General features: G+C 57.9%; 78 protein-coding genes, 1 tRNA gene and 4 pseudogenes. 42 read left to right on the top strand and 41 right to left on the bottom strand.

The features are described 5' to 3' along the window. The coding region (locus HBR93_RS23135) for a ribonucleotide-diphosphate reductase subunit beta (RefSeq protein WP_169961166.1) at nt 1–335 on the top strand (335 nt) is incomplete at its 5' end. A gap of 52 nt (nt 336–387) precedes the next feature. On the opposite strand, the gene HBR93_RS23130 is transcribed toward HBR93_RS23135, so the two are convergent. Together HBR93_RS23130 and HBR93_RS23125 are read right to left on the bottom strand one after the other, a co-directional pair. After that, nucleotides 388–687: a putative quinol monooxygenase gene (locus HBR93_RS23130; RefSeq protein WP_057441906.1), complete on the bottom strand. Its 300-nt coding sequence runs from the start codon at nt 685–687 to the stop codon at nt 388–390. Between the two features lie 83 nt (nt 688–770). Continuing rightward, a complete protein-coding gene (locus HBR93_RS23125; RefSeq protein ID WP_057441901.1) occupies nt 771–1781 on the bottom strand; it encodes a zinc-binding alcohol dehydrogenase family protein in 1011 nt (336 codons plus the stop codon). Nucleotides 1782–1893: 112 nt separating this feature from the next. Between HBR93_RS23125 and HBR93_RS23120 the strand changes: the two genes are divergently transcribed. Both HBR93_RS23120 and HBR93_RS23115 read left to right on the top strand, forming a co-directional pair. Next, the gene (locus tag HBR93_RS23120) at nt 1894–2784 is read left to right on the top strand and encodes a LysR substrate-binding domain-containing protein (RefSeq protein ID WP_115128078.1); all 891 of its coding nucleotides are present in this window, start codon (nt 1894–1896) and stop codon (nt 2782–2784) included. Between the two features lie 36 nt (nt 2785–2820). Continuing rightward, a complete protein-coding gene (locus HBR93_RS23115) occupies nt 2821–3309 on the top strand; it encodes a DUF1289 domain-containing protein (RefSeq protein WP_057441896.1) in 489 nt (162 codons plus the stop codon). 148 nt (nt 3310–3457) lie between these two features. On the opposite strand, the gene mdeB is transcribed toward HBR93_RS23115, so the two are convergent. Continuing rightward, on the bottom strand, nt 3458–6136 hold the full coding sequence (gene mdeB, locus HBR93_RS23110; protein ID WP_169961165.1) for an alpha-ketoglutarate dehydrogenase: 2679 nt from the start codon (nt 6134–6136) through the stop codon (nt 3458–3460). 192 nt (nt 6137–6328) lie between these two features. Here mdeB and HBR93_RS23105 point away from each other — a divergent pair, with 192 nt between their 5' ends. Both HBR93_RS23105 and pcsA read left to right on the top strand, forming a co-directional pair. Continuing rightward, nucleotides 6329–7267 carry a class I SAM-dependent methyltransferase gene (locus HBR93_RS23105; protein WP_057959537.1) on the top strand — a complete coding sequence of 313 codons (939 nt, stop codon included), beginning with the start codon at nt 6329–6331 and terminating at the stop codon, nt 7265–7267. Nucleotides 7268–7417: 150 nt separating this feature from the next. Further along, the gene (pcsA, locus tag HBR93_RS23100) at nt 7418–8140 is read left to right on the top strand and encodes a phosphatidylcholine synthase (protein WP_057441892.1); all 723 of its coding nucleotides are present in this window, start codon (nt 7418–7420) and stop codon (nt 8138–8140) included. Between the two features lie 58 nt (nt 8141–8198). On the opposite strand, the gene HBR93_RS23095 is transcribed toward pcsA, so the two are convergent. Then, nucleotides 8199–8984 carry a sulfite exporter TauE/SafE family protein gene (locus HBR93_RS23095; protein ID WP_057441891.1) on the bottom strand — a complete coding sequence of 262 codons (786 nt, stop codon included), beginning with the start codon at nt 8982–8984 and terminating at the stop codon, nt 8199–8201. Between the two features lie 203 nt (nt 8985–9187). On the opposite strand from HBR93_RS23095, the gene HBR93_RS23090 reads away from it, so the two are divergent. From HBR93_RS23090 to HBR93_RS23065, 6 genes are all read left to right on the top strand, one after another. Next, on the top strand, nt 9188–9709 hold the full coding sequence (locus tag HBR93_RS23090; protein WP_057959536.1) for a DUF3455 domain-containing protein: 522 nt from the start codon (nt 9188–9190) through the stop codon (nt 9707–9709). 91 nt (nt 9710–9800) lie between these two features. Next, complete coding sequence (locus tag HBR93_RS23085) at nt 9801–10340, top strand: sigma-70 family RNA polymerase sigma factor (RefSeq protein ID WP_120732819.1); 540 nt, start codon at nt 9801–9803, stop codon at nt 10338–10340. After that, a complete protein-coding gene (locus HBR93_RS23080; protein WP_057959534.1) occupies nt 10337–11029 on the top strand; it encodes an anti-sigma factor in 693 nt (230 codons plus the stop codon). The genes HBR93_RS23085 and HBR93_RS23080 overlap by 4 nt, the downstream gene beginning before the upstream one ends. Nucleotides 11030–11113: 84 nt before the next feature. Further along, the gene (locus HBR93_RS23075; protein WP_057441885.1) at nt 11114–11671 is read left to right on the top strand and encodes a UPF0149 family protein; all 558 of its coding nucleotides are present in this window, start codon (nt 11114–11116) and stop codon (nt 11669–11671) included. 102 nt (nt 11672–11773) lie between these two features. Further along, the gene (gene aroA / locus HBR93_RS23070; protein WP_057441883.1) at nt 11774–13030 is read left to right on the top strand and encodes a 3-phosphoshikimate 1-carboxyvinyltransferase; all 1257 of its coding nucleotides are present in this window, start codon (nt 11774–11776) and stop codon (nt 13028–13030) included. Nucleotides 13031–13062: 32 nt separating this feature from the next. Next, nucleotides 13063–13464 (top strand): hypothetical protein, encoded by a 402-nt coding sequence (locus HBR93_RS23065; protein WP_057959531.1) that lies wholly within the window; start codon nt 13063–13065, stop codon nt 13462–13464. A gap of 41 nt (nt 13465–13505) precedes the next feature. On the opposite strand, the gene HBR93_RS23060 is transcribed toward HBR93_RS23065, so the two are convergent. After that, on the bottom strand, nt 13506–14186 hold the full coding sequence (locus tag HBR93_RS23060) for a GNAT family N-acetyltransferase (RefSeq protein WP_169961164.1): 681 nt from the start codon (nt 14184–14186) through the stop codon (nt 13506–13508). A 27-nt stretch (nt 14187–14213) separates the two neighbouring features. Continuing rightward, the gene (locus tag HBR93_RS23055) at nt 14214–15119 is read right to left on the bottom strand and encodes a LysR family transcriptional regulator (protein WP_057441905.1); all 906 of its coding nucleotides are present in this window, start codon (nt 15117–15119) and stop codon (nt 14214–14216) included. 119 nt (nt 15120–15238) lie between these two features. Here HBR93_RS23055 and HBR93_RS23050 point away from each other — a divergent pair, with 119 nt between their 5' ends. From HBR93_RS23050 to HBR93_RS23025, 6 genes are all read left to right on the top strand, one after another. Then, nucleotides 15239–16459, top strand: a complete 1221-nt coding sequence (locus HBR93_RS23050) for an MFS transporter (protein WP_169961163.1) — start codon at nt 15239–15241, stop codon at nt 16457–16459. 54 nt (nt 16460–16513) lie between these two features. Further along, nucleotides 16514–17224: a FadR/GntR family transcriptional regulator gene (locus HBR93_RS23045; RefSeq protein WP_057441875.1), complete on the top strand. Its 711-nt coding sequence runs from the start codon at nt 16514–16516 to the stop codon at nt 17222–17224. Between the two features lie 109 nt (nt 17225–17333). Then, nucleotides 17334–18527, top strand: coding sequence for an L-2-hydroxyglutarate oxidase (lhgO, locus tag HBR93_RS23040; protein WP_169961162.1), 1194 nt, complete (start codon nt 17334–17336; stop codon nt 18525–18527). Between the two features lie 173 nt (nt 18528–18700). Then, nucleotides 18701–20029 (top strand): MFS transporter, encoded by a 1329-nt coding sequence (locus tag HBR93_RS23035; RefSeq protein ID WP_169961161.1) that lies wholly within the window; start codon nt 18701–18703, stop codon nt 20027–20029. Nucleotides 20030–20109: 80 nt separating this feature from the next. Then, nucleotides 20110–20961, top strand: a complete 852-nt coding sequence (locus HBR93_RS23030) for a CAP domain-containing protein (protein WP_120732807.1) — start codon at nt 20110–20112, stop codon at nt 20959–20961. 27 nt (nt 20962–20988) lie between these two features. After that, complete coding sequence (locus tag HBR93_RS23025) at nt 20989–23181, top strand: response regulator (RefSeq protein ID WP_169961160.1); 2193 nt, start codon at nt 20989–20991, stop codon at nt 23179–23181. On the opposite strand, the gene HBR93_RS23020 is transcribed toward HBR93_RS23025, so the two are convergent. The 4 genes from HBR93_RS23020 to HBR93_RS23005 all read right to left on the bottom strand — a co-directional run bounded on the left by HBR93_RS23020 (nt 23178) and on the right by HBR93_RS23005 (nt 26889). Beyond that, a complete protein-coding gene (locus HBR93_RS23020) occupies nt 23178–24305 on the bottom strand; it encodes a GGDEF domain-containing protein (RefSeq protein WP_169961159.1) in 1128 nt (375 codons plus the stop codon). The genes HBR93_RS23025 and HBR93_RS23020 overlap by 4 nt on opposite strands. 191 nt (nt 24306–24496) lie before the next feature. Continuing rightward, nucleotides 24497–25060, bottom strand: coding sequence for a nucleotidyltransferase family protein (locus tag HBR93_RS23015; protein WP_169961158.1), 564 nt, complete (start codon nt 25058–25060; stop codon nt 24497–24499). A 54-nt stretch (nt 25061–25114) separates the two neighbouring features. After that, nucleotides 25115–25594 (bottom strand): VOC family protein, encoded by a 480-nt coding sequence (locus tag HBR93_RS23010; RefSeq protein ID WP_169961157.1) that lies wholly within the window; start codon nt 25592–25594, stop codon nt 25115–25117. An 80-nt stretch (nt 25595–25674) separates the two neighbouring features. Beyond that, nucleotides 25675–26889 carry an EAL domain-containing response regulator gene (locus HBR93_RS23005; protein WP_115128063.1) on the bottom strand — a complete coding sequence of 405 codons (1215 nt, stop codon included), beginning with the start codon at nt 26887–26889 and terminating at the stop codon, nt 25675–25677. Between the two features lie 241 nt (nt 26890–27130). Here HBR93_RS23005 and HBR93_RS23000 point away from each other — a divergent pair, with 241 nt between their 5' ends. The 3 genes from HBR93_RS23000 (at nt 27131) to HBR93_RS22990 (ending at nt 29427) form a co-directional block, all read left to right on the top strand. Next, nucleotides 27131–28351 carry a multidrug effflux MFS transporter gene (locus HBR93_RS23000; protein WP_169961156.1) on the top strand — a complete coding sequence of 407 codons (1221 nt, stop codon included), beginning with the start codon at nt 27131–27133 and terminating at the stop codon, nt 28349–28351. A 15-nt stretch (nt 28352–28366) separates the two neighbouring features. After that, nucleotides 28367–28978: a TetR/AcrR family transcriptional regulator gene (locus tag HBR93_RS22995; protein ID WP_169961155.1), complete on the top strand. Its 612-nt coding sequence runs from the start codon at nt 28367–28369 to the stop codon at nt 28976–28978. Nucleotides 28979–29340: 362 nt separating this feature from the next. After that, nucleotides 29341–29427, top strand: a tRNA-Leu gene (locus tag HBR93_RS22990). A gap of 180 nt (nt 29428–29607) precedes the next feature. On the opposite strand, the gene HBR93_RS22985 is transcribed toward HBR93_RS22990, so the two are convergent. Then, a complete protein-coding gene (locus tag HBR93_RS22985) occupies nt 29608–30258 on the bottom strand; it encodes an NAD(P)H-dependent oxidoreductase (RefSeq protein ID WP_057959519.1) in 651 nt (216 codons plus the stop codon). A 93-nt stretch (nt 30259–30351) separates the two neighbouring features. Between HBR93_RS22985 and HBR93_RS22980 the strand changes: the two genes are divergently transcribed. Then, the gene (locus HBR93_RS22980; protein WP_169961154.1) at nt 30352–30981 is read left to right on the top strand and encodes a TetR/AcrR family transcriptional regulator; all 630 of its coding nucleotides are present in this window, start codon (nt 30352–30354) and stop codon (nt 30979–30981) included. 285 nt (nt 30982–31266) lie between these two features. On the opposite strand, the gene HBR93_RS22975 is transcribed toward HBR93_RS22980, so the two are convergent. Together HBR93_RS22975 and HBR93_RS22970 are read right to left on the bottom strand one after the other, a co-directional pair. Continuing rightward, nucleotides 31267–32640, bottom strand: a complete 1374-nt coding sequence (locus HBR93_RS22975; protein WP_169961153.1) for a transposase — start codon at nt 32638–32640, stop codon at nt 31267–31269. Between the two features lie 126 nt (nt 32641–32766). Next, nucleotides 32767–32916 (bottom strand): annotated as a pseudogene (locus HBR93_RS22970) (phage holin family protein); the annotation flags it as partial. A gap of 161 nt (nt 32917–33077) precedes the next feature. On the opposite strand from HBR93_RS22970, the gene HBR93_RS22965 reads away from it, so the two are divergent. Next, nucleotides 33078–33419: a hypothetical protein gene (locus HBR93_RS22965; protein WP_057445079.1), complete on the top strand. Its 342-nt coding sequence runs from the start codon at nt 33078–33080 to the stop codon at nt 33417–33419. A gap of 325 nt (nt 33420–33744) precedes the next feature. Here the strand turns inward: HBR93_RS22965 and HBR93_RS22960 are convergent. Further along, nucleotides 33745–33843 (bottom strand): annotated as a pseudogene (locus HBR93_RS22960) (DUF4113 domain-containing protein); the annotation flags it as partial. Between the two features lie 123 nt (nt 33844–33966). Between HBR93_RS22960 and HBR93_RS22955 the strand changes: the two are divergent. Next, complete coding sequence (locus HBR93_RS22955; protein WP_169961125.1) at nt 33967–34482, top strand: hypothetical protein; 516 nt, start codon at nt 33967–33969, stop codon at nt 34480–34482. A gap of 306 nt (nt 34483–34788) precedes the next feature. Here the strand turns inward: HBR93_RS22955 and HBR93_RS22950 are convergent, their stop codons facing one another. Together HBR93_RS22950 and HBR93_RS22945 are read right to left on the bottom strand one after the other, a co-directional pair. Further along, nucleotides 34789–36108, bottom strand: coding sequence for a HAMP domain-containing sensor histidine kinase (locus HBR93_RS22950; protein WP_169961152.1), 1320 nt, complete (start codon nt 36106–36108; stop codon nt 34789–34791). Next, a complete protein-coding gene (locus tag HBR93_RS22945) occupies nt 36101–36775 on the bottom strand; it encodes a response regulator transcription factor (RefSeq protein ID WP_057441969.1) in 675 nt (224 codons plus the stop codon). The genes HBR93_RS22950 and HBR93_RS22945 overlap by 8 nt, the downstream gene beginning before the upstream one ends. A 170-nt stretch (nt 36776–36945) precedes the next feature. On the opposite strand from HBR93_RS22945, the gene HBR93_RS22940 reads away from it, so the two are divergent. After that, nucleotides 36946–37089 (top strand): hypothetical protein, encoded by a 144-nt coding sequence (locus tag HBR93_RS22940; RefSeq protein ID WP_169961124.1) that lies wholly within the window; start codon nt 36946–36948, stop codon nt 37087–37089. After that, nucleotides 37076–37675, top strand: coding sequence for a hypothetical protein (locus HBR93_RS27090; RefSeq protein WP_262377368.1), 600 nt, complete (start codon nt 37076–37078; stop codon nt 37673–37675). Before HBR93_RS22940 ends, HBR93_RS27090 begins: the two co-directional genes overlap by 14 nt. A gap of 27 nt (nt 37676–37702) precedes the next feature. Here HBR93_RS27090 and HBR93_RS22930 read toward each other — a convergent pair whose 3' ends face one another. Further along, a complete protein-coding gene (locus HBR93_RS22930) occupies nt 37703–38311 on the bottom strand; it encodes a LysE family translocator (protein ID WP_115128057.1) in 609 nt (202 codons plus the stop codon). Between the two features lie 201 nt (nt 38312–38512). Continuing rightward, nucleotides 38513–38908: a MerR family transcriptional regulator gene (locus tag HBR93_RS22925; RefSeq protein ID WP_169961151.1), complete on the bottom strand. Its 396-nt coding sequence runs from the start codon at nt 38906–38908 to the stop codon at nt 38513–38515. 73 nt (nt 38909–38981) lie between these two features. On the opposite strand from HBR93_RS22925, the gene HBR93_RS22920 reads away from it, so the two are divergent. Together HBR93_RS22920 and HBR93_RS22915 are read left to right on the top strand one after the other, a co-directional pair. Beyond that, nucleotides 38982–40046: an SDR family oxidoreductase gene (locus HBR93_RS22920; protein ID WP_169961150.1), complete on the top strand. Its 1065-nt coding sequence runs from the start codon at nt 38982–38984 to the stop codon at nt 40044–40046. 95 nt (nt 40047–40141) lie between these two features. Beyond that, nucleotides 40142–41026 (top strand): LysR family transcriptional regulator, encoded by an 885-nt coding sequence (locus tag HBR93_RS22915; RefSeq protein WP_057441979.1) that lies wholly within the window; start codon nt 40142–40144, stop codon nt 41024–41026. Between the two features lie 41 nt (nt 41027–41067). Here the strand turns inward: HBR93_RS22915 and HBR93_RS22910 are convergent, their stop codons facing one another. The 3 genes from HBR93_RS22910 to HBR93_RS22900 form a co-directional block, all read right to left on the bottom strand. Next, entirely contained in the window at nt 41068–42168 is a 1101-nt protein-coding gene (locus tag HBR93_RS22910) for an alkene reductase (RefSeq protein ID WP_169961149.1), read from the bottom strand. Nucleotides 42169–42329: 161 nt separating this feature from the next. Continuing rightward, nucleotides 42330–42995: a TIGR02466 family protein gene (locus HBR93_RS22905; protein WP_057441982.1), complete on the bottom strand. Its 666-nt coding sequence runs from the start codon at nt 42993–42995 to the stop codon at nt 42330–42332. A 165-nt stretch (nt 42996–43160) separates the two neighbouring features. Next, nucleotides 43161–43778 (bottom strand): LysE family transporter, encoded by a 618-nt coding sequence (locus tag HBR93_RS22900; RefSeq protein WP_057445077.1) that lies wholly within the window; start codon nt 43776–43778, stop codon nt 43161–43163. 66 nt (nt 43779–43844) lie between these two features. On the opposite strand from HBR93_RS22900, the gene HBR93_RS22895 reads away from it, so the two are divergent. From HBR93_RS22895 to HBR93_RS22885, 3 genes are read left to right on the top strand one after another with little or no spacing between them, the layout of a single operon-like run. Continuing rightward, on the top strand, nt 43845–44762 hold the full coding sequence (locus HBR93_RS22895) for a LysR family transcriptional regulator (RefSeq protein ID WP_169961148.1): 918 nt from the start codon (nt 43845–43847) through the stop codon (nt 44760–44762). Between the two features lie 35 nt (nt 44763–44797). Beyond that, nucleotides 44798–45325, top strand: a complete 528-nt coding sequence (locus HBR93_RS22890) for an AAA family ATPase (protein WP_169961147.1) — start codon at nt 44798–44800, stop codon at nt 45323–45325. 52 nt (nt 45326–45377) lie between these two features. After that, nucleotides 45378–45998 (top strand): LysE family translocator, encoded by a 621-nt coding sequence (locus tag HBR93_RS22885; protein ID WP_169961146.1) that lies wholly within the window; start codon nt 45378–45380, stop codon nt 45996–45998. A gap of 87 nt (nt 45999–46085) precedes the next feature. Here the strand turns inward: HBR93_RS22885 and HBR93_RS22880 are convergent, their stop codons facing one another. Beyond that, nucleotides 46086–47666 (bottom strand): sensor domain-containing diguanylate cyclase, encoded by a 1581-nt coding sequence (locus HBR93_RS22880; protein WP_169961145.1) that lies wholly within the window; start codon nt 47664–47666, stop codon nt 46086–46088. Nucleotides 47667–48008: 342 nt separating this feature from the next. On the opposite strand from HBR93_RS22880, the gene HBR93_RS22875 reads away from it, so the two are divergent. Both HBR93_RS22875 and HBR93_RS22870 read left to right on the top strand, forming a co-directional pair. After that, the gene (locus HBR93_RS22875; RefSeq protein WP_169961144.1) at nt 48009–48878 is read left to right on the top strand and encodes an AraC family transcriptional regulator; all 870 of its coding nucleotides are present in this window, start codon (nt 48009–48011) and stop codon (nt 48876–48878) included. Between the two features lie 128 nt (nt 48879–49006). Further along, the gene (locus HBR93_RS22870; RefSeq protein WP_169961143.1) at nt 49007–50092 is read left to right on the top strand and encodes an FAD-dependent oxidoreductase; all 1086 of its coding nucleotides are present in this window, start codon (nt 49007–49009) and stop codon (nt 50090–50092) included. 178 nt (nt 50093–50270) lie between these two features. Here the strand turns inward: HBR93_RS22870 and HBR93_RS22865 are convergent, their stop codons facing one another. Next, nucleotides 50271–51161, bottom strand: a complete 891-nt coding sequence (locus tag HBR93_RS22865) for a LysR substrate-binding domain-containing protein (protein WP_169961142.1) — start codon at nt 51159–51161, stop codon at nt 50271–50273. Between the two features lie 115 nt (nt 51162–51276). Here HBR93_RS22865 and HBR93_RS22860 point away from each other — a divergent pair, with 115 nt between their 5' ends. The 3 genes from HBR93_RS22860 to HBR93_RS22850 all read left to right on the top strand — a co-directional run bounded on the left by HBR93_RS22860 (nt 51277) and on the right by HBR93_RS22850 (nt 52947). Next, nucleotides 51277–51717, top strand: coding sequence for a PACE efflux transporter (locus tag HBR93_RS22860; RefSeq protein WP_057441996.1), 441 nt, complete (start codon nt 51277–51279; stop codon nt 51715–51717). Between the two features lie 50 nt (nt 51718–51767). Continuing rightward, entirely contained in the window at nt 51768–52298 is a 531-nt protein-coding gene (locus HBR93_RS22855) for a hypothetical protein (protein ID WP_057441998.1), read from the top strand. Between the two features lie 238 nt (nt 52299–52536). Then, the gene (locus HBR93_RS22850; RefSeq protein ID WP_169961141.1) at nt 52537–52947 is read left to right on the top strand and encodes an ASCH domain-containing protein; all 411 of its coding nucleotides are present in this window, start codon (nt 52537–52539) and stop codon (nt 52945–52947) included. A gap of 44 nt (nt 52948–52991) precedes the next feature. Here the strand turns inward: HBR93_RS22850 and HBR93_RS27085 are convergent. After that, a pseudogene (locus HBR93_RS27085) lies at nt 52992–53160 on the bottom strand (IS5/IS1182 family transposase); the annotation flags it as partial. A gap of 270 nt (nt 53161–53430) precedes the next feature. Next, entirely contained in the window at nt 53431–53901 is a 471-nt protein-coding gene (locus HBR93_RS22845) for a hypothetical protein (RefSeq protein WP_178112245.1), read from the bottom strand. 406 nt (nt 53902–54307) lie between these two features. Between HBR93_RS22845 and HBR93_RS22840 the strand changes: the two genes are divergently transcribed. Next, a complete protein-coding gene (locus HBR93_RS22840; RefSeq protein WP_169961140.1) occupies nt 54308–56302 on the top strand; it encodes a methyl-accepting chemotaxis protein in 1995 nt (664 codons plus the stop codon). Between the two features lie 406 nt (nt 56303–56708). On the opposite strand, the gene HBR93_RS22835 is transcribed toward HBR93_RS22840, so the two are convergent. From HBR93_RS22835 to HBR93_RS22805, 7 genes are all read right to left on the bottom strand, one after another. Further along, complete coding sequence (locus HBR93_RS22835; protein ID WP_057959796.1) at nt 56709–58454, bottom strand: ABC transporter ATP-binding protein; 1746 nt, start codon at nt 58452–58454, stop codon at nt 56709–56711. Nucleotides 58455–58509: 55 nt separating this feature from the next. After that, the gene (locus HBR93_RS22830; protein WP_169961139.1) at nt 58510–59457 is read right to left on the bottom strand and encodes an acetamidase/formamidase family protein; all 948 of its coding nucleotides are present in this window, start codon (nt 59455–59457) and stop codon (nt 58510–58512) included. 75 nt (nt 59458–59532) lie between these two features. Further along, nucleotides 59533–61152: an ABC transporter substrate-binding protein gene (locus HBR93_RS22825; protein ID WP_169961138.1), complete on the bottom strand. Its 1620-nt coding sequence runs from the start codon at nt 61150–61152 to the stop codon at nt 59533–59535. A gap of 29 nt (nt 61153–61181) precedes the next feature. Beyond that, entirely contained in the window at nt 61182–62108 is a 927-nt protein-coding gene (locus HBR93_RS22820) for an ABC transporter permease (protein WP_169961137.1), read from the bottom strand. Then, the gene (locus tag HBR93_RS22815) at nt 62109–62957 is read right to left on the bottom strand and encodes an ABC transporter permease (RefSeq protein ID WP_120732765.1); all 849 of its coding nucleotides are present in this window, start codon (nt 62955–62957) and stop codon (nt 62109–62111) included. Then, nucleotides 62954–63547: an ANTAR domain-containing protein gene (locus HBR93_RS22810; protein WP_057959801.1), complete on the bottom strand. Its 594-nt coding sequence runs from the start codon at nt 63545–63547 to the stop codon at nt 62954–62956. Before HBR93_RS22810 ends, HBR93_RS22815 begins: the two co-directional genes overlap by 4 nt. After that, nucleotides 63544–64683 (bottom strand): transporter substrate-binding protein, encoded by a 1140-nt coding sequence (locus HBR93_RS22805; RefSeq protein ID WP_057959802.1) that lies wholly within the window; start codon nt 64681–64683, stop codon nt 63544–63546. The genes HBR93_RS22810 and HBR93_RS22805 overlap by 4 nt, the downstream gene beginning before the upstream one ends. Nucleotides 64684–65836: 1153 nt before the next feature. On the opposite strand from HBR93_RS22805, the gene HBR93_RS22800 reads away from it, so the two are divergent. Together HBR93_RS22800 and HBR93_RS22795 are read left to right on the top strand one after the other, a co-directional pair. Further along, nucleotides 65837–66289, top strand: coding sequence for a hypothetical protein (locus tag HBR93_RS22800; RefSeq protein ID WP_232545803.1), 453 nt, complete (start codon nt 65837–65839; stop codon nt 66287–66289). A gap of 277 nt (nt 66290–66566) precedes the next feature. Beyond that, on the top strand, nt 66567–67403 hold the full coding sequence (locus HBR93_RS22795) for an MliC family protein (protein WP_169961136.1): 837 nt from the start codon (nt 66567–66569) through the stop codon (nt 67401–67403). 1134 nt (nt 67404–68537) lie between these two features. On the opposite strand, the gene HBR93_RS22790 is transcribed toward HBR93_RS22795, so the two are convergent. From HBR93_RS22790 to HBR93_RS22755, 8 genes are all read right to left on the bottom strand, one after another. Further along, complete coding sequence (locus HBR93_RS22790) at nt 68538–69302, bottom strand: hypothetical protein (RefSeq protein ID WP_169961135.1); 765 nt, start codon at nt 69300–69302, stop codon at nt 68538–68540. A 411-nt stretch (nt 69303–69713) separates the two neighbouring features. Then, nucleotides 69714–70196 (bottom strand): fimbrial protein, encoded by a 483-nt coding sequence (locus tag HBR93_RS22785; protein ID WP_262377365.1) that lies wholly within the window; start codon nt 70194–70196, stop codon nt 69714–69716. Between the two features lie 41 nt (nt 70197–70237). Beyond that, on the bottom strand, nt 70238–70723 hold the full coding sequence (locus tag HBR93_RS22780; RefSeq protein ID WP_169961133.1) for a fimbrial protein: 486 nt from the start codon (nt 70721–70723) through the stop codon (nt 70238–70240). A 14-nt stretch (nt 70724–70737) separates the two neighbouring features. Beyond that, entirely contained in the window at nt 70738–71247 is a 510-nt protein-coding gene (locus HBR93_RS22775; protein WP_169961132.1) for a fimbrial protein, read from the bottom strand. Between the two features lie 65 nt (nt 71248–71312). Further along, complete coding sequence (locus HBR93_RS22770; protein WP_169961131.1) at nt 71313–72065, bottom strand: fimbria/pilus periplasmic chaperone; 753 nt, start codon at nt 72063–72065, stop codon at nt 71313–71315. A 107-nt stretch (nt 72066–72172) separates the two neighbouring features. After that, nucleotides 72173–74761, bottom strand: a complete 2589-nt coding sequence (locus HBR93_RS22765; protein WP_262377364.1) for an outer membrane usher protein — start codon at nt 74759–74761, stop codon at nt 72173–72175. Nucleotides 74762–74976: 215 nt separating this feature from the next. Then, complete coding sequence (locus HBR93_RS22760) at nt 74977–75504, bottom strand: fimbrial protein (protein ID WP_169961130.1); 528 nt, start codon at nt 75502–75504, stop codon at nt 74977–74979. A 244-nt stretch (nt 75505–75748) separates the two neighbouring features. Beyond that, nucleotides 75749–76156, bottom strand: a complete 408-nt coding sequence (locus tag HBR93_RS22755; protein ID WP_169961129.1) for a hypothetical protein — start codon at nt 76154–76156, stop codon at nt 75749–75751. Between the two features lie 341 nt (nt 76157–76497). On the opposite strand from HBR93_RS22755, the gene HBR93_RS22750 reads away from it, so the two are divergent. From HBR93_RS22750 to HBR93_RS22735, 4 genes and pseudogenes are all read left to right on the top strand, one after another. After that, a complete protein-coding gene (locus tag HBR93_RS22750) occupies nt 76498–77124 on the top strand; it encodes a response regulator transcription factor (RefSeq protein ID WP_169961128.1) in 627 nt (208 codons plus the stop codon). An 82-nt stretch (nt 77125–77206) separates the two neighbouring features. Further along, complete coding sequence (locus HBR93_RS22745; protein ID WP_262377363.1) at nt 77207–80338, top strand: transporter substrate-binding domain-containing protein; 3132 nt, start codon at nt 77207–77209, stop codon at nt 80336–80338. Between the two features lie 131 nt (nt 80339–80469). Further along, nucleotides 80470–81366, top strand: a complete 897-nt coding sequence (locus HBR93_RS22740; protein ID WP_169961127.1) for an EAL domain-containing protein — start codon at nt 80470–80472, stop codon at nt 81364–81366. 29 nt (nt 81367–81395) lie between these two features. Next, nucleotides 81396–81707: pseudogene (locus tag HBR93_RS22735) on the top strand (SOS response-associated peptidase family protein); the annotation flags it as partial. Between the two features lie 70 nt (nt 81708–81777). Here the strand turns inward: HBR93_RS22735 and praB are convergent. Beyond that, complete coding sequence (praB, locus tag HBR93_RS22730; protein ID WP_169961126.1) at nt 81778–82266, bottom strand: alkane oxidation protein activator PraB; 489 nt, start codon at nt 82264–82266, stop codon at nt 81778–81780. Between the last annotated feature and the right edge of the window lie 305 nt (nt 82267–82571).

Genomic DNA, 82571 nt, shown 5'->3' with positions numbered 1-82571 from the left:
TCAACCAGATCAAAATCGAAAACCCACACCTGTGGGATGCCGACATGAAGGAAGAAGCGACCCAGATGATCCTGCAAGGGACCCAGCTGGAGATCGAATACGCACGCGACACCATGCCGCGCGGCGTGTTGGGCATGAACGCCGCGATGATGGAGGACTACCTCAAGTTCATCGCCAACCGTCGCCTGTCGCAGATCGGCTTGAAAGAAGAATACCCAGGGACCACCAACCCGTTCCCGTGGATGAGCGAGATCATGGACTTGAAGAAAGAGAAGAACTTCTTTGAGACCCGCGTGATCGAGTATCAGACCGGTGGGGCGTTGAGCTGGGATTGATCCGATGCTATCGCCGGCTTGCCGGCGATAGCGATCTATCAGGCGCCACGCATCAGTTCGAGACTTGCTCAAGAAAGATCAGTTTCAGGGGTTCCTGGAGCAAGTCATCCGCCGTGGCGGCAAAGCGCTGGAAGTACGGCATTGCGAAATGCGCATCGAGGGCCGCCTGGTTTTTGAACGCTTCACGCATATAGAACGTGCCCGGCTCATCACGCAGTTCGAACAACACGTAATCCAGGTTGCCAGGCTCGGTGCGGGTTGGCTCGACCAAGGCCAGCAGGCCTGCCTTCAGTGCTTGTTCCTGGCCTGGCTTGGCCTTGAGTACGGCGATGGATATCAAAGGTTTGGTCATGCTGGCGACTCCGTTGGTAGGTTGGCTGGCACATGCAGCGAGCATCATACACAGCGATAAGCCCATGGCTTTGATCAGGGTGGTCATTGGAAATCCTCAAGCACAATCTTGCCCCGCGCCTTGCCGCTTTCGACCAGGGCATGGGCGCTGCGCATATTGGCCGCGTTGATCGCACCGAAATGTGCGCCCAGGGTGGTGTGCAACACGCCCTGGTCGATCAGTTGTGCAACCCGGTTGAGCAGGTGGTGTTGCTGGATCATATCCGCCGTTTCAAACAACGAGCGGGTGAACATCAGTTCCCAGTGCAAGGACAACGATTTGAGCTTGAGCGGCATCACATCCAGGCTGGCGGGATCGTCGATCAACCCCAGCCGCCCTTGTGGGCGCAGCACTTCGACCAGTTGCGGCAGGTACTCCTCGGTATGCGTGAGGCTGGCGACATGGCTGACCGCGTCAATCCCCAACGCTTGGAGCTGGGCCAGCATCGGCCGGCGATGGTCGATCACATGATGGGCCCCCATGCGCTGGACCCACCCAATGGTTTCCGGGCGCGAAGCCGTGCCGATCACCGTCATGTTGGTGAGTTGACGGGCCAGTTGCACCAGGATCGAACCCACGCCGCCGCCAGCCCCCACCACCAGCAGCACATCGCCCTCGCCGCCGCCTTCGGTCACGCCCAGGCGGTCGAACAGCAGCTCCCAGGCGGTGATCGAGGTCAGCGGCAAGGCGGCGGCGTGCGCCGCATCCAGTGTGCGCGGACGATGGCCGACGATGCGCTCATCAACCACCTGGAACTCGCTGTAGCTGCCGGAGCGGATCAGGGAGCCGGCGTAGTACACCGCGTCGCCCGGTTTGAACAGGGTCACGTCGGCGCCCACCTGGCGCACGATGCCCGCCGCGTCCCAGCCGAGGATTTTCGGCTCCTTGGCAAAGGTGCCGGAACGCACCTTGGTATCGACCGGGTTGACCGCCACGGCCTGCACTTCCACCAGCAGGTCCCGAGGGCCCGGCTGGGGGGCTTCGATATTCACATCAATCAGCGAGCGCGGGTCGTCGATGGGCAGGCCATGCTCGGTAAAGGTAATTGCTTTCATGGGAACTCACGAGTGATGAGGGGCGATGGCCCTCGATGGCTTGCATCTTTACCGTTCCCAGGGAGAAGAAAAATCGACAAAATGCAGCAACACTTTCATTGTTGGAGTGAAAATGATCCGCATCGATGATCTCGGGCTGTTTCTGCGCAGCGCCGCCCTGGGCAGTTTCACCGCCGCAGCCGTGGAGGCCAACCTGTTGCCGGGCCAGGTCGCGGCGGCGATCAAGCGCCTGGAGCGGGAGCTGGAGGTACGCCTGTTTACCCGCACCACCCGCAGCCTGCGCCTGAGCGCCGAGGGCGAACAGTACCTACCCACCGCCCGTGGCGTGCTGGAGCAATTGGAGCTGGGCCGCGAACGCTTGCGCGGCGATGACGCGCCACTGCGTGGCACCTTGCAGATCGCCGCGCCGTCGGACCTGGGGCGCAATATCCTGCTGCCGATGCTCACCGAGTTTCGCCGCCAGCATCCTGAGTTGAGCTTGCGCTTTCTGGTGTCGGACCAGGTCACCAACCTGTTTCGCGACCCGGTGGACGTGGCCCTGCGTTATGGCTGGAACGAGGACGCCAATTACATCGCCCTGCCCCTGGCACCCTGGAACCGCCGGGTGCTGGTGGCATCACCGGACTACGTGACGCGCCACGGCACACCGACATCCGTCGACGACCTGACCCGCCACCCGTGCCTGCTCTATCTGCAAAACGGCCGCCTGCATGACCGCTGGGAGCTAGGCGAAAAGACCGTGCAAGTCACCGGCCCCTTGTTCAGTGACGACGCCGATGTGGTGCGGCGCTGGGCCGTCGCCGGTGAAGGCATCGCCTACAAGACCTGGCTGGATGTGTATGCCGATGTGCAGGCCCAGCGCCTGGTGGTGCTGTTGCCGGAGATTCCCGGGGATGTGTACCCCCTGAGCTTCGCCTGCCCCCATCGCGGGCAGATGTCGCGGGCGGTCACCCAGTTGTATCAGTGGTTGAACCAGCAGTTCAGCGCTCTGCAGCGCCTGTGAACCCTTTTGTAGTGGATTAGGAAAGACGCGGTTTTTATGCCCAATCAAACCATCAAGACGCCCTGCGTCGGCCTGTGTTCCACCGTGTATGGCGACCTGGTGTGCCGTGGCTGCAAGCGCTATCACCATGAAGTCATTCAGTGGAATGGCTACAGCGCCGAGGAAAAACAAGCGGTCTGGCTGCGCCTTGAGCAGTTGCTGGTGCAGGTCATGACCAGCAAGCTGGAGGTGTTTGACCCGGCGCGCCTGCGCCAGCAACTGGAAGAGCGCAAGATCCGTTTTATGCCGCACCAGTCGCCTTATTGCTGGGCTTATCAGCTGATTGCCCGGGGCGCGCGGGTGATTTCCAGGCTGGATGCGTATGGTTTGGCGTTGCTGCCGGAGTTTCGCGAGCGGCACCTGGCGGATTTGCGTGATGCGATTGATCGGGAGTTTTTCCTGCTGTCGCAGGCGCATTACCAACGCTACATCGCGCCGGATTTTTTGCGCGAGGCGTTTGGGCCGGCGTTGATTGCTACCCTCTAAAGCACACCCAACCCCCCCTGTGGGAACGGGCTTGTGTGGGAGCGGGCTTGCTCGCGAAGGCGGTGGATCAGTCACCTATGCACCAACCGACACTACGCCTTCGCGAGCAAGCCCGCTCCCACAATTGGTCCTCATTTACCTTGAGGTGTCAGTGAGTCCACGACGCCGCACGCTCGGTGTGCAGGCCGTATCGCTCAATCGCCCGCTGACACACCTGCGCCTCCAGGCTGCCCTGTTCCACCAGGGCGGCCAGCGCGGCGAGCACGATGTGGTGGCGGTCCACCTCGAAGAAATCGCGCAACGCCGCACGGGTGTCGCTGCGCCCGAAGCCATCGGTGCCGAGCACGGTGTAGTGGGCCCCCAGGTAGGAACCGATCATCTGCGGCACCGCCCGCACGTAGTCCGAGACGGCAATCACCGGCGCGCCGTCGGGCAGGCAGGTCGCCAGGTGGCTGCACTGTGGGCTTTGCAGTGGATGCAGGCGGTTCCAGCGCTCCACCTCACGCGCATCGCGGGCCAGTTCGCTGAAGCTGGTCACGCTGAATACCTCGCTGTCGATCTGCCAATCGTCCGCCAGTAACTGCGCGGCGGCCTGGGCCTCGCGCACCAGGGTGCCGGAGCCGAGCAGGCGCACCTTGGCCCCGGCACTGCCCTCAAGGCGGTACATGCCCTTGATAATCGCCGCCTCGACGCCTTCGGGCAGGGTCGGTTGCGGGTAGTTTTCGTTCATCAGGGTCACGTAGTAGAACTCGTCCACATCGTGCTCAAGCATCTGGCGCATGCCGTGGTCGAGAATCACCGCAAATTCGCCGGCAAACGCCGGGTCGTAAGCACGGCAGTTAGGCACGGTCGCGGCCATCAGGTGGCTGCTGCCGTCCTGGTGCTGCAGGCCCTCGCCGCCCAAGGTGGTGCGCCCCGCCGTGGCGCCGAGCAAAAAGCCGCGGGCGCGCTGGTCGGCGGCGGCCCAGATCAGGTCGCCCACGCGCTGGAAACCGAACATCGAGTAGTAGATGTAGAACGGCAGCATGCGCAAGCCATGCACCGAGTAGCTGGTGGCCGCCGCGACCCAGGAACTGATAGCGCTGGCTTCACTGATGCCTTCCTCAAGGATCTGCCCGTCGGTGGCTTCGCGATAGCTGAGGATCGAACCGATGTCTTCCGGCTCGTAGCGCTGACCGACGCTGGAATAAATGCCGATCTGCTTGAACAGGTTGGCCATGCCGAAGGTGCGTGCCTCGTCGGCGACAATCGGCACGATGCGCGGGCCCAGGGCCTTGTCTTTGAGCAGGTTGCTGAGCATGCGCACAAAGGCCATGGTGGTGGACATTTCCTTGCCTTCGGCCTGGGTCGCAAAACCGCCGTAGCCACTCACTGGCGGCACAGGCACCGATTCAGCGCTCTGGCTGCGGCTGGGCACATAACCGCCCAAGGCTGCGCGGCGCTGGTGCAGGTAGCGCATTTCGGCGCTGTCGGCGGCGGGTTTGTAGAAGCTCAGAGATTCGGTCTGCTCGTCGCTCAGGGGCAACTGGAAGCGGTTGCGAAAGCCGATCAGCGCGTCGCGATCGAGTTTTTTCTGCTGGTGGGTGGTCATCTTGCCCTGCCCGGCCTCGCCCATGCCAAAGCCTTTCTTGGTCTGGGCCAGGATTACCGTAGGGCGCCCCTTGACCCGCCGCGCGGCGTGATAGGCAGCATGGATTTTCAGCATGTCGTGGCCGCCGCGCTTGAGACGGTCGATCTGCTCATCGCTCAAGCCGGCCGCCAGCTTGGCCAGGGATTCATTTTGGCCAAAGAAGTGCTCGCGGTTATAGGCACCGTCCTTGGCGGCAAAGGTCTGGAACTGCCCGTCCACGGTCTGGGACAAGGTGCGCACCAACGCGCCGTCCTCATCCTTGGCCAGCAAGGCGTCCCAGTCCGAACCCCACACCAGCTTGATCACGTTCCAACCGGCACCGGCAAACAGTGCCTCCAGCTCATCGATGATCCGGCCATTACCGCGCACCGGGCCATCGAGGCGTTGCAGGTTGCAGTTGACCACCCAGGTCAGGTTGTCCAGGCCTTCGCGGGCGGCCAGGGTCAGGGCTGACATGCTTTCCGGCTCGTCCATCTCGCCATCGCCGAACACACCCCAGACATGCCGGTCGGTGGTGTCCTGCAAGCCGCGATGGTGCAGGTAACGCATAAAGCGCGCCTGGAAAATCGAGCTGATCGGGCCTATGCCCATGGAGCCGGTGGGGAACTGCCAGAAGTCCGGCATCAACCACGGGTGCGGATAGCTCGACAGGCCACGGGCGCCTGCTTTGACCGCGCCCAGCTCCTGGCGATAGTGGGCCAGGTCCTGCTCGCTCAGGCGCCCCTCAAGAAAGGCCCGCGCGTAAATACCGGGCGCGGAATGCGGCTGGTAGAACACCAGGTCGCCGCCAACGTTGTCGTGACGGGCACGGAAAAAATGGTTGAAGCCCACCTCGAACAGGTCCGCCGCGCTGGCATAGCTGGCGATATGGCCGCCAAGTTCGCCATAGGCCTGGTTGGCACGCACCACCATGGCCAGGGCGTTCCAGCGCACCAGCGAGGCCAGGCGCTCTTCGGTGGCCAGGTCGCCGGGAAAGTGTGGCTGCTGGTCTACGGCGATGCTGTTGATGTAGGGCGTGCCATGGCGCGGCTTCCAACCGATGGCTGGCGTATTGCCGGCATCGGCCAGCATATCGAGGATCTCCCGCGCGCGCTCCGGGCCGGCATGGCGTACCAGGGAGTCCAGGGCGTCGCGCCACTCGGTGAGCTCCTGCTGGTCAATGGCTGTTTGATTAACTGTCTTTACGAAACCGTTCATGGGCACCTCCGAGCTGTTTTTTCCAGTTTATGTCTGCCCAAAAGGATTTTTTGACTGTTCTAGGTAGGTCAAAGAACGATTTGCAGCACAAAACGCTTAAACATGGCTGATTAAAAGCACGTTGTGCTTCCTTCACCTGAGTCAACGCAATTGTGTTTAAAATGCCGCCCGTTTAATGATCGACGCTGCCCGATGACCCCAGACGCCCTCGCCCTGCTCCACACTCACTTGCTGACCGCCCTGCGTGACGTGCCGGTGGAAACCCGTCGCCTGTTCCACGGCCGGGGTCGTTGCTGGCCGGGGCTGGAGCAGTTGACCGTGGATTGGCTGCAAGGCGTGGTGCTGGTTTCGTTGTTCAAGGAGCCTGAGCCCGCGCAACTGCAAGCCTTGCAACACCAACTGCGCGAGCTCTGCGAAAGCCGCGAATGGCAACAGGCCGGCGCCCACACTCTGGCCCTGCAACATCGCTACTTGCCGCAAAGCACCACCGAATGGCTGTGGGGCGAGAGGGTCGAGGAATTGACCATCACCGAAGGCGGCCTGCGTTATCGCATCGACCTGGGCAAAAAGCAGAACAGTGGGCTGTTTCTAGATATGCGCTACGGCCGCAACTGGGTGCGCGAACACGCCCGTGGCTTGCGGGTGCTGAACCTGTTTGCCTATACCTGCGGGTTTTCCGTGGCCGCCATCGAGGGCGGGGCCGAGCATGTGGTCAACCTGGATATGGCCCGTGGCGCCCTGAGCCGGGGTCGCGACAATCACCGGCTCAATGGCCATGACCTGGGCAAGGTGAGCTTCCTGGGGCATGACTTGTTCAAGTCCTGGGCGAAAGTCACCAGCAGCGGCCCCTATGACCTGGTGATCATCGACCCGCCGTCGTTTCAGAAAGGCAGCTTCCTGCTGACCAAGGACTACCAGCGCGTGCTGCGTCGCCTGCCCGACCTGCTGACACCCCAAGGCACGGTCTTGGCCTGCATGAATGACCCGGCGCTGGGCGAAGACTTCCTGATCGAGGGCGTCACCCGCGAAGCGCCGGGGCTGCGTTTTGAGCAGCGCCTGGCAAACCCGCCGGAATTTCCCGACATTGATCCGCAAAGTGGTCTGAAGGCCCTGGTGTTCCGTCAGGGCTGATGCCGAATCCTTCTGCGCTTGCTACGCTCAACCTAAGGCCTTGGTGGTGAACCTTATCCCCTCCTTCCCGGTCGATACCTGCATCCCTTGGCCAGATTCGACGCTCAACCGCCGTCGGCTGCCCCGTTTCACCTTTTGGAGAACGCCCCTGTGATATCGACCCTGCATGTAGCCAGACTCAAAGCCTGGGGCGCCCATGGCTTTACCGCCACCGGCGTGGTGCTGGCCTTCCTTGCGACGCTGGCGCTGCTGGAGAACCAACCCAAGGCCTGCCTGCTGTGGCTGGGCCTGGCGTTGATTGTGGATGGCGTGGACGGGTCGCTGGCGCGGCGGGTCAATGTGCAGACCGTGCTGCCAAGCTTCGATGGCTCGGTACTGGACCTGGTGATTGACTACCTGACGTATGTGTTTATCCCGGCGCTGTTTATCTACCGCTATATCGACCTGCCGGACTTCACCCACCTGTTCACCGTCTCGGTGATCCTGGTGTCGTCGTTGTTCTGCTTCTGCAACGTCAATATGAAGAGCAAGGACAACTACTTCCAGGGCTTCCCCGCAGCCTGGAATGTGGTGGCGCTGTGTGTCTACATTATCGACCCGGACGCCTGGATAACCTTGGCCACGGTGATCGGCCTGGCGCTGCTGACGGTGACGCCGATGAAGTTCCTGCACCCGTTCCGGGTCAAGCGCTTTATGCCGATCAATATTGCGGTGACCACGGTGTGGCTGCTGTGCAGCCTGTTGCTGGTGATCGACCAGCCGTACACCAACAAGCTGACCATGGGCTTGTGGTTGTTGATGTCGGCGTATTTCCTGGGGATTTGTATCTGGCGTACGGCGATGGAGTGGTTGGATAAATCGCGCAAGGCATAACCCGTGAAGTGTTGTGGCGAGCCGCCCTCGCCACAGCAACCCAGCGCAAGACCGGCAGTCAGAACGCCAGCTTGAAACCAATCAACCCCAGCATCACCGCCAGGCACGGACGCAACAGCTCATCCGGCACCCGGCCGGACATATGGCTGCCGAAGTAGATACCCGGCAGCGAGCCCATCAGCAAGAACCCCAGCAAATGCCAGTCCATATTACCCATGCTCGCATGCCCAAGGCCCGCGACCAGGGTCAGGGGGACTGCGTGGGCGATTTCGGTGCCCACCAGGCGCTTGGTGGCCAAAAACGGGTACAGGATAAACAGCGCCACGGTGCCCAGGGCGCCGGCACCGATGGAGGTCAGGGCAACCATGGTGCCGAGGATCGCCCCAGTGAATACCGTCAACCCATTCAGGTTGCGCGGGCTCATATGGTAGTTGTCGCCCGCATGGCGCTGGGCAAAGGCCAACAATCGCTTCTTGAACAGAATCGCCAGGGCCGTCAGTAACAGCACCACTCCCAGGGCTTGCTTGATCACTTCGTTCATCGCGCTGGGATCGGTATGCAGGCTCTTGAGGAACCACAGCGTCAGCAACACCGCCGGCACACTGCCCAGGGTCAGCCAGCCGGTGATGGTCCAGTCGATGTTCTTGTTCTTGCCATGCACCAGCACCCCACCGGATTTGGTGATGGCGGCATACAGCAGGTCGGTACCCACGGCGGTCGCCGGGTTGATGCCGAACCACAGCAGGATCGGGGTCATCAACGACCCTCCACCGACGCCGGTCATGCCAACGATAAAACCAACAATCAGGCCCGCCACCACAAAACCAAAATTACCCACATCCATTACAGCTACCTGCGGCCTTATAAAATTCTGGCGGCAGCATAGCGATTTTTCTTATAACTACTTATATCAATACGATCTGACTTTATTCCTTTTGTGTTTTGCAGATTTATTTGCCGCACCGTGCATCCAATCGGCCACGCCGTGAGTAGTACAGGAAGCAGCCGCAGCGCTGCTCAGCTGTTCACCCTTACGGAGAGACATCGATGAACGCTAAACCCCTGCTCTGCCTGACCTGCCTGCTGATTGCCGCACCGGCGGCCTTTGCCCAGACCAGCCTGCCCGACAGCATCAAGGTGCCGGACGGGCACAAGCTGATCCTGGAAACCACCGGTGTCGGCGAAATCACCTACGAATGCCGCGACAAGGCCAACGCTGCCGGCCAGACCGAGTGGGTCTTTGTTGGCCCCAAGGCGGTGCTCAACGATCGTAGCGGTAAGCAAGTGGGTACCTACTTCGGCCCGCCTGCCACCTGGCAGGCCAAGGACGGTTCGAAAGTCACCGGCACCCAACTGGCCGTGGCGCCGTCCAGCGCCGGCAACCTGCCCTATCAGTTGGTCAAGGCCAATCCGGCTGAAGGCCAGGGTGCCATGACCGGCGTCAGCTATATCCAGCGCGTGGCGCTCAAGGGTGGCGTGGCGCCGAGTGCCGAATGCAGCACCGCCACCAAGGGCCAGCAGCAAGTGGTGAAGTACCAGGCGGACTACCTCTTCTGGGCGGCCAAATGACTCGCCCGGCCAGAAAACTCGTCTAAGCTGCTGCGATAGCACCCCGGCCACTCTGGGCCGGGGGTTGACCCTGAAATGGCGGCCCCAGTCCTTGCCCGAACTTCTCTTTGACTATGAAGCCTGCCTGTTGGCCTGCGCCCGTGGTGAACAGCAAGCCTTGCGTCAGTTGTATGAACACGATTGCGCCCGTCTGCTCGGCGTGGCCAAGCGCATCGCACGGGACACGGCCCTGGCAGAGGACATCGTGCATGAGGCATTTATCAACATCTGGAACGGCGCCAGCGGGTTCGACCCGCGCCGGGGTTCGGCCCGTGGCTGGGTGTACAGCGTGACCCGGCATATGGCGCTCAACGTTATGCGTAAAAGTCAGCGTGAGGTCGCGCTCAGTGATGAGCACGAACGCACACTGGTGGCTGAGCCCACGGCCGAGCACTTCGAGTACCGCGCCCGCAGCGGCAAGGTTTATCAGTGCCTGGAGCATCTTGAACCGTCGCGCCGCAGTTGCCTGTTGCATGCGTATGTCGATGGCCTGTCCCACAGTGAAATCGCACAGAAACTGGACACCCCGCTGGGGACTGTCAAAGCCTGGATCAAACGCAGCCTCGCGGCCTTGCGTGAGTGCATGGCATGACACCCGACGAATTGGACGAACTGGCCAGCGAATACGTGCTGGGGACCTTGGCCGCAGATCAACGTTTGCAGGTGCAGCAACGCCTGGAACACGACGCGCCCTTGCGCGCGGCGGTGGATGCCTGGGAACAGCGCCTGCTGCCCCTGACCGAACTGGCCGAGCCGCTGGCGCCGTCGCCCTACCTGTGGCGACGCATTGAACGCAGCCTGGGCCATCACACCCTGGGCGATGCGCGGTCAGTGCCGTGGTGGAACCTGCTCGCCCTGTGGCGTGGCCTGGCCGGTGCAGGCTTGTTGGCCAGTCTGGTGCTGGCCACACTGCTGCTGACCCGCCCCGCCGCCGTCAACCCGACCGCCTACGTGGTGGTGCTGATGGCGCCACAGAGCCAGGCGCCGGGCTGGGTGATCCAGGCCAGCAACGATCAGCAAATCCAGCTGATCCCCCTGGGCGTGGTGCAGATACCGGCAGACAAGGCGCTGGAGTTCTGGACCAAGGGTGATGACTGGCAAGGCCCGGTTTCGCTTGGGTTGGTCAAGCCGGGGCAAAGCCTGTCGATCCCTCTGGATAAACTGCCGCCGCTGGCGCCCAACCAACTGTTCGAGCTGACCCTGGAAGGCCCCAATGGCTCGCCGACCGGCAAGCCGACCGGGCCGATCCAGGCGATTGGCCGTGCGGTAAAGGTGATCTAGCACTGGATTAAAACGCCGACTCGCGCCATCCTCCGCGTTTTACGCCGCCTTATCTGCGGCGCTTGACGCTCAAAGGATATGTTCATGCACGACCACGCCCTCGCCCCTGCCGATTTCGAGTTCATCGAAGACATTCTGCTCAAATACGGCGACGACAACTCGGTGTTGAACCTGGCCGAGCTCGACGGCTACTTCACGGCCCTGGTGTCCGGCCCGGCGCCGGTGGACGTTGCCATCTGGTTCCCGGCCATCTGGGGTGGGCAGGTCCCGGCCTGGGAAAGCAAGGAAGAACTCGGGCAGTTTATCGACCTGTGCACGCGCCATCTCAACAGCCTTGCCCTGCAGTTGGCCAGCGATGCCCAGGGTTTTGAGGCACGCTTTGAACAAACCGAACACCAGGACCAGCCGCTGACCCTCGCCGAGGAATGGTGCTTTGGCTATATCCGTGGCGCCGCGATCAGCGAATGGCCGCCCCTGCCGAGCGAACAGGCGGCACAGTTGGAAGCCATCTCCTGGTGCGCCGAGCAGGACAACTTCGAATTGCCGGCCGACCTGGATGTCGCCGCCCATCAGCAGCAGGTGGCGCGCATCGAACCAGCCGCCAGGGCCTTGCATGCCTATTGGCTGAGCCAGCGCGGTTAAACCTGCGCCACGATTTGACCCTGCCGTGCCGGATGGTCGATTATTCGTTTCCGCCAGCCGGCCACTCCCAGCCACCGCGCCTTGAATCAGGAGCCTTGTACCTTGAGTTCGCAGAAAACCGTGACCGTGACACCGCCCAACTTTCCATTGCACGGCAAGGTAGCGCCTCCCGGCTCCAAATCCATTACCAACCGCGCCCTGTTGCTGGCGGCCCTGGCCAAGGGCACCAGCCGCCTGAGCGGCGCGCTGAAAAGCGACGACACCCGACATATGTCCGTGGCCTTGCGCCAGATGGGCGTGACCATTGATGAGCCGGATGACGTGACCTTTGTCGTCACCGGCCACGGCAAACTGCAACTACCGGCGCAACCCCTGTTCCTGGGCAACGCCGGCACCGCAATGCGCTTTCTTACGGCCGCCGTGGCGACCGTGGAAGGCAGCGTGGTACTGGATGGCGACGCGTACATGCAAAAGCGCCCGATCGGCCCGCTACTGGCGACCCTGAACCAGAACGGCATCCAGGTTGAAAGCCCCACCGGCTGCCCGCCCGTGACCGTGCATGGGCGCGGCAAGGTGCAGGCCAAGCGCTTCGAGATCGACGGTGGCCTGTCCAGTCAGTACGTGTCGGCGCTGTTGATGCTCGCGGCGTGCGGCGAGGCCCCTATCGAGGTGGCCCTGACCGGCAAGGATATTGGCGCCCGTGGCTATGTCGACCTGACCCTGGATTGCATGCGCGCGTTCGGCGCCCAGGTGGACGTGGTCAACGACAGCACCTGGCGCGTGGCCCCCACCGGCTACACCGCCAACGATTATCTGATCGAACCCGACGCTTCGGCGGCCACCTACCTATGGGCGGCTGAAGTACTCACGGGCGGCAGCATCGACCTGGGCGTCGCGGCCCAGGACTTCACCCAGCCCGACGCCAAGGCCCAGGCCGTGATCGCGCAATTCCCGCAGATGCCGGCCACAGTGGTCGGCTCGCAGATGCAGGACGCCATCCCGACCCTCGCAGTGCTGGCGGCGTTCAACAACACCCCGGTACGGTTCACCGAACTGGCCAACCTGCGGGTCAAGGAATGCGACCGCGTCCAGGCCCTGCATGACGGCCTCAACGAGATCCGCCCGGGGCTGGCGACCATCATCGGTGACGACTTGCTGGTGGCCAGCGATCCGGCGTTGGCGGGCACTGCGTGCACCGCACTGATCGACACCCACGCCGACCACCGCATCGCCATGTGCTTTGCGCTGGCAGGCCTGAAAGTCTCGGGCATCAGGATTCAGGACCCGGACTGCGTGGGCAAGACCTATCCTGAGTACTGGAACGCCCTGGGCAGCCTGGGCGTGCAACTGACCTACTAAGCCGTCAGCACCAGCGTGGGGAGGGAGTGATCATGACAATTCGCCAACCCTGCCCACCGGCTGTGTGTGACTGCGAGCGCGAGCAACTGCTCGAGGCCCCCGGTGCCGACCAGCGCATCCTGCAACTGACCCGCCAGGAAGAAAAAAAGCTGCTCGAACGCCTGGAAAACCTGCAAAGCCTGGCCGATCTGGAACGCATGCAACACCTGATGCACCAGCAACTGGGCATCCGCGTGCATATCGCCCCGGGGCATACCGAAGTCAAAAGCATGCGCGGGATCCAGATCGTCATCGACGACCTGCCGGGGCTGTGTCGCAAGACGCGGCAGTCGATTCCGGCAGCCATTCGCAAAGGGATGGAGAAACGGCCGGAGATTGCTTATCGGTTGCTGGATGCCCATGACCTGTTTCGCGACAGCCCGCCGTTGTTGTGAGCAACGGGCTTGATCAGACCCGTTGCCACAACAGCCGCCGATCAGGCCAAGCGGTTTTGCACAAACACCTGGGCCTTGCGCGCCATCTGATCGAAATGCCGGTCCCGCTGTTTCTCGGCGTCGATCATCGCGCGCTTGCCGTGTTTGTTTAGCAGATAGGTGTGAATCTGCCGCACTTCCAGGGAGCTGTAGATCGACGCCACATCCAACACGCCCATCAGGCCATCGGTGCTGTAGTCACGGGTATTCATCAATACCTGAGTGCCACGCACGCCGCGCACCTGAAAGCCCATGGCTTCGAACGCCGGGACTTTTTCCACCGCGCAGGTCAGTTCGCCATGGGGGTAACGGCCGAGCATGTCGTCCATCATCGCCCGCGCCACGCCCTGGCGGCGGTGGCTGGCATGCACGGCCATATAGGTCGCGCCACAGGCCTCGGGGTCATCCTTGACCGGCAGGTACAGCAGGAAGCCAATGACCTTGGCCAGATCCTGCTCATCCATCGCGACAATCAGCTCAACCGCAATGCCCTTGCCCCCGCCCAGCGCTTCCAGGTACAGGTGCACTTCGTAGCCGATTGCATATTGGTAGATGTTGTACAGCAGGTTGCTCGGCGGGATGGCGACCATGCTGATATCGGTCAGGTAGTCGACCACCATCTGCAGAATCTGGCTGTTGACCGGCTCGGGGCATGGGCTTGCGTAGTGGGTAAGGGTGAACATCGAATTCCTGTTTCCTGGTATTTCGCATCAAGGCTGGCGGGATTGTACCCGTTCTGCGCCACACACCTCGCGCAAACAGCCACGCAGCCAACGATGCGCGAGGTCGGCATCCAGCCGTGGATGCCAGAGCATCGCCACGCTGAACTCCGGGACGTCGACCGGCAGGGCAAAGCTGAACAGGCCATCGCGCAGGCCATGGGTATAACGCTCAGGGACGCTGGCAATCAGGTCGGTCCTTTGCGCCAGTGCCACGGCGGTGGAGAACCCGGTGACGATGGTCGCCACGTCACGCGTGAGGTGCAAGGCCTCAAGGGCATCGTCGATCTGCCCGCGCTCGCGCCCGCGCCGGGACACGTAGATATGCCGGCCGGCGGCGTAGCGTGCAGGGGTGATGGGCCCCTGGCTCAGTGGATGGCCGGCGCGGACCACGCCGATAAAGCGGTCGCGAAACAGTAACTGGGTCAGCACTTCGGGGTTGGCCGTGCTATCGACCACGCCGGTTTCCAGGTCCACGCCGCTGTCGCGCAGCGGTGTGCCGGGCTTATGCACAAAGTGCAGGCGTACGCCGGGCGCCTGCGCGGCGATATGGGCCAGCAGCGCCGGGCCAAAGCTCTCGACAAACCCTTCGCTGGTGCGCAGCACAAAGGTTCGCTGCAGGCTCTTGAGATCCAGGACCTGCAGCGGACGCAGCAGCGCTTCGGCATCCTGTACCAGTTGGCTGACCCGTTCGCGCAGCTCCAGGGCGCGTGGCGTCGGCACCAGGCCTCGGCCGGCGCGCACCAGCAACGGGTCACCGGTGGTTTCACGCAGCCGCGCCAACGCCCGGCTCATGGCCGAGGGGCTCAGGCCCAGGCGCTGGGCGGCACGGGCGACGCTGCCTTCGGCGAGCAGCACGTCCAGGGTGACCAGCAGGTTGAAATCGGGAAGCGACACGGCGGCAATCCTCATCAGGCGTTTGACGCAGGCATAGAGTGCAACTGCTGCGTCTTCCGCCATGCTAGGCGAGACCATAGAGTGCAGGCAACGACTAGGTGCAGCACAAGGAAAATCCCATGACGTCCCCTACCCCACGCGGCGCGCTCGCCGGTTTATCGTTGTGCATGCTCCTGGCTGCACTGGGCACCAGCATTGCCAATGTCGGCCTGCCGCAGATGGCCGAGGGCTTTACGGCAGCCTTTGCAGCGGTGCAATGGGTGGTGCTGAGTTATCTGCTGGCGATCACGGCCGTGCTGGTGGGTGTGGGCCGCCTGGGGGATCGGTTCGGCCATCGACGCCTGCTGCTGGCGGGTGTGGCGGTCTTCGCCGTGGCATGCGCCCTGTGCAGCGCCGCGCCCTCCCTCGGTGCGTTGGTCGCGGCGCGGGCGCTGCAAGGGCTCGGCGCAGCGACCATGATGGCAATGACCATGGCGCTGGTCACCGCCACCGTGCCCAAGGAGCAGACCGGGCGCGTCATGGGTTTGCTGGGAACGATGTCGGCGGTGGGTACCGGCTTGGGGCCGGCCATCGGTGGCGCACTGATTGCGGCGTCGGGCTGGCGCGCGCTGTTCCTGGTCATGCTGCCGTTGGCCGCCCTGGCGTTTGTGCTGGTGCAGCGCACACAGGCCGACAGAGATCCGCCACCACCCGCTGGCGGCCGCGTCAGTGTCTTCTCGGCACTCCATGACCGAGCCCTGGGCGCCGGGCTTGGCATGAGTACGCTGGTGGCGGCCGTGATGATGACCACCCTGGTCGCCGGGCCGTTTTACCTGAGCCATGGCCTAGGGCTGGATCCCACGCCTATGGGCCTGGCCATGGCTGTCGGCCCGTGCGTCGCGGCGCTCGCGGGCATACCGGCCGGGCGCCTGACCGACCGCTGGGGCAGCTATGCCACGACGCTTGGCGGCCTGTTGTGCATGCTCGCCGGCTGCTTGATGTTGGTGTTGCTGCCCTTGGACGCTGCAGGTTATATCGGCGCGCTGGTGATCCTCACCCTGGGCTACGCGCACTTTCAGGCGGCCAACAACACAGCGGTGATGAGCAATCTGTCGGCGGATCGACGCGGCGTGATCGCGGGCTGGTTGAACCTGTCGCGCAATCTGGGCCTGATTATCGGCGCCTGGGCCCTGGGCGCGGTGTTTGCCTGGGGCACTGGCGATCTCCAGTCAGCCCTCCCCGCAGCAGTCGGCCAAGGCTTGCGCGTGACCTTTGCGGTGGCCGCAGGGCTGGTTGTGCTGGCGCTGCTGCTGGCCTTGGGGCGCCAGGTAAAAACGCTGCAAGCCACAGCGGCGCCTTGACAAGGGAAAATCGTAACAGCTATTGTCTGACAACCTGATCACCTAGGTTTTGCCATGCTTGAGCTTCAGCGTCCAGATTCCCTCGTTGTGCGTGTTGTCAGCGCCATACGGGCCGAGATTGACTCCGGACAACTGGCGCCCGAGTCGCGCCTGCCCACCGAGCAGCAACTGGCGGAACAGTTGAATGTCAGCCGTTCGGTGGTGCGCGAGGCGATTGCCCAGCTCAAGGCCGATGGCGTGCTGACCGCCCGCCGTGGCCTGGGCTCGTTTATTTCGCAGACCCCGGCCGGTACGGTGTTCCGCTTTCCGGAAAAGAATGGCCGACGCCCTGACCTCGCGCAAATGTTCGAAGTGCGCCTGTGGATCGAAACCCAGGCGGCCTCCATTGCCGCCCAACGCCGCGACGCCGAGGACCTGCAACGCATGAAACGTGCCCTGCAGGAAATGCACGATAAGCGCGCCGACTTTGAGGCCGCTGCACTGGCCGACGTGGAGTTTCACCGGGCCATCGCCGACGCCAGCAAAAACGAGTATTTCGTCGCCTTCCACGACTTTCTGCGCAGCCAGTTGGCCAGCGCACGCAAGACCGCCTGGGAAAACTCGGCGTCGCGCTTTGCCAGCGGCTCGGCGGATGCCACCCAGGAACACCAGGCGTTGTACCAGGCCATCGTCGACGCCGACCCCCAGGGCGCTGCCGCCGCCGCCGAGGCGCATTTGCGTGCCGCCGCCAAACGCTTGCAACTGGAGCTGCCGGCCACCCATTGATCCATCGAACACCTATAAAGCGTGCCCGCGGGCACGCTGTTTTTTTAACAAAAACATTAGTCTGACAACCTGATAAGCAGACTGAAATGTACTGATTTAGGTAGCCCACATGATTTATGACTTTTGCATCATCGGTGGCGGCATTGTCGGCCTGGCCACCGCGATGGAGTTGCTCAAGCGCCAGCCCAACGCGTCCCTGGTGATCCTGGAAAAGGAAGCGGTGCTGGCCAAGCACCAGACCGGCCATAACAGCGGCGTGATCCATGCCGGCATCTACTACGCACCCGGCAGCCTCAAGGCCGACCTGTGCAAGCGTGGCGCCGAGGCCACCAAACAGTTCTGCAGCGAGCATGGGATCAAGTTCGAGGTGTGCGGCAAATTGCTGGTGGCCTCCACGGCCCTGGAAGTGCAGCGCATGGAAGCGCTGTATGCGCGCTCGCAGCTCAACGGGATGAAGGTCGAGCGCCTGGACGCCGAGCAACTGCGTGCCCGCGAGCCGAACATTGTCGGCCTGGGCGGGTTGTTCCTCGATGCCACCGGGATAGTCGACTACCGCCAGGTCTGCGAAACCATGGCTGCAGTGATTCGCCGCAACGGGGGTGAGATCTGCCTGGAAAAAACCGTCACGGCGATTGCCGAAGACACCGACAAAGTCACCGTCAGCACCCACGACGGCGCCTGGCAAGCGCGGCACCTGGTGGTGTGCGCGGGCCTGCAATCGGACCGCCTGGCGACCCTGGCCGGGATTGATATCGACCACCAGATCATCCCCTTCCGTGGCGAGTATTTCCGCTTGCCGGCGTCGAAGAACAACATCGTCAACCACTTGATCTACCCGATCCCGGATCCGGAGCTGCCGTTTCTGGGGGTGCACCTGACCCGCATGATTGATGGCAGCGTCACCGTCGGCCCCAATGCGGTGCTGGGCCTGGGCCGGGAGAACTACAAGAAGTTTTCCGTCAACTGGAAGGATGTGGCCGAGTACGCACGCTTCCCCGGCTTCTGGAAAACCATCTGGCAGAACCTCGGCTCCGGCAGCGTGGAAATGAAGAATTCGTTGTTCAAGTCCGGCTACCTGGAGCAATGCCGCAAGTACTGCCCATCCCTGGAACTCGACGACCTGCTGCCCTATGAAGCCGGGATCCGCGCCCAGGCGGTGATGCGCGACGGCAGCCTGGTGCACGATTTCCTGTTCGCCCAGACGCCGCGCATGTTGCACGTGTGTAACGCGCCGTCACCGGCGGCCACCTCGGCGATTCCGATTGGCGAAATGATCGCCGACCGCATGTTCACCCCCAACTAAACACCCCCCTGTAGGAGCTGTCTCGCCCCGCGAGGCTGCGATGACGGCGGCGCAGGCAACCAATGTATCGCCTGCCCCAGCGCTATCGCAGCCTCGCCAAGGCTAGACAGCTCCCACATTTGATCGCGTTCGCAACACCCTAATAAATATAATGACTGAGAAGGAAGTACAGCATGACGGCAAAAGCCCACAACCCGGCCACGGTGGAAACCCCGGTACAAACCAAGAAGCGCCTGCGCAAGGTGGCTGCTGCCACCATCTTCGGTTCGATGCTGGAGTGGTATGACTTCTACCTCTACGCAACCATGGCGGCGATTGTCTTTTCGAAGATCTTCTTTGATAACAGCGACCCGAAAACCGCGACCTTGATGGCGTTCTCCACCTTTGCCATCGGCTTTATCGCCCGCCCCTTCGGCGGCATCCTGTTCGGCTACCTGGGCGACAAGTTCGGCCGCAAACATGTGCTGGTGTTGACCTTCTGCATGATGGGCGTGTGCACCACCCTGATCGGCCTGATCCCCAGCTATGCCTCGATTGGCATCTGGGCGCCGATCATTCTGGTGTTTATCCGCATCATCCAGGGCCTGGGTGCCGGTGCCGAGCTGTCGGGCGCGGCGGTCACTTCCTACGAGCATGCTTCAGAAGGCAAGCGCGGCAGCCAGGGGGCCTGGCCGGCGCTGGGCTTGAACCTGGGCCTGCTGCTGTCGTCGCTGACCGTGTACCTGCTGACCATCAATGGCAATGAGTTCCTGTTGGCTGGCGGCTGGCGCATCCCGTTTATCTGCAGTATCGCCCTGGTGGGTGTGGGCCTGTGGGTGCGTAACAGCATCCCGGAAACCCCCGAGTTCAAAGAGCTGAGCCAGGAGCCGGCCAAGGCCAAGGTCTCGCCGCTCAAGGCCCTGTTCAAGAATGATCTCAAGGGCCTGGCGGTGGTGTTCTTCGTGGCCATTGGCTACAACGCCCTGAGCTACATCTTCAAGACCTTCTCCCTGGCCTATCTGACGCAGTTCAAGGGCGTTGATGTGCACGTCACTTCGCTGTCGGTGACCATCGCCAGCCTGGTGGCGATTGTCGCCGTGCCATGCTTCGGTTGGCTGTGTGACAAGTGGAGCAGCAAGTCGGTGCTGGTGCTGGGCGGCGTGCTGTCGCTGCTGTTCGCCTACCCGTTCCTGGCGCTGTTGAACACCGGCGAAAGCCTGATGATCTACCTGGCCATCGGGATCGGCACCGGGATCCTCGCGCCGATGATGTTCGCGCCACAGGGCTCGTTCCTCAGCCGTCAGTTTCCGACCCAGACCCGTTCTTCGGGTTTCGGTACCGGCCGTGAAATCGGCACGGCTATCGCCGGTGGCCTGGCGCCTTTGGGGGCCTTGTCGATGGTGGCTGCCTCGACCACTCACTCGACAGACGGCGTGGTGATCATTCTGGCCATCGCGTCGGTGCTGGTGGTGGTGTTTGCCCTGTGTGACCAGGGTCGCAAGCACTCGGCATTCAAGAACTAAGGGCAAAATATTGCCCAAGGGGTGCATCTGCGCCCCTTGATCGCGCATCATGGGCACTTTCATGCTCAAGGGAAACGTCCATGCGCGTTCTGTCATTGATGATGGGTGTTACCACGCTGGCCGCCAGTCTGGTGTTTTGCGCCACCGCGTCGGCGAGCGAAGAGAGTCAATTGATCGACTCGATCAACCAGTACCGCAGCCAGGTGCAGCGCTGTGGCGACCAGGGCTCCCAGGAGTTGCCGCCGCTGGCGGTCGACCCACGCCTGGTGTTGCCGGTCAATAATGTCGGCGATTTGCAGCAGGCCCTGGCCCAGGTGGCCTACCCGATGGTCAACGTGCAGGCGATCAGCCTGTCCGGGCCTCGCGACTCGCAATCGGCGATGAAAGCGGTACGCGAGAGCTTCTGCCGGGTGGTGCTCGACCCGCAATTCGTCGATATCGGCGTCAGCAACAATGGCCAGGACTGGCGCATTGTCCTCGCCCGCCCACTGTTGAGCCGTGGCTTGGCCAGCTCCCAGGACGCCGGCCCGCAGTTGCTGGAGATGGTCAACGCCGCCCGCAAACAACCGCGCCAGTGTGGTGAGCAGGCCTTCGCGGCCACCACGCCACTGGTCTGGAACGCCCAGTTGGCCAGCGCCGCCGACAGTCATGCACGCAATATGGCCAACCACAACTTCTTCGACCACCTGGACCGCGACGGTCGGACCCCGGGCGACCGCGCGGAACTGGCCGGTTATGTGGCGCAACAGGTCGGCGAGAACATCGCGGCCGGCCTGGACACGCCGCGCAAGGTGGTTGACGGCTGGCTCGCCAGCCCCGGGCATTGCGCCAACCTGATGAACCCACAATTTCGCGAATTGGGCGCCGCCTATGGGCTGGATCCGAAAAGCGATGCGGGGATTTACTGGACGGCATTGTTGGGCACGCAATAGCGTCGAAACGAACAAGGTATTGAGTCGATGACAGACTGGCTGCAAGGCGGCGGTGAGATGGCCGAACGGGTTCGCCGCCATGACTGGGCCAACTCGCCCCTGGGGCCAATGGAGCAATGGCCGGACGTGCTCAAGACCACGGTGTCCCTGAGCCTTGCTTCCCGTTTCCCCCAGGCGGTGGTGTGGGGGCCCGAATTGATCACGCTGTATAACGACGCGTTCATTCCGGTGCTGGGCAACAAACCAGAGGCCCTGGGTCAACCCTTCAGCACGATCTGGCAGGAAGCCTGGAGCCAGATCCGCCCGATCGCCGATGCTGCATTCGACGGCCAGGCAACGTTTATCGAAGACTTCCCACTGATCGTCGAGCGTGGCGCGGCGCCGGAACAGGCTTATTTCACGTTCTGCTATAGCCCGATCCGCGACTCCACAGGCAAGGTGGTGGGGATGCTCGACACCGTGACCGAGACCACCAATACGGTGTTTATGACGCGCCGCCTGGCCGTGCTGGATGCCATCAGCCTCGGTGTGGCCAACGCCACCGATCCGGCGGCGATCATGGCGGCCACCACGCGGGTGCTGGCGACCCACCTGAACCTGTCCAACTGTGCCTATGCCGACATGGAGGCCGACGAAGACGGTTTTACCATCCGCGGCAACTGGGCCGCAGAAGGCTCGCCCAGCATCGTCGGGCATTATCGCCTGACGGACTTCGGCCAATTGGCGGTCGAGCGCCTGCAGGCCGGCGAGCCATTGATCATCAATGACAACCTGACGGAACTGACGCCCGAGGAGGCCGCGACCTTCCAGGCCATTGGCGTGACGGCAACGATTTGCATGCCGCTGATCAAGTCCGGGCGCCTGACCGCGCTGATGGCCATTCACGACCGCGTCCCGCGGCGCTGGTCTTCCTACGACCTGGCGCTGCTGGGTGAGGTCACGGAGCGCTCCTGGGCCCATATCGAACGGGTGCGGGCCGATGCCATTGTGCGTGAGGGCCTGTCGGCGCTGGCCGATTTGAATGCGACCCTGGAGCAACGGGTCATGGAGCGCACCACCCTGCTCAACCAGACTGAAGCGGCGTTGCGCCAGTCGCAGAAGCTCGAAGCCATTGGCCAGTTGACCGGCGGCGTTGCCCACGACTTCAACAACCTGCTGACAATCATCCGCTCGTCGGTGGACTTCCTGCGCATGCCCAACCTGCCCGAAGAGCGCCGCGAGCGATACATGAGTGCGGTGACCGATACCGTAGAACGCGCCAGCAAGCTGACCAGTCAATTGCTCGCCTTCGCCCGGCGCCAGCCGCTGAACCCACAAGTGTTCAATGTGGGCCAGCGCGTGCAAAACATCGGCGACATGCTGGAGACGCTCACCGGTGCGCGGATCCACGTCCGCGTCCAATTGCCGGAACAGGCGTGTTACATCTGCGCGGATTCCAGCCAGTTTGAAACCGCGCTGATCAACATCGCCCTCAATGCGCGGGATGCGATGAATGGCCAGGGTACGCTGGTGTTACGCCTGGACCGGGACCAGCCGTTGCCATGCATTCGCGGGCATGGCGGCTCCGGCAAACCCTTCGTCGCGATCTCCCTGGCGGACACCGGCAGCGGGATTGCCTCGAGTACCTTTGAACGCATCTTCGAACCGTTCTTCACCACCAAGGAAGTCGGTAAAGGCACCGGGCTTGGGCTGTCGCAGGTATTCGGGTTCGCCAAGCAGTCGGGAGGCAATGTCGATGTCGCCAGTGTGCTCGGCCAGGGCACCGTGTTTACCCTGTACCTGCCGCAGGTGGAGCCGGAGACGATCCTCGACAACGTGGTCGAGACGCCGCTTGAACTGGCCCCGGACGCCGGGCGACGGCGCATCTTGATCGTGGAGGACAACCTCGAAGTGGGCCGCTTCGCCAACCAGATTCTGCAGGACCTGGGCTACCAGACGGTGTGGGCCACCCATGCCGAAGAAGCCCTGGAAATGATCGGCCCGGATGCCCGGGCATTCGATGGGGTGTTCTCCGACGTGGTGATGCCCGGCATCGGCGGCGTGGCGCTGGCCCGGGAGTTGCGCCGGCGCCGGCCCGATCTGCCGGTGATCCTCACCTCCGGCTACAGCGAGGAACTGGCCAAGTCCGGTTATGACGGCTTTGAGTTTCTCGCCAAACCCTACTCCGCCGACCAGGTCTCACGGGTGCTGGCCAAGGCTATGGCAAGGACTGAAGCCTAGGACGCGACCACCACCTGGTTGCGCCCCAAGGCCTTGGCGCGGTACAGGGCTTTGTCGGCCGTGTTCATCAAGTGCTGCAAGTCGTCGCCCACGGCATGCGTCGAGGCCACCCCCAGGCTCGCACTCAACACCTGCACCGGGTCAATGGTCAAACCGGCAATGGCGCGGATCAGTTGTTCGCCGATGTCCCGTGCTACCTCAAGCGTGGTGTCGGGCAACAACACCGCAAACTCCTCGCCCCCCAGGCGGCCATAGATATCCGTCTGGCGAAAGGAGGCGCTGATCACCTGGCCAATCTGCTGCAACACCCGGTCACCCGTCTGGTGGCCGTAGGTGTCGTTGATGGCCTTGAAGTGATCCATGTCCAGCATCAGCGCACACAGGGGCTGGCGAGTGCGTTTGCATTGGTCATACAGCACCTGGGCCTTTTCGAAAAACGCCCGGCGGTTCATCAGCCCGGTGAGTTCGTCGGTCTCGGCGGCGCGCGTGGAAATACTGTGGGCCCGCTCTATTTCGCGGGTCAGGCGAAAGGCCTTCTCCAGGGCCTCGGACAATTTCCGCGAGGCGCCTACGACAAAGGATGAGAACACCAGCACTGCGATAGCCATGCCCATTTGCATCTTGGAAGGTTGAAACAGCAACCACAGGGTGCACGGCAACAGCACCAGGGCCATGGACACCATGGTCATGTAGCGGTAGGCCGAGTAACACGACACCGCGCTGACGGACATCCCCACGGTAAAGAGGATGACCAGCGCCTGGGTCAAGCGGTCATCGGTGGGCATTATGGCAAGGGCACCGGCGCCCCAGATCCCCGCAGAAAGCACCAGCGTAATCCAATAATGGAGCTCCCAGCGGCGCGGCGTGCGCTCACTTCTGGGGCTGCGAAAATACTGGAAAAACATCAAAAAGCGCAGGAGCGACGAGCCGGACAGCAAGATCAGCCAGCCGATCATCAGGTCGCGATCAAGGCGGTCCCAACACAACCAGCACAACATGCCGGCGGCCAGATAGCTGCCGAAAACCGCAGAAAAGGATTGGCGAAACAACTGATGCAGGCAATCAGTCCGCACCTGCGCTTCGATGAAAAAATCCTGGTCCTGCTCACGCCCAAGGCCATTCATTTGATTCGCCTGATCAGTAGTGCCGCGACAAAATGGCATTGTGGCACCCTGCCAGTATCCAGAACAGCGAAATCCGCTGTAGATACCGCGTAAACGCCCATGTTAAAGCCATCGCGCCTCTGTAGGAGCCAGCTTGCTGGCAATGGCGATATGACTGTGAGCTGCAACGCCACGTCGCCCGGCGTCCACAGCTACTGCGGGTTTTCAATCCTGAGCCACGGCCAGCGGGCCTGATAGCTTCTGGCCTTCTGCTGAAACAGATCCGGCTGCGGGGTGATGGGGTTGAGCCGGAGTATTCCCTGTTCGATGTCGGCCAAACCGAAAGGTGCATAAATTTCGCCCGTGTCTACGGCCAAGGCGATGCAGGTGCCCGCCACCAAATAGCGATCCACCCCATCCATGGCCGAGTGCAACTGGGGATAAGGCATGCCGAACCGCTGCGGGTACCAGAGGTGCACACGCGCCTGGTTCTTCACTTCAATGTTCGCATGCAGGTCGCGGAAAAGTTCGGCGGCGCGCTCAATCACCGTATTCTCGGCTTCCCAGGACAGATCGGGATCGAAGTAGAACACGTCGTAATCCTTCACGCCCCAATCGGCGCTCAAACCGGCCTGATGATTCCACACCGCCTGGAACAGGCAACCGGCCGTCAGCAGGCATTGATCCAGGCCAAGGGCTGGCAGGCGCGCGGTCATTTCAGCATTGATGGGGTTGGTCATCGCCAACTCAACCAGCCTCTGGGTCGTCAGTCTCATGTGCAGTCTGTTGCCATTGCTCGTGTTGAGGGCAAAGGTTATACCAGGGTTTCGTTACCCCTTGAGCGCCGCCTCGATGGCCGCGATGTCGATTTTCACCATGCCCATCATCGCCTCAAACGCACGCTTGGCTGCGGCCGGATCGGGGTCGGTGATCGCCGCTGTGAGCACCCGCGGGGTGATTTGCCAGGAAAGCCCCCACTTGTCCCGGCACCAACCGCACGCAACCTCCTCGCCACCATTGCCGACAATCGCCTGCCACAGGCGATCCGTCTCGGCTTGGTCGTCAGTGGCGACCTGGAATGAAAATGCCTGGTTGTGCTGGATACCCGGCCCACCATTGAGGCCCAGGCACGGGATGCCCATGACGGTGAATTCCACGGTCAGGACATCGCCCTGCTTACCCGCCGGATAGTCACCCGGGGCTGTATGTACGGCCTCTACGCTGCTGTCCGGGAATGTCGCGGCATAGAACCTGGCAGCGTCCAGGGCGGCGCCGTCGAACCAGAGGCAGATGGTGTTTTTGTGGGTCATCTGGATACTCCAAAAAAGGCCATTGACCGCTACAGTCTAGCCACGCCCGGAGCGGGCGTCGCAGGCCCAGTGACGAGCAATCAGAGCGTACCGCACGACACCGACTTCATGCCCAGCCAGGCCAGCGCACGCGTGGCACTCATGGGCCGCGCGCAGAGGTAGCCCTGGCCCAGCTCGCAACCGAGCTTGAGCAAGCCCTGGCGCTGGCTTTCGTGCTCGACGCCCTCGACCACCACCGCCATATCCAGCGCTTGAGCCAATGCCAGGGTGCTGCTGATCACTGCACGGTTACGGCTGCTGGTTTCAAGGTCGCGGGCGAAACGGGCATCGAGTTTGATTTCGGTAAAAGGCAGTTGGCACAGACGCTCCAACGACGAATAGCCGATACCAAAATCATCAATGGACAGGCCGGCGCCCATCATCCGCAAGCGAATCAAGGTTTGCAGCACCCCGGGCGAGACCTCCAGTAATCCGCTTTCAGTGATCTCGAAGGTCAGGCGCGAAGGCGGGATGGCGTAACGCTCCAGCGCTGCGCACAGACGCGGGAGCAAGGACTTACAAGCCAGTTGCCCGGCCTCCAGATTAAACGCCAGAGAGAGCACATGCCCCTGCTCCTGAGCTGTCTGCAGGAACGCCAACGCCTGTTCCAGCAGGCTGAAAAACAGTTCATCCATCAAACCGAAACGCCCTGCCTGGGCGAGGAAATCAGCCGGGGGTAACACGCCAAACTGAGGGTGTTCCCAGCGCGCCAGCACTTCAAGACTGTCGCTTTTACCGGTCATCAGATTGAACTTGGGCTGGAAGAAAGACTTGAGCTCATCCCGTGCAATGGCGTGCTCCAAACGTGCTTTGCTCGCGCGGGTATGGCGCGCCTGCCGAGAGACGGGATGCCCGTTAGCGACCGTGGTTTCCAGGTATCGGGTCAACAGCGCCGCAATCGCCGCCGCTCGCACCGGAGCATCGACATATCCCAGGAAACTTACGCCCAGCAGGCCGAGCATCCGTTCGATGGCGTCATGCAGATCCTGGGCATGGCTACTGCAGATGATCATGGACCTGACCCACCGGGTGCGGCTGAGTGCTTCGAGGGTCGTCAGCCCTTGCAGTCCTTCCTCCTTAAGGGTGCACAGCACGATATCCACCGGCCCTGTGCGGTCGAGCAGCTCCAGGGCCGCGGCCACGTCGGCCACGCCCATCACCCACTCACACCCCGAGTCCTTGAAGACCTGAGTGGCAACGAGCTGCTTGAAGGGGTGCTCTTCAACGACCAGAACACGAATTGGTAGAAAGGACATGACAAATCACAGATGACATGAAAGTACGGCCATTCTCGTCTCGCTTCCTACCGGCGTATTTAGGAAAAGTCTTAAATGGAAAACGAAAATCTCCTGGTTTGGTCGCTGACGCCAAACGACCATAACGCCGCAGCTCAACGGCGGGAGCTGGCTTGGCAACCCCGCGTTGACGGTTCAGAGAGCGGTGGTTATCATTCTCCAAACCTACCGACCGGTAGGCAGTCATTATTGTGGAGTTTTTATGAATGCCCAACCCACCCACAGGGTTCCCCTGAGGCTGGCTATTGGTCTGGGACTGATCGGCGCCCTCGGCCCGTCGGCTGTCGATATGTACTTATCGAGCCTCCCGCAGATTGCCCGCGAGTATCAGAGCAGCTTCGCCAGCGTGCAGTTGACCTTGACGTTCTTCCTCCTGGCCATGGGTGCAGGCCAGTTGATCTTCGGGCCCATCGTCGATGCCTATGGCCGACGCCGCCCCCTGCTGGCCGGCCTGCTGTTGTTTACCCTGTGCTCATTAGGCGCGGCGTGGGCACCGACCCTTGAGACATTGATCGCTCTGCGCTTCGTCCAGGGGCTTGGCAGCGCCCTGACGCTGGTGGTGATCATGAGCATGGTCCGGGATGTCAGCGAAGGCGTGGCCGCAACCAAGCTCTTTGCGTTGCTGATGACCATCGAAGGGGTTGCGCCCATCTTCGCCCCGGCACTGGGTGGGATTATCGACACCCATTACGGATGGCGCGCGGTGATGCTGGTCCTCGCTGGGTTTGGCCTGGCCGTGCTCGGCAACAGTTGGCTGTCGCTGCCGGAAACCCTGGCCCCCAGCCAACGGGAACCGCTGCGCCTGGGGGCGGCGTGCCGGACTTACCTGACCATCGCCAGGGACCCGCACTTCCTGCGCCCGACCCTCGCCGTGGCCGCGGTGTTCTTCTTTCTGTTTGCCTACATCGGCGGTGCAACCCTGGTGTATCAGCAAACCTATGGCCTGAGCCCGCAAGCGTTTGGCATGCTGTTCGGCGTCACGGGCGTGGCCATCCTGATCGGGGCCATGAGCGCCGGGAAACTGGTCAGCCGCCTTGGCTTGAACCGTCTTTCCTTGATTGGCGTGTCGTGCATGGCGGGTGGCTCGGCAATCGCCCTGGTTTCCAGCGTTACCCTCCTGGGCCTGCCCGGTATAGTGGCGGGCATGGCCGTTGCCCTGTTTGGCCTGGGTATCGCGGAGTCCACACTGATGTCGCTGGTAATGTCCTCGCAAAAACGCGCGCTGGGCTCCACCGCCGCACTGTTGGGGGCATTTCAACTGTCGATCTCCGCCAGTGCGACGCCGCTCTCGGCCTTGGCGCTGACCTATGGACCAGTAGCTTGGGCCGCGTTGCTGCTGGCCAGCGCGTTGCTGACTTGCCTGCTGACCACCATCAGCCTCCCCCGGGGTGCAGGGCAAACCTATGACCTGACCGGGCACTGATCAAGGAGCACCACCATGACATCCACCATCCTGACCTCGGCCGCCGAACGCATCGCGCAACTGGCGCTGGAGCAATTTGCCGAGCATGGTTACGACGCCGCCTCACTGAATGACATCGCCGTTCGCGCAGGCATCAAGAAGGCTTCGCTATACGCGCACTTTGCGAGCAAGGACGCGCTCTACGTGGTCGCACTCGAACTCGCCCTACAGGCCGAACTCGACTACGTGCAAAGCCAATTTGCCAGGAACTCGCGGTCGATCAAGGCCCCCGGCGAGGTCTATATCAACAACCTGCAACGCCGCCACAGCGCCAATCAATCCCTGCGGTTCTTGTTACGGGCCGCGTTCTACCCGCCGACGCCGCTGAGGGACGTGGTCATGTCCGGGTTCAATGACTACATGGCGACGATCCGCGGCCATTTCCAACAGGCGCTGCTTAAGGCCTATCCGGACGTAGACGAACAGGCCATGCAAGTGTTGGCAGAGGCTTACCTGGTGATGATCGACAGCCTGCATGTAGAACTGACCTACGGTGATGCGCGGGCCTACGCACGCCGCCTGGAGGCCCTGCAACGGTTGTCGCGGGCGGTGGGTTACGATGAGATTATTCTTCGGTTACGGGGGTAAATACCTGAACGGCCTCGGCAGATTCAAGTTCCGTTTTGGTTCTCATCGGAATGACGCCCAGGCCACTTCCCGAATCGAATGTTCTAAACATAGGTGATCGCACGATGCTATGCGTTAAACGGCGGCTACAAGGCCGGTAGAGTGTCCACCGTGGTGATGCGCCGCCGAGTCGAATGCCCCCCAGGAAAATGTAGATCACTGATATGGCGGGCTTTTTTTCAAAGCTGGCGCACGCATTCCAACAGAAAAAGAGCGCATGCAAACTTGCGCCAAGGTGCCTGGATCTATATATTCCCTAGCCTGCTGCACCGCTCAAGCGCTTTGTTCGACAACGCCCCCTTGAGCAGCTTCATCGCGCTGCCGCCCGAATGGCGAAACTGGTAGACGCATGGGACTTAAAATCCCCCGCTCGTAAGGGCGTCCCGGTTCGATTCCGGGTTCGGGCACCATAGATATCAAGGGCTTGTATGATGAACTTCATGCAGGCCTTTATCTTTTCTGCTCCGCAATTTTAGACTCTGCTCCGCAATTATCCCTCCCTCGGCGTCCTGCCGACCGAACACGAACTACCAAATTGCCCACGATTCGTGGTGCTTGTCGTATGGCCGCGTTCGGCCAGAAGCGGGAGTTCAGGTCATGGAAAATAAATCTGTCCCGTTGTGACTGGTTCCGTTATTGCTGCATCGCTTAGATACAGTGAAAAGTTCGCGACCGAGAGCTCGTGCAGTGTCCATATGAACCTTCGGATCCTGCATTTCTGACTCGAGTAGGAGTTCGGACGTCACTACGCATGCGCCGCAATAGTCGAAGATCCCATGGTCAATCTGCGTCTTCATGGCGTCGGCATAACCGTGCCGCTCATAGGTTCCCCCATCGGCACCGCCGACACCGACAAGATGAACGCGCAGGTGACGAAGCTTCTTCACCAGCTTGGCATCCGAACTGTAATCAAACGCCCAGCCATTGGCGAACACGCGATCGATCCATCCCTTGAGAAGCGCTGGCATCGACCACCAGTAGATGGGATAGACCAGCACAAGGGCATCGGCGCGATCGATCCGCGCCTGCTCGGCGGCAACATCAGCGGGAGGCGGTTCCTCCCTGTGATGGACAGCGAGATCAGCCGCAGTGAACCTCGGATCGAACGCTTGCGCCGAGAGGTCCGCGATTTCGAAGGAGTTGCCGGGATCTGCCAGGGATACGCCTTCGGCGATTTGCGAAGCGAGGCTATGGGTGAGGGACTGGGGATCGTGATGGGCAACAACGATAAGCGCGTGCATGTCGAAAACTCCTGCTAGTGATTGAGGGCGAAAGGGCGAACCCTATATACTATTGGTAAGTTACGCACAGTAAGTTACTTTTGGTATATAGCCATGTCAAGCATCGAGACAAGAGAGCATGATTCCAGACCGCAGCCGCGTCGGCGCATGTCAAGGGAAGAAAGGCAACGACAGTTGCTGGACGTCGCCTGGCGGCTAGTCCGGGAGGAAGGCACGGAAGCCTTGACGCTTGGACGGCTCGCCGAACAAGCTGGCGTGACAAAACCCGTGGTTTACGATCATTTCAGCACGCGGCCCGGGTTGCTGGCGGCGCTCTATCAGGAGTTCGATGCTCGCCAGACCGCACTCATGGACGCCGCGCTTCAGACGAGCGAACCCACCTTGCTGGAAACTGCGACGGTCATTGCATCGTCTTACGTCGACTGCGTGCTTCTCCAGGGCAACGAGATACCCGGTGTGATCGCGGCGTTGGCCAGCTCACCAGAGCTCGAAAAGATCAAGCGCGAATACGAAGCGATCTTCATGAACAAGTGCCGGATGGCCCTCTCCCCATTTACCAGAGAGGGTTCTATCGCGCCCGCGAGTCTTCGGGCGATGCTCGGTGCGGCCGAGGCCCTATCCCATGCCGCCGCAACCGGAGAAATCACACCCGAGCAGGCGCAGGACGAACTCTTCGAAACGATCATCGCAATGGTCGACAGAAGCGCGCGCGGTGGCACGTAAAGTGTCGACGAGAGCGGTGAGCTGAGCGTTTAGTGAATCGGAGGGCCAAACACGAATCTATCGGACGTTGCACCGGACGTCCGAAAAGGGTCGATTGTAGCCGGTCGCGAAAGACAGGAACCGGCCGATTCTGTTGAAAAAGTCGGATTTTCAGATCGCCTGAACTCAGGCACGACCACCACCGGAGAACCTACTCACCACATTGAGTGGTTTTTCGGCCCTTCGGTGACCTTTGCTGCTCTGTTATTGGGTTAATTTGAGGTTTTTTGCTTGGTGCAGGCGCACCTATCCCGTGACTGGTGGCCCTTGAGATGAAAATTTGGCCAGCCGTCGCAGGTTCTGCACCGCAGCGGCCAGCGTGAATTCATCCGTCGCGCCACTCATGCCACGTAGCCGCAGGCGATCCAATTTCAGGATGCGCTTGAGGTGGGCAAACAACATTTCGACCTTTTTACGTTCGTGGCGAGAGCGCTGATATACCGGCGTTGCTGCAATGCGCCGAGCCACATCGCGAGCGGCTTCATGGACGCTGCGAGCGATCTTGCGGAACGCGGTGTTCGGGCAGCACTTGGCTTTCATCGGACACGTAGCGCAGTCGGTCTGCCGGGATCGGAAGATAATGGTGTTGGCTTTGGTGACGTGTGAACGCTCATTCTTGAAGGCTCGCCATTCGCTGCGCAATGGGTTGCCGGCCGGGCAGCGGTATTCCTCAGCCTCTTCATTCCAGTGGAAATCGTTGCTCGAAAAACTGTCGTTCTTGCGCTCGGTTTTGTCCCACACCGGCACATGCGGCTCGATGTCTTTTTCCTCCACCATCCAGGCCAGCATCGGCGCTGTACCGTAAGCAGTATCGCCAATGAGGCGCTCCGGCTTGATGTCGAACTGCGCTTCGACCCGTTCGATCATCGTCTTGGTGCTCTCGACTTCTGCGGTTCGATGAGCCGGTGTGGGTTCCACATCCATGATCACGCCGTGCTCTGTATCGATCAGATAATTCGTGGAGTAAGCGTAGAAAGCTGGGCCTCCTGGAGCAGCGGTCCAGCGGGCTTGAGGATCAGTCAGCGACAGGCGCTTCGGCAGCGTTTCGGCCAAAGCCTCTTCATCAAGTGCCTCAAGGTACTCACGCACGGCGCGGGTCCTCAGAACCGGATCGCTCCAGTTGACCGGTTCACCACCCGGTGCGCCGCGCTGCCGACTCGCATCCGCTTTGATAATGCTGGCGTCCACGGCAAAACCTTCGCCCTTGACCAGACCAGCGTCCATGCAGCGACGCAGCACTTCATTGAACAACCAGCGAAACAGATCACTGTCCCGAAAGCGGCCGTGTCGATTTTTGGAAAAGGTCGAGTGGTTGGGGACTTCATCTTCAAGGCTCAATCGGCAGAACCAGCGATACGCCAGGTTCAAATGGGCCTCTTCGCACAACCGCCGTTCGGAGCGGATGCCATAGCAGTAGCCGACGATCAGCATGCGGATCATCAGTTCAGGATCAATCGACGGACGCCCAATCGGGCTATAGAAATCGGCGAGGTAATGGCGCAGGTCGCTCAGATCAAGACACCGATCAATGTTGCGTAGAAGGTGAGTGGCTGGGATGTGATCTTCAAGGTTGAACGAGTAAAACAGTCGCTCCTGCCCACTCGATAACTGTCCCATCATGTTGCGTGCTTCCCTGCTGGCCAATGCGGAGATTTTGCCGGAGGCCAGCCAGGGGAGCTACTTTTTCAACAGAATCGGCCAGAAGCGAACACTCAACATAACTCCTAGTCACCATGGTGCAGAATGCCCTTCCAAAGAGCGGCGGCCTCGATTACCGCCGCCATAGATGATCCTGATACCAGCCATCAAGGCAGATAGCCCGGCAGCATAAAGCGTTGGCGAATGCTGACTCAGCCATGCAAGCACGATGAGCCAGGTGTCTGGTTTGTCTGGCATGTTGGGCGTCGTAGCTGCGCTGATTAAAGGTAAGTCGCTGATAAAGTTCAGGCTCGGAGAAGAGCATATGGCCACGTGTTACGATCGGCTGCGTTAAACGGATATGTCCCCCAGGGGAACCTGGTACACGATCTAATGAGCTGCAAAATGAGAGGCGAAATATGCAATTTAGAAAACACTACCCAATACTGATCGCTATGAGCTGTCTTCTCTTAACAGCGTGTGACACGAAGAAAGATCAGATTTATCAGGTCGTCCGTTGCGTTATGGCAACAGAGACTGTGGCCGGCGGCGCCCCTGGTGAAGTGGGGATCAAAACCGGGCAGGCGGTTGCTCAATATCAGAAGGACCATGGCCTAGATATGAACTACGAAGAAATTAAAGATCTCGCAGAAAAAGCACGAATAGAAATAACAGGAAATCCGGAGTTGCCAATGCCTGCTCAGATTGATCGAGCAAAAAAAATCATGGCTTCGGATCAATGCAAAAATAGTCATCCCTGATTAATTTGCTTCGCAAAATAATTTCGCAAATAAAAAACCCGACTATGTGGTCGGACCTCTATCAAACTCGCCGTAGGCAAAATATTAACTATGGGGAAATAATGTTCTTAGCCGTGCGGGAATTCAAGCGGCCTCATTCATCTTGTAAGTTATCCCACCAATTGGGCGTAATGCCTTGGCGTCAATGTCATAGCAGGCATCGAAGCAGAGCTGCACAAAAGGCTCCCAGTCGGTATGACTCACCCACATGGGTTACAAATCAGTTCACGCACATAGGTAACAGTTACTGACTGGCAGGCAATTACTGATCGTCGGGTACCTTCAACTACCTACAAGACACCGACCAAAGCTGATCAAGTCTTGTCGTATAGCTCTGACTCATAAGCTCCCGCCGCATCGCTCCGTCAGGATTCGCCGGCACCGAACAAAGGGCCGGTTCTGAAGCCCTGACATACGCCTGGCACGCCCGCAGCGCGATCAATCCTTGGTCGTAGGCGTTGATATTGCCTATAATCGGCGACCTCAAGATAAAGACAAAGGAGCAAATTTGAACAAGAACTCGTATCGTTATTTGGTGCCTTTGATTTTTGGAACGCTGCTCTCTGCTTCCTTGCTTGTTACATGGCATAGCCATATTTACTCCAGAACCTTCTTCAAGCCAGATCTACAACAAAGCTACCTTATCGCCTCATCAGTACTAGCAATCAGCACTTCGCTGGGCATGTTACTCTTTAAAGCAAACATCACACCAGGCAACACTCTCAAAAACATAAAAATCATTATCTGCACTCCAATAGCCGCACTTATAGTATGCATGCTTATATTGGTCATTCCATTTTCACTTTCAATCTACCTTTCCACTGGAACTCAAAGCAGCTACACGACCGCCTATAAAAAAACCTCAGGCGGCAGAAGAAGCTGTAGCGGGATTGAATTCTTCGAGCCAGAACTAAATAAAGAAATCAAAATATGCCGATCAAACGTTATCGACAATACTGGACAGGTAAGCGTTTACAAAACCAGTACTCATAACGGCATAGTCATAATAGGCACAAAAATTTAATGGTGTTCTTAGGCAGAGGGTTCATATTTTAGGGAGCTGTAAACTATCCCCTCCCCTATCCGACAGGGTGAACACCTGACCCTGGGCCCAGTCAGTCATGCCCCGGTAGATCGCCGAGATGTCACGCAGCAGCGACCAGGCATCAGCCTTGCTCTGCAGGTTCAGGTTGCAGATGAAACGCAGCTCCAAAGGCCGAGACTTTGACCGGCCTGCCATCACCCGCAATGACAGGAAAACTGCACGAAAAACCGAGCATGGGTACAACAATCAGTTTGCGCAAAACGCCACCTGTCGACCCAATACTGTTCACCCTCTTCCCCCCGGCACCCCAACACCCTGCAAGCTGGTGAACTCCAGAGCGACGGTAAAACGCTGCTGCTCAAGAATTACATCAATCTGCCAGCCCAATTTTGCACATAACTGACGCATCAACTGCAGCCCCAGGCCGTAACCATAATCGCTGGATTCCTCCCTCGGCTTGGCCTCCCTGATGTGATTGGCAATTACCAGGCGCGGGTAGTTGAAGCTGATTTCTACCTGGCCCTCTTCCGCGTATTGCAGGGCGTTGCGCAGGAAGTTACCGATCACGATGCGGCACGCGGTGGGGGGTAATCGGCAGGGTTCGCTGTGGATGTCGACAAGCAGCTCGATATCCCGATTGCCGATCAGGTAGCGATGTTTGTCAATCAGCTCGCCGACCAACGCGCTCAGGTCTGTATCTTCCTCAGGCAATGGTTCGGGGCGTTCGCGGCTCATCCACAGCAAGGTCTCGGCGATAAGTTGCATGTTCAACACCGAGCGCTCAATGCGCTGCAGGGAAGATGGCAAGACACCGCCGGCCTGCAGGGTCAACAGTTCTATATTGGCCTTGAGCACCGCCAATGGGGTTCGCAGTTCATGGCTGGTGTAGCGCAACAGGCGGCCTTCACGCTGGCTGGCGGCTTGTACTTGCTCAACACTCTGGGCCAGGGCATCGGCCAGGGTATTAAACTCCTTGAAGCTGAAATCCGGGCGCTCGCCGGCCCGGGCATCCGGGTTGTTCAGGGTACTGGACCATTGGGCCAGGCGTCCGAGCGGCCGCACCAGCCACCAGACCAACAGGGCGATGATGATCAGCGCCGGCACGAACACCGCCAGGCTGACAAACACGACGCCCTGCAGTACCTGATCAAAGTAGGCATCGGACAGCGGCGTCTCGACCTCACCGCCCTCCTCGTGATCATGGTCAATGTCATACATGTAAAGGGTCTTGCCGTCACCCAGGGGCTGGGTGAGGACTGCCCGGATCTCAGCATCGTCATCATCGGAGTCTGTATCACCGAAGACCTGAACGGCACCGAAGGACATGCTCGGCGGAGCCTCGAGCAGTTGGCGCACGCTCGCTGGCAAGGCTTCCTTGCCGATGACGGCCTCGAAGAAGTAGTTGCGCGGCGGTGGCGTGGTCGGATCCTTCTTGTAATGCCTGACGAAATACTGAGCCTCTTCTTCCATCATCGCACTGGCGGTGTAGAGCAGGCCACGCACGGTGTATACCGGCAGCAGTTGGCTGTAGATCAGTAACACCACAGCAATCAGGAACAGGAAGCTGCCACTGATCACCCACTTCAGACTCAGGCGGTTACGCATGGGGCTTCACCTGAACACCGACCCCAGGCAGGGTGTGGATCAGCGGCCGGTCAAAGGGTTTGTCTACCGCCTTGCGCAGCCGGTGCATGTGGACTTTAAGCGTGTTGCTGTCCGGTGGTTCATCGCCCCAGATCGTGGTTTCCAGGCGCTCCCGGGGCACGAGTTCAGGGCTGGCGCGCATCAGGTACTCCAGCAGGGTCCAGCAAATGGGTGACAAATGCAGCTCCTGCCCGGCGCGGCTGACTTTGCGGGTGGTCAGCTCCATGACTAGATCGTCCACCTGCAGGCGGCTGGTCTGGCCACTGCGGCGCACGCTCAGGGCGCGAATCCTGGCGACCAGTTCGGCCAGCTCGAAGGGTTTGACCAGATAGTCGTCGGCCCCCGCCGCAAAGCTGGCGAGTTTGTCAGGGAGCGCGTCCAGTGAAGTGAGCATCAGGATCGGCGTCTGGCTGCCTTGCTGGCGTAGCCGTTCGCACACTTGCTGGCCGTCCAGGCGCGGCAACATGATGTCCAGGAGAATCACGTCGTAATGCTGGTCGAGTGCCAGGTTAAGGCCGGCCTGGCCGTTAGTGACGTGGTCGCAGACCATGCCGCTGATTTCCAGGTACTCGATGATGGTCGTGGCCAGGTCAAGGTTGTCCTCGACCAGCAGCAGGTGAATATGCACGGAAAAGTCCCCTCGGACAGGTGTTGCGCAGAGGGTTGAAGGATAACGGAAGTCCGGCATTTCCCGTGGATGTTTACCTCGCGTTAACCCGGCACTCTCTAAGCTGGGGCTCTTCCTATCCCGAGCTCATCACCGTCATGAACCTTTACTCGATGGTTAAAAGAGTCCTGTTGGCTTTGATTCTATTCGGCCTGATGGCCAGCGTCCTGCCGTCTCGCGGGCAATTGGTCAACCTGGGAGGCGGCAGCCGGTTTCTGGTGGGCGGGCATCTCGAGCAGGCAGCTGCGTGCTGTGTCGCCAGTGCGTTCCGATAACGTAGGCGCCAGTTACAGCTGGCAGGTGCTGATATGCCTGGGGCTGATTGTGGGTGTGTCGATTGCGATGGGTAGCTACATCGTTCATTTGAATGCGCGCATTGATAAGCAGCGAGAACTGTCGCCGGTGTATCTGCACCAATGTGGCAACGGGCGTGGGGGGTTTATTGTGTACCCCGACGGCAGGCGCAGCAGTGATGACTGCTACCCCGCCGATGACCTTGAATCGACGAGCACTGATCAGCCACAGGACGTACCAGGCACACCCCGCGAGCAATGGCTCAAATACATCCTGCCTGCCGTTGAAGGCCTGCGCAGAATGACCTCCAACAGTCTGATCAGCACCTCCAGGCCCCAGCCGAAACCCCGGCACGCCAGCCTGCCAGGCACATCTGATATGCTTTTTTCTTTAACACCTGCATCTGTACCGAACAGTGCACAACCCGGACAATGGCTCATCGGCAGGAACTCTCCGGCCGCCCTTCTTCCTTTTGGAGGCCCCATGGCTAAGATGGCATTTTTTCTTTTAGGGTTTCTGGCACTGACCGTTGGCATTGGCCTGCTGGCCACGATCTCACCGGTCTGAGCCCCGGCCCGTAAAGGCCTGGACTCTTTAGCCGGCAAAAAACATCGGGTACAACGACAGCACCAACAGCCCCGCCATCGACCTGTTGAACAGCTTCAACCAGCGGGGCTCACGCAGGACATTGCGCAAGCCGGTGCCACACCCCGCCCACACGCACACACTCGGCAGGTTGACCACGGCAAACACCACGGCGATGACCAGCACGTTAGTGAAGTAGCCTTCAGCCGGCGTATAGGTGGTGATCGCGCCCAATGCCATGACCCAGGCCTTGGGGTTGACCCACTGGAACACCGCAGCGGCGAGAAAGGTCATGGGTTTGCGCTTGCCGTCGATGTCGTCCGACATTGCGCTGGAGGTCGCTATCTTCCACGCCAGGTACAACAAGTACGCCGCCCCGATATAGCGCAACGCGGTGTACGCCCATGGCAACGCCTTGAACACCTCCCCCAGGCCCAGGCCGACCGAAATCACCAACAACATAAAGCCCACGCTGATCCCCAGGGCATGGGGAATCGAGCGGCGAAAACCGAAGTTCACCCCCGACGCCAACAGCATGGTGTTATTGGGGCCAGGGGTGATCGAAGACACGAAGGCAAACAGCGCGAAGGCCGATAGCAAGCTGGTGGACATGAACATGGTGCGTCATCCGGCGAATTATTGTCGCCCTGACAGTAGAGGGTTCTGCCGCGCCTCGCCCCGTACAGCTAGGCCCAGATCGAGAGATACAATTCATCAAGGGTGGGAGCTGTCGAGCCCGGCGAGGCTGCGATGGCGGCTGCACACCCGCACAACTGCAGCTTCGCCGAAGCTCGACCGCAGATGCGAAAGGACTGACGCTTAAACCGACATTGGCACCTGACGATAGGTAACGGTCTGCCCCAGCGCGATGGCACTGGCCTCAAGCCGCAGACGCTCGGCGTCAAGAAAGCCATGCAACGTTTTGAGATGACCGATCTTGAGTTGAATCTCAGCCATTTTGTCGGCCACCAACGCAGCGCCCTGGGCACAGTCAATCGTACTTTGCCGCTTGGCTTCGAGGATTTCGCCGACTTCAGCCAGGGAAAACCCCATCTTCTGCGCCATCTGAATAAACGCCAGGTCCAGTGCCGTCTGCTCACTGTAAACGCGGTAGTTATTGGCTCCCCGCTGCACGGTGATCAGCCCCAGCGCCTCGTAATACCGCAAGGTATGGCGCCCAAGGCCGCTCCTACGCTCAAGCTCTGCGACTTTCACGGTAAATTTTCCTTGACTGTAGAGGTAGCTCCACAGTTTAGCCTGCGCACCTTATCCAACCAAGGAATGCGCCATGAGTACTCAATGTTTTGTCACCGGCGGCAGCGGATTTATCGGGCAGCATTTGCTGGCCCACCTGAGCGCTACAGGGCACGAGGCCTGGGTGCTGATGCGCCACGCCGCAAACCTTGAAACGCTCAGGGAGCAGGTGCGCCAACTGGGGGGAGAACCCTCGCGCATTCAGGCCATTCAAGGCGACCTCAATCACCCGAACCTGGGGCTGAGCGCGACTGACCGCCAGCGTATTGCCTCAGCCCGCGTGGTATTCCACGTCGCCGCCCAGTTCGCCTGGGGCCTGTCTATTGAGCAAGCCCGTGCGGTCAACGTCAAAGGTGCTCTGGAGGTTGCCCGGTTATCGGCAAGCCAGCACAGTCGGCTGCTGATGGTGGGTGGCTACATGCTGCAAAACACCGCGCACTTGACCAGCATTGGCATTGATCAGCAATGCCCCGAACACACCGATTGGCCCGCCGTGTACAGGCGTGTGGGTGGGTACGAGGCAAGTAAGCTGGAGGCGCATTTTGCGGTCATTCGCTACATGCAGGCGCAACGGGCCGACTACACCATCGTGCACCCGGCAACGGTCTGCGGGCATAGCGAGAGCGGGCATATCCTGGCTGGTCAGCCGGTAGCAGAGCTGATTCGCAACCTGGCGACGGGCAAGTTGACGGCGATTCCTGGATCAACCCGCCACTGGCTGCCATTGGTCAGTGTCGATTACCTGGTGGCGTTGATGGTCGCGGCGGCATTCGACCCGGCAATGGCAAATCAGCAGGCCCTGGCACTGGACGAGCTCAGCCCCAATCTGCAAGGACTGGTCACACACATCGCCCACACCCTGGAAGTGCAGACTCCCCGCCGCCACCTACCACTGGGCCCACTCAGATGGCTGCTGAAAATACCGGGCGTGGCTACGCACTTTGGCACTAGCCCGGAATCCCTGAACTTCATCCGCACCGAGCGATTCGACATGACTCATAGCCGCAAGCTGGAAAGCCGATATCAGCTCAAGCATGCTGATTTGGCATTAACGCTGGAGAAAACTGCGCGATTCGTCAGGCATGGACTTCTGAACTGAAGGAGGTTTTGCCCCCCAACAAATGACATGAGCACTGTTGATTGCTGGCGTAGAATCCAGCCCAAAGCACAATCATATTCAGGGAAATCCGGATAATGCTCTTCGAGAACCTCGCGCTGTTTTTGTTGATTGTCGAGAAAGGCGGATTGTCGGCGGCAGGCCGCGAGGTCGGGCTTTCGCCCACGTCTGTGTCGGAGCGGCTCGGGGCTTTGGAAAGGCACTACGGCGCGACCCTACTGACCCGTACGACCCGCTCAATCAGCCTGACGGACGAAGGGCGGATGCTGATGGAGGGCGCCCGGCGCCTGCTCGCAGAAGCTGAAGACATCGAGAGCACTATCAAATTGGGCACCGAACGAATCTCGGGGCTGATACGCCTGAGCGCCCCCGTCGACCTGGGCCGCAACCGCATCGTGCCCATCCTCGATGATTTTCTGCAGGAGCATCCCAATGTCAGCCTCGACCTGAACCTGACCGATGGCTACCTGGATCTCGCGGGGCAAGGGATTGATTTCGCCATTCGATATGGCGCCCTGTCCGACAGCACCCTGCGCGTCAGAAAACTCAGCGAGGGCCGTAGGGTCGTGTGTGCATCCCCCGCCTATCTCAAGGCCCACGGCACGCCCCAACACCCATCGGACCTGGCGCAGCAACAGTGCATCCTGATGCGCTTTGGCAGCAGCATCCACCGTGAATGGCAGTTCCGCGCCGCTGGCCGTACGTTCAAGGTGCTGGTGTCGGGCAGGCGTATTGCCAATGATGGCGATCAGGTGCGCCAGTGGTGCCTGGCCGGCCACGGCATCTGTATCAAGTCCTACATCGATGTGCGTGATGACTTGGACGCCGGCCGACTGGTCGAGGTGCTGGAGACCTACTCCCTGCCGGGCGTGGACTTGCAGATTGTCTACCCTTCCGGCCACGCGATGCCGCGCCGGGTCAAACTGCTGATGGACGAAATCTCCTTGAAGCTGGCGACCTGAGCGCGCCCCAAGGAGATTTTTTTGGATCTGACCTACCGCTTTCAGCCCTGCTGAGCCCAGGCGGCAAAGTCCGAGTAGCCACGTTCGGTACCGCCAAACAACTCAGCGCCTTCCAGACCGGCTAACGGGTAACCCTTCTCCAGCCGCAGTGGCAGATCCGGGTTGGCCACAAACTTGCGTCCGAAGGCGATAAAGTCTGCATAGCCTTTTTCCAGGACCCACTCAGCAAGCTCCAGGTCGTACTTACCGGCCACCACAATCGCATTACGAAAGCGCTCGCGCACGGCTTGGCGGAAGTCTTCGGGAAACTTGGGGGCATCATCCCAGTCCGCTTCGACCAGGTGCAGATACGCAATATTTTTGCCCTGCAAATAGCGGGTCGCTTCCAGCAACGTCGGCAGAATGTCCGGGCAAGCCATGCCACGCGCCGTAAGAAACGGCGCAACCCGGATCGCTGTGCGATCGGCCCCCACTTCTTCAATTACCGCATCCATGACTTCCCTGAGAAAGCGCAGACGGTTCTCGCGCGATCCGCCGTATTCATCCGTACGCGTGTTCGACGTGGTGCGCAGGAACTGGTCGATCAGGTAGCCGTTGGCCCCATGCACTTCGACACCGTCGAAACCTGCCGTCATGGCATTACGCGCAGCCTTACGATAATCGTCGACGATGGCGTGGATTTCGGCGCGCTCCAGTGCCCGTGGTGTCGGGCACGGGGCCATACTGCCGACACCCGACGCGGCATCCACTTTCCAGATGCTGCCATCAAACGCAATTGCAGACGGCGCGACCGGTAATTCGCCATTGTGGAAGTCGGGGTGCGACATGCGCCCTACATGCCACAACTGCAGGAAAATTCGTCCGCCAGCGGCATGCACCGCATCGGTCACCAGGCGCCAGCCGGCGACCTGTTCGTCACTGTAAATCCCTGGGGTGAATGAATAACCCTTGCCCTGGGGCGAGATCTGCGTGGCTTCAGTCACAATGAACGCAGCCGACGCCCGCTGCGCGTAGTACACCGCGTTCATAGCGTTCGGCACATCGCCAGGCTGGGTGCTGCGCGAGCGAGTCATGGGCGCCATGACGACACGGTTGGGCGTGCTCAGTTGACCAACAACGCCTGGGGTAAAGAGTGTGGACATCGGTGTCTCCTCGTAGATAGTCGGTGGTGCCAATGACCACAGCGTATCTGCGAGGGGATTTCTTGATAATCGACTCAGTTCGGGAAACATATTCCGGCTAATCCGGATAATGCGATGGTAGGCAGACGCAAAGCCCGCATGATCAAAAGACGGTCGGCAACTCAAGCGCCAAAATTAAAGGCAATAGAAATGCGCGGACGCGCCCCTTCAAAACGTCTTACGGAATGCATCAGCCACGACGGAAACATAATGAATGTTCCACTGGTAGCGGCATAAGTCGTACTAAAGCCAGCAGTAACACAATCTTCCACCCTCATGCGCAGCGCAGGATTGTAGGTCGATGCAACCATCCCGCGGGGGTCGATAAACTCAAGGTCACCGCCAACAGCCGGATCTTCCTCTCGCCCGCCGGCATCCACCCAATAAACCCCCGACCAGAATGCCCCCGGGTGGCCATGCAACGCATTGCTGTGCCCTGCCTGGTTAACGTTTGCCCAGGCATTGAGTTTCCATGCAAAACTCGGCTCAGTTAAGCCGTACTGCTCGCTATGCACCGCCGTCAGTTGAGTGGCGAACTCGGTGGCAAAGCCGACCAACGCATCGCAGGCCTGCCCGCCCCATTCCGGGAAGTCGCTCGCCGACTGCCAGCCGCCGTCATTACTACGCTGCGCGCCGCCCAGATCGTCCGCCATGCGACAAGTGATCAGGGTTTTCAGCTCTGCGTTGAGTTTTTCTGCATCGGGGTACTGGAGACTGGCCAGGGGAGTTGCAAACAGCCGTCTGATGTTTATCAGTTCAGGGTTTAGCGGGTTATTACTGGAGTGCATTACGATGCTGACCAAGTTGCGCTAGTTGCAAAAAACTTTACCCGACCCACTAAATAACAGCTGTAAACCTTTGTTAAAATTTACTGGACATTAGTTAACCACACCCTATCAAGTTGCCGAAAAGTCGAATTCAACCTCAGTCCATATAAACCCCCACCGACACACTCAAGCTGAATACTGAGTGATTACCAGCAGTATCCCGAAGCTCACCAGCAAGGCGCCAAAAGCCCGGTCAATCCATTGTCGTGCAGCCATCAGTTTTTCGCGCACCCTCCCAGCGGAAAAGCACAGCGCAATAAGGCTGAACCACAGCACATGCGCCCCCGCGATAAATAGCCCATAGGCCATTTGCACGGTCAACGCGGTGTCCGGTCGTACGACCCCCATAAACAGACTGACGATAAAAATCGATGTCTTGGGGTTCAACGCATTCGTGAGAAACCCGGTACGCAACGCTTCCAGGTCAGACATCGCGGCAGGTGGCGCGTCCAGCTGTTCAGTCGCAGGCCGGGAACGCAGCATCTTGATCCCCAAGTAGACCAGATATGCCGCTCCAGCCAGCTTCAACGCATTGAACAACCAAGGAGTCTGTTGCAGCACCAACCCTAATCCGAGCAGCGTGTAGCCCACATGAACCAGCACCCCCAGGCCGATTCCCACAGCGGTGAGCACACCTGCCCGCCGGGACAGGAGCAAGCCGTTACGAGACACCATGGCGAAGTCCGGCCCTGGACTGATGCATGCAAGGAGTGTGATGGTGATTACTGCTATCCATTCGCCCATGTTGTAGCCTTTGAATTATTGGTTGTGTGAGGCAATATTTGCAGATCCTCTGCTTGGGTAATAACGATGATTTCTGAAGAAAATAGTGACTACAACTCACTGATTTCTGAGACGCGCATGCCCTCCCTGCTTGCATTGCGCTGCTTCGAATCCGCCGCACGCCTGGAAAACTTCGCCCGTGCGGCTGACGAACTGCACCTGACACCCGGCGCCATTAGCCGCGCAGTGCGCCTGCTGGAAGAGGATTTGGGCGTTGACCTGTTCGAGCGACGCAGCCGAAGGGTGTTTTTAACGGAGGCCGGAAGACGCCTGGCAAAAGCCGTCAGTGAAGGGCTCGGGTTGATGAACCAGGCCGTGCGCGGGATACGCAGCGACGCCCGTCGAGCGCGCCGGCTTGTCTTATCCTGCGAGCCAACGCTGCTGATGCGTTGGTTGATCCCTCGCTGGAGCGCCTTCCAAACACATCATCAAGGGCTGGACATTCACCTGGTTGCCGGCGGTGGCCCCTTCTCATTCAACCAGGGCATCGACCTGGCCATACGGCGGGACGATTTCCCACGGCCTCCCGGCTACCATGCCGAGACACTATTCCCAGAGAGGGTCGGCCCTGTATGCCGGCCGGACAAAGTAGCTGAGTGGTTTGGTAAAAACGGCAAATCCCTGCTCGCCTCGGCCCCGCGCCTACAGACGACTAGCCGGCCTACGGCTTGGCAAGAGTGGGCCAACGCAAAAGGCCTGCCCACTCCGACCATGGAAATGCAATCCTTTGAGCACTTTTACTTCAGCATTCAGGCAGCGGTTGCAGGCCTTGGAGTAGCCATTGGTCCGTGGCACCTGGTGCGCGACGATATCGAAAGCGGTGTATTAGCCGCGCCATTGGGGTTTGTTGAAGATGGCTCGCGGTACTGCCTGCTATCGCCGGCAGCCCCCAAGCCAGGCAGCATGGAAATGGCGTTACTTAACTGGTTGCAGGAGCGATCCTAAATGCCAGGCAACATTCACCCAGCGAAGGACAGACAGTGCTTATAGTATTCAGCGGCCTTCCCGGCACCGGAAAAACCACTCTCGCCAAGGACCTCGCCGCGACGACAGGCGCCGTCTACCTGCGCATCGATACCATTGAGCAAGCAATCCGAAACTCCGGAGCGCTTGCCCAAGACGTGGGACGCAGTGGTTACGTGGTCGCTAATGAGCTTGCATTGAGCAATCTCCTGCTAGGCCGCACCGTCATCGCCGACTGTGTAAACCCGGTAAGCGAAAGTCGAGTAGCCTGGAGCGAAACCGCCTCAAAGGCCGGTGTTCGGCTAGTCAATATCCAAGTGATTTGCTCTGATAAAAATGAACATCAGCGACGGGTAGAAACACGGAGGGTGGATATTCCGGGGCTGACGCCACCCACCTGGCAGTCGGTGCTCAATCATGAATATGAAGCGTGGGCCCCCGCCCCGTTTTGCATAGACACTGCCCTGGCTTCACCGGCGCAAGCGGTGTCGATGATCACGAACCAATTCCTGCCCAGGGGAGAAGGTGTGATTAGCGAGCAATGACATCGACAGGGCTGCAAATGTAGGATTTATGCAAAATGGTCTGGAGAGGCATATGGACGTTGCAACACTCGCATTATTCCTGCCCGCCTGCTTTGCACTGAATATGGCGCCAGGGCCCAACAACCTGCTGTCCATCAGCAATGCAACGCGCTACGGATATCGCACAGCCTGCATCGCAGGCGTGGGGCGCTTGCTGGCATTCGCCATCATGATCGCACTTGCTTCGGCGGGCCTGGCGGTGGTGTTGCAAACGTCAGAACTGATCTTCTACGGGATCAAAATAGTCGGCGCGGCGTACCTTTTCTACCTGGCGTATCAGCTGTGGAACGCCGCACCGCAAGCAGCAGCCGAATCAGAAGCCTCTGGGACGGGGTTGTGGGGGCTGGCCAGGCAGGAGTTCCTCGTCGCTGCCGGCAACCCTAAAGCCATCCTGATCTTTACCGCGTTCCTACCTCAATTCGTTGACCCCACGGCAGACGTTGGCTCTCAGTTCCTATTGCTCGGGTTGCTGTTTCTGGTGCTGGAGTGGATTGCCATTGGCGCCTATGCCTATATCGGGCTGCATATGCGCCGCTGGTTTACGCAGCCTCGCGGCAAGAAGATTTTTAATCGTTGCTGTGCCGGTTTGTTGTCTGCGGCTGCCTCGGCTCTATTGATGGCGCGGCGTGCCTGATCCTAGAAACAGGAGCGTTTTATTTTCGAAGCAGCTGCACCAGTGCCCCGAACGCATTGTGTGTAGCACACTCGGGCGAAGCCTGTGTCAGGACGCTGGCCCGGTGGCACTGGATTCTTGCTCTGCCACAACCTGGTTACGCCCCTGTTGCTTGGCGCGGTACAGCAATTGATCTGCCTTCTGGAACACATCATCCATCGAGTCGCCGGCTCGCCAGAGCGCGACCCCCAGCGAGACAGTAATGTGACCAACAGCCTCCAAGGCGGTGGATGCGATCGAGAGTCGTAAACGCTCTGCGATGTCTACAGCGGCAGCGATTGAGCTATCGGGAAGCAGCAAAACGAACTCTTCCCCCCCTACACGGCAAAGCAGATCGCTCGGCCGAGAGTTCTGTTTCATCAGTCCTGCTACCGATCTGAGCGTCTCGTCACCTACGTCGTGGCCAAAGGTATCGTTCACTCGTTTGAAATGATCAATGTCCACAGAAATCACAGCAATCGTCTTCTTCGACTCCAACCACACCGTGAGCGCGTCTTGCATTGCACGACGGTTTGCCAGCCCGGTGAGTGGATCACTTTGAGCCTGGTGGTTGAGTCTGCCGATTTTTTCCTGCAGTAGGCTCACGCTAAGCAAAAGTGCCCGACGTAACTGCCAGCTTTCCAGGTAGTCCACAGGGATGGCACTGATGCGCTCATAGCTTTCCGGCACGTCCAGGCGTCCGGCGCTGTCCGCCAAGCGGGACAACGGGTTGGAGATTCTCGACCCCGACCACCATATTAGTAGCAAACCCAGCAGGCCCAGTGGCACGATCCCTTTAGCCACCTTCAGCGCGGTAACGCTCAAAGTATCCTGAACAACGGCCATTGGTTGTTGCGAGACAATGCCCCAACGGCTGCTGGGTATGCCCGCGTAACCCGCAAGCATTTCATTCCCATCCCGGTCGACCGCCTGGAGTGAGCCATTAGCCTGACTCAGTGCAGCATCTACAATCCGATCATGGTCAATGAGCCTGCCGATTTGTTGAGGGTCAGGGTGGTAGAGCACACGCCGCTGACTGTCTACGAGATAGACATATGCCCCATTTTGTCGACGGTTCAAATCCATCAGCGCTTGAAGCGTATTCTGCTGCTCCAACCTGAGAGCCCCGCCCACCAACCCGAGGTACTGCCCATTTGCATCGAAGACCGGCTGGGATACGAAAACCACCAGATTGCCAGTGATAGAGTGAAATGCATTACTGACCAGTGGCTTGCGCCGCTCGAGCGGTTCGCGGCTTTGAAGAGATTGGCCGTTTAGCTGCAACCGCTCTGGCGCAGATGCGACGATAGTGCCGTCGGCGTTGGTAATCAGCACTGAGTTGAAGCTGTTGTCTTGCTCAAGCAGCCGTCGAGCCTCGACAGCCAACAGTTGGCGATCAGAGAAGTTCTTTGAAACGATGGCCGAGCCATATTCAAGGCGGTCTAGATCAGAACTCAACACCCCTTCTACCGCTGCTGCGATACGAGCAGCGTAAGCTCGGTTGCCTTCCAGCGCGTTTTCAATGAGCTCTCGCTTTTGGATCTTGAACATTACCCAGAATGTATTGGCAAGAGTGACTGCGGCACTGAACAGCGCAAAGGTGAGCAGTACGATGCGTAGGTTCAGTCTGGGTTTCGGCTGAGAAGGCATTCGGTGTTCCAAGGATATGCAGGTCTAATTTGCTGAAGTCTCAGCCATCGGGTAAAGAATGCACGTCCGAGTGCTTCTAGCTATTGGACAACACCTGCAGGATCTTAAATGGTGCAACGTCAATGGTTAGTGTCTCATGCAAAAGCCCCAGTCACCAACGGCTAGTCCCTGATGAACAGGCCTGCCAGCAACTAAGCACCGTGGTTGAGGCGATTGAAGGCGTCGCCCTCGAGCCAATCTCCAACCGACCTAGAAGCCTCATGCCTTGAGCAAACTCGGCTAGGCGCGTTCACGCCGGTATAGCGGACTCTACTGGCGACCGTACTTCCAGGAGCTTTTCCAGTGTCTGACATGCCGACCCATTTTGCTTACACACAACGCTTCAACGCCGTGCTCGCCTACATTGATGCCAATCTCGAAGGCGACCTGTCGGTGAAGACGTTAAGCGGTGTGGCAAACTTTTCGGCATTTCACTTCCACCGACAATTCACCGCGTTCGTTGGCGTGCCGGTCTCACGATATGTGCAACTGATGCGCCTACGCCGTGCGGCACATCGCCTGGCGGCCGTCGCTGATCATTCGGTACTGGACGCCGCACTCGACGCCGGCTTTGAAAGTCCCGAGGCATTCTGCAGGGCGTTCAAGCGGGCGATCGGTATGACGCCGAGTGCGTTCAGCAAGGAACCGAACTGGCAAGTCTGGAATACGGTGTTCGCAATCCCTCACTTTTCCAGGACTATCATCATGCAAGTAAGGATCGTAGATTTCCCTGAGGTCAAGGTAGCAGCGCTTGAGCACCGCGGGCCAGCAGGGCTCGTCAGCGAGAGCGTACGCAAGTTCATCGAGTGGCGTATGCACAGCGGACAGTCACCGCAGGCATCGAGTCGCACCTTTGGCATTCCCTATAACAACCCCGATACGACACCTCCACAAGCGTTCCGCTTTGCGATCTGCGGTGAGATTCATGAGGCTGTGGCGCCAAATGAGTTTGGCGTGCACGCCCTCGTCATTCCTGGCGGCCGCTGCGTCGTGGTGCGCCATACGGGCTCACCGGATCATATTGGCGAAACGATCTATCCGATTTACCGCGACTGGCTTCCCACCAGTGGAGAAGAACTTCGTGACCAGCCGCTGTTCTTCAATTACCTGAGCGCCTACCCCCAGACACCGATGGATCAATGGCAAACAGATATTTATGTTCCAGTGCAGTAGGGGAATAAGCTGCCTTCGACCTTGAGTTGACGGTAGCGAGCGAAAATCGGGGCAGATGTATTTTTAGAGGTAAATCTGCCCCTTTTCACTCACATATCCCCCAACGCTCTCGCAATCAGATCGACAAAATGGAGGTTGATGTGGAGGATCGTAAGCAAAGCCGAGTCGTCGTCATAGGCGCGGGCATAGTGGGCGCGTCCCTGGCTTATCACCTGGCAGGCAAAGGTGCAGATGTTACGTTGGTAGACGCCGGAGATATTGCGTGCGGCGTGACGGGGACCTCATTTGCATGGATCAACGTTTCTCACAGCGGGTTCGACCCTATTGCGCAACTGCGCAGCTTGGTCATCAATGAGTTTCGTCGACTCGACATGGAATTACCCGACCTGAACGTTCGATGGACAGGTGCCCTAACTTACGGCACGAACCTGGATGAAACGCTGCAAAGGGCAGGCAATACAACTGCAGAACATTTAGTGTCCCGCCCCCAGATTGTCGATATTGAACCCAATCTCAAGCATCCCCCTGAACAGGCCTTATACGAAACCCAAGCAGGTGCCTTGGATGCGGTACGAGCAACCCACGCCTTGATTGCAGGCGCCAAAGCGCATGGGGCCAATGTATTAACCCATACACGGGTTCTCGGATTTAGAATGCTGAATACTCGAGTTACAGGGCTCGAAACCACAGCGGGAATAATTGACGCCGATATCGTTGTAATCGCAGCGGGGATTGGTACCAAGAAACTCACCGACATGCTTAACGTTTCTCTTCCTATAGAAGAATCTCCAGCCATTTTTATTCGTTACAAGGCACCCGCCAACCTGGTGCAGACCATAATTTCCAGCCCCGCAATGGAAGTCAGACAAGAACAGGATGGGACGTTGCTAGCCGCAGAGGATTATCTGGGTGATGCCCTGGACAACCAGGCAGAAGCGATTGCGCTACGAACAGCCCAGGCCATCCGGGACGAACTTCATGGGGCTGATTCCATTGAGCCGGAATTGGCATGTGTCGGGCTAAGACCATTTCCCGCTGATGGCATTCCCATTGTCGGTTACTTGCCCACAGTCAGCGGTGTATATGTTTGCACAATGCACCCTGGCGTTATCCTTGCCCCAATAGTAGGGCGTCTGGCCAGCGAAGAGATAATGGACGCCACCGTGGCCCCTGCCCTCGGCCCTTGCCGCCCCGACAGGTTCATTCAACCTTAGTCCGTGCTGGTTGACTCCCTGAACCATGGCCCCATGGAACGTTGATCGCCGGCATCGGACACAGTGGTTTATGGTCGGCGTTGGAGCGACAGTAAAAAGCGCGTCATTGCGCGATTTCTATCCAATCCCTGCTTTGGGTCGATTGCTGCCTGTGGCAAGGGGCAGCAAACGAATGTCGTCATCCATCCTGTCGAGCGGCACCTGCCAGCCACATCAGGAACGCGCTCACATGCACCTGCCGCTCCCACCCTGGCACGCACACCGCAACGTAACGCGGACCAGGCAGGCTTACTTCTGGTCTATAGGCCACTAACTCTCCATGCCTGAGGCTGTCGGCTACCAGTACATTGCTTGCCAGCACCAGCCCATGACCCGCGATCGCAGCGCTCAAAGCAAAATGCTCGTCGTCGAACTCACGCATCTGCGCCGTTTCAAGCCAGGCCTGGCATCCTGCGGCCGCGCACCAGCTTTCCCAATTGATTGAAAAGGGTCCCGGAATTTTCCAGTGCAGGTTGATCAGTTCGACCTGATTTACGTTCAGCGAGGCCACCAGACCTGGGGCGCCGTAAACCGAGAACTGCTCGTTCATTAGCTCCTGACAGAACAACTTCGGGTCATCGCGGCTGACCGAGCGAATAGCAAGATCGACACTGGAATCACGCAGCAGATCGACTAGTTCGTTACGTGTATCGACCCGCACATTGAATTGCGGAAAGCTCCGATAGAAACCACCCAGCCGTGGAATCAACCAGGCTGCCGCCAAGCCCGGCGTAGTGGAAATGGTCAGGGTTTGGGGAACCGTGTCCGGATAAAAAGCCTCCAGGCTGCGGCGAATGTCTAACAATGCGCGATGAGTACGGCGATACAGCAACTCGCCTTCTTCGGTCAACACCACACCTTGTCCAGATCGCTTGAACAGCATCGCTCCGAGACGAGCTTCCAACGTCCTGACCTGGTGGGAAATGGCCGTGGGGGTGACTGAGAGCTCCTCAGCTGCCGCTTTAAAGCTACCCAGTCGCGCAGCCGACTCGAAGGTCCGCAGCGCGTTGAGCGCAAGAGTCGAAAACACGCATCGTTCCCTAGATGAATTGAATTGATGTGCCTGCAATTTATCTCATTTTTCTTGGTGTGTACGGAGCGATACCGTCGCGGGTATTCGATCTACCCACCCTTCGGAAAACACCATGCAAGGACCTTCGCGAAAAATTCTGCAAGCCATCCTCTATGAATCAATCGCTGTTGCGGTGCTGTCGCCCAGCATCTCGTTGATATACGACGAAGGCCTGGCCCATGCGGGTGCGCTGTCGTTGATGTTGTCGGTGTGCGCGCTGCTTTGGAACGTGCTGTTCAACTACGTTTTCGAATGCTGGGAAGCGCGTCAGCCACAGCGCGCTCGCACGTTGGGCAGACGTTTGCTCCACTCACTGGGTTTTGAGGGTGGGCTAGTTCTACTGTTGGTGCCTCTGGTGGCATGGTGGCTGGAAATTTCCTGGTGGGCTGCACTGGTCACCGATCTGGGGCTGTTCGTTTTCTTCTTCTTTTACGCGCTGGCGTTTCAGTGGGTCTTTGATAGGGTGTTTGATGTACCAGAGTCCGCGAAGGAGCAGGTTTCAGTTAACCCGTAATCCGCCCGGAATCCCGATTGGCCCACCTGTAGCAGCACTAGGATTTGTGCATGAAAAACGCCACCAAAGCGATTGAGAACTACATCTTCGGCAAGGACGGAAATCGGCCTGACTTGTTGCGGCATGCTTTCAGTCCAGACGCAACTCTTACCATGCTGGTGCAGACAAGCACCATCCAATTTCCCCCCAACGTCCAGGGGCGCGAAGATATTGCTGAAGTACTGGTACGCAGCTTTAGCCTGCAATATGAGAACGTTTATACATTCTGCTTCGGTGCCCCTCCAAAGCCCGAAGCACATGCTCATAGGTGCAAATGGCTGGTTGGCATGTCAACAAAAGCAACTGGAGAGTTGCGCGTAGGCTGTGGGGAATATCATTGGGTCTTTTCACCGCAAAGCGGCCTGGCCATGCAACTGTCCATTACTATCGAACACATGTTGGAGTGCCCTTCCCAGCATATGCGGAAAATAATGGATTGGCTTCAAGGTCGCAGCTATCCATGGTGTGAACCTGCCGACATGCTCGATTCGGCACCGCCACTCACTTGCCTCCAGCCGGTTCTTGTCTACGTTGCTGCATGACCCCTATGGTTGTAAACGTTCGCGAGCGTACGCGTTTGGCCGATTTTGGCCCTCAAGACAGGCGGAAACCGTCCAAGCGCTGACGTCGCCCCCTTAAACACTACAATGCCGCGATTCATTATTGACGTAGCCTGGCACAAACAAGCATGTGAGCCCGGCTTTATGCATAGGCCTCGACCGTGACGATCTAATGGGTGCTAGCGCTATAGCCAACAACAGGATTTAAGTGGATTGAATTATGAGCAGAATTGATGATTTAAAGATCAGGTACCCGGGAGCCATTGCATGGTCATTTGGAGACACGCCAGAAATGGCAGATGAACTGGCTGAACTTGTCGCTAAAGGAATAAAAACAGCCAGTTGTAGCTCGCTCTCATCGTTCAAACATGAAGATGCAGCACCCGCTATTGGCGGCTACAGCATCATTCTTAACAGCAAGGGCGGCCCTGTATGTGTGATCAGGGTTATTTCGATGCGTATAATTCGTTACTGCGACGTAGATCAAGATTTTGCGAGGAAGGAAGGTGAAGGGGATCTCAGCCTAAGGTACTGGATGCAAGGTCATAAAGATTTTTTTCAAAGAGAGGGTTCGTTCGACGAGGCTATGGAGCTTGTTGCGGAAGAATTTGAGTTAGTGGAAGTACTCTAAAAGATAAGCTCCCCTAAACAACTATCCTTTTCCAGTCATGCCAGCGCTTTGCCGTATTCAATCTTGCGTCGCATACAGCCCGATCAAGCTCTTTTTTCCGCGCCTTCTATAGCTGCTAGGACGCGCGGCGATCGCCCACATCATCGCGCGGTTCTGATGCTCGGCACGCTTCTCCTCACCGGTACAACCCGCATCGCCGCACACATACGTTTGCCGGCGTACTCGGCATCGGCGAAAGGCATCTGTTTCTCGGTGCAAGAGCGCCTCGCATAATGGACGTTATGGCTAAATTCAGCGCCGAGACTTCGCTATTATCCCAGCGCTAAATGCCTCGATTCCGACGGCATAGCGACCATAACGTCTCAGACATTATGCTTAACACCGATAGCGACCTGGAACACCGCGCGCCAGATTCAAAAGCAGCCACCGTAGTCCTCGGCTGACCGGCCTTCGTTTGGCCTTTGGGCCATCGGACTTTTACAGCTAGTCAGCACACCGTTCACCAACACTATGGTGAACTCGATAACTTTGCCCGTCGTAACGCAGCACTGGAAAACACAAGCCCGGGCCACCGACCTCGACATCAGGCCAACCATTACTGCCTTTGCTAGCGAGAAACTCAGCGACACCGCTTTCTTTGAGCATGAGTTTCCAGTGGCCGTCAGGCTGCTGACTTACCAGATAAAATCCAGTACCTGCTTGCCCATAACAGTAAGTGCTGCCTTCGGTAATCAACGCATCCGGTCGGCCGTCACCGTTCAGGTCCTCAACCAATTCCATGGTTACCGGCCTGTAGCTACCAGTTTCCTGAATTTCACACTCCGACGTCTCTTGGTTAAATCCAGCAGCGTGGAATGCTTTTATCTGCTCGCTACGCGGTAGTTCATCTGCCAGCGCCGTAACACTGCTCACGAAACATGCCACCCATAGACCTGACGTAAAACTTCCCTTCATATCGACCGTCCCTTTATGATGCTCAACGTTATTAAGTATCGTGCATGTAACCACACAAGCATCTTGGATAAGTTGGCCGTTTCACATGGGTACGCGTGCGGTACAGCATGCCTTCCGCAGTACCAGCGACGCTAACGACACCATCAGGAAAAACAAGACCACGGACTGCATTTTTACAGGTGCCAATGATCATTTCGACCGCACCCAAGGCTCGGCCTTCACGGAGGTAAAACCGGCGATTAAGCCTCCCTCCAATGGGTAACCTCGCAGCTTATGCGCGCAAGGTCACGGTCAAGCCGATTAACTCAGCACCGTCGTACCTAAAGCTCTTCCTTGCCAAGCCGATAGCCCGACGAAGCTCTAATAAAGCCGCGTCGATAATAAACGCTTCGTAAGGACGACCTCCATGCCCACACTGCGCTCCATCCAGACCCGCTACACCCTGTTCCTGGTGCTGTTCGTCCTGGTGTTATCGGTACTAACCGTCGTCGGCATCGGCCAGTTGGTCGCCCCCACGTTAAAACACACTGAAGAACAGGTGGTGCTCAACCGCATCGCCGAGGTAGCTGTGCAGATCCAGGGCGAACTCAACAAGGTTCAAGCCCAGCAACGCAGCATCACCCAAACCATCCCGCTGCTCGACAGTGACGCCATCGACAAGGTGCTGCCCGGCCTAGTGGATCAGTATGGCGAGCTGAAAGTCTTCGGCGGCGGTATCTGGCCGCTGCCCAACCAGCGCACGCCGGGGCGCAACAAGCACAGCACGTTCTGGCACCGCGATGCCTCGGGCAAGCTGGCGGTGAATACGTTCTGGAACAGCGACGCCGCACCCAATTATTACGACCAGAGCTGGTACAAAGGCGGCCTCGCCTCGCCCCGTGGCCAATGCGCCTGGGCCGCCGCCTACAAGGACGACGCCAGCCAGGAGCCGCGCACCAACTGCGCCATGGCCATCCAGCGGGACGGCGCGGCCTACGGCGTCGCCACCATCGACGTGACCCTGGGCTTTTTCAATGAGCTGGTGGCCAGCAAGGAAAAAGACATCAGCGGCCAGATGCTGATCGTCGAAGGCGACGGCAAGATCATCAGCAACAGCACGCGCATCAGTAGCCCGGTGGTGCTCAAGAACATCAGCGAACTGACCGGCACCTCGGCGTTTGCCGCCCAGGTCAGCAAGGCCCTTGCCCATCGCGACCAGGCCCTGCAGCGCGGTGAATTCGACAACCAGGGAGTGGCCAGCACCTTTTACATGCGCCCAATCGAGGGCACCCCGTGGTTCCTCGCCACTGCCCTGCCCACCTCGCTGATCACCGCCCAGCGTGACGATGTGCTCGGCAGCCTGGCGCTGCTGCAAATCCCGATGGTACTGCTGCTGGTGCTGCTGGCGTTCTATGCGATTCGCAATCTGGTGCAACGCATGAAGTCGCTGCGCACCAATATCGACTCGCTGTCTGCCGGAGATGCCGACCTGACCAAGCGCATCACCATCCGTGCTGAGGATGAAATGGGCGCCATCGGCCACTCGGTAAACCGCTTTATCATCTACCTGCAGAACATGATCGGCGAAGTGACCCAGGCCACGGGCGCCATGGCCTCGGGGCTTGAGCAATTGCAGCAGACGTCGGCGCAGACCAACCGGATTCTGGTGCGGCACGCCTCGGAAACCGATCAGACGGTCACGGCCATCACCGAAATGAGCTCCACCGCCGACACCGTCGCGCAAAACGCCGCTGAAACCGCCTCGTTCACCCAGCGCGCCAACGAACACGCCGACCGCTCCCGCGTGGTGGTGGGCGAAGCCTCGACCAGCGTCAGCGCGCTGATCGGCGAAGTGGCCAGCGCCACCCACACCGTGGAAAACATGCGCCAGGACGCCGCACGTATCACCGAAACCCTCGGCGTGATCGGCGCGATTGCCGGCCAGACCAACCTGTTGGCACTCAACGCGGCCATTGAAGCGGCGCGCGCTGGCGAACAAGGCCGTGGATTTGCGGTGGTCGCCGACGAAGTCCGGGCGTTGGCCGCACGCACCCAGGCCAGCACCTCGCAGATCAACGAGATGTTGGCGCGCCTGACCACTGGCGTGAGTTCGTCGGTGACGGCAATGGAAAACACCCAGGCCAGCTGCCAGTCAGCGGCGGATGCCACGGCACGCGTCAACACTGGGCTGGACGAAATGGCCGGTTCGGTCAGCCATATCAACAACCTCAGCACCCAGATCGCCACCGCCGCCGAGCAGCAAAGTGCGGTGACCGAAGAGATCAACCGCAGCATGGTGCAGATCCGACATATGGTCGAAGAGCTGGTGGAAAGTGGCCATGCCACTGAAACCAATACGCAAAGCCTGCTGGATGCCAATGGCCGGGTGATTACGTTGATGAGCCGTTTCAAGGTGCGCTGATAAATGAGTGAAACACTCCCGTGCAAACCACGGGAGTGGGACGATTCTGGCAGCTCCCGGTGCGGGATCTCGCCACATAGGCGGTGTGTCATGCATGCTGCTGGGCATTCTGTCCATGTGGAGCGGTCAGTCGACTAAAGCGATCAGAGAGCTTGAGCTTGGGCTCCCCAAGCTACACCGCGTAACGATGCAAGCCTCGTCATTGAACCTGGAAATCGAAGGGCTGATTTTTATTCCAGACCAGAATCCACTGAGGGGCCAGAACTGCCGGGGCGCAACAACCGCCCCCATCACAAAGCCGGAGGTGTGCGCCACAGCAGCGCGCGCCATTCCCGCCGATAACGCAAAGATCGTTTGCCTCTGCTCCGCTGTCAGGTCGTTATTGCTCACCTCTCCCTACAGCTGGTTAGCCTACCGCTACCCAATGCTCGTTCCCCAAGTCCTGAAACTTCTGCGCCGGGGCTTCAAAGCCTTTTGACTTGATCGGGCTTGGTTGCTCGAACTCATGCAAGAGCGCCTTGAAATCGCGCTTACGGTCAACGTCCGGCATTGGGACGGCGCTGAGCAGGCGCTTGGTGTAAGGATGTTGAGGGTTGCCCAGGACCTGATCGCGGCGGCCAATCTCGACGATCTGACCGCCGTACATGACGGCCACACGATGACAAATGCGCTCGACCACCGCCATGTCATGGGAAATGAACAAGTAGCTGAGCCGATGCACCTCACGCAAATGCTCAAGCAATTCCAGCACCTGAGCCTGAACCGAAACATCAAGGGCCGAAACGGATTCGTCGGCGATGATGACTTTCGGGTTGAGCGCCAGCGCCCGTGCGATACAGATGCGCTGGCGCTGGCCACCGGAGAACTGGTGGGGGTAGCGATACATCGTGTCGACTGGCATGTCGACTTGGCGAAGCAGTTCAGCGACCCGTTCCTGGCGTTGCGCCAGGGGCAACTGGTGGTGAATCAACAAAGGCTCGCCCACCAGTTCCAGGATGTTCTTGCGTGGGTTCAAGGCCGCATAGGGGTCCTGAAACACCATCTGGATATCCCGCCGCACCGCATGAAGGTCGGCGCCTTGCAGGCCGTTGAGCTCTTTGCCGAACAACTTCACGCTGCCCTGGTAAGCCTGCATGTTCATCAGGGCCTTGCCCGTACTGGACTTGCCGCAACCGCTCTCCCCCACCAGCCCCAGCGTTTCGCCCTGGCGCAACTCGAAGTTGACGCCCTCGACCGCATGCACTTGCCGGTTCTCCTCAAACCAGCCGGTACGCACGGGAAAACGTACGGACAAATCGCGAACCTGCAAAATCACCGGCTGCTGGCTGATGTTCTCCGGTTGACCCACGGTGCCCAACACCGGAACGGCTGCGAGCAATTTACGCGTGTAGTCTGCCTGCGGCTGTGTAAACAGTTGACGCACCGGTGCCTGTTCTTCGGTACGGCCATGATTCATGACGACCACTTGGTCGGCCATTTCCGCGACCACGCCCATGTCGTGAGTGATCATCAGCAAGCTGGTGCCGTACACCTGCTGCAACTCGCGCATCAATTCCAGAATCTGCGCCTGAATAGTGACGTCGAGCGCTGTGGTCGGTTCATCAGCAATCAACACCTTGGGCCGGCAAAGCATGGCCATCGCGATCATCACACGCTGGCGCATGCCACCGGAGAGTTCATGGGGGTACTGCTGTAGACGTTTTTCGACCTGCGGCATGCGTACCGACGCCAGCATTTCCTTGACTCGCAGGCGTAGGGCCTGACGCCCCAACGGTTCGTGGCGCAGCAGCGTTTCCTCCAACTGCTGACCAACGGTCATCAGCGGATTCAGCGAGGTCATCGGTTCCTGGAAAATCATGCCAATCTCTTTGCCACGCAACTGCTGAAGTTCGCGCTCAGGCATCCCGATCAGGTTGCGCTCGGCAAACCTGATCGCACCCTCCGCCACCCGCACGGCCTTAGGCAACAGCCCCATGATCGCCAACGACGACAGTGATTTTCCGCTACCGGACTCTCCGGCGATACACAGCGTCTGTCCCGGATACAGGTCGAAATTAAGGTTATCGACCACCCGCCGGGGCGTGGCCCCCAGGCCGACATCAATGGATAAATGCTGCACCGACAGAATCGGCTTGGAGATCCCGTTACTCATCAAAGCTCCTCGCGATTGAAGCGGCATACATCAAGCCGCTCGCAATGAAAACGCATCAGGCAAACACGACTTTCGGGAAGTAGAACGACACCACCCAGTTGGGCAGGTCGACAACTTCACTGATACGCAGATCGCCGCATACCGAACACAACATATAGGCCTGCTCTGCCGGCATACCGTGTTCACGGCACAGCCAGTCGATGGTATTGCTCACGGCTTGACGCGCCGCTTGCATCAGGTCCGGGCCGATCCCGGTGAACGCTTCGTAGCCGGCAGAATCGAGGTGGCGTGTGACCGGGCCAGGTGTGCTGAAGCGCGGGGTTGCCAGCGGGGTATCCTTGATCAGGTCGATTTTCACCACCACGTCCATGGCGCTTTCAATCGCGGTGCCACACACCTCTCCATCACCTTGTGCCGCGTGGGTATCACCGATCGACAGCAATGCGCCACTGACCTCCACCGGCAAGTACAACGTGGTGCCAGCGGACAGGTCCCGGATGTCCAGATTGCCGCCGACCCGGCGTGGTGGAACCACCGAATGTAACCCCGCCTGCGCTGGGGCCAGGCCGATGGTGCCAGCGAAAGGTTTGAGCGGCACACGGGCAAAATCACTGAACGCCGCAGGGGCCAGGTTGACCTTGTCGTAATGCCACAGGGCCAGGGCCGGGTCCTTGAACTGGTCGGCCAGCAGGCCGAAGCCCGGAATATTCGCCGTCCAGCCAAAGCCGCTGGGCTTGAAACTGTCGAGGGTAATTTTGAGCACATCTCCTGGTTCAGCCCCTTCGACGAAAATAGGCCCGGTAACCGGGTTGATTTTGTCGAACGGTACCTTGCCCACGTCACTCACCACCGAGTTGGGCGTAAAGAACCCGTTGGACGAATCAAGGCAGCAGAATTCAAGCATAGAGCCCGGCGTTACCCGTGCGGTTGGTTCGAAGCGGTTGTCCCAGCCAAAATGGCTGTTGACACTATGAATGGTCTTGACCAGGCAGTTCTGGCACATAAGGGAAGGTCTCCGCGTTGAAGGCCACACCTTTTGGCAGGCGTGGCAAAGGCTGATCGTCAGGTCGACCGCGCGTTACTTGAGGTAGATGTAGTCGTAGTTGACCGGCACGTGAACCGGGTCGACGTACAGCGAATCGGAGCCGCCCATGCGCGCAGAACGCACGGTGAAGCGCTGCTCGTTGAAGATTGGCACCCACGGCGCGTCAGCCATCACGTCGATGAAGATTTTCTTCCACCGCGCGATGCGCTCGGCTTGTTGCTCCGGCTTGGCCATGCTGTCGGCTTTGGCCGCCAGTGCATCCAGCGTCTTGTTGCAATACAGTGCCCAGTTCCAGCCGCCGTCAATCGCACCGCCGCAGCCCAGGATCGGCCCGTAGAAGTTCGACGGGTCCGGGAAGTCGGCAATCCAGGCCATGCCACCTGACCACACCATCGGTGCCTGATCCTTGGAACTGCCGGCTGCAATCACGTTGGCTTGTGCCAGGGATTTGATCTGCGCCCGGATACCGACCTTGGCCAGGTCTTGCTGGATGGCTTGGGCGATACGCGGTTGCGGATCGGTGTTCATCACGTACAGTTCGGTGTCAAAGCCCTTGGCGAAACCGGCGTCTGCCAGCAGTTTTTTCGCCGCTTCGACGTCGTAGGCATAGCCTTTATAGTCCTTGTCGTAGCCCGGCATGGCCGGCGGCAGCGGCTGGTTGGCCGGGACCGCACGACCATTGATGATGCGCACGATACGATCCTTGCTGATCGCCATGTTCACTGCCTGGCGTACCTTGAGGTTGTCGAACGGCGGCATCGTGGTTTTCAGGGTCAGGTAGCCGGTTTGCAACTGGTCACCGGTCACCACCAGGTGCTTGAACTTTGGATCGTTCTTGAATTCCAGGAACTTGGCGGGCGGCACACCGTCACCGGCGATGTCGACTTCACCCTTTTGCAAGCGCAGCAGGGCGACCATCGGGTCCTGGCCCACTTCAAAGGTGATGCTGTCCAGGTGCGGCAGGCCAGCCTTGAAATAGTTGGGGTTTTTCTTGAAGACAATCTGTTGTCCAAGCTTCCACTGCTCCAGGCTGTAGGCACCCGTACCGACCGGATGCTTGCCGAAATCGGCGCCCCACTTCTCGACTTCTTCCTTGGGCACCACAGAGGAGAAGTTGATCGCCATCACATGCAGGAACGTCGCACTCGCCTCCTTGAGGGTGATCTTGACGGTATAGTCGTCCACCACTTCAATGCCCGACAAGTGTTCGGCCTTTTGGGTGCTCATTTCGTCATAGCCCACGATCGGGCTGAAGAAGCCGGCGCCCGGGCTCTGGGTTTTCGGGTTGACGGTGCGCTCCAGGGAGTACTTGACGTCGCTGGCCTTGAGCTCACGACCGTTCTGGAACTTCACGCCTTTACGCAAGGTGAAGGTGTAGACCGTGCCGTCATCGGAGATGGTGTAGTCCGATGCCAGGTCCTTGACCAGCTCCGTGGTTCCGGGCTTGTAGTCCATCAGGCTATCGAACAGGCTTTTGATCATCGACCAGTTCTGCCAGTCGTAGCCAATGGCGGGGTCAAGTGTGGCCACGTCGTTCTGATAGGTAATGACTGCGGCGCCACCGTCTTTTGCGTTTGGATCGAAGTCATCGGCCAGAAGATTCCCGGCGAACAATGCAGCCGCGATGGCCAAGGATAATGCTTTGCGATTCATGCTCCAGCCCCTTACCTATGATGTGTTTTTTAGTGTTTTTGGATGTCGATGCGCGGATCGACCCATGGGATCACCAGGTCTGCGACCAGATTGCCCAGCACGATGGCGACCGCTGAAACCGTGGTCACGCCGACAATCACCGGAATGTCCACCTGCTGAATGGCTTGCCACGTCAACTGGCCGATTCCCGGCCAGCCAAAGACCGACTCGACCACCACCAGCCCACCCATGAAGATGCCGATATCGATGCCGATCATCGGGATCACCGGCACAATGGCGTTGGGGAGTACATGCCGCAGAACCACGCGCACCCGGCTCAGGCCCTTGGCCCGGGCGGTGCGAATGAAGTCCTGATGCAACACCTCGATCATCGAGGAGCGCACCATGCGCGAGTACCAGCCGCTGCCGAGAATCCCCAGGGTCAGCGCCGGCAGCAGCAGATGCTCGAACCCGCCATAGCCCCCTAGTGGAAACCAGCCCAGTTTTACGGCGAAGAAGTACAGGAAGAGCATCGCAGAGATGAATTGCGGGGCTGACACGCCGATGAACGAGAGCGCCATAAGCGCCTTGTCGGCCCAACTGTCGCGCCGCAACGCCGCGATCACACCCAGGCTGATGCCGATCAGCAATTCGAAACCAATACCGGCAGCCATCAACTCAAGCGATGGCCGCAGGCGCGAGCCGATCAACTCGGTCACCGGGCTGCGCTGGATATAGGAGCGCCCCAGATCACCTTGCACCAGGTTGCCCAGGTAGTTGGCGTACTGCCGATAGAACGGCAAATCCAGGCCCAACTGCGTACGAATCCCCGCCACCACTTCCGGTGTGGCACTGCGCCCGGCAATCTGGCGCGCAGGGTCGGCAGGCAACATGAACAGCAACAGATAGGTGATGAAGGTCACGCCGAGCAAAATCAGCAACGAATAGCCGATGCGACGAGTGATGAAGGCGAACATTCAGCTTCTCCCTTGCAGGGTAGGATCGAGTTCATCGCGCAGGGCATCACCGACCAGGTTGAAAGCCAGCGACAGCAGGACAATCGCGATACCGGGGAAGAACACCAACCATGGCGCGGAGGTGAAATAGGTCTGGCTTTCAAAAATGATGTTGCCCCAACTTGGCGTTGGCGGCTGGACCCCCACTCCCAGGTACGACAGGGTGGCTTCGAGCAGCACCGTGGTCGAAATACCCAGGGTCGCCCATACCAGAATCGTCGGCAGCAAATGGGGCAGCAGGTGCGAAAACAGGATGCGCAGCGAGCTCGCGCCCAAGGTCCTCTCCACCGCCACGAAGTCACGGGCACTCAAGGCGATGGTCTCGGAGTAGATCACCCGGGCAATCTGCACCCAGTTGACCATGGCGATGACCAACGCAACGATCCACACGCTGGGTTGGAAAATCGCCGACAACGCAATCGCCAACAGCAGCGCCGGGAACGCCATCATCAAGTCGGTAAAGCGCATCAGCGTGCTGCCGATCCAGCCCCGCAGAAAACCTGCGCTCAAGCCCACCAAGGTGCCGATCAGCACGGCCAGGCCGTTGGCAAGCAGGCCGATGAACAGTGAGGTACGTGCGCCGTAGATCAGGCGCGACAGCAAGTCACGACCCAGCAGGTCAGTGCCCAGCCAATACGGCATATCTGGCGGTAGCGGCGCGCCCTCCATTGACAGGCCTTCGACAAATTGTTCGGACGGATCGTGAGGGCTCATCCACGGTGCAAACAGCGCCAACAGCACCACGATGACGATGTACAACAACGACAACGCCACCGCGGGCCGGCGAATCAAGGCGCGCAACACTTTCATTGGCACGCCCCGCCTTGCTGAAGATAATCGGCGGCCATGTCCGCACACAGGTCATCCAGGCTGCGATTAAGGTGCATCGACAGGCTGCGCAGGCGCTCATAAGCCTCGCGCTCGTCAATCTTGTGCTCAACCATCAACCGCGCCAATGCCTGGGCCAGCAGAGGTCGCGCATCGAGGCGCTGGCGCAGCGCTTCGAGGGTTCGCGCATCACTGTCCAATCGCTCACGCAAACTGATCGCCATCATCAGCGTGGTGTAGACAGAGCCCTGGGTAATCGGTTTGTTCAACAAGGCGGTCGCCCCCAGTTCGATGGCGCGCTGGATCTGCGACAGGGTTTCGTGGGGCGTCAACGCCACGATTGGCACACCGGTGCTATTAAGCCGTTGCAGGGTGGCGGGACTGGCGAAGTGCTCCAGATCGACCACGGCGGCAAAGCAGCCTTCAAGCGAATCCAGCGCGTCTTCAAACAGCGCCTGCGGCGTGATGCCCAGGCGTTGCAGGCTTTTCTGCAGACTGGCCAACGTACGCGGTTCGCAGTCAACCAACAGCAACCGACCACTTTCGAAGTCCGGGCGTTTGAGCAGGCTCATTTGACGATCCTCAGGCGGGGCGCTGGCGCAATCGTGCGCAGGCGTTGGAATTCACTCAGGTCAGTGGCAGTCAGGTAAGGATCGGCTGGCAACGATTGCGCTTCACTGTGCAGTACGACAAAGCGCCCTTCGCGCAATTCGGCGATATGGCAAGGCTGGCTGCAGTGATTGTTGTGCGCAGAAATGTTTAACGTGCCGAGCACACTGTGCTGGGGGTGTTCGTAGAGGTAGTTGCAAATGAGCTCGGGATCGTCGCTGCCACACTGGTCCAAGGCCTTTGCAAACAAGTGCAAGGCGACGTACATCCCGGTGTAAAAATGCGACAACGGGTACAGTCCATGTTGGCGGCGTTGCTGCTGGCTGAAAGCCCGGTCTACATCCTCAAAAAATGGGCCGCACGACAACAGGCGCAGGCTCCGCATGACGCCGACTTCAGGCAGCTCGGCTTCCGTCAGGTTGCAGCTCAACACCGGTAGATTCAAGCCGACGGCAAGACACGCCGCGTCCAATTGCTGCAAGAAGACGTAGGAGGACTCACCGACTAGATTATTGAGCACAAACGCCGGTTTTTCAGTTATCAGGGTCTGGATAAGCTCACTGAAGCGAGTCGTGCCCAAATGCACGTACTTTTCCAGAAGCACAGTGCCGCCTGCGACATCGAGCACTTCCCGTGCGACGCGGTTACTTTCCCAACCCCAGATGTAATTCGAACCGATCAACGCAGCGCAAGAACCAAACGCCTGCAAGGCATACCGCAACAACGGGATCAACGTCTGATTCGGACACCCGCCCAGATAAAGGACGTTCTCACTGCTTTCAAAACCTTCATACGGACAGGCGTACCACAACAGGCTCCCGTTCTGCTCGAGGTCCGGAATGATTTCCTTGCGGCTGGCCGAGGTCGTCGCACCAAAAATATGCCGAACCCCGGCCTGCATCAATTGAACAGCGCCTTCGCTGTAACTGTGCAAGAAGCCCTGCGGATTGATATGGGTAACTTGTAAGGTAAATGGGTAATCGGGATTGGCATTGATTTCCTGCAGTGCGTGTGTGGCCCCTGCCAGAGCATTCCGGCCTATGCACTGGTAAGTCCCATCGATAGAGAGCAAGAGTCCGACATCGATTGTGTGGCGCATTTATTCACTCCAAAAAAAAACCTGATAGACCAGTGGACTGGTCGATCAGGCTTCATTACCTGGCGCTTGGGCGCATGATGTAGGCAAGACTTAAAGGCCGGGGCCTGGCTTACTCGTTTATTTCTCTATGGAAAAAGTGTGCCAAATTGGTTTTTTGCTGAAAATCGGCCTTATCCTCAATGCTCATGACAGCCAGCGCACCGGTCTGAGCCGTAGCACTGTATTTTGCACCTAAGAGGTGCACATCAAATGTGAGGTTTTTGACGGGAACACTGCCCGCTTTATGAATGGGTGTGTAACGTAAATTCCCAGGTCGCCGACCTTGGAAACTGACAAACCTCAATAGCCGGTGTAGCGCAACGTAATAAAGGGCACGCTTATGTAGTACGCGCGGCGTAGCAGAAGCGAACCGCCCTTGTATCAATCGGGTGTGGGTTCCATCTAAGACGAAGAACACTAAAAATTAACGCTTCAAGCTAGGGTTAGCAAAGCCAGTTACGGAAGCGATCGTCAACTCTTAGGTAATAAAAAACCCGTGGACCGTTGATCTACAGGGCTTTCAAGATGCAAGCGCTGACGCCATCATCGATGTTCCTCCGGACGTCCTCAAAGCAGTGAATGTCGGTCTCGGTGATTCTTTGAGCATTGAGCGGGTCGACGAATCGATAGTGCTAAATCCAGTCAGTGAGGTTGACGCGAAGACCTAAGGCCGACGCTGTTGAACACGTCTGTTTTCCCAAATCACCAGAAAACCGCTAGCTAAAAGCACGTTTTTTGTACACGGTTATGTAAAGCCCAAGCCAAAATACCTGTGCGGCGACGCCGGGTTTAAATCTCATGCGCGTGCTTTTCTGCCGTGAAAACCACATCCGACTTTTTCAATAATATCGGCCAAAAGCAGGCTGCCATAAAAGTGCGCCTGTGCCTTCGCTGGCTCGAAGCTGATGGGCGATGAGTTTGCTAATCCGCTCAAGTACTTGCTGGCATTGCGATGCGCTATCCTAATCAACTCGTTAAACAAGGAAGAATAATGTGCTCGTCGTCATTTCTGTCGTATCTCAAACTCCCGGCTGTTCTGCTGATTACCTGTCTTACAACCGCTTGTTCCAACTACCACTACAAGGATTACCAAGGCGATTGGGTGCCGGACTTGATGACGCCATATGACCTGTCCAATAACACGGCCAATGCACCGGTGGTGTACTTCGCCACCACCCGCTTTCGCGGGTTGGGAATAAAATTCCATCGACTGTTGCTGGCCACGCATGTGGACGACCAACTGCTAGAGGGCGCCGGGCGGCGCTCGATCCTCGACGTTTCCGGCAAGCAGGCACTGCGCTTGACCCCGGGCAAGCACTCGTTGAGCTGGTGTTGGGTCTCGATGAATGCCTTGGGTACCGGTGGCGCGAAGTGCGGCTTCGGTGCGCGCGATGTGGAGTTCCGTGCAGGCCAGCGATATGTCGTGGACTTCACCACTCGCGACGACATCAATGGGCCTCCTGGGCGTCAGGTCTCGACCATTACTATCGAATCCGAGATTCGAAATCTGGATACCCATGAAGTGATCTACCCGCTGAAAGGTATTGCAAAGCTGGAGAAGGAATAACGATTGCGACGATCACCGTCACAAACTGAGTTGGTCGGTGATCGGAAGCTACGTGGCAGAGAACAGCTTCCGACTGAATGTTGCCCTTAGCGAGAGACTGCAAACGGCCCAAAGCAGCTGCTCTACAAGGCCTGCTATCGACCCTTCACGGCAAGACATGCCAGCCAAGAACGGCCCTAGGACTTCAACTAAATCGGATATGATTACCCGAACGTTGGAGGCATGAATCAGGCTTAGGTCGGTGCCTGGCAACTGCTTAAATCAAAAGGGAGCACGCATGAGCAAATATCTGGTTTTGTTGTTGGTTGGCGCCGCAGGCGTTGCTCAGGCTCAATCGGTGTGCACTTACCCATGGTATCAATCGATCGATAAGATACTGCATACAACTGACGGACAAGGGCATGGGCCGGATATAGGCTCCGATGAATGGAAATCGGTGATCGAATTCAAATTAGGGGTTCGCGATGGGGCAGATGTCCCTGAACGAAGTTCCGATCAGTGGTGCCAATACATTGATCAGCATATCAATGGGAAGCAGGCGACCGGGGGCAGTACGGGGAAATCGTCGATAGTCAATGTGACACTTGGCCCTTCTTACGATTGCGCCAAGGTGAAGCCTGGTGCTATCGAAGCGATGATATGTGAGGACAAGGTGTTATCCGCGCTCGATCGCAATCTGTCGGAAGTATATGCCAGCGCGAGAATCAAGGCCGGCAACGAGCACCCACCCCAGCTTAAAGCAGAACAACGTGGATGGATAAAGGGTCGCGACGACTGCTGGAAGAGTGATGACGTCGGTGCATGCGTGCGCATGGAGTACCAGCGCCGCATCGCCGAGTTGCAAGCACGGTACCGATTGGTACCGGGAACCGGGCCTGTCTATTACGAATGCAAAGGCAACCCTGCCAGCGAAGTTGCTGTCATGTTCTTTAAAACCGATCCGCTGACATTAATCGCCGAGCGTGGCGACAGCGTATCGCTCATGTACCAGCAGCCAAGTGGCAGTGGCGTAAAGTACCTTGGACGCAATGAAACACTTTGGGAACATCAGACCGAAACTATAATCACTTGGGGATACGAGGCGCCCGAATTACATTGCAAAAGAAAGCTTTGAGCAACGACCCAGTCAGCTGGGTAATTGCATTTTGGCGAAGGCTAGTAAGTGGCCGGAGGCGGCTTTCGTGAACGGATTCAAACGGTCCAGAGTGTGTAAAAACGCATATGGACTCGCGGTGACGGTTACGCACCAGTTCGAAGACTGAACCGCCCCGGGTTTCGTAGACGCCCTTGGTGTCCGTTTTTGGCGGTTAGTGGATGTTTAGCCTCCTTAGTCTCGAGCACAACCCCATGTCCAATCGAGGAGAGGCATAGCGATAACGGCATCTTAAATTTCTCGAAAGACGGCAGGGTTGCGAAAGCGATCCGAAAAATTGCGGAAGCGATGACCAAATGGCAGACAATAAAAAACCCCGTAGACGTTAATCTACGGGGTTTCTAAGAGTGGAGACCGAGGTCGGAATCGAACCGGCGTAGGCGGATTTGCAATCCGACCGGAAAACGTAAGCGGGCTGTGGCCTGTAGGGGTATTTACTTCCGAAACCAACACAAAAAATCCCCTCTGGAGACCGCGTAGAATGCGCCCTATCTCCTTTATTTGGGAACTGATTTGCCCCTCCCCTGGCGTCCTGCCAAATGAATACATACCACCAAAAATCCAAAGATTATGAGCGCTTTCGCGCCAAACGCAGACAACCATCGTTATCAATACAAGAGACCCTATCCATCAGCACCCGCTCTGCTTAGTTCCCTGATTGAAGTGGTTGCGGAATGATCATTGTCCTTCGCAGCAATTTGTCGTACATCACGATGCCTGCGATGTGCTTGCAGTGCGGCGAGCTACTTCGAGATCACGCAGTTGAGCTTATGTAAGACCCGCCTTCCATCACTTGTTTGAGCAGCCCGAAGGGATACTCAACAGCCAGCTTTCGGTCGCCGCAGCTTGTGCGGCGCGCTGCTCAGTCGAAGCTCCATTTTTTCAATACTGCTTCGCGCGCCATTTCTGTCGATACTAATTCGGAAGCGCGTCTAAGTGAAACTCCGACAATCGCCGAACGCTTCGCCTCAGCGATTGTTTGGGCCATCGTCTCAGCGTGCCCATAAGTGAAGGAGAGCAAGACCTGGACCCTCATTGACATGGGGGTCTTTAGGGCGGGATCGACAGAAGCGGTTCCCGTTGCGATCGATATATTTACAATACGTCGATACGTAGCACGGTAGAGCCCCGGTAAGTTCCTGCGGTGGTTGGCGATTTAGTCAATTCGCCATCAATACGCACAATTGGGTCGGTTCCGGTTACATTTAGAACGGCCTCTCCCGTCAATGGAAATTTCAGTTGAACCTCCCCACTTCCACTCAACTGAACTCGCCCTCCATTAGAGATGGATAATTTGAGAGAAGCTTTTGAATCACAGTGGATGTAAACATTGGCCGTATCGGCCACCCGTGACCCAATGCGCCCCTGCATCATTATTTCGGTTGAGGGGCTTGTGCACGACACAGGTGGGGGTTTCGGAGCAGTGCTCACCTGCCCCTCAATCGCCCAGCCATTACCCTGCTGCGAGGCACAGTGGAATTGCCACTTTGCCACCCCGTTTCCATCATAGTAAATTATGTTCCCTACAAGGCGGCCGAACATCGAAATCGCTTGCGCAGCGTTACCGCAGGTAACCGGCTGGTACCATACAGTAGCCGTGCATTCCGGGTAGTGCCTCCCTGTTTGGTCAGTCCCGCACTGAGACATGACGCCATCTAAATCTTTGATCCAAAGAATGCCATGCGTCATTTGCATAAAACCATTAACGCGGGCGTTCGTAGCAGATACGGAAGTTATGAGATATCGGTTTCGACCGTCTGCTGTTGTACCAGCCGGTTGTAAGGCCAGAGTAGAGGCGAAGCAAGGCATCCAAGCCAGCGCGCCTAGAAGCAAGTACAGGGTGTATTGCGGCATCTGCATGGGGGTTCCTGTCGTTCTTTTGGAGGTAACTGGCGCTTATCGGTTCAGCCCAGATGAAGTTACGCTGCGGCCAGCGGCGCCAATGCTTGACCAGCAACAACTAGGCGGATCAACCCTGTTGCCGCCAGTCCCCTTCGTGGAGCTTGCTCGTAAAGTCGCAGCGGTTGTGCACGAGCCAGATTAAAAAATCTCGTGCGGTTATTTTACGCAGCGTCGCATTTGTCAACGCGTGCGATAAAGTCGGTTTATCACGGTGCTGAAGTATTAGAGTCAGCAAATGCTCCTTGCGAAAACTGCAGTAATAACTGCGAATATTGTGTGAACCTCAGGTGCCACATCTCCGCATTTGGAGGTGCGTGTCGGCGTCATTTTCCCAACCAGACATACGCCGCCAACCAGTCACTCTCAGCCTTACTCATAGTCCAGTCTAAAGGTGGCGATGGCGCTGAACGGCCCGCGCTCAATGGTCTTGTTGGCTATTGCCACCGGCTCGCCCTGCACAAAGGCCAGCATCGCTATGGAGTTGCTTCCGTTAACCAGCCGGACGGCTTCGCCAGGCTTATTCAGCGGTAGTTTCTGGCCACCCACGGTTTCCATGCCGATAGCAATCCCTTTAGCCTGACTGCCACCGTCAATCGCCAGCAACCCGGCCAGATGCGGGTTTTCAATACCGCTGAAGGTCACCTTGACTGTTTTACCAAGGCTCACATCGCACTCCATCAGGCGAATATCAAACGGCTGACTGCGGGTACGCTGGTTGGTATACAGGTCCTTATCTATCAGCGTGCCAAAGTCCAATGTCACGCTCTCGCCCCCTGGCGCAATCACACAAGGTTCTGCCACCAAGGCGCCATGTAGCCGAACATTCTCGGCCTGTGCCGCCTGGCTCAGCATCAACGCCAGCGGCAGCGCATGCAGGTACCTCTTACATGGGTTCATTGGTATACCGCCCGCAGGGTCGCAGTAGCCTCAAACGGCCCTTCTATCAGCGTTGCTCCGGCACGTTTGACCGGCACTGCCGAAAGAAAAGGCGGGCTTGTTAGCCTAATCGGAATGGGCTTGTTCAATTCAAAAGGCACGCCGTTTTGTTTGATCTGGATCGCCAAGTCAGTGACGTCACTGGTCACTGCCGCGATATCGTAATCCGCCGGGGTACCAATGATTTCCAGCGTCATGTCCCAAGCATTGGAGCTTGGGTCGCAGGTGATTTGATAATTCATCACTTGCTGATAGTTCACTCCATCTACCTTTTTCACACCCACCCGGTTACCAAAATTCACATCCACCTGACCTCCACTGTTGATGGTGCACGGCGGTGGCTCAATCAGGGTGCCGCGAAATCTCAGGTTATCTGACTCCCAGCCTGACGCGCTTTCGATGCCACTGACCAGTAACAGCAGAGTGCCTGCATAAAGCTTCATTACGTTATACCTGTTCACCGGTACTCCACCCTGATGATCGCCCCTGCAGAAAAGGCCCCGCCAGTAAGAGTGGCGCCAGGACGTTTGACTGGCACTGCATATAGTCGTGGCATGTACGGGTAAGTGAAGTCCTTGGACCTGTTGATCGGTAGCGCGTTTTCATCAGCCAATAGAGCAATGCCAAAATTGCTAACATTGGTCATCAATACGTCAGGGTTAAACGCCGCCCCCGTGCCATCTACCCGAATACTCATCGCGTTGGGTGCACCCACCGGGCAATCGACTGTGTACGGCACCTGCATTTTTTTATAGCTGCCATCTACGAGTTTGGTCTGCACGTCGTCGCCGAAGTTAACTTCAATAATATTATTGTTGTTAACCTTGCACGGCTCAGCATTGAGGATCACCGTCACATTGATTGTGCTCGATGAGGTCGCCATGACTGGTTTAGCGGTAGCTCCCAATACGGCCAGAGCAACGCACAGTGCACAACGCGCAAGCCGGCGTGATGTTTCGGTGGCCATACTGCTCCCGTTACTCATAGTGTGTTTGGCTCCTTCATTACGTCATGACACCACTACACCGACGATCAATTTGGCTTGACGGGCTTGGCCTTGCAGTCGTTACCGCTGCAAGTGAATTGCAGTTGGGGGCGACCACCGTAGTCATTGACATAAGTCAGCACGGGCGTCGGGCCCAACGCGGAAACACTCAGATTCAGCATTTCCTTCCCCCTTGGCGCCACCATAATCGGCTCAAACCCCTCCGCGCCGGAGTTGCCGGGTTTGTTGCCCGCGTCCACTATCGTCACGTAATACGGCGTTGGGTTATTCACTTGATATTTGTTGCCCTGCTTGCTTAGTGTCAGTTGTTCCTCCCAGGGCACCATGCCCATGGTTGCGCCCAGTGCTTTTGGCCGATAAAACAGCTTGATGCGCGTCTGCAGTGCCAGTTGCAAGCTATTGGGTTTTTCGCTCTTTGGCGGGATTTCACGCAGATTGAAATAGAACAGCGTCTCGCGGTCCTGTACTAACAAATTGGCGGCAGGCAGTGCCTGTACCTTGATCTGGCTTTTGGCCCCTGGCTCTAGCCGCTGCAGGGGGGGGAGAACAGTCAAAGGGCTGGTAATCTTATTACCCTGCTCATCTTCCACCCAGCCTTGCGCCAAGTAAGGCAGAGTCTTGTTTTCGTTGCTGATACTGAGGCTGATGGACTTTTCACCTCCGTTAAATACCGCCCGGGTACGGTCCAGCGCTACGGCCGCCTGCACCTGTTGCAGGCCCAACACGCTTAACAAGAACCCGCCAGCCACGCGAAAAAGAGGATTACTCTGAATGTTCATCTTTTGTTACTCACCGTTTTGTATCTGTATAAATTTCAAAGGCAGACCTCTGAAGAGAGCTTCACACTGGCCTGCCACATGGGCTACTGGCGTCTTTGCCGTTCGGGTCAACCTGACGCTTTTTTTGGCGAATCGTTGGCGGGTAGACGTGCGCATGCCAATACCAGTTCTGCCATATCGACCTCGGATATCTGCTCTGGAATTTGCAGTGCACACTGCGCCCGGCCATTCCAATGCACACTCATTTCCCCGCCAGGGTTGATACCACTGAGGTAGACGCTGCCTTCGTCGCTGACGATGCCCACATCCTGATCTTTGTTGTTTTTCACCGTGGCACCAAAGGGTGCGGCTGAACCGTCGACAAGCTTGATCACCACCATCGCCTTCTCTCCGGCCACTACTTCAAACCGCCGGTATCCAATAGCGCCTTCGGTCAGAGTGGCCTGCGTCACCGAGCGCCCCACGTCGGCGTTTTCCGGCAACTTGTTAACGTCAATGCTCAGCTGATTTCGGTGATAACTGTTCACGTCGGTGACTACCGCTTTGCCAAATCGGTTAGTGCGAATGGCTTTGCCATATCCAGAGATTGGGATGTCCCCTACACCATCGGTATCGACCAGGACTCGGGTACCACCGATCATGTTCGAGCGGTGCATCGCCGCCCCCTTCGCGGTGGCGGTCGCCCCGCCCTGCAGCGACATACCGACTGAGGAATAACGCCCCTCTTGGTAGCTGGTATTGGCATTGACCCGGGCTAGGGTTCCGTCATGGGTGTAGAAAGCACTGGCGGTGGCTCCGTCACTGTTTTTGCCACCATTGAGCTGATAACTGTCGCCATTTTCGAGACGATCGTAGTAGCCCACCTGATGACTGTTTGCATCACGATCGAAGCTGCCGCTGTAGCTGACAGAACTGCTACCGCCACCAAGTGGCATTGAGAGCGAAAGATACATGCCGTCATCATTGGAGCCGTTGTACTTATTGCGGTACGCCGTAAGCGACAGGCTTACCGCCCTGAACTGACCGACGTTGAAGCTCTTGGATAGGGTAAATGTGTATCGGTCGCTGGCTTTCGTGTCCCAGTAGGTCTGGTGGTCGTAGTTGAGGTAGGTGCTCAACCCGCTGTCGCTGAAGTTCTGCCTGAAACTGACGCGGTATAACTCTTTGCTGTTTTCGTTACGTGTGCCGAAATTACGGGCATCCAAATAATCACTCATCGACATGTAGTCTTTCTCGGAGAAGCGATAGCCCGCAAACGTCACCTGACTGTCGTACGCGTCAAAGTTTTTTGAATAGCGCAGTCGGTAAGAGTTACCGCTCAGAGTGTTTTTGTCCGTTTGAGGCAGGCGGACCCGCGACTGGGTAATGTCAAATGACAATGCCCCAAACGTCATCAGATCACGCCCTACCCCTAGGGCAAGGGCTTTGTAATCACCACCTTCAACACCGCCGCCGTAAAGGGACCAGCCGTTGCTCACCCCCCACGAAGCCTCACCGGTGATGAACATTGGCCCTTCAGTATTATGGCTAAAGTCCGAGGGACGACCGCTGCTAACCTTGTAACGTACAGACCCCGGCCTTGTCAGGTAGGGAACGCTGGCAGTTTCGACAGTGAACGACTGCACGCCGCCATCTTGTTCTTCTACCCGCACATCCAATTGTCCGGATACTGCATCATAGATGTCTTGAATGCGGAAAGGCCCTGAGGCGACCTGGGTTTCATACAGCACCCGACCTTGCTGGCTGATCACCACTTTGGCATTGGTTCGCGCCACGCCAGCAACTTCTGGGGCATAACCCCGCAGGTTAGGCGGCAGCATACTGTCATCAGTGACGAGGCTGACGCCGGTAAAGCGAAAACTGTCAAAGATGTCCGAATACAAGAAGTTCTCACCCAGGGAAAATTGGGCCCCTAGGGACGGTATTGCCCTGTAGGCGTAGTAACGGCTCCAGTCCCAACTATTGCCTGCTCCCTGACCATTGCTCCGATGTTCCAGCCGCGCTTGCCAGTCGGCACGCAGCCGCCAGGCACCCATGTTGCCCCCCACTGTGCCGTTGCCGCTCAGGTTGTAAGAGGCCCCACCGCCATGTTCCTGCCGCTGGTTTTGTCCGTTCATGTAATAGTCAACGAACACCCCGGGGATACCTTCCTCCCATCGCGACGGTGGATCCCAAGTGTCTGCAGCGTATTCCAGATAGGCCTGCGGTACGCTCACCATCAGGCTGGAAGTGCCTAGCTCTGCACGTGCGACTGCACCTGGCAGACTATCCAATAACAGGCATTGCCCCTGGTGCCACCATGTGAGTTTTTTGCTGATGTTCGGTTTTAAACCGATCTGATCGACCAAAGCCGGACCGAGGCAGACCACACTCTCCTTGGCATCCCGTTCTGATGGATAAAAAACCACCGACTGCTCAGGCAGCGCCTGCCTGTTAATTCGCACAAGCATCGTATAATCGCCCGGCATGATGTATGCGCCACTGGAAAATTGGCTCAAATCAATATTTTCACGATCTTTAATATCTATAACATCAATATTGAATTCTACTTCCTGCGCGCTGGCGTGATACCCAGCGCCGCTGAGTGCACAAGTTATGGAAACGCCCAATACGCGCGAACGAAAAGGTACAAGTGCCCATTTCGGCACACTCACGACTGAAGAGTCCATATCATTTATATTCACACCACGGAACATGCCAACTACTAGCAAGACATGACTTTCACCCACTCATCACCTACGAAAAAGCACCGGACTTAATTAAACGCCTTTAATCGCAACTTCTGTTGATTGCCGAGTAAATGCCGAGAGCCATTCAACCGTCGCTCCCCTGCCAATCCGTATAGCTGGTCAAGTTATTATTCATAACGTAATGCATGTGGGATACACCCACATGCATAGCAAAGCCGGTATTAGTTGTAGGTCAACATGAAGTTGGCTACACTGCTGAATTCACCCGGCACGATCGTATCTGCCGCGCCACCATTACCTTTCAGGTAAGCACTGAACGAAAGAATGGCTTCGGATGCCCCGACACTGAGCAATTGACCAGCGCTGGCAGTACCAAGTGCGATCGAAGCACCATTACCATCGGTCAGCGCAATGCCAGCACCGCTGGCATCACCGGTAATACCGAGCAAACCACCTTCACCTGCCGCACCGTTAAAGGTCGTTTTTACAGTTTTAGCGACATCAATGCTGCAGTTTTCGAGGCGAATTTCAAAAGGTTTTGGAACGGAATTACCACCATCTACCAGTGCCACGCTAGAGACAGCACCCAACTCGATTGCCTGGTCAGCAGAGTTCGGATCAATAGAACATGGCGCATCAATAATAGAACCGGTAAAACGGACTACGCCGTTGCCTTCATCTGCAGCCTGCACACTGGTAATAGTACCGAGCAATACTGCGGCCGCCAGAACGAGCTTATTAAACTTCATACGAACTGTTATCCTTATTTATAACAAATCAAAAGTTTCGACCACACACCTATTAAAAGACTCACAAATAGATGCCAACCCCACAATAGAGGTAATCAATGGCAAGCGGTCGAGCTCAGATATATCTATATCGTTGAGCTGATTTTATTATAGGGCCGAGACACTTAGAAGCAACCAAGGAGACTCTTGAAGAGAGGCAAGAAATTTCTTGTTTGGTGTAGAGAGCGTCTGCCCCTAGTAGCTATTAAAGCACCGAGCATTCTGTATTGAGGGAATTTAAAAGTATTAACTCATGCAGCTCGCTTGAACGAAGTGGTGTCTGCAGAACGCCCCGCAGCGGTACACGATGAGCTTTCGCCCATAAGATCATTTTTTTACGCTGCTGAGAGTTCACATCAGCAACTGCAATGATTGAAACGATCGCATTGTGCTTAACAAGCATCTGTAAGTGGTCAGCATCTTTTCCGAGGTCAAACCCATCGTAGACCAGGTACTCGAAGCACGCCCCTGTCGCCAGAAGGTCCGCTACCTCCTGGATTCGGGCGCACAACCTAACCGAGAAATACCCCAGCTCGTTGAGAGCTCCCGCATAACCAAAAAGCGAACCGGAACTTTTGCTCAGCACCACTACGTGGCTTCTACCCTTACGCACGCCGTGCTCCTAGTAAAAGCGAGAAAGTTAGCGCTCACTGCTTAATCGTCATACGAGATTTTTCTTATTATTTTGTAGATTGGTCTTGATTTTCACAAAAAGCCAGACATCCTCTTGAGAGAAAAGCCTTGCCATTATGCGAGAACATTCTCGCTCGCGACCGGCATAGATCTTGGCTCCAGCAGGTCTACCTCCTGCAATAATGACTACTAAACCAGAAAGAGGCCCGGGACGGCCGCCCAGAAAAAACAAAACCTCAGCCCAGCCTTGTTTAGGCTGCGGCCATAGGGATGTGGCTATAGCTGTCTTCCAGACCCATGCCTAAATGCGAGCCAAGACTAATGAGTAAAAAAGTATTGATCGTCGATGATCATCCGTTGATCTGCTCGGCAATCCGCAGCGCTCTAGACGAGATCGGTTACGAGACTGTAGGCGAGACAGCCGATGGTGTTGATGCCTTACAAATGATCAAGGCCCTCCAGCCAGACATTGTGATTCTGGATATAGGCCTTGAAAAAATAGACGGGCTCACAGTATTGCAGCGAATCTCCCGTGAAAAGCTCGATACCCGGGTGCTCGTATTCACGTCTCAGACGAAGGACACCTATGCCACACGTTGCTTTCACGCTGGGGCGAGTGGCTTTGTGAGCAAGCTCGAACCCATTACCCAGCTGATCAAGGCGATCAAAACCATCGCGGATGGTTACGTGTTGTTTCCAAAAAGCGCCATGCCGATTTACTCTGGCGCAGTCCAAGAAGGGGCGGGAGGTGATTTGCAGAATCTTACTGATCGCGAGATGCAGGTTCTAAAGTTGCTGGCTGAAGGGTACTCCAATCGTGATATCGCAGCTAAGCTTAGCCTCAGCAGCAAAACAGTCAGTGGCCACAAGGTCAACCTTATGACTAAGCTCAGCGTGACCTCATTGGTCGAACTGGCCGACATCGCCAAGCAACGCAACCTCATTTGACATTGAATTGAAATCGACAATCTCCCGACTCAGTGTCCTCGCCTACCTCGCGGTATTGTGTTGCCTGCCGGCTGGGGCTGAGATGGGCGATCTGCGGCCCATCGCACGACAACAGCTCGATGGTGTGAAAGTTCGGCCCAACGATGTCGAGCGGGCCTGGCTTGGGCAAAAGCAAACGTTGATAGTCGGCGTGACCAGCGACTCCCTACCACCGTACCGCATCTTTAGTGAGCATGGGAGCTTTGAAGGACTCACAGCCGATTACTTGGCAGCTTTGCAGCAAGAGCTTGCGATCGAGATAAAGGTGCGTCCGTTCGCTACGTCCGCCGCCGCCTTTGAAGCCCTGCGCCAACGGCAGGTAGATCTAGTAGCCAACGCCACCCCCCAAGAGGCCAGCGATTTCGGTGTACAACTGACGCCACCTTACGGACAGTCGGAGCTTGCCCTCTTCGCTGACGCAGGAGATCTCCACGAATACAGCATCAATGATCCCCATCTGCGCATCGCCGTAGCCAGCAGGGCTGCTCTCTCGTTGTACAAGGCCAACGGCAGCCAAGGGACTTTTAACATGTATGCTACCCCTCTTGCCGCGATGGCCTCGGTGTTAACTGGCGATAATGACGCATACCTGGGCGACACCCTCTCTACCTACTACCTATCCAGCCAGCTATTTAGTGTTCAGTTTGAAATCAACCAAAGCACACGCCTGCCAAAGGTCAACATTGCTTTTGCCATTGCCGCAAACAACCCATCGCTAGCCGGCCTTCTCGAGCGTGGATTGGGCAGCATCACGCCCCGCCAAATGACCGAGGCCCAGTATTTCTGGGGCGACTTTGAGAGTGGTGATTATAGTGATTTTCGCGTCCACCTCACCAACGCTGAACGTACCTGGATAAACAACACCGGGGTAGTCAACCTGGCGATCAGTGAGGATCTTGCTCCTTACGCTTTTTTCAACAGCAATGGTCGCTTGAATGGTATTGCCTCAGATCTCCTGGGCATTATTCGGCGCAAGACTGACATCCACCTCAATATTATCCGCGTCCGATCGCTGAGCGAAGTCAGCGCCTTGCTGGACAACGGTAACGCAAACATTGGTATTCTGACAGCGGCCAGTAAGGCTTCAGCGCCTTATCTGCTTACCCGGGCTATGGCCGTCGCACCCTACCTTTTCGTTATGCGGCAAAACAATCAGGTGCCCCTTGAGGCAGATAGCACTGCATCCGTCGCAGTTGCAAAAGGCTATATGCATAGTGCAATGCTTGCCCGGCAATATCCCCATGTGCGGATCGAGAACACTGAAACCATGGGCGAGGCATTCAAACTTGTCCGTGAGGGTACAGCCGACTTTGTTCTCGCGCCGGCCAACGTAGCGCGCTACTACCTCTCCTACAAATACGAATCCAGCCTGAAAATCGGCGGCATCCTCAATGTTGAGGATGCGAAGATCGTCTTCGCCGCCCCTGGAAACCAACCGGAGCTGATATCGATCTTCAACAAGGCAATGATTGAAATCCCTCCGCGGAAGAATCTACAAATCATTGGTCGCTGGCGTGCCAACTCTGCAACCGATGACAAATACTGGGAGGGTATCGCCTCCTATATCTGGCGATCCTTCGAGGTTTTGGGCGCCCTGCTTCTGGTGACCAGCCTGCTGATAGTTGTTCAACGTCGCCGCATAGCGGCTAAACGCCGGGACCTTGAACAACGACAATTACTGTTAGACGAGCTGCAGATTGCCAAGGAGTCCGCCGAAAAGGCAAGCCGGAGCAAATCTGTGTTCCTGGCAACTATGAGCCACGAGATCCGCACTCCTCTCAACGCCATCATCGGTATGTTGGAATTGGCGCTCATTCGCAAGGATAACGCCGAGCTCAACGCTCAGTCCCTGCACATCGCCTACGAATCGTCTACCCATCTGCTAGCGTTGATCGGCGCCATCCTAGACATATCGCGCATAGAGTCAGGAAAGCTGACCCTATCGCCTGAACCAACCCGCATCAGGGATCTACTGGAAACGACAACCAATGTATTTTCCGGTTTGGCTCGACAGAAGGGCTTGCACCTGCACCTGGATATAGCTCCATTGGCCACTGAACTGGTTTGGGTTGATGCGTTGAAGGTCAAACAAATCATCTCCAATCTCATGAGCAATGCGATCAAATTCACTGAGCAGGGCGGCGTAAATATTCGTTGCCAAGTAACACCAGTGAACAAGATATCTCTACAGGTTCTCATCTGCGTCAGCGATACCGGAGTAGGAATTCCCGCAGCAAAGATTGATCAGATATTTAAACCGTTCTATATCACGAGTGATGCGATCGGTGATCCCAATGCTGGAGCCGGCCTGGGCCTGGCGATTTGTAAGGAGCTGAGCAACTTTATGGGTGGGCATCTCGAGGTCGAGAGTGATACGAAGTCCGGCACTCGGATGACATTCAGCATAGTCCTTGATTGCGTCAGAGCTGAGAGCCACATAGCGCCCACTATTTCTGGATCGACTACGGATAAGTGCGGGGATGCGGCGTTGACTGTTCTGATTGTCGAAGACCACCTACCGAGCCAATACCTCTTGTACCAGCAACTCTCCTACCTGGGTCATAACGTGGTTACCGCCAGCAATGGCCTGGAAGGCCTGGCAATGTGGCAAGAGAATGAAATCGACATTGTGCTCACCGACGTCAACATGCCGCAGATGACTGGTCTCGAAATGACCCAAAGCATCCGACGGTTGGAGCAATCCCGAGGCTGTCGCCCGTGCATCATCATTGGACTGACTGCCGACGCCCAACGCGAAGCGATTGAGCGCTGCCTGGCCTCCGGCACGGACTATGCGCTGACCAAGCCGATCACACTGCCCGACCTTAACCGCTGGATTCCCAAGCTTGAGGCAGATCAGCAGAAACTCAATAACTCTCCGTCGTTAATGAGCTCTATCCACGCGTCTATGGTCGAACAAGTGATCGAAAGCAATGATAGCGAACGCATAATCTTGCAACAGTCATTGAAGAAAGAAGACCTGAATGAAATGGAGCGCGTAGCGCACAAGCTCAAAGGGACTGCGTACCTGCTGAACCACTCAGGCTTTCTGGAGCAATGCGTCGAGGTCGAAGAATTGTGCGCGGAGGGAATTATGTCCGTCGATATACGTCAAAGCGTCGCAGATCTGATTCAGTCATTGGAGACAATCAATGAGTCACTGCGCCCGAACTAATTACCCGAACGCCAAGCAAGGAATATCTGCACGCCACTCCAGACAAATCTCGGCTTAAACCCAGACTAGCCTCTCAGGTCACCAGGGTGAGTTCACGTAGGCTTTGGGGCATCTAAATTCAGGCCACCCCAATGCCCAAAAGCTCCTCGCTCGCTCTCATATCGAGCGCCACATACCAACGACAGCAGGCTCAGCCAGGGCAGTCGAACAATTTAAGTGTATCGAAGACATTAGCCAAACTACCCAGTGCCGATGATGTGCAATTGGGTCTACGGCGACGAGAGTTCGTTGCGTACGTGCAACCCAAATTCGATTTACGCACTGGCCAAGTCAACTCGACTGAGGTGTTAGCTCGCTGGCATCACCCGCTTTACGGTGTGCTGAGCCCAGCAACCTTCATCTCGGTGATGGCACGTGAAAAATGGCTCGACACGCTATTTTTCGAACTTCTGGAACAGAGTCTTACCTATCAGATCAAACTTCACGACCAAGGCAGACTCATAGGGATGGCATTCAATCTGTCCCTTAGTCAATTAATGAACGATACACTCATTGATCGCTTGGAGACTCGCCTGCACCAGCACCCTTTGCCACTTTCTTCGCTCACCTTGGAAATCACTGAGGACGGTCCTGGCGTTGTCTGCTCTACCAGTGTGGAGCAGCTAAATCGTCTGCGCCTGTTGGGCATTTGCCTATCGATTGATGACTTCGGCACAGGCTATTCGTCACTCTTACGTCTATGCCAGGCACCGTTTAGCGAAATCAAACTGGCCGCAGAGTTCACCCGATTTATTGGCGGGCCCAGCCACTACCGTGTAGTCATTCGCAATACTCTGGCGCTGGCCACAGACCTAGGCATGCAACTGGTAGTCGAGGGTATTGAAACCGTAGCGCAGCACGATCACCTTTGTGAGATGGGGGCGCGAATTGGTCAGGGCTTTCTGTGTGCTAGGCCGATGGAGGTCGATGTGTTTGAAGGGTGGATACAAAACCCATACCCATATTCTCAGGCATCTTCAGCAAATTGAAGCACTAAACCGGTAAAACACTTTTCGACTATCTGATCTACCGACGGGATAGTATGCCAGTGGTATTGGCTCCAGGAGTGCGTGATCACTTCGTGACCATGACCGCCGAGAGCGCCGGCTGTATGGTGGACGTTCACGACCGGCGGCACGTGGTGCTAACGCCTGAGCTGGCCAGGGAATGTCTGGACCCGGCCACGCCCAAGGAGCGTGCCGAGCAGATGGTGTTGCACCAGGGCGAACCGGCCGAGGCTTTCGAATGGTTTAAGATCGACACAGCTGTGGGCAACGTTAGGAACAAGGGGCCAGAGCTGATCCGACCAATCGGTTGGCAGATCAACTAAAACGCTAGGACGGGTGTCTCTTTCGAGACGCCCGCGCTCAACTGGTGACTAACCTTCCCAAAGTCTGCAGCTACGGATTAACTGTCAGCGTCGGTGCGCCCACCCTCAGGGAAACCACAGTGCAGTTGCCGCTCAGCGACTGGTTCGCACTGCTGAGGGCTTTGGTAGCAGGATCCCAGCTTAACTGGATGGTGGTTGGACCGCAGTTGGTGGTCGGGACGAATGGGATCTTATAGATGACATTGGTCATAGTCCCGGTGGTAAGAGACTCAGCAGTCAGTACCCATGGAGAGACGATGACAACAGGCTGCATGAAACACAGGCCGCTCCCGGTAGTGTTTACGGTGTAGATCATGGCCACGCCACCGATAACTCTGCCAGTGAAGGTAATGCCACAAGTTACCGCAGCACCAAAGGAGGAAGGTGATTTAACGACAATAGAGCCGGGGTCGGTGGTGAAGGGCCCTTCCGGACTGATCGTCACTGCGCTGGCCATCGAAGCGACTACAGAACATAGCGCGAAAGAAGTTGCACAAACGAGGGGTTTAAAGCTTTTCATTGTTTTTCCTCACATGTATGGCGAATCATTTCGCCGGGCAGCAAGCCGTCTCTGTTGCCGTCAGTCCAGAGCGGTCCTTACCGATTTTGGCAAGCGCTTCGTTGTATTCGTTGGCGTCTTTCACGCCAATTTTATGAAGCTCGTTTAGGGCAAAAGCGATTACCGAGAGAAGGGTCCGATGAATCGCCCCGGGTTTCGTAGACACCTCCATGCCTTAAACTGAGGCCAATCAGGAGGTGCCATGAGCAACCCACGTTATCCCGAAGAATTCAAAATCCAAGCGGTCAATCAAGTGACCGAAAAGA

The sequence above is a fragment of the Pseudomonas sp. WS 5411 genome, from assembly GCF_012985595.1.
In the GTDB taxonomy this organism is placed as follows: Bacteria; Pseudomonadota; Gammaproteobacteria; order Pseudomonadales; family Pseudomonadaceae; genus Aquipseudomonas; species Aquipseudomonas shahriarae.
This window is presented reverse-complemented; position numbering and strand designations above follow the sequence as displayed.

Bases quoted from the DNA above. Each gene is read 5' to 3' on its own strand.
- HBR93_RS23130 (WP_057441906.1), bottom strand. From the start codon at position 687: ATGACCAAACCTTTGATATCCATCGCCGTACTCAAGGCCAAGCCAGGC.
- HBR93_RS23125 (WP_057441901.1), bottom strand. From the start codon at position 1,781: ATGAAAGCAATTACCTTTACCGAGCATGGCCTGCCCATCGACGACCCG.
- HBR93_RS23120 (WP_115128078.1), top strand. From the start codon at position 1,894: ATGATCCGCATCGATGATCTCGGGCTGTTTCTGCGCAGCGCCGCCCTG.
- HBR93_RS23115 (WP_057441896.1), top strand. From the start codon at position 2,821: ATGCCCAATCAAACCATCAAGACGCCCTGCGTCGGCCTGTGTTCCACC.
- mdeB (WP_169961165.1), bottom strand. From the start codon at position 6,136: ATGAACGGTTTCGTAAAGACAGTTAATCAAACAGCCATTGACCAGCAG.
- HBR93_RS23105 (WP_057959537.1), top strand. From the start codon at position 6,329: ATGACCCCAGACGCCCTCGCCCTGCTCCACACTCACTTGCTGACCGCC.
- HBR93_RS23095 (WP_057441891.1), bottom strand. From the start codon at position 8,984: ATGGATGTGGGTAATTTTGGTTTTGTGGTGGCGGGCCTGATTGTTGGT.
- HBR93_RS23090 (WP_057959536.1), top strand. From the start codon at position 9,188: ATGAACGCTAAACCCCTGCTCTGCCTGACCTGCCTGCTGATTGCCGCA.
- HBR93_RS23080 (WP_057959534.1), top strand. From the start codon at position 10,337: ATGACACCCGACGAATTGGACGAACTGGCCAGCGAATACGTGCTGGGG.
- HBR93_RS23075 (WP_057441885.1), top strand. From the start codon at position 11,114: ATGCACGACCACGCCCTCGCCCCTGCCGATTTCGAGTTCATCGAAGAC.
- HBR93_RS23065 (WP_057959531.1), top strand. From the start codon at position 13,063: ATGACAATTCGCCAACCCTGCCCACCGGCTGTGTGTGACTGCGAGCGC.
- HBR93_RS23060 (WP_169961164.1), bottom strand. From the start codon at position 14,186: ATGTTCACCCTTACCCACTACGCAAGCCCATGCCCCGAGCCGGTCAAC.
- HBR93_RS23050 (WP_169961163.1), top strand. From the start codon at position 15,239: ATGACGTCCCCTACCCCACGCGGCGCGCTCGCCGGTTTATCGTTGTGC.
- HBR93_RS23045 (WP_057441875.1), top strand. From the start codon at position 16,514: ATGCTTGAGCTTCAGCGTCCAGATTCCCTCGTTGTGCGTGTTGTCAGC.
- lhgO (WP_169961162.1), top strand. From the start codon at position 17,334: ATGATTTATGACTTTTGCATCATCGGTGGCGGCATTGTCGGCCTGGCC.
- HBR93_RS23035 (WP_169961161.1), top strand. From the start codon at position 18,701: ATGACGGCAAAAGCCCACAACCCGGCCACGGTGGAAACCCCGGTACAA.
- HBR93_RS23030 (WP_120732807.1), top strand. From the start codon at position 20,110: ATGCGCGTTCTGTCATTGATGATGGGTGTTACCACGCTGGCCGCCAGT.
- HBR93_RS23025 (WP_169961160.1), top strand. From the start codon at position 20,989: ATGACAGACTGGCTGCAAGGCGGCGGTGAGATGGCCGAACGGGTTCGC.
- HBR93_RS23020 (WP_169961159.1), bottom strand. From the start codon at position 24,305: ATGAATGGCCTTGGGCGTGAGCAGGACCAGGATTTTTTCATCGAAGCG.
- HBR93_RS23015 (WP_169961158.1), bottom strand. From the start codon at position 25,060: ATGAGACTGACGACCCAGAGGCTGGTTGAGTTGGCGATGACCAACCCC.
- HBR93_RS23010 (WP_169961157.1), bottom strand. From the start codon at position 25,594: ATGACCCACAAAAACACCATCTGCCTCTGGTTCGACGGCGCCGCCCTG.
- HBR93_RS23005 (WP_115128063.1), bottom strand. From the start codon at position 26,889: ATGTCCTTTCTACCAATTCGTGTTCTGGTCGTTGAAGAGCACCCCTTC.
- HBR93_RS23000 (WP_169961156.1), top strand. From the start codon at position 27,131: ATGAATGCCCAACCCACCCACAGGGTTCCCCTGAGGCTGGCTATTGGT.
- HBR93_RS22995 (WP_169961155.1), top strand. From the start codon at position 28,367: ATGACATCCACCATCCTGACCTCGGCCGCCGAACGCATCGCGCAACTG.
- HBR93_RS22985 (WP_057959519.1), bottom strand. From the start codon at position 30,258: ATGCACGCGCTTATCGTTGTTGCCCATCACGATCCCCAGTCCCTCACC.
- HBR93_RS22980 (WP_169961154.1), top strand. From the start codon at position 30,352: ATGTCAAGCATCGAGACAAGAGAGCATGATTCCAGACCGCAGCCGCGT.
- HBR93_RS22975 (WP_169961153.1), bottom strand. From the start codon at position 32,640: ATGATGGGACAGTTATCGAGTGGGCAGGAGCGACTGTTTTACTCGTTC.
- HBR93_RS22965 (WP_057445079.1), top strand. From the start codon at position 33,078: ATGCAATTTAGAAAACACTACCCAATACTGATCGCTATGAGCTGTCTT.
- HBR93_RS22950 (WP_169961152.1), bottom strand. From the start codon at position 36,108: ATGCGTAACCGCCTGAGTCTGAAGTGGGTGATCAGTGGCAGCTTCCTG.
- HBR93_RS22930 (WP_115128057.1), bottom strand. From the start codon at position 38,311: ATGTTCATGTCCACCAGCTTGCTATCGGCCTTCGCGCTGTTTGCCTTC.
- HBR93_RS22920 (WP_169961150.1), top strand. From the start codon at position 38,982: ATGAGTACTCAATGTTTTGTCACCGGCGGCAGCGGATTTATCGGGCAG.
- HBR93_RS22915 (WP_057441979.1), top strand. From the start codon at position 40,142: ATGCTCTTCGAGAACCTCGCGCTGTTTTTGTTGATTGTCGAGAAAGGC.
- HBR93_RS22910 (WP_169961149.1), bottom strand. From the start codon at position 42,168: ATGTCCACACTCTTTACCCCAGGCGTTGTTGGTCAACTGAGCACGCCC.
- HBR93_RS22905 (WP_057441982.1), bottom strand. From the start codon at position 42,995: ATGCACTCCAGTAATAACCCGCTAAACCCTGAACTGATAAACATCAGA.
- HBR93_RS22900 (WP_057445077.1), bottom strand. From the start codon at position 43,778: ATGGGCGAATGGATAGCAGTAATCACCATCACACTCCTTGCATGCATC.
- HBR93_RS22895 (WP_169961148.1), top strand. From the start codon at position 43,845: ATGATTTCTGAAGAAAATAGTGACTACAACTCACTGATTTCTGAGACG.
- HBR93_RS22885 (WP_169961146.1), top strand. From the start codon at position 45,378: ATGGACGTTGCAACACTCGCATTATTCCTGCCCGCCTGCTTTGCACTG.
- HBR93_RS22880 (WP_169961145.1), bottom strand. From the start codon at position 47,666: ATGCCTTCTCAGCCGAAACCCAGACTGAACCTACGCATCGTACTGCTC.
- HBR93_RS22870 (WP_169961143.1), top strand. From the start codon at position 49,007: ATGGAGGTTGATGTGGAGGATCGTAAGCAAAGCCGAGTCGTCGTCATA.
- HBR93_RS22860 (WP_057441996.1), top strand. From the start codon at position 51,277: ATGCAAGGACCTTCGCGAAAAATTCTGCAAGCCATCCTCTATGAATCA.
- HBR93_RS22855 (WP_057441998.1), top strand. From the start codon at position 51,768: ATGAAAAACGCCACCAAAGCGATTGAGAACTACATCTTCGGCAAGGAC.
- HBR93_RS22850 (WP_169961141.1), top strand. From the start codon at position 52,537: ATGAGCAGAATTGATGATTTAAAGATCAGGTACCCGGGAGCCATTGCA.
- HBR93_RS22845 (WP_178112245.1), bottom strand. From the start codon at position 53,901: ATGAAGGGAAGTTTTACGTCAGGTCTATGGGTGGCATGTTTCGTGAGC.
- HBR93_RS22840 (WP_169961140.1), top strand. From the start codon at position 54,308: ATGCCCACACTGCGCTCCATCCAGACCCGCTACACCCTGTTCCTGGTG.
- HBR93_RS22835 (WP_057959796.1), bottom strand. From the start codon at position 58,454: ATGAGTAACGGGATCTCCAAGCCGATTCTGTCGGTGCAGCATTTATCC.
- HBR93_RS22830 (WP_169961139.1), bottom strand. From the start codon at position 59,457: ATGTGCCAGAACTGCCTGGTCAAGACCATTCATAGTGTCAACAGCCAT.
- HBR93_RS22825 (WP_169961138.1), bottom strand. From the start codon at position 61,152: ATGAATCGCAAAGCATTATCCTTGGCCATCGCGGCTGCATTGTTCGCC.
- HBR93_RS22820 (WP_169961137.1), bottom strand. From the start codon at position 62,108: ATGTTCGCCTTCATCACTCGTCGCATCGGCTATTCGTTGCTGATTTTG.
- HBR93_RS22815 (WP_120732765.1), bottom strand. From the start codon at position 62,957: ATGAAAGTGTTGCGCGCCTTGATTCGCCGGCCCGCGGTGGCGTTGTCG.
- HBR93_RS22810 (WP_057959801.1), bottom strand. From the start codon at position 63,547: ATGAGCCTGCTCAAACGCCCGGACTTCGAAAGTGGTCGGTTGCTGTTG.
- HBR93_RS22805 (WP_057959802.1), bottom strand. From the start codon at position 64,683: ATGCGCCACACAATCGATGTCGGACTCTTGCTCTCTATCGATGGGACT.
- HBR93_RS22800 (WP_232545803.1), top strand. From the start codon at position 65,837: ATGACGCCATATGACCTGTCCAATAACACGGCCAATGCACCGGTGGTG.
- HBR93_RS22795 (WP_169961136.1), top strand. From the start codon at position 66,567: ATGAGCAAATATCTGGTTTTGTTGTTGGTTGGCGCCGCAGGCGTTGCT.
- HBR93_RS22790 (WP_169961135.1), bottom strand. From the start codon at position 69,302: ATGCAGATGCCGCAATACACCCTGTACTTGCTTCTAGGCGCGCTGGCT.
- HBR93_RS22785 (WP_262377365.1), bottom strand. From the start codon at position 70,196: ATGCTGAGCCAGGCGGCACAGGCCGAGAATGTTCGGCTACATGGCGCC.
- HBR93_RS22780 (WP_169961133.1), bottom strand. From the start codon at position 70,723: ATGAAGCTTTATGCAGGCACTCTGCTGTTACTGGTCAGTGGCATCGAA.
- HBR93_RS22775 (WP_169961132.1), bottom strand. From the start codon at position 71,247: ATGGCCACCGAAACATCACGCCGGCTTGCGCGTTGTGCACTGTGCGTT.
- HBR93_RS22770 (WP_169961131.1), bottom strand. From the start codon at position 72,065: ATGAACATTCAGAGTAATCCTCTTTTTCGCGTGGCTGGCGGGTTCTTG.
- HBR93_RS22765 (WP_262377364.1), bottom strand. From the start codon at position 74,761: ATGTTCCGTGGTGTGAATATAAATGATATGGACTCTTCAGTCGTGAGT.
- HBR93_RS22760 (WP_169961130.1), bottom strand. From the start codon at position 75,504: ATGAAGTTTAATAAGCTCGTTCTGGCGGCCGCAGTATTGCTCGGTACT.
- HBR93_RS22750 (WP_169961128.1), top strand. From the start codon at position 76,498: ATGAGTAAAAAAGTATTGATCGTCGATGATCATCCGTTGATCTGCTCG.
- HBR93_RS22745 (WP_262377363.1), top strand. From the start codon at position 77,207: ATGGGCGATCTGCGGCCCATCGCACGACAACAGCTCGATGGTGTGAAA.
- HBR93_RS22740 (WP_169961127.1), top strand. From the start codon at position 80,470: ATGCCCAAAAGCTCCTCGCTCGCTCTCATATCGAGCGCCACATACCAA.
- praB (WP_169961126.1), bottom strand. From the start codon at position 82,266: ATGAAAAGCTTTAAACCCCTCGTTTGTGCAACTTCTTTCGCGCTATGT.